A 115343-nucleotide genomic window follows, 5' to 3' on the forward strand; every position below is an offset into this window, starting at 1 on the left:
CCCGATGACGGCGGCGACACCGAGCATCACCGAGCCGATCACCGTGCCGACGACGATCGCGGTGACGGAGGCGGCGAGGGACAGGTCCTTGCCGTTGAAGACCAGTACGGTCGCGGCGCTCTGGAAGCCGATCAGGCTGACGCCGAGGTTGGTCCAGAAGGCGGCCTGGTCGCGGAAGCCCAGCGTGCGCGGGGGCGAGGTGTCCAGCAGCAGCGGCGCCTCGGCGCGCGGGGACCCGGTCACCCGGTCGAGGACAGGATTGGGGGAAGGCGAAACGGACGTCACGAGGCTCAGCTCCCTACGCCGGCATTACCCGGTCAGGTTCAGGCGGTCGGCGCCCCGTGTTCGGCGCCCTCTCAGCCTGGATGGGTCCAAGCTCCCGCGTATGTGTTCGATGACATGCTAGGGGCAGCCGGTCGGCGAGCCAAGGATGAATGTCCGATGAGCTGTAGATGAGCTGTGAGCGGGGGGCGTAAGAAAGCTCTCAGATCAGTGCGCTATAGATGCGGCCAAGGGAAGCGCACGGCTGGCCCTTACGATGCCCTGACAGTGGGTGGGCAATGCTTTGGGACGCCAAGTCCCGCAGGAGGAGGTCATTCGTGAGCACCGAGCACGAGGGTGGGGCCGTCCCCACCGGTGGGGAACCGGTGGAACCCTCCCTTGACGCGCAGTCGCAGGACGCGCCGCGCGACGCAACGCCCGTAGCCGCAGCGCCCGTAGCCGCCCCCGCTGCGGACGACACCGTCGTCCAGCCGGCACCGGCACCGGTGAACGAAGACACGACCGCGCTCCCGTACGGCACGGTCGAGCCGCCGGCCGACCCGACGCTCGCGTCGTTCCCGCCGCCGGCCCCGGTCCAGGCCGCGGCCCCGCAGCAACCCATAGCGGACCCGGTCGTACCCCCGGTGCCCCCGGCCCCTGTGGCCTCTCCCCCCGCCGTCGCAACTGACGCGTACACGAAGGCGGAGCACCAGGAGCAGCCCTACCCCGCCGAGCCGCCGCTGCCGACGGTGCCGCCGACCGGGGCTCCCGTCCCCGGCGCCGTCCCCGGAGCCGAGGCGACCGCGGTCCAGCCCCCGTTCGACCCGGCCTACGGTGCCCCGAAGCCCCCCTACGGCGGACAGCCTCCGTACGCAGGCCAGGGCGGACAGCCCCCGTACGGCGGCCAGCCCGGTCTGCCCTACTACGGCGGCTACGGCCAGCCCGTCCCGCCGCGCAAGAAGCGCCGCGGCGCGCTGATCGCCCTGCTCGCGGTGACCGCGATCATCGCCGGTGGGATCGGCGGCGGCATCGGCGCCGCGCTGGAGAACAACGACAGCTCCAACGGCTCCACCACCGTCACCAGCAGCGTGGACCCCAAGGCGCTCAGCCGCGCCCCCGAGAGCATCGCCGGGGTCGCCGCCAAGGCGCTGCCCAGCGTGGTCACCATCTCGGCCAGCAACTCGCAGGAGTCGGGCACCGGTACGGGCTTCGTCTACGACACCCAGGGCCACATCCTGACCAACAACCACGTGGTGGCGCCCTCGGTCAACGGCGGCAAGCTGAGCGTGAAGTTCTCCGACGGCACCAGCTACCCGGCCACCATCGTGGGCCGCGCCTCGGGCTACGACGTGGCCGTCATCAAGATCGACGGAACCCCGAAGAAGCCGCTGGTCCCGCTGGCGCTCGGCAACTCCGACGAGGTGGCGGTGGGTGACACCACCATCGCCATCGGCGCGCCCTTCGGCCTCTCGGGCACGGTCACCTCCGGCATCATCAGCGCCAAGAACCGCCCGGTCGCCTCGGGCGACGAGACCGGCGCGCAGACCTCCTACATGAACGCGCTGCAGACCGACGCGTCGATCAACCCGGGCAACTCCGGCGGCCCGCTGATGAACGCCTCCGGTCAGGTCATCGGGATCGACTCGGCGATCCAGTCGACCGGCGGCGACACCTCGACCGGCACCCAGTCCGGTAGCGTCGGGCTGGGCTTCGCCATCCCGATCAACCAGGCCAAGTGGGTCGCGGACCAGCTGATCAAGACCGGTACCCCGGTCTACCCGATCATCGGCGTGCTCCGTGACGACTCCTACACCGGCGAGGGCGCCAAGATCGCCTCCGCAGCGGTCCAGGGCAGCGCCCCGGTCACCGCGGGCGGCCCCGCCGACAAGGCCGGCCTCAAGGCGGGCGACGTCATCACCTCGCTCGACGGCGTCCAGATCGACAGCGGCCCGACTCTGGTCAGCGAGATCTGGTCGCACCACCCGGGCGACATCGTCACCGTCACCTACACCCGCGACGGCCAGAGCCACACCACCAAGGTCACCCTCGGCTCCCGCACCGGCGACCAGTAACCCCACCCGGCCCGGACACACTCCGGCGCCCACCGGCCCCGTACGGCAACCAGCCCCACCGCCGTACGGGGCTATTGCTGCCCGAGCACCCCCGCAAACATGAGAAGATCCCTGAGCGCGGACAACCACCCGGGGGCCTCGCCCCCTTCGTGCTGCCCACCCGCGCAAGGAGAGCTGCCCGAGCGGCCTAAGGGAACAGTCTTGAAAACTGTCGTCACGGGGAACCGTGACCGAGGGTTCGAATCCCTCGCTCTCCGCAGGTAGAGAACACGCTGGTCAGGGCGGTTGATGGGATGATTCCCATCAACCGCCCTTTTCGATTCCTGCCCCACCTTGTCTCGCCTGTATGTCACCTCTGACCAGCGCGTGTGGGCCAACTGTGGGCCAATCCAACGCGGCGTCGAGGTTGCTCCCTGAAATGAAACTCTGGCTGCGGACCTTGGCGAGAGCAGATCGGACCAGGTGGGGTGGTATCTGCTCGATGCGCTTGCGGAGGGGTATGGCAAGGAGCGCAACTTTGCCGACTGCGGCCTAGCTCAGCCAGTAGAGATATCGTCGCTGCCATCCCAATTGCAACTTTGGCTATGATGGACGTTCTGGGATTCTGATCCTGCCCTCTGATGTTCCCTTCATGAGAACATAGGGAGGGAGTAGTGGGTCAATGAATCTATAGCGAAAGCGGCGCTGGGTTCCACGCTTGAGAAGGATGCCTCCCCGTGGTCCGTCGGCGGCGGAAAAGTTCGTTAGGTGGTTCGCAAATGCTTGGATTTCGTAACGCTTTCCGGCGACAAGAGAGAGTTGGTCTCGAACGTCGGGAGCGCCGAATGTTCCCATTTCGTCCTTTTCTGCGAGTGCGCAGGCAAGAAGAACCTCTTGGTAGAGATTTTCTCGGTTGCTGAACGTCGAACGATGGTATTTCTCTCGCACCGTCTGGGAGACATTAGTTAGAGAATTAGATACAGCGACTTCGAAATCACCATTCGCAACCATGACGCGATCTTCTGCCAGAACATGAAGGGCTGCATGTTGGCTGAGCAAATGGGTGTAGTGCGGCAGTCCTTGAGACAGTTCGACAACGCGGGCTGCGAACTTGCTTTGCACTCTGAGGCTGGCTGACTTCATGCCTTGCCTGATAATTTCCAACAGTTCCTGATTCGTCATGCGAGGCATCTGAATTTGAACAAGGGCGCGCTGAACGGAAGCGTGCTCCGCAATCAGTTCGTCGATGGTATCGGCTACCCCGACGAGAACTACCGTGACGGCCACGCTCTGGTCAGACAGGATTTTGATGGTATCTGCAAATAGTGAGCTGACCATCGGATCGCTGGGGCGGTCGAACTCATCAATGAAAATCACAGATTCTGGAAGACCGTCCGCAAGGACTTCGAGAGCCAGTCGTACATCGTTCGGAGAGGGTTCGTCGCCAGATGGAAGCAAGTCCTCCAAGGATCCTTTGTGGAAACGTGGACTACCAGTGAACCCGACGGCCATCTTTTTGTCTGACATGCGGCAGGTTCTGAGGATGGAACGCCAGATCGATCCAAAGGTGTCATTGCTGGCACAGGTGTGATAACTAGCCCATGAGCCACTGTCCAACACTTCCTTCATGACTTTCGCTAGCGAGGTCTTCCCGACCCCCCGCTCGCCATAGATCACAGCGTGCTGGCCGCGCTGGTAGGCGACTGAGATGAGGGTGTTCATCTGTTCGATGCGACCAGCGAACAGCGTGCGGTTCGTGATGGGGGCGGAGGGGCTGAAGGATCGCAGGACCTGCATCCGCCGCGTGAACTTGTCGGACGGACCCATGGCAACCTCGCTGGGGTAGTAATTAGAACGCTGCTGTTGTAGTATAGCTATGTTGTGCACGGTTGAGGGTGAGGGTACAGGTGGCCTGGGAAATCGTCATTGTCGAAGAGGTGCGTGACTGGCTGCACCTGCTTCGCAAGGAGGATCGGGAGACCCTTCGCCTCATCGCGGCAGCGCTGGACGTGCTGGAGGAGCAGGGGCCAGCCCTAGGCCGCCCGCTGGTGGACGGTATTAAGGGTTCGGATCTTGCCAACTTGAAGGAGCTCAGGCCAGGCTCGACAGGTAGTAGTGAGGTACGACTCCTGTTCATCTTCGACCCAAGCCGTCGGGCAGTTGTGCTTGTCGGTGGTGATAAGTCTGGCAACTGGACCGGCTGGTACGAAGACGCCATCCCTCTAGCGGAAAGGCGCTACCGGACCCACTTGTCGCCACAGTGAGCCCGGACCGTGCACTGACGAAGACCAGAAGCTAGGGGAGTATGTGATGGGCACCAACTGGCGGGACCTGCGCGCTGAACTTGTCGAGCCTGACGACGAGGACACGATCGATACCCATCGTGGGCGCATGCTGGCTGAGGTGCGTGCTCACCGACTTGCGGAGGCGCGCAAGCGACGGGACTTGACTCAGCAGGCCATGGCCGAAGCCATGGGCATTACCCAGTCTCGCGTCAGCGCGATCGAGCGTGGCGGCCTGAGTCGTACTGAACTCAGCACCTTGGAGTCATACGTAGCTGCTCTCGGCGGCAAGCTTGAGATCGTGGCTGACTTCGGTGATGAAAAGATCATTCTGGGCTAGCCCACGTTCGCGTTAAGGGGACACGTCCGTTCAAGTGTGAAGAGTGCACGAAAGTGGCAGGTCAGGCTGGTTGATGGGGTTCACTCCATCAACCAGCCTGACCTGTTCTTGCCGCCCATCACATGTCAAGCTAGGCGGCCAGTGGGTGTGGACCAGACTCGGTTCCAGGGCCCTAGGCGGGCTCGTATCCCTCGATGGAGACCCCGCCCCTCGGCCTACTGCGTTGTGCTTCTGGAAGCACTCAGAGCCCGATCGATTTGCTCGTTGGCCTGATCGCGCTTGCCGTCCAGGATCTTTGCGCAAAAGCGATACGACACAGCGACACTGTGCCCTGCCCTTCGTGCCACTTCGACTGGGTCCACGCCGGATGCGAGCCAAAGGGAGACCCCCGCGTGCCGCAGCGAGTATGGCACCTCTGCGAGCCGAGTCTGTGGGTGCCGATTATTCATCCGGGCTGGTCGGCGGCCTGATGGTGGTTGGAGCCTCTGCGCTGGGATGGCAGTGTTCGGGCCTGTCGGATCCCCGGATTGGGTTGCCGGTGGGCGGGATGATGGTTCGGTGCTGCGACTGGCCTACCTTGCGATGGCGAACACCTTCGCCCTCATACGCCTGCTGCCGATGAGCGACCGGGACAAGGACGTCGAGATCGTTGCGCTGCAGCACCAACTGGCCGTTCTGCAACGCCAGGTCGGCAAGCCGGTGTTCACTCCGTGCGACCGCACGCTGCTGGCCGCGCTGCTGCACCACCTGCCGATGGCGAAGCTGCGTCAATACCAGCTGCTGGTGCGCCCGGACACGCTGCTGCGTTGGCACCGCGACCTGCTCAGCCGCCGGCATGCCGCGACGTGTGCGCCCAGGCGGCCCGGGCGGCCGCGCACCGTGCGCTCGATCCGGGCCCTGGTCCTGCGGCTGGCGCGGGAGAACAGCTCGTGGGGCTACCGCAGAATCCACGGCGAACTCGCCGCGCTGGGCATCAGGACCGCCGCATCCACGGTCTGGGAGATGCTGCACGAGCACGGTATCGACCCCGCGCCTTTGCGGGACGGCACCACCTGGGCGGCCTTCCTGCGCTCCCAGGCCGATGGCCTGCTGGCCTGCGACTTCCTGGAGACCCGCACACTGACCGGGGCCCGGTTGTACGTCTTCGCGGTGATCGAGCACGCCAGCCGGCGGATCCGGATCCTCGGTGTCACCACCGCGCCCACGGCTGACTGGACCACCCAGCTCGCCCGCAATCTCGTCATGGACCTACAGGATGCCGGCAGCAGGGCGACGTTCATGATCCGCGACCGAGACTCGAAGTTCACCGCCGCGTTCGATGCGGTCCTTGTCGATGCGGGGATCCGGATCGCCCTCAGCGGCATCCAGACGGATGAACGCGATCGCGGAACGATGCGTCGGAACCTGCAAGCGCGAGCTCCTGGACCGGACCCTGATCTGGAACCAGGCCCACCTCCTGCACGCACTCAGCGAGTTCGAGCATTTCTACAACTGCCACCGCCCCCACCGCACACTTCGCAGCGCCTCCCCACTGCGACCGCTGCCCGATCCAATCGTCGAACCCACCCGACTGGATCACCTGAGCATACGGCGGAAGGACCGGCTCGGGGGAGTGCTCCACGAGTACCAAAATGCTGCCTGACCAGGCCGGATGAGAAATCGTTACCCACACTGGCGAACCTCGCCGTCGCCAACTTGGACCACCTGGTCCGGGTCATGAAGCGCAAGCTCAAGAAGATCCAATACCGCCCAACCTGATCGACGGCTGTTTCGCCGAGACCGGCCCGATCATCGAACCCCGGTGATCAATGAGGACGCCATCACGCTTTCAAGCTCAGTGAGCGACCCTGCGAGAACCGCGAAAGTCGAGAGAGGAAGGGGTCGCGATTAATCTCCAGCTAAATGGGCATCTGTTCGAAACACGCGGGCAACCGAACCTGGCGACACACATGCCCGATGAACCACTAGAGTCCGGCCATGCAACTTCCAGCCTTCGTCGACCTGCGGCCGATCGGCAGGTGCAATTTGAGCTGCCCTTTCTGCTTCGGACCGCGCCACGAAGTGCCCAGCATGCCAAGAGAGGACGCGCTGCGGGTCGCGGCGTCCTTGCGCGAGGCAGGAGTCGAAGGTGTGGTGATCTCTGGAGGCGAGCCGACCTTACTCCCCTACCTGCCCGACCTGGCGGCTGAACTCCGCCGCGCGGGGCCGGGCAGGCCCGCGCCCCGGGTTGTGCTCAGCACGAACGGGCTGGCACCCGCACGAGTGCTGGAAAAGGTCCTGCCCCATCTGTCCTGGATCGCACTGCCGATCGAGTCCTCCCTGGTATCGGAACACCGCGATCTGAGGACCGGAGTGCGCGGCCACCGCGACCGGGTGGTGACCCTGCTTCGGAACATCCGCATCAACTTCCCACACGTTCAGGTGAAACTCGGCACGGTGATCACGAAGCTGAACGCCATCGGCGCGCCGGGAGTCCTCGATCTTCTCGACGATGACCAACTGCCGGACGTCTGGAAGATCTATCAGATGTCACCCACGAACTACGGCGCCGACAATCAGGACTGGTTGTCATTGCCCGACCAGGAGTTCAAGGAGGTCGTGGCGAGATGCGAGCAGGCAGCCGACAGCCGCGGCGTCCCCTTGCGCGTCTACTGGAATTCCGCACGCGCCGGAAGCTATCTCTTCGTCGACCCGGACTGTTCGACCGTGGTGATCGACGAGAGTGGGGAACGGCGCATCGGCAATTTCTTCGACCTCATCGAGCGCACCGGCCCCACCCCGGTTGCGTCGATCATTCCCACCAGAAACGCTGAGAATTTCACCACGACGTACCCGTCTCGGAGGGACAGTGGAGACTGAGGCACCCCCCGCGGCCAGCGCTCTCCCAACCGCACCGGCTCACGTCCGAGTCGGCGTCCAGGCAGTCCTCCTCCGCGACGGTCAGGTCCTGCTCGGACTGCGGAGAAACACGTTCGGAGCAGGCTCCTGGGGCCTTCCTGGCGGCCATCTCGAGGCGGGCGAGACCCTCACCGAGGCTGCGCACCGGGAGTTGGCTGAGGAGGCAGGTCTGATCGCGCACGACTCGCGGGTCTGTTGCGTCACCGACCCGGACCCCGCCGCCAACCACCACATGCAGGTTGGCGTGAAGGTGCTCAGCTACTCCGGGTTTGTCAAGGTTCGCGAACCGGAGCGTTGCGCACAGTGGCGCTTCTGGCCATTGGATGGCCTGCCCGAGCCGTTGTTCGTCGGCTCCGTGGAGGTGCTCCGCAGCGTCATGGAAGAGACGTTTCATCGTCGGTCTGAGGGGACTCCTGCTTGCTCATCCGGTCGTCGGCCAGAGCGCGCATGACCGTGCGGAGCGTCGCCTGGTGCCCGCCCTCGTTGGCACCGAACTGCTCCCAACTGCTGGCCAGCTCCCATTGGGTGTTGAATTCGGCGAGGCTGTCCGCGTAGTACCTGCTGTCGTTGCGGAACGTCACCTCGAAGACGTTCAACGCACGCCGCGTACGCCGGTCCGGATTCGAGGTGATGTAGGGCTCGAAGAAGCCCATCGCCGATGTGAGCAGCGTGGAGCCGGAGATGTCCATCGGCGTCAGCCGGAGTTCGATCTGCCCAGGGAACCGCTCGCGCAGGTTCAGATAGGAGTCGGTGACCGGGCGGAAGGTCCTGGCGTAGTAGTCGCTGGCTTTGACGATGTCCACGATGTTGTCCAGAGTGGGCCGCTCGGCCCGGGCATCGTGCTTGATGAAGACGGCGAGGCTGTTCCACGGACTGCTGATGATGACCTTGAAGACGGTTCCCGCCTCGAGAGCCCGAACGATCTCAGAGTAGAACATGTCCAGGTCGGGCAGCAGATAGGAGGCCCCGGCATGCGCGATCAGCCTGATGATATTCCGCTCCCGCGCCAGCGCCTCTGCTTTCGCCCGGTTGCGCAGGTCGTTCTCCTGGGGCGTATAGGTGCGCTCGATGAGGTAGGGAAGTTCCTCAGACATGCGCTCCCTGGCGCGCAGACTGGCCTGAGCCTCGCGCAGACTGATCGTTTGGGAATGGTCCCGCCCCAGGGCGTTCACCGCCTTCTGTACCGCTGAGTCGAGCAACTCCAGAGCCCGCTCGCGGCGAGCGGCATTCTTCTCCCCGTCTCCCGCGGCAACCTCGAACTCTGCGGTGGCGAGTGCCGCCTGTGTGATGATCGTCTGACGGTGGTCGGGTCCCAGCTGTGCCACCGCGTTGAGGTGCACCACCTCAAGTTCGTCCAGGCTGCTGTCGATTGACTGAGTCTTTCCTGCGGCGCGCGCCTGCTGGAAACGTCCGGCGGCAAGGGCAGACCACGCGCCGATCGACCTGGGATGGTCGGCTCCGTTGATGCGAACGAACTCGTCCACCCCCGTGGCGAACTCGGCCAGGGACAACGAGACAGCGCGCTGGTCGTCTAGTGCCCGGGCGGCGGCCAGTCTCACCCACAGGGCCATGAGTTGCGGCCCGAGGTCGCGCTCGGCGCCACTGTGCTGCTCGCGCCGTGACTCTCTGACCGCCCGGTCCGCCCAGGCCCGTGCTCCGGCGGGATCGCCGACCTCCAACGCGACCGCGCCGAGGTTGGCTAAAATCCTGGACGGCCGCGGGGTAGGGGACCGCTGCTCTCTGCCGAGGCCTGTGGCCAGCACCATCGCGGCCCGGGCCGGCTCGCCATGCTCGGCAAGCAGCGAACCCAGTTCGTTCCAGAGCAGGGAGGGGTAGGACTCCTGCCCCGTTTCCGCCTCCGCCAGCCGAATGTGGCGCAGTGTCAGTTCCACGACCGAAAGCGACAGTTGCTTCCGCCCGATCACGAGAAGCAGTTTGGCGAGGCTGACCAGGCGCTGGACGAGCGACTCGTCTGGCTGCTCTCCTGGCCCGGGTTCGCCGAGTTCGTCGACCCGGCGGATCAGGCTGTCCGTCTCGCCCGTGACGACCCCCTCGGTGCCGTCGAGCACGACCTGTGCCACGGCCAATGCCTCGTCAAGGTTCTCTCTACTGATCACAGTGCCTCCGGTGGTCGGGTGCCCGGACCGGGCGCCCGACCCTTGTCAGCGGGTCCAGTTCACGCCCACCAAGCCGTTCAGGTTGTACCTCTCCATCATCTCCCGGACCACGATGTTGGATCGCGCCTCCGGATTGGGCTTTCCGCCACCCTCCTGGGTGACGGAGAAGAGTACGGGGCCCTGCTGAACCGTCCCGACCGCGTCTGCCCTTTTCTGAATGCCGAAGCGGAACCTGTCGAAGCGCCGGACGACCTCCCGGATGGTGCCGGCGAACATCGCCCCCACCGGCAGGTTGTGCGTCGACGGAACCTCGACGAGCACCCCGAGCACGGCGGTCGGCTCGCCGGGGGTACTCCGGTCGATCGGGCTGCCCGAGAATCTGCGCACGTTCGAAGGCAGGCTGTCACAAGCAAGACGAATGGCCGTGACCACCTGTCCTTCTCTGGTGCTGCGGTATTCCACCGCGGTCTCACTGACGACGCCGGTGAGGGCCACGCGCCCTTGCGGCGGCCGGTGAGCAGCCGTCCAGAGCTCGTTCTTGCGCGCATCGACGAAACAGACGTCCGGCAGCGGATCCCGGTTGCGCGCTTCGCGTATCAGCTCGACCAGGGCCAGGTCGGAGAGCCGGTCGTATTCACGGACCATGCCCTGGACCTGCTTGCTGCCCGACATGTGCAGCCTGAGCGGCTCACTTCCCGAGAGCTCTGCCTCGGCCAGGCAGTGGACCGTGGTGACGATGTAGTCACGAGTGACGCGTACCCCGGAGCACAGACGGCGAGCCTGCCTGTACACCTGGACCAGATGTTCGTTCTGCACCCTGGATCAGCCCCCGTCTGACCCGTGAGCGGACCGCCCCGTCCCGCTCGGAATATTTCATAGTAGCCATGGCGAAGAGGGGACGGAGTCTCCTTTCCCGAACTCAGGGGGGACCGCCCCGCGCACGGTCGCGTCGGCGCTTCGGCTCCACGCGCACCTGTGCCCAGCGCCCGGCGCCGACCGGGCCCTGCGCGTCGGCGCGAAGCAAGCGCATCAAGCGCTGATCGGCGTTTTCGGAACTCTCCACGTCGGCCACGAACGCGTTCCACAGCGGATCCACTCTAGTCATCCGTGCGTTCGTCTCCTGCTGCTCGTGCCACTCACCCCAGGCACACAACCACCGTTCCATCGCCTCCGTCGAGGTGCTGTAGGCGGAGACAAGGTGTTCGGGTGCATAGAGCCCCAGTCGGGCGGCGACCGCCAGGGTGTCTGCGACCAGCGCCTCCCCGTGCGTGGGGAATTCGCCGCTCGCGAGCACTGCGTCCCGAAGCCGCCCTACGCGGCGCACGATGACCACCAACTCGTCGTACACCGCCGCACGCCTGTCCCACACCCGGGCGACGCGCTCGCGCCGGCTGGCCGAAATATGGGTCACTGTGCTGGTGACGATGCTCGCGGCCGCTCCAATGGACGCACCGATCATTGCCGCTTCCGCGGCGTTGATGGTCACATCGCCCCCCACCCCTGGACGAAGTCGCTGATGGAGCATCAGTGCTCGCCGCCAGCCAGACTATCCATCCGCGGCATCGCACTGGGCGAGAACCAGTCGCGCATTGTTGGCCGCGGAGGTCCGGTAGAACCCGTAGGGCCGTCCGATGGGTCGGCAGACCTGCTCGGATTGCCCTCCACCCGAGCGGTCTCGACAGCGGGCGACCGCGGTGAGCAAGCAACAGCCAATCTCCGAGGCGGACGCATCTCCACCTGGACGGTGACGCTGCGCTTGCCGGAAACCTCGTCCGTGCACCTCAAGCACGGTCGATCACTATTCCGTGTTGCTCGACCTGTGCGGATGAAGTTCTCGGCAGGGACCCGGTCACTCCTCCGAGAAGGTGTATGTCTCTCGCCGGTACGGCTGGGTCAACAAGGTCAAGCGTTGGGCAGGCCAAAGGTCGTCGTCTTCGTTCAGAGTCAGATCGTTCCCGCGTCGCAGAAGCCAGATCGTTTCGAAGAGGTATTGGAGTACGGCGTCGCCGGGGATCTTGGCCAGGAGCTGTGAGACCAGGCGGATGATCTCGTCCGCCTGCCCGCTGAGGTCTGTTGTCTTGTCGAGTCTGAATGCCACTCGGACCGTCGGCCTGATCCCAAGGTCGGTGATCAGCGGATCCCATGGCTGCACTGTGGGTTCCAGTACTCGGATCCATGTTCCGGAATTTGTCGACACGCCGTCATCGAGAAACTCCCCAGGTTCCACCGGTACCTGGAGCAGGCCGGTACTCACAGCGATGTCGCGAACTGCGAGGGCGACTTGATCCGTGGGCAGGGGGGTCGCCAGGCTGAGGCTATGGGAGATGGCCATGGGGGGCTGTCCGTTTCGAAGACTCTACGGGTAGAGATGTATCAGGTTGCCCTGACTGTCGATCACAAGTACTTCCTTCAGCTTGTCGATCGGCCAATCGTGCAGTTGGGCGTTGAGTTTGCTGATGTCCACCGGACTGTCGGCAAGGTTGAGCACTATTCGGTCAGTCTGTCCTTCGTCCACCTTCTCCTGGATCCTGCTGGCGATGTTCCGGGGGCTTCCGGTCGACGGGGCGACATTGTCGAAGATCTCCCCTTCGATACGGTAGTCCGGGTTCTTCAGGCCAGGGACCTGAGGGTTCTGCTCGACGTCGTAGCCCTTCTGGGCCAAGATGTCTGCCGACTCGTTCTCACGCTGCAGTGAGCGCTTGACGCTGGCGTCCTGGTCTTTGCCGATCTTGGTAGTCTGCCCGCTCGGCTTGGCGTTCGGATCGGGGGTCCCGGTTGGCTGAGTGTGGCCGGTGGAGTCGGGTGCACCATCGCCACCGGAACCACCGCCGCCTGTGCCGTCGGAGCTCATGTTGACTCGGTCGGGACCTGCCGCGTCACCCAGGACGTTGCTCAAGCCGACGGAGGCGAGGCCCAGGCCTCCTGTGATCGCTCCGGCGGATACCACGTTGACTGGGACGCCTACCAGCGCTCCGATGCCGGTGGCATCCAGAGCGACCCCGCCGATTTCCCCGCCCGCGCCGAGGATGGCCAGCCCCAGCCCACCAGCTATTTCGGCGACGGATCCCGGGTCGTGAGCCATGGCATTGCCGACCGAGGCCAGGTCTGTCAGCGCTGTCTCGCCGACCTGCTCAGCGACGTGGCCCGCGCCGGAGAAGAACGATCCCAGGTCATCTCCCACCTGTGACCAGAATCCCGGCTTCGGTGGTGCCATATCACGAGCCTTGCCGACAGCGATGGCAGCGGTGTCGCCGGCGCCGGCCAACTGGCTACGCCCGCTGGCCAGGGTGTCTCGAGCGGCTTGTTGGTTCGCCTGGCCGGAGTTCCACAAGCTTATGGCGTTGCCTGCCTGGATCTGCGCCCAGCCGAGCACCGACGCATAGCTGTCCAGAGCAGCCGCAGCGTCATGAAACGCATCACCGGCCTGGAGCCACTTGCCGGGCTGGCCATGGAAGACAGCATGAAAAGCATCTGCGGCAGCGCCGCTCCAGCCGTCGCTGGTATTGATACGTTGAAGCCCCTCGCCGGCGAGGTGGAGTAGATCGCCGTAGGCATGCAAGGCGGCTTGTGTATGACTGATCGAGGCGGGGTCGCCAGGGATCAGTGCTATTGGATCGTTGGTCTGTCCCAGTTCAGCCGCAGTCACTGCGCCCCCGGATCCGTCCCCATCCCCTGCAAGATGCCGTCGAGTTCGTGCTGCGTAGCCTGGTCGACCCGGTGGTAGGCGTTGACGTTTGCAGTCAGTCGACTGGCGATCTCCTGGCCGTCCTTGGCCAAGTTGTCGACACCACGTTGCCAGCGACCGAGGAAGTCGGACAGCGTGTCCGCCAGTCCGTCATGCCCGATTGCCGAAGCAGCATGCGGGATGCTGCTCACCTTCTGCACGCTGATCTCGTCGAGGACCCCGTTCACCCCAGCAGCTGCTTCCTCCAAGGCGTGAAGATCCACGCGGAACGATTCAGCCATCCCGCTCTCCTCGTCAGTGGCGCCTCCGACAGCTATCGATGTCCCATGCTACTCATGGATACTTGTACGATCGAAAACTTTCGGTCCTGTAGGCGCATTTTCATGTGGCTACCGCCGACGATCTGAGAATCAGTGCACCTGGGGCCGGAGCGTCATGGACGGGCGGGGCGCAGCGCGGCTACCGATGGGACTGCCACCCGGAGGCGGGGACCACGTCGGTCGCAATAGGCCGTTCGATCGGGTATAGGTGCAGGTCAGGGGCGATTGGCCGTGGTTTCGGCGGCGGTCTTGAAAACTGTCGTCACGGGGAACCGTGACCGAGGGTTCGAATCCATCGCTCTCCGCAGGTCAGAACACGCAGGTCGGGGCGGGTCTCGGGGGTTATCCGATTCCCGCCCTTTTCGATTCCTGTCCCATGGGTGTTCGCCCCGTCCCAGGGTCGACCAGTTTTCGTGGACCACCGGTGGACCAGATTTCGGCAGCGTTGTCGCTGGTGGAGGCGTTCCGGGGCCTCCATGGGGTGGCTTGTAGGCGGAGTTGTGGAAGGGCCGGAGGGAGGCCTGATGGTCGGACGGGGCAACAGGTCTGCTGTCGCCACCCTGGTGTACCGCCACAGCCGCCTCGTGCGGCTGGTCGCCCTGCCTGCGGGACACGACTCGCTCAGCGTCCGGGACGGCATCATCCTGCTGTTGCAGGGCCCGACCGGACCCGCATGACGCTCACCTGGGACCAAGGCACCGAGCTGTCGCGCCATCACGAGCTGGCGCCTTGGTTGCGCGACGGCGTGTTCTTCGCCCACCCGGCCAGCCCCTGGCAGCGCGGAACGAACGAGAACACGAACGGACTCCTGCGGCAGTACCTGCCCAAACGCACCGACCTGTCCGTCCACACCGCCGAGGACCTGCGGCGGATCGAGGACCGGCTCAACAACCGCCCCGAAAGACCCTGAGCTGGCGGACCCCGACAGAGGTCTTCGCCGCCGCTCTGAGCATGAGACCAGCAACGTTGCGACGACCAGGCGAATCCGCCGTTCAGGGCCGGTGACCCTCGGCGAGGTGCAGCGGGGCGCCATTGAACGACGGAGGGGTCCCGCGGAGACTGACTCCGCGGGACCCCTCCGTCCTGCGTCTCGCCCGGTGTGCTGCCCGGCTTACGGCTGCGTGTACTGGTAGCCGGACAGGTCCGCGATCACCGAGACCGCGGCACCGCCGCCGTTGTAGAGGTCCACGCAGCCGTCCGCGCTGACCGGCGTCTGGGTCATGTTCGCGATGGTCTCCCCCGGGCCCCAGTTGATGTTGGACGTGCCGGGGCGGGTGGTCCCGTGCGGGTAGGCCGACACCCAGCCGGCCTGACTGCTGCCGGTCACAGTCAGGTTGAGCGCCACGGCGGACACTCCGGCCGGAACCGGAAGGCAGAGATCGAGCTGCTGGTGCGGCGCTAGCTGTCTGGCGGGTGCGCCGATCCCGTAGCGGGTGTCCAGCGCCCGGGTCGGAGCCGTCGTGACGAATCCTGTGGTCGGGCCCGTGGCGTTCGTCGGCTGGTAGAGGCCGAGGAAGTCGACCACGAAGTCTGTGGGCTGCGGGCTTCCGTTGTAGAGCGTGATGCGGCCCTGCGAGTCAGCCGTCACCGTGACCAGGTTGGCGGCGGGCGTTCCGACCGACCAGTTGAGGTTGGACGAGCCGGGGCGGGGGCTTCCGGTGGTGTAGACGGTGGCATAGCCCGGACTGTGCTCGCGCGCCGTGGTGACGTTCACCTCGAGCGTGTCCGGCCCGCCGCCCGCGGGCCGCAGCGACGCCGGGAGTTGGACGGTGACCGTGCCGTGTCCCGGGACCTGGTGGGCCGAGGTCCGGGTGTCGAGGATGCGGGTCGGAGTTGCCGGCCGGTACTCGGTGCCGTCGACCGTCATCGACTGGGAGCCGACCTCGTCCAGGACCAGGTCGATCGGCCCGGAGCTGCCGTTGGAGAAGTCGACGTACCCGTCGGCGCCGGTGCGCACCGTCGCCTGGTTGGCGATGGTCTGCCCGGCACGGAAGTTGAGGTTCGACGCGGTCGGCGCGGCGGTGCCGTCCGGGTAGGCGGTGACGAAGCCGGCGGCCCGGGTGTCGGTGGCGGTGAGGTTGAGCACCAGCGCCTCATTGCCGTCCTGCGGGTGCGCCAGAGCGAGCCGGAGCGTGCCGTGGGCGGGGATGGCGGTGTGCCCAGCGGTGCGGCTGTCGTAGACGCGCCGGGGACCGCCCTCCAGGGGGACGAAGTCGGCGCCGGCGACTGCTGTCGCCGAGGCGGTGGCGGTCCGGCCGAGATCGTCGACGGCGGTCAGCTTGATCGGATAGATGCCGGAGTGCGTGTAGGCGTATTCGGAGCTCTGCCACCGGCCCGAATCGCTGACCACTCCGTCGCCGTGGTCCAGCGTCAGACTTCGATAGATCTCCCCCGGCGTGCCGGAGATGGAGAAGTCCATGGTGCCGGGGGAGTACCCACCCGTGCGCGCGGGCTTGGCGCTCAGCACGGGCTGCTCGACCGTGTCGCTCAGTACCTCCACGTCCCGGCTGTCACGCACCGAGTACCCGTCGGTGTTGGTGATGACGGTCGTGGTCAGGTAGGTGCCCGGTTGCGTGTAGGTGTGCGGGACGGCGGTGCCGACGGGGGCCGACTGCGGTGTGCTTCCGTCGCCGAAGTCCACCGTCGCGGTCAGCTGCTCGTGCCAGGCCGACGTGGGCACCGGCGTGGCCTGGCCGTCCACCGAGGTGCCGACCGTGGTGACCTGGGGGCTGGTCGGAGCGGTGTAGCCGATGGAGTCCTCGATCTCCCACGCACCCCGGTCGTAGAAGTCGTACGGGCCGGCACCCAGATGTGGGAAGCGGGGTTCGAGCACCCTCGGGTTCCCGTAGAGGTCTGTGCTGAGCTCGCCGGGGGCGGACGAGTCCGCCGCGTCAACGACGCCGGTACCCTCCGGGAAGCCGGTTCCGGGGGTTGTGAGGATGTCGTGAGCACCTTGGCCGGTGGCCGCGGTGAGGGCCGCGCTGGTGAAGTAGTCCGTGCCTCCCCAGGAGTATGCAGCCGTGCCCGCTCGGTTCTCGTTGAACGTGTTGAAGCTGTCCGACACCTGCGGTGCGGCGGTAGTCGAGACGGAGAGTGCAGGGGCCTGATCGACGAGGCCGACGTTGTTCTCCACGGTGGTCGCCGAAACGGCGCCGTCAACCTCGATGGCTGGGGCCTTCGTTACGGTGTTCAGGGCGTTTCCGGTGATGGCGACCCCGGATGCCCCCGATACATGGATCAGTGTTCCGGACGCTTCGTAGTCGCGGAGATAGTTGGTCGTCACCGTGACGTGCTGTGCACCGGTTTGGACAAGAATGTCGCTGCCGCTGAGCATCCCCTGGATCTGGGCGCGTGACACCGTCACAGACGACGAGCCGCCGTCGATGTTGATTCCGTTGACCACGGCCGGGGACGCCATACCTGTGGACTGAAGGCCGTCGAGCACGACGTTTTGCGAGCCCACGACGTCGACGAGGTCGGCCCCGGGGTTGGCATCGATCTGAAGGTTCTCCACGGTTATGTCGTGGACGTTCCGCAGGGTCAGCGGCGCGCCTTTCGACACGGGGTACAGGTTGTCGCCCGATCCGTCGATAGTGATAGCGGCGCCCGGGGCACCCGAGTGTGTGAGTACCAGGGGCCCGTAGAAGTCCTCTCCGGTGGGGCCGGTCAGTTTGACGGTCTGTCCGGGCTTCGCGGCGTTCGCGGCGGCTTGAAGCGTGCAGTAGGGCAGCGACGCGCTGCCGGCGCCGGCAGTGTCGCTGCAGCTTGCGGCATCGTTCACATAGAGCATGCCGGTCGTCGCGCTGTCGGCGCGGGCGGTGGTCGTCACCACCGCGGCGGCGGCGAGGGCCAGCACGACGGGGACAGAGACAAGTCGTGCGCGTGGCACAGTTCCCCCTTCACGGGCGTGCCTTCGATCATCCGAACAGAAGGCGCGCGTGATCGTACTGCTGCGCACGGAGACCAAAGCTGTCAAATCGACTACAACCGGCCTGACGGCTCCGGAATCCTTAGCCACTCGTTACCGGCCTACCCGTCACCGAGCAACATGTCGTCAACCGGACCAACTTGGCCGGTGGGCGCGGCCTATCTCCGATTGGACCGTGGCGAAGAACGACTCTGCTGCTGTGCCGTCGAGGCAGGAGCCGGTACGGCTGGTGCTGGAGCGGATGTCGAGGCGTCGCAGGTGTTGCAGTGGGTGTGCGAGTGGTACTGGCCGCCCCTGTCGGTGTGCATGATCGCGTTGCCGGCGACGAGTCCGGCCTGGTGTGCGATGGTGATCGCCTCGACGGTGAGGCTCAAGCAGGTGATGCCTCCGGTGAGTTTGAGGCTGGGCATCGGCGCGGTGAACCGCCGCTGGATCAGGTCGGGGATGATGGCTGCGGCCTTGGTCGGTAGCGCAGAGACCCGTCCGGGACCGATCAGGGCGCGAGGTCCCGGCCAGCCCGAATGCTGCAAGGGGTTGAAAACCGTGGCGACTCCACCATGCTGATGAGCCCCGGTGGATACCACTTCGTCGTGGTCGACGGAGCCGAGTCGACGGCTTCAATGCTGAAGATCCTTGACCCGTGGAACGGAAGCAGCGACATGGTGACCTTTGCGGACTTCGACAGCAGTTGGACCCTGTACACGGTGGCGCGATGACAGCCGTCCTGACCGCGGTGACCAAGCTCTCAGAAGAGCGGTTCTGTCTTTCCTTCCACCGCGGTGAGTCGGCGCACAGTGTCGTGATCGTGTTGGACGGTGCGATCACGGACGCATCGTTGACCCCGTGCCACTGGGAGGGCGGAGAGGGGCGGGTGGTAAAGCTGTTCCTCAACGACCTGGCCGGGCTGCGTGCGCTCAACCGAGCAGCTCTACGCGCACTACGCGGCGAGATCCCGGGGCTCCCGATGCCCCTGGGCTAGAGCAGCGCACCGCTTCCCCAACCAGAAGTTGCCATGCGGCAGGGGTGACCTCTCCGCAACGGGCCCGGACATTGTCCGGGCCTGTTGTGCTACCAGTGCAGCAGGGAGAGGACAACGGCTGGCCAATGTAGAATCTGATCTACAACGGAACGGAGCGCAGCGTGGCTATCACAGTGGGCGATAGCGGATCCGTGGTCGGACCAAGCCTCGCATCAGCGCGATGAACCAGCCCTTCGCGCCCCGTGGCCCGCGCGCTCTCCTTCTGCAGCGGGTCGGCGTGCTGCCCGGGTTCCCCTTCCTTGTGGGGAGGGACCCGCGCGCCGGGGTCTCCCCTGACGACCCGATGCTGGCTCTGTCCCAGGATGTGGCCGAGGCAGTCCGCGCGTGGTGCGCGACCCCGGGCGACGGGAAGCGTGGAGTCACGGCCGCACTGGGCTTCCGGGTAGCCGCAGATCTCGGTCCCGGGTGGATGCTGGGCGTCCACGACGAACTCCACGGCAGTACGCACCTGGCCTGCTGGCACTGCGGCGCGTTCCACTGGCACTTGAGGCCGCACCCGGTGCCCAAGCTTCCTCGGGTTCTGCAGGTCAAGGGCCAGTATGCCCACGGGCCGCTGCGGGCAGAGAGATTCGGTGACTTCTCCCCCGACGAGCCGACCGCCGGACTACAGCTGACCCCGGGGCTGGTGGACGACTTCTATGCATGGAGCCAGGCCGTGAATCATCAGGCGCAGTACGGCACAGCTGACGGCCCGGAGTTGGATGCCAGGGGCGCTGCCCTGGCGGACAGGCTCGCAACGGAGCTGGGCCACGACTGGACAGTCGAATACCTCGCACTGGAGTACGGGAACAAGGGATGGATGTGAACACCGGAACACTCCGCAGGGCGCTCACCGCTGCGGGGATCGACCCGGCCTCGCTGCGCATCGCCGGCGAGCAACCGCCGGCCGCCCCCGACAGCGGTCCCGTCGACGCCCTGCTGCTCACCGGCAGTGACCGCACCGGCCAGTGGTATCTCAAGGGCAGTAGCGCCCTGGAGCCGGGCTGGCCCGGCGTACTGGCGCAGTTCCCCGATGAGGCAACCGCCTGCCGCCGGGTCCACGAGGAACTCACCCAGCCGAACGGCACCCCCTTCGCCGAGGAGCGGGCGGCCTGGGCGAACACGACCGCCGCGCTGCGCGCCCGCGCCGAGCAGGACCTGGCAGCCACCCACCCCACCCGCGCCGAGCAACGCCGACTGCGCGACCAGGGGCTGCCGCTGACCACCCGCGCCGAACTCGATGCGGCGCTGAAGGCATCCGGCAGCAACGAGCCCTACCACATCGACCACGATCCGGCCGACCCCTGGACCGAGGACAGCGATCCGCTGCTGCACCGCTGGCCCACCGACGTCTTCGCCTTCATGTGGGACCAGTTCGACGAACTCTGGGTCACTGGCATGGCGAAGAAGGGCCTCCAGCCGGACATCCACCTCCGCTTCACTGACGAGGCCGACGCCTGCGGCTACGTCTTCGAACTGCTCACCCGCCCACCGTCCCTGCCCCAACGGCTCACCGCAGCCCAATGGCACGCCCTGCACGCGGACCGCCGCGTCCGGCCCGAATGACGGGTCTCCTCTGACACGAAGGCTGACGGAGGCAGTTGTCAGCCTGTTCCGGGGTGTCCCACGGTGTGTGGACCAGACGTGGACTATGCGTTCCCCCGGGCCGGTATCGGGGGCACGTTTGCACAGGTCAGCGCGTCATCGCTATAGGGTTTTCCGGTGGTCTTGAAAACTGTCGTCACGGACGGTGATCTGGTGGCGCAGCAGCACAGTCGATCATCATGCCGTGCTCCTCGACAACGGTCGCCGGCCGAGTGACCTGCACGGATGGGGATCCCGGCAAGGGCAACGCTACCCTGCGCCAGTTTTGTCGGTCTTATATCCAATCAACCGTTGGTGGAAGCTTTGTTGATCTTCCGTGACGTGTTTCGTATGGGTAGCATTCAGCAGCCACACAGGTGTCACCACACAATTCGTCGGCCGGGGTCGTAGCGTTCGGATCATTCGGGCCGTTGGGGGAGTTACGTATGCCGCGCAGCCGCGCACTAATGGCCGTGGTTGCTGCCGCGTTGCTGATCGGCGGTCTGGGTACGGACGCGGCTTCTGCGGATGCCACTTCGTTGCTGGTCGATGCAGGGAAGGCGTGCAGCGACTCCGGCAGCGTCCCGGGGACGGCCGTGCTGCCGTTCTGCACCATCCAGGCTGCGGTTGACGCCGCCGAGCCCGGGCAGACGGTGCTGATCGAACCGGACAGCTACTACAGCGGGGGCTTGACCGTCACGCGCTCGGGAGAGGCGGGGAAGCCGATCACGATCACCTCCGCGGGACCCGCTGAGGTGGTCCTGCTCAGTTCAGATCCGACAGGGTTGACGCTCACGGGTGTCCACGATGTCGACGTCAGCGGCATCGACCTCCGGCAGGACGGTGTTCTGGTCCAGGATTCCCAGCGGATCGGTCTGGACCGGCTGCAGATGCACGGTGTGTACCTGCAGCAGAAGCCTTCCAGCCAGGGAGCAGGCGTGTCCATCCAGGGGGCCACCACTGCGGATGTGTCGGTGACCCGCACTACCGTCGGGCGCTCGGTTGCGGCCGCGGGCATTGTGATCGGAGCGCAGGTGGCCCGGACCACGATCAGCTCCGATGTGATCACCGGGGGCCGCGGGGACGGTGTCGCGGCCGACAGCGCGGCCGACACGGTAATCACTGGCAACACCTTCACAGGCAACTGCTTCGACGCGGTGGAGGTCACCGGCGCCGCGGTGCATACCACCGTGGAGAACAACATCATGAGCGGCGACAATGTCGCCAGGACCGGGACCGCAGACGGGGGATGTCTCAAGGACACTACCTCCGCACGGCCGGAGCTGTCGGTTGCCGCTACTGCGGCGGCAACCGCGATTGCCGACGACAACCTGGTCGACCCGGCTCCGGGCATTGCCGCCTACTCCTGGTCAGGCACTTCCTACTCCGGCCCGACCGAGTTCGTCGCCACCGGGCAGGGTACCCACGACATCCAGGCCGACCCCAAGCTCGACGCGGGCGACCTGTCCCCGGCGGAGGGCTCCCCTGCGGTGGACTCGGGTGCCCCGGACGCTGTCGGCCTGACTGCTACCGATGCCTACGGTCACCAGCGGGTTCGCGATCCGCTGGCGACCAGTGCCCTGCCGGGCTCTGCCGTGGACCGCGGTGCGGTCGAGCGCCAGGATCCGCTGTCGCTGGGTGCAGTGACGGTCGATCAGGCGCAGGGGCCCTCCCCCTTCCCGGTGACTGCATCGGTGGCGGTGGCCAATCCATGGCACACCGCCGGGGTGAGCTACACCTTCGACTTCGGCGACGGTACCAAGGTGGCCACTGGCTCCCCCTCGGCCAGCCACACCTACACTCGGGCCACCACATACCCCTCCAGCCCCTACCAGGTCAGCGCCACCGCCACCGTCCCCCAGGCCCCCGCAGCCGTATCCTCACCGAGCGACGGCTCCGCCCTGGTCACCGTCAATCCACCCGGCCCACTGACGGCCACCCTGCAATACGTACGCAGGCCGGCGACGTCGGGCCTCGCCGTCGCCCTCTTCAGCAGCTCCAGCAGCCCGTGGCCGATCACCGGCTACACCTTTGACTTCGGCGACGGCACCATCCCGGTCACCAACTCCGACCCCTGGAGCGCGGCCCACACCTACCCCCACCCCGGCACGTACACCGCGATCGTCACCGTCACCGACAAGGGCGGGCGCACCCAGAAAGCCAACGCGCTCGTCAGCGTCGGCGACGGTCTGGTGCCGTTCGGGCCGGTACGCATCCTGGATACCCGCCACGGAACCGGCGCACCCCAGCACACCATCGGTGCCGGCGGGGTCCTGCGCTTGAAGGTGGCCGGCCAGAGCGGGCTTCCCGCCTCGGGCGTCGATGCGGTCACGATGAACATCACGGCTACTGACGCCACCGCGGCCACCTACATCACCGTCTATCCGGACGGGTCGCCGCGCCCCGTCGCATCGACGCTGAACCTGGGGGCCGGGCAGACCGTGCCGAACCAGGTCACCGTCAAGGTCGGCACAGACGGCTACGTCGACCTGGCCAACTACAACGGCACCGTCGACCTGATCGCGGACGTCCAGGGCTACTACACCACCAAGGCCCTGCCCCAAAGCGGTGGCTTCGTCAACGAATGGGGTCCCGCACGGCTACTGGACACCCGTACCGGTACCGGCTGGCCCTTCTCCGGCGCACCGGTCGGCAAGATCGGTCCCGGAAAGGTGCTGACCTTCAAACCGGACTGCTGCCCAGGCACGGACAGTGACAAGGCAGTCCTGCTCAACCTCACGGAGACCAACGCGACCGCCGACAGCTACGTGACCGCCTACGCGGGCGGCAGCGCCCGCCCCAAGAGTTCGGTGCTGAACTTCCGGGCCGGGCAGACCACCTCGAACCAGGTTCTGGTCCCGATTGCCGCTGACGGAACCGTCTCGCTCTACAACAACGCCGGGTCCGTGGACCTGATCGCTGACTCCTACGCAATAGTCGACGGTGTGGGAGCAGCCTTCTTCCCCACAGATCCCACCCGAGTCGTGGACACCCGCAACGGGACCGGCGTGCCCAAGGCGAAGATCAAGGCCCGCGGTTCGATCAGCTCGCTGGTGGTCGGCTCCCACGCCATACCGCAGGACACTGCGATGCTGATGGTGAACCTCACGGCGACCAACACCACGGCCGCCACCTGGCTGGCTGTGCAGATACCCGGCTACAACCCTGGGACATCCTCGTTGAACCTCGGCGCTGGGGACACACGAGCGAACTCGGCAGAGATCCGCACCAACGGGGCCGGATCCAACCACTCCACCATGATTACCAACTCTGCAGGCAGTACCGACGCGATCCTCGACGTCGAGGGCTACTACCTGTACTGACCTTGCTCCGTGTCGGGTCGCGCGATGAGCCGTGGTCGGGGTACCACTGCGCGGGGGCATTGGGCGAACCCGTACCCCTGTGGAGCAGGGGGTATTGGTGGGCGGTACTCTCCGCGGAACATCAGGGCGGGCGGGGGGAAGAGTGGCAGGCATGTCCAGCGGGCCGAGGACTTCTAGCAGGGCGGTACGGGCGGCCGGGCTGTTGGTCGGGTTCTATGCGATGGGGTTCGGGCTGCTGGCGCTGTTGCTGGCGATCGACTACCTGGTGCTGGACGCCGGCGACCCCAGCCCCCGGCTCGTCTTCTACGCCCTCGGCTTCAGCGCGCTGGCGGGTGTGCCCATCCTCCGCGGCATCTTCTTCACCCGTGGCAACCGGATGCGCAAGCCCCCCGGTGTCCGGGTCACCAGGTTCGAGCAGCCGGTGCTGTGGCAGCGGGTCGAGGTGCTCGCGCAGGCCATGGGGACCAGGCCGCCCAAGGAGATCTGGATAACCGCCGATGTCAACGCGGCCGTGCACGAGGAGTCCTGGCTGTTGGGGCTGATACCCGGCAAGCGCCGGATGCTGCTCGGCGCACCACTGCTGATCGGGCTCACCCCCGCCCAGTTCGACGCCGTCGTCGGGCACGAACTCGGCCACTACTCCAACCAGGACACCCGGCTCGCCGGGCTGGTCCAGCGCGGCCGGGACTCGATGACCAACACGCTGCGGGCGTTCCACGGCGGCAACAACCTGAGCGCCGCGCTGTTCGCCCTCTACAAGAGCTACGCCGAGCGCTACCTGCGCACCACCCAGGCCATCAGCCGGGAGCAGGAGCGGGCCGCCGACCTGGCGGCGGTGCGGATCGCCGGACGTGACAACGCCGCCTCCGCGCTCCGTCAGATCCCGGCCCTGGACGCCGGGTTCGACTTCTACCTGGGCCACTACGCCGCCTCCGCGAGCGAGCTCGGACTGCTGCCGCACACCGACGAGTTCATCGGCGGCTTCCGGCACCTGCTCGCCGACCCGGAGCGGATCGAGGAACTCGACGCGATCCGGCGCGACCTGCCGAAGCGCGCGGCCAGTCCGTACGACTCGCACCCGCCGATGGACGAGCGGGTCGCCGCCATCGAGGCGCTGCCGGAGGACGGCCGGGGCCGGGACAGCGGCAGCGCGACGGAGTTCCTGCACCTGCCCGCGCCGCTGTTCGGGGCGGTCGCCCGCTCGGCCTGGAAGCCGGAGAACAACGGCAAGCAGCAGGTGGACTGGGCGACACTGCTGCACACCGCCGGCCGGGCCCGGGCCCTGGAGCAGGCCGGGCCGCTGCTCTCGGCAGCCGCTGTGGTCAGCGGCGGCAGTCCCACGCTGATGCAGGTACTGGAGGTGGTGGACCGGGGCGGGCTGGCCTCGCTCTGCGACCGACTGCCGGAACCGAAAATCGCCAAGGGCACCACCGGCCGCCTGCGGGACGAGCACCTGCGTACCGACCTCGGCAAGCGGCTGCGGTCGCTGGTGGAGGTCACCGTCGCCGATGCCGGGCGTGGCGGCTGGCCGCTGTCCTGGAGCCACAGCCACCGCTTCGAGCTCCGCACCGAACTGCTGCCGGAGGGATTCGCCGACCGCCTGCAGCCGGCCGTCGAGGCGGTCGTCGCGGGTCGGCCGTCGACCAGTCAACTACGGCTACTCGTACAGCAGTTGTCATAGCAGTGGAAAACGCAGTCGCAGCAGGGGAGAGGGAGCACCGTCATGCCACGATTCCTGGACCGGATCACCGGTCAGGGCCGCCCGCCGAAGGCCGCCGCCGGTCCGACCAAGGACGCCGGTAGCAGCCGCACCATCCAGCCGGCCGAGTACGGGCTGCCGCTGCGGGCGGAACTGCGCACCGACTGGCCGGTGGACCATCCGGCCCTGGACGCCGCCGTCCTCGCCGTGAAGGCAGGGGACTGGCAGCCGGTCGGTGCGCTGATGTGGGAGACCGGGCGGGACTGGGAACGCCGCTACCTCTACACCTCGATCCTCGGCAGTCTCGCGGCGGAGGACGACCGCTGGCTGCAGGCATGGCGGCAGGCCCACCCGGAGGACGGGGCGGCGGCAGCCATCGAGGCGTCGTCACTGGTCCAACTGGCCTGGAAGATCCGCACCGGTGATGTGTCGAGCAAGGTCGGCCGGGAGCAGTGGGAGGGCTTCTTCCGGGTGCTGCGCCAGGCCCCGGAGCGTTGCCGGGAGGCTGCCGCCCTGAGCCCGGAGGACCCCACGCCGTGGGTCGTGCTGCTGGGCGCGGCCAAGGGCCTGCAGTGGGAGAACGACGAGTTCCGGACGCTCTGGGCGGAGGTGCTCGCGCGCGACCCGCACCATGTGCTGGCGCACATCTCGGCGCAGAGCTACTGGCTGCCGCGCTGGCACGGCTCGACCGACCTGGTCCTGGAGTTCACCGAGCAGACCATCGCCGCGGCACCGGACGGCTCGCTGCTGAGCCTGCTGCGGCTGGACCTGCTCAACCGTGAACTGCGGCCCGAGAACGCCGAGCTGCGCCCCGCGTTCTGGCGTGGCGAACAGGTCCGGTGGGCGATCGACGAGGCACTGATCGACCTGGCGGCGGCCGATCCGGCGCACCTCCGGGTCAATACGATGCGCGCCTGGCTCGCGATCTTCCTGGTCCGGAACGAGCGCTGGGCCGAGGCCGTGGAGCAGTTCCGGGCCATCGGCAGGATGGTCGCCTTCGAGCCCTGGACCTACTCGAAGGACGGCACCTCGCTCTTCACCCAGCAGCGCGCGAGCGCCGTCCTGGGCTGGGAGGCGGCCGGCCGCCCGGCCGTACCGCCGCTGCCCCAGCACCGTCCGGCGCCGGCCGGCTCGTACTTCGATCTGAGCACGCCCAACCCGGACGCGGACCCGGTCACCGGAAAGTAGTGCCGGAGGGGTGTGCAGGTCCCCCTATGATCTGCGGGTGTCCGACTCCCTGGTTCTCGCTGTCGCCCAGCCTCCGTGCGTGTCGTACGGGATCGCGGTCAACGCGGTGGCCCATGCGGATGCCGTGCGGGCCGCTGGTGCGCGGGTGGTGGTGTTTCCCGAGTTGTCGTTGACGGGCTATGAGTTCGATGCCCCGGCCGTGGCTGTTGATGATCCGCGGCTCGGGCCGATCGTCGACGCCTGCGCGCAGAGCGGGACCCTCGCGCTGGTGGGTGCGCCGGTCGACGATCCGGACGGACGTTCGTACATCGCTGTGCTGGCGATCGACGGTGCGGGTGCCACGGTGGTGTACCGGAAGGTCCATGTGCACTCCAGCGAGGCCGGTCGGTTCAGTCCCGGACCGGACGTGCCGGCCGTGGTCGAGGTCGACGGCTGGCGCCTCGGGTTGGCCGTCTGCCGGGACACCGGCATCCCCGGCCATGCGGCGGCCCTGGCTGCTGAGGGGATGGACGTGTACGCGGCGGGGATCCTCGACCACCGGCGGGATGCCGCGGTCCCGCCGGAGCGTGCCCGGCGTATCGCCGGGGAGCACGGGGTGTGGGTCGCGTTCGCCGGTTTCGCCGGATCCACCGGCGAGGGTTTCGACGAGGCGCTCGGTCGTTCCGGGATCTGGGCGCCCGACGGGCGGGTGCTGGCGCAGGCCGGTCCCGAGGTCGGCGGCATCGCCAGGGCTGCGCTGAACCGCGGCGGCGCCGTCCGCACGGCCGAAGGGCCCGCGTCCGGGGGAGCGGACGCGGGCCCCGCGTAGTGGGCTACTTGTACTGGTAGCCCCACAGGTAGGTGGAGTTGTCGCTGCTCTTGTACGGGGCGACGAAGGTCTTGGTCCAGTTCACCGTCGTCTTCGAGCAGGTGTGGTTGACGGTGTACTTCTTCGTGGTGAACTGCTCGGCCTTGTGGTACATCATCGTCCGGCCCTGGGTCTTGCCCCTGGGGAGCGACGAGATCGTCCCGCTGACGCCCCAGGACGAGGTGTGCGACCAGGTCTTGCCGATGGCGAGGGAGAACTGGGTGCTCGCCTTCGCGAAGATCACTCCGGCCTCGGTCCCGACCGTGGCGGTGCCGGTCGCGCTCCAGGTCCCGGTCTTGCTGGTGGTGTACGAGAAGGTGAAGCCCTTCCTGCCCCACGGGCTGTAGATGTTGGTGGGCCGCCAGACCATCTTGGCCTTGGAGAAGGAGTAGTGGACGCCCGCGTCCACGCAGCCCATCGGGTGGACGGTGGCGGCCTGGCTGGGGGCCGCGACGGCGACCAGTCCGGAGGCCGCTATAGCGGTGACGAGGGCGGCGCTGGCGATTCTGCGCATGGCTGGTGGAGCTCCTTGCTCGATGAGGGTGTTGTGCGCGATGAGCGCGATGAGGGTGACGTGCGAGGTGCATGAGGGCGCGACGCGCGCGAGGGTGCGACGTGCGTGAAAGGTGCGATGAGAGTCGGGCCGACGGTCAGCAGTACCTGCTGCGGGCCTTCGCGGCCAGGCCGCCCGGTGGCACGGTTATGGCCCCGCACAGGACCACGCCGGTGCTCAGCGGGGTTGTCCAACTGGTGGTGCTGCCGGACTTGGTGGTGACGGCCGTGCCGTGGGCGTTGCAGGTCCTGGCGACATAGCTGCCGTGGACCCTGCGGGTACCCGCGTACAGCACGTAGCTGCCGCTCCTGGTCGGACTCCAGGTGACGACGGCCTTCCTGGGCGTCTGTGCCCCGGAAGGGGCGAGGGCCAGGCCGGTCTTCCGGGCGAGGCTGCCGATGACCGTCGCGGGGGCTCCCCCACCCGTGACGGACGCCTTGACGAAGGCGATCTGTGGCACCGTCACCAGGACCCTGGTGCTGCCGGTGCCGGGGCGGACCACCCGCTTCGCGTGGGTGACCACCCAGGGTTCGGTCACGTTCTTCCAGGTGACCGAGGTACTGCCGGCCGTGCAGACGACGGCCTTGGTGCTGCTTGCCGCGGTGGCTGCCGGAGCAGCCACCAGTAATGCTGCGGCCACGCTGCCGGCCAGGCCGGCGGCGATGCTTCGCCTGTTCATTCACTTGTCCCCGTGACAGCCCGGACAGGACTCCCGTCCAGGCGATTCGCCGATCCCCGTTGACCGGCGATGAGAGGAGTCAATCCTGAACTCACCTGATTCTCAAGGGAATTGAGGTGAAGTTGAGGAAGTATCATATTTGCGGGGCGGCTGCGCTGCAGGGTGCTCCAGTGCATCGTCGACTACCCATCCAGGCCTGGCCTGGCCCGGTCCCCTGTGCTCATGTTTCGGGTGTCGGCGCGGCGAGCTCGGCCAGGCGCTCCGGCGCCCGGCTGAAGTCCCAGGTCAATGACAGGATTCTTACCGGCTTCCTGCCAGCTTTCCCACCTAGAACGAGGCTCGCGGGTCCGTGGAACACCCGGACCCTCCTCAGCCCTGTTCTGTTACGGAGCACCATGCGCAAGCGCATCGCCGGAATCCTGCTGTCCGGCACCACCGCCCTCGCGGCCCTCGCCGCACCCGGGGCGGCCTACGCGGACACCGCCTCCGCTCCCGTCATCGACTCCGTCAAGGCCACCTCCGTGGTCCTCGGGATCACCAACACCAGGACCGTCACCTACACGGTCACCGTCTCGGACGACTCGGGGATCAAGAGCCTCAAGCTGATGGGCCTGCCGGCGGTGGAGGAGCAGGAGGGGCTCGCCTACTCCAAGTCCTACCTGAAGTCCTACGGCGGCAGCGCGACCTGCACCGCCAGCTCGGCCACCACCTCGGTGTGCACCTACGCCGAGACCTACTCGGCGTACAACTACAAGGCCGACCAGTACGTGTACAACGGCCTCGCCGGCAACTGGGACGCTGAGCTGCTGGTCACCGCCGCAGACGGGGGTACCACCTGGGACACCACCGGGACGGTGTTCACCGTCAAGCGCAACGCCGAGATCACCCTGGCGAAGAGCACCGCCACCCCGAAGAAGAGCAGCTACTTCACGCTGTCCGGCAAGCTCACCCGGGCCGACCTGGACAACTCCGCCTACAAGGCCTACAGCGGTCGCACGCTGACCCTGCAGTTCGAGGCCAAGGGCGGCACCACCTGGTCCGCCGCCGGCACGGCGACCACCTCCAGCACCGGGGCGTACTCCTACAAGGTCAAGGCCTCGTCCTCCGGTTCCTACCGGGTGGTGTGGGCCGGCAACGGCGTGACCGGCGCGGTGACCAGCGCGGCTGCGGCGATCACGGTCAAGTAGCCCGGTCGCACGGTCCGAGCCCGGAAGCGGGTGCCGGGTGCCGGGTGCCTCGACGGAGGCACCCGGCGGTCGGCGAGGGTGATGAGTCGTCAGGTGCATGGCTGTACGCAAGGCCGTATTCACTGTGCCGTCATCGGGCGGGAACAGGGTTGGGCGGTCCGCTGCGCCTGCCCTGGAGGAACATCATGGACGACACCATGGACTCACAGCTCGAAACCCCGGAGGAGCCCGGAGGGCTCTCACGCCGCCACGCCCTCGGGCTTCTGGGAACCGCAGGGGCGGGAGCGGTGGCCGTGCCGCTGCTCGGGGCCGGCACCGCGGAGGCGGCCGCGCCGCTCGGCGCCCCCGCGTTCAGCCTGACCCCGGACGCGGCCGGCGCGCCGCCGGTCCAGGGCCTGCACCTGACCTTCGGTGCGGACCCGAGCAGCCAGATGGTGGTCTCCTGGATCACCGACGGCGCCGTCGACCGGCCCCAGGTGCACTACGGCACGCTCAAGGACGGCTTCGGCTCCAGCGCCTCCGCGCAGACCCGGACCTACGTCGACGGCAAGTCCGGCCGCACCGTCTACGTGCACCACGCCGCGCTGAACCGGCTGAAGCCGGCCACCGACTACGTCTACCTGGTGTCGCACCGCGGCACCACCCCGGACAGCGGCAACTTCCGCACCGCGCCCCGCGGCCGTGCGCCGCTGACCTTCACCAGCTTCGGGGACCAGGCGACGCCCGAGGTGACCTGGACCGCCGCCGGCCCGGTGGGCCTGGACGCCAACTCGACGCCCGCCTCCAAGGACATCGTGGCCGGCATCGAGCAGGTCGCGCCGCTGTTCCACCTGCTCAACGGCGACCTGTGCTACGCCAACCTGGACGTGGACCGGGTGCGCACCTGGAACAACTTCTTCACCAACAACACCCGCTCGGCCCGCTTCCGCCCGTGGATGCCGGCGGCCGGCAACCACGAGATCGAGAGCGCCAACGGCCCCATCGGCCTCGGTGCCTACCAGACCTACTTCTCGCTCCCCTCGACCGAGACCGACGCCGAGCTGGCCGGCCTGTACTACGCCTTCACCGCGGGCTCGGTGCGGGTGATCGTGCTGCAGAACGACGACAACGCCCTCCAGGACGGCGGCGACATCTACATCAGCGGCTACTCCGGCGGACGCCAGCTGTCCTTCCTGGAGCGCGAGCTGAAGGCGGCCCGGTCCTCCCGCGAGATCGACTGGATCGTCGTCGCGATGCACCAGGTGATGATCAGTTCCTCCGACGCCAACGGCGCCGACCTCGGGCTGCGGCAGAAGTACGGCCCGCTGTTCGACCGGTACGGCGTGGACCTGGTCGTCTGCGGTCACGAGCACAACTACGAGCGCTCGCTCGCGGTCAAGGGCGTCGTTTCCGGCAGCGAGACGCTCACCCCCAACCCGGTCTCCACCGCCACCGACGACATCGACTCCTCACTCGGCACGGTGCACATGATCCTGGGCGGCGGCGGTGTGTCCGGCACGACCAACCAGGCGTTCTTCAAGGACGGCACCGCCAAGGTGATCACCGCGGTGTCGGCGACCGCGGGCTCCAACGGCAAGCGCACCTCGACCTACGTCAAGGAGCAGGCGGTCTGGACCGGGGTCCGCGACCTGGAGCACCCCTACGGCTTCGCGGCCTTCACCGTCGACCCGGGCCGGCACCCCGGCGACACCACCCGGCTCCAGGTGACCTACTACAACGTCAACATGCCCAACGGGAACCTCTCGGTCTTCGAGCAGTTCACCATGCACCGCAAGCGCTCCGACGGCTACAGCTGACACGGCGTCCGGGTACCGGCCGGGGCCCCGTCGACCAGAGGTCTGGTCGGCGGGGCCCCGGTGTGTTTCGGTTCGGCGGACTCCCGTCCTGCCGTTCGTCACATGTAGTAGCCGAAGACGTCGGCGATCACATTGGCCTTGCTGCTGACGTACAGGTCCACCTTGCCGTCGGAGCCGACCGGCACGATCACCTGGTTGGGGATCGGGTTGGCGTTGGACCAGTTGAGGTTGGACGCCAGCGGCCGGGTGGCGCCGTCGGCCCAGGCGGTGAGGTAGCCGCCGGCCGTCGAGCCGAGCACCGTCACGTTCAGGACCACGGCCTTGATCCCGCTCGGGATACCGACACGGCCGGTGACCTGCAGCGCGACATGCTGCCCCGCGGCGACCGCGGTGCTGGCGAGCAGCCGGGACGGGCCCGCGACGGTGAACGAGCTGCCGCCGGCGTCGGCGGTGTAGTAGCCGAAGACGTCGGCCAGCACATGGCTGCTGCCCACGACCTTGATGCTGACCCTGCCGTCCGCGCCGACCGGTACGACGGCCAGGCCGGCGATGACGGTCCCGGCGGCGGACCAGTCGACGTTGGACACCGTCGGGACGCTGCCGCCCTCGGCGTAGGCCGCGAGGTAGCCGGAGCCGCCGGTGCCCACCGCGGTCAGGTTGAGCACGACGGCCTTGGCGTCACTGGGGATGCCGTTGGCGCCGTCGACCGCGAGGCTGACGGTGCTGTTGGTGATCGCCGTCCTGGTGCTGACGCCCTTGGCGGAGCGGGTGTCCAGGATGCGGGTCGGGCTCTCGGTGGTGAGCGTCAGACCGCTGGTGTCGTCGGTGTAGTAGCCCTGGACGTCCGCGATGACCTGGGTGGGCCCGGTGGTGTAGAAGTCCACGCCGCCGTCACCGGAGACCGGGACGGTCACCAGGTTGGCGATGGTCTGGCCCTTGACCCAGTTGAGGTTGGACGTCTTGGGACGGGTGGTGCCGTCGCCCCAGGCGGTGAGGTAGCCGGAACTGGTGGTGCCGGTGACCGTCACATTGAGGACCACCGAGGTGACCCCGGAGGTCGGGATGCCCGCGTTGCCCTCGATCTGCACGCCGGTCATGCCGTAGGCAGGCACGATGGCGCTCTTGCGGGTGTCCAGCAGACGGGTCGGGGTGACCGCGTGGTAGGTGCCGGCGCCGGTCGCCGGGGCGGCCAGTGCGGCGCAGAGGCTGGTGGTGAGCGCACCGGCCTTGGGCTCGCCGAGACCGGTGGCGAGGTCGTAGCCGGCGGCGGTGGCGGCGGAGTAGCCGCCGTGGCCGATGTTGTTGTTGCCGAGGGTGATGTCGGAGAAGTCGGCCGCGTACGCGGTGCGGGCCGCCGAGTACAGCGCCGGGTTGACGAACCCGAGCGGGCCGTTGGCCTTGCAGGTGGTCTGGGCGTCGGCGATGGCCGTCAGGGCCGCCCAGGTCGGGGCCGCGCCGCTGGTACCGCCGATGGTGCCCCAACCGCCGCCGAAGTAGAGGGCGTAGCCGTTGTGGGGGTCGGCGAGCGCCGAGACGTCCGGGACCTGGCGGCAGGTGTAGCCGGTGTGGGGCTTGCACGCCGTGGAGCTGAACCCGGAACCGGTGAAACCGGACTGGTAGTCGAGCGCGGTGCCGTTCGGCAGCGACCAGACCGCGGAGGTGCCACCGCCGGAGGCTCCGCCTTCGCTGTTCCAGGTGGAACGGGTCGAGGCCGGCTTGCCGATGAGATCGGTGCCGCCGACGGCGGTGACGAAGGGCTGGCTGGCGGGATCGTCGGTCGACGCCGTGTACTGGTTGGTGCTGTCGGTGTCCTGGGCGCATCCGCTCGCGCCGTCGTCACCCGAGGCGACGAGGACTGTCTGGCCCTGCGCCGCGGCCTCCTCGAAGTAGTAGTTCTCGGCGCTGATGAGCGCACCCGAGGTGTCCAGCTCGCAGCTGCCCCAGCTGGAGGAGAGCACCTGGGCGCGGTCGTCGGTGACCATGGTCCGGTAGACGTGTTCGACGTCGGCGTCCGAGAGGTTCGGGTTGCTGACGGCCACGCCCTTGGCGTTCAGGACCGTCGCGTCCACGCCCTCGTAGTCGATGACCGAGGCACCGGGCGCCAGCCCGACGATGTCCTCGATGTCCAGCAGCGACTCGATGCCGATGTTCTGGTCGGGGTCGGGCGCGACCTTCGATCCGCCGTCGACCTTGACGGTGCTGACCGCTGCGCCGGTGCCGTAGCAGGACTGGTAGGCCGCGACGTCGGACGAGGAGAAGGCCTCGAGTTCCATGACGCCGACGGTGATGCCGGAACCGCTGGTCGAGGTGTGCTCCATGCCGTAGCTGGTGGCCAGGTTGCCGGCGCTGTAGTACCCGCCGCCGTCGCTGCCGATGCTGCTCAGCGCGCTCTTGGCACTGGTGCACAGCTGCGGCCCGGTGGTGCCGGCCTGGGCCCGCACGGCGCTGCTGCCGGTCGACGCGCGTGCCGCGGAGGTCGCTGAGGCTGCGGAGGCCGCGGTCCGCGGGGTGCTGTGCCTGGCGTTGATCCGGATCAGGGTGTCCATCCCGGCGATGCCGGAGACGTAGCCGGCGATGTTCCCGGCGAGTTCCGGGGCGGCGCTGTTGGCGTAGCCGGTGCTGCCGTCCTTCAGCCTGTAGCTGGCGAAGCCGGTGCCGAACGCCTTCCCGGCGGCGGAGAGCGTGGTGCTGACCGGGATGGACAGGCCGTCGGCGCTGACCCTGCCCGGGTTGAGCCCCTCGGCCTTGAGCGCCGCGGTGACCTTGGCGACGGTGTCCGCGGTCGGCCCGAAGGTGTCGGCGAACTGTCCCTTGGCCAGGTAGTGGTGGTACTGGGCGTTGCCCTTGGTGGACACCGCGGCGACGAACGACTTCAGGGCCGCGGGGTCGCGGGGCTCCAGCCCGACGCTGAGGGTGACCGCGGTGCTGCCGGCGGGGGCTCCGGTCCTGACCGCCCCGTCCGGGATGCGGGCGGCGGTGCCGACCCGCTTGGGCGTGGTCGACGCGCTCGCGGCGCCCGTCCCGGCGGTACCGCCGGCGCCGGCCGAAGCAGCGGTGGCCGCGGTGGTGGTGGCCAGGAGGGCGGCGGCGGTGGTCGCGGCAATGAGCGCGACCTTGCCTATGCGCCCGCTCCGGACGGCATTGACCCGTATGGTCATGCAGATTCTCCTAGGAACTGACACGACGTCATGCATCGGGAGCGGTTGCGCGCAGGCGCCACGGATCATCGGCCGACAGCCGGATCACGGTGGGTGCGGGCGTTCGCTGTTCTTCGGTGGACGGGGCCGCCACCGGAACATGCCCCTTGCAGAACGAACTAGATGCACTTTCTATCAGGATTGATCCAGAGTTGCCGCTGGGATCGGATGGTGCTGGGGATTCGTTACGACAATGACGTCAAGGCCAGGTCCGGTCGGCGGCCGGTCGGCGGTCGGGTCGGACCCGCAGAGAGCGGACGGGTCGGACCCGCAGGGACCCGCTTCAGCGTCCGCCTGGCTTACCGGTCAGTAAGATGTCATGAACGGGACGGGAGCCGTCCGGCTCCGCGCCTCCTGGCGTTCGCCCCGGGTCGGGAGTCTGCACAACGGGTCGCAGTGACCCACTCTCTGAGGGACCGTCAGAAGGAGACCCCGGGCCATGAACGCCGCGCGCCGCTCCACCTTCTCCGCCGCAGCAGTCACCGTCGCCTGCGCCGCCGCGCTGGGCCTCGGCCTCGCCGCCCCGGCCGCCGCCGCTCCGGCCCGCGCCGCGAGCACCGCCGTGAGCACGAGCACGAGTACCGCCGCCGCGAGCACGGTCAGCTACGCGACCTGGCTCGCCGACGCCACCGCGGCGACCGCCCCGGCCCAGGCCTACCTGCAGCAGCGCGTCGCGGCGGTCTCCTCGACCAAGGGCCTGGCGATCGTGCTGGACATCGACAACACCTCGCTGGCCTCGTACTTCTCCTCCGGCTACCCGGTCCCGGCCACCCCGCCGGTGCTCGCGCTGGCGCAGTACGCCACCGCGCACGGGGTCAAGGTCTTCTTCGTCACCGGCCGCCCCGACCTGATCGACGCGGCCACCGAGTACAACCTGACGTCGGTCGGCTACACCGTCGACGGCCTCTACAGCCGCAATGTGCTGCAGCTGCTGGAATCGCTGCAGACCTTCAAGACCGCGGCCCGCAAGCAGATCGAGGCGAACGGGTACGACATCGTCGCCAACGTCGGCAACAGCGCCTCCGACCTGGCCGGCGGCTACGCCGACGCCACCTTCAAGCTGCCCGACTACGACGGACTGCTGGACTGAGCAGGAGCGGACCCGCGGCCCGCGACCCCGGCTCGGGAGTGAACCGGGGTCGCGGGGAGGCGGAGGCCGAGGCGGAGGCCGAGGTGCTGGGGGAGCCGCCGGACCGGCTGGTGCCGTTGAAGACGATGGGCGCGGTGTAGCCGCTGGTGCTGTTGTCCCAGGGGAAAGTGACCGGCCCGCCGATGTAGTCGCTCATGAAATTCGTCAGCCTGGCGCTGCCTCGGGCGTTGGAGAGCGTTGCGTCCAGACGGACCCTGAAGGTGTAGAGGACCTGGTAGCCGGGGCCCTGGGCGTAGTTGGAGTTGCACTCGTAGGGGCCGTGGCCTGCGGTCGCACCCTTCGGGGCCAGTTCGCAGCCGTCGGGCACCTTGGTGACGGTGGTGCCGGCCGGGAAGGCGACCTTGAGGGCGTCCACGGCCTCGCCGCCGCTGCGGTCGTAGATCAGGGCCGGACCGTTGTTGCGCATGCCCACGGTCACCGCCACGGTCTGCCCCTTGGCGCCGCGGGCGCTGCCGCCGACCGCGCTGAAGTGGGCGTGGTTGTCCGCGTAGACGTCGAGTTCGGTGTAGCTGTCCTCGGGGTTGATGTCGGCGGTGTTGGCGTGGAGCGAGGAGGTGGTGACCGCCTCGGCGGTCAGCGCCGGGCCCGTTCCGCTGGTGTAGCCCGAACCGCCGGCCACCGCGGCGTCGGCCTGGGCGCCCGGGGGCAGCACCGAGGCGGTCAGCAGGGTGTACCAGGCCTCGCTGGTGACGCCCACCTGTACCGGGTCGGCCAGCCGCAGCGACTGGCCCGGGGCGATCGGGGTGTTGATGGTGCAGACGGCCCGGACGCTGACCAGGTCGCCGGTGGGCTTGCCGTACTTGCAGTTGCTGTAGTGCTGCTTGAAGTCGAGGCCGGCCATGGTCTCCAGGGTCAGCACCGTCGACGGGGAGGTCTCGTTGCCGGTGTTGGACCACTGGATCGGGGCGCTCAGGGTCGAGCCGACCTTGGCGTGGTGGACCGCGCTCAGCTGCTGGATCGTCAGGTCGGCGCCGGAGCCGACGGTGACGGTCTGCGGGACCTCGTAGGAGTCCACGCCGGGGGCGGTGGCCTTGAGGTCCAGGGTGCCCTGGGCGCCGTCGGCGGCCTTGGGGTCGGCCTTCAGCCCGATGGCGAGTTCGGTCGGGGGCTGGCCGCTGCCGAGGTCGTCGACATGGCTGATCTTGCAGGTGCCCACCGTGGCGGTGTGGGTGCAGGTGGCGGGCCAGACCACGTCGGCCACCCCGGCGAGACCGCTGACGTCCACGGTGAGGGTGGCCGAGGGGATGTGCCCCTGCTGGTCGTGGGCGACCTCCACATGGAGGGTCTTGGTGCCCGCGGTGCCGTTCACCGCCTTGGGCAGGGTGAGGTTGGACTCGCTGATGTTGATGTGCAGCGAGTCCGCGGCGAACGCGGTGCCGGCCCCGGCGAGCAGCGCCGTGCCGGTGACAGCGAGCGCGGCGGCGGTGCTGAGGGCGCGGCGGGTGCGTATGGATCCCACGGGAGTCCTTCGGTCGCTGGGGTCAGTCGGTGCACACTAGCCCCTTCCTGTGCGACCGCAATGTGCGGGCCGGGGAACGATCCGGACACAGAGCACCCCATGGACGCAAACCCCGCACCGGCTTTATCGAAGTGTTACGGCGGCAGCCTCCGGCGCGCTCCGGCGGCCGCGCTTGGCGAAGCGGAGGTAGAGGGACGGGACCACGAAGAGGGTGAGCAGGGTGGAGGTGATCAGGCCGCCGAGGATCACGACGGCCAGCGGGTACTCGATCTCGTGACCGGGCTGGTTGCCCAGCACCACCAGCGGGACCAGGGCCAGACCGGTGGCCAGTGAGGTCATCAGGATCGGGGCGAGCCGTTCGCCGGCGCCGCGGACCACCAGGGCCGGGCCGAAGGCCACGCCCTCCTGTTCCTCCAGGTGCTGGCAGTGGTTGACCAGCAGGATGCCGTTGCGCGCGGCGATGCCGAAGACCGTGAAGAAGCCTACCAGGGCCCCGATGGTGACCACCCCGCCGCCGATCCAGATCGCGATCACCCCGCCGACCAGCGACATCGGCAGGGTGAGGAACACGAACACCGCCAACCGCCAGGAGCCGAAGGCGAGTTGGAGCAGGATCAGGATCGCCGCGGCGGCGATCAGGGCCGTGGTGAGCAGGCTGTTCTGGGCGCTCTGCCGCTCCTTGTACTCCCCGAGCAGCGCGTAGTGCGAGCCCTGCGGCACGCTGAGGCCCACCAGGTTGTGCTGGATGTCCTGGACCACGTCCGACAGGTCGCGGCCCTGGACGTTGGTGCCGACGTCGATGTAGCGGGAGTTGTCCTCACGGGTGATCAGGTACGGGTCCGGCCCTATGGTCACCTTCGCCAGGTCGCCCAGCCGGACGCTGCCGCCCGACGGGGTGTCCAGCCGCATGTCGCTGATGGCGGTGGGGTTGGACCGGGCCGAGGGCACGCTCCACACGTACACCCCGTACACCTGGTTGCCCTTGAAGACGTTGCCCATCTCCTGTCCGGCGACCATGGCGGCCGCCTGGCGGCGGATGTCGCCGGGTTTCAGGCCGTACTTGGCGGCCGCGGCCAGGTTCACCTCGACCTGGATCTGCGGGGTGTCGACCGACAGGTCGACATGCGGGTCCACCACGCCGGGGACCGACTGGATCCGGCCCAGCACCGCGTCGGCGGTGCTGCGCATGGAGGCCAGGTCCTGGCCGTAGATCCGGATGGTGACGGCCTCCTTGGAGCCGGACAGCACCTCCTCGATGCGCTCGTTGAGGTAGGTCTCGACGTCGCGGTAGAGGCCGGGGTAGCTGTCGACGACGGCGCGCACCGCGGCGACGGTGCGGTTGTAGTCGACCTTCGGCGAGATGCTGATCCACACCTCGGCCGCGTTGATGCCGACGACCTCCTCGCCCTGCTTGGCCCGGCCGATGTGGGCCCCGAAGTCGGTGACCCCGGGGATGGCGCTGAGCTCGTTGCTGAGCTTGGTGGTGGTGCGGACCACCTCGGCGTCGGAGGTGCCGGGGATGGCGTCCCAGTGGATCAGCAGGTCGCGCTGCTGGAAGGTGGGGAACAGCGACTGCCCGAGCTGCGGGGCGACCAGCGCCCCGGCCAGCACGACCAGGCCGAAGACCGCGTAGGCGGCCCGCGGCCGGGCCACGATCCGCCCCAGCAGCGCCCCGTACCAGCGGCGCAGCACCCGGACCAGCGGGGACTGGAAGCGCTTCAGCTTCGCCTTGCGCAGCAGGATCAGGGTCAGCGCCGGGGTGACCGTCAGCGCCACGGCCATCGAGGCCGCGATGGCCAGGGTGTAGGAGACGGCGAGCGGCCGGAAGAAGGCCGCGGTCAGCCCGTGCAGCAGGAACACCGGGACCGACGCGCAGACGATGATCAGGGTGGCGTAGACGATGGGGCTGCGGACCTCCAGTGAGGCCCCCAGGATGATCCGCGCGGTGGAGGCGGACTCGTCCGCCCGTCTGGCCTCGCGCAGCCGGCGCAGGATGTTCTCTACGTCGATGATCGCGTCGTCGACCACGGCGCCCAGCGCGATGATCAGCCCGGCCAGCACCATGGTGTTGACGGTCGCGCCGAAGGCCCGCAGCACCAGCAGGGTGGCGGCCAGCGACAGCGGGATGGTGATCAGGCTGATCAGCGCGACCCGCCACTCGAACAGGAACAGCACGATGATGACCACGACCAGCAGGAAGCCGAGCAGCAGGGCGTCGGTGAGGTTGTGCACCGAGTCCGTGATGAAGTCCGCGGGCCGGAAGATGTGGGTGTCGAACTGGACCCCGGGCAGCCCTGGCTGGAGCTGGGCGATGACCTGGTCGACGTCCTTGGTCACCTGGAGGGTGTTGCCCCAGGGGAGCTTCTCGACGACCAGCAGCAGGCCGGGCTTCCCGTTGATGACCGCGTCGCCGATGATCGGCGTGTAGTCCTGGACCACCTGTCCGACACTGCCCAGCGGAATGTTCTTCCCCTGCGCCGCCGGGTCCTCCAGCGGGACCTTGGCCAGGTCGGCCGGGGTCTGGATGGAGAGCTGGTGGCCGACCTGGTAGCGGGAGTTCGGGGTCTCCACGCTGCCGCCGGCGCCGACCACCGACCCGGTGGAGAACTGCAGCGCGCCGGAGTCCAGGGCGTCGGAGGTGGTCCGTTCGACGTCGTCCAGGGTGGTGTGACTGGCCGCCAGTTTCGCCGGGTCCACCTGCACCTGGAAGGTGGGCTGGCGCTCGTTCCAGATCGACACGTCGGCCACGCCGTCCACCCGCAGCAGCCGCGCCTTGATGTTCCAGTAGGCGAGTTGGGACAGCTGCATGGTGCTCAGCGTGCTGGAGGTCATCCCGATCTGGAGCACCCGGCCGGTCGCCGAGACCGGCGGCAGCATCACCGGCGGGCTGGCCCACTTGGGCAGCGTGGGGCGGACCGTGGACAGCCGTTCCTGGACCAGCTGGCGGGCGTGCAGCAGGTCGGTGCCCGGCTTGAAGATCAGCACGATGGAGGAGAGCTGCGGCACCGAGGTGGAGCGCAGCGTGTCCAGCCCGGCCATGCCGTTCATGGACAGCTCGATCGGGACGGTGACCAGGTTCTCGACGTCGGAGGTGGACAGGCCCAGGCTCTCGGTCTGGATCTGCACCTGCGGGGGTGCGAACTCCGGGAAGACGTCCAGCGGGGTGTGCGGGATGGTGGCGATGCCGACGGCCATCAGGGCGACCGCGGCGGCGACCACCAGGAAGCGGAAGCGCAGGCTCCAGGAGACGATGGCCTGCATCGCGGTGCGGCGCGGCCGGCGCGGTCCCCGCGGCGCCGGCACGGAGGGCGGACGGGCGGCCGGACGGGCGGATGTGCCGGTCGGGGAGAAGGGCGTGGAGCCGGACGGGTCCATGGTCACTCCTCTCCCACGCCGTACTCGGCGCCCAGCAGTTCGGCCGCGGCCACGTCCACCACCGGGGTGCCGGGCGGCGGCCCTGAGCTCAGCAGCACCTGGCCGTTCACGGTGCGGTCGACCACGACGGCCACCCGCAGGTAGGTGCGCGGCGCCGGGACGGTGTAGGTCCAGGGGCGGCCCTCGGGGTCGTAGATCAGGGCGGTCTCCGGGATCTGCAGCAGCCCGCCCGAGCCGGCCGGGCGGAGCACCGGCGTGGTGGCGATGGCGAGCCGGCCGACCGCCTCGGGGGTGAGCACCACCCGGTGCAGCGAACTGCCCGGGATCGGCACCAGGGTGGCGGGCTGGACGTCGTGCGCGGCCTCCGCCTTGGGGCCGCAGGCGGCCAGCAGGGCGCCGCCGAGGACGGCCAGGACGGCCGTGGCGATGGTGCGCCGACGCCTCATCAGCGCACCTCCCCGGCGGCGGCGGGGTCTCCGGAGACGGGGTGTCCGGTGCCGGGGTTTCCGGGGCCGGGATCCGCCGCGGCGAGCTCGTCCGGGGCGCGGTCGCCGCCGGGCAGCCACAGCTGCAGGGCCGGCAGCAGCACCAGGGTCACCAGTGTGGTGCTGACCAGCCCGCCGAGCACGACCAGGGCGAACGGCCGGGCCAGCTCCATCCCGGGGATGTCGCCGCGCACCACGAACGGCGCCACCAGCAGGGCCAGCGCCACAGCGGTGGTCAGCACGGCCGGAGCCGTCCGCCCGGCGGCGCGCCGTACGTCCGCGTCGTCCCGGAAGGCGTGGAACAGCGTCAGTCCGCCGTGGACGGCGATGCCGAGCAGCGGCAGGAAGCCGACCAGCGCCCCGGTGGTGATCCGGGAGCCGTTGACCAGTGCCGTCAGCACCCCGCCGGAGAGCGCCAGCGGGAGGACCAGCAGCAGTACCGCCGCCCGGCTCCAGCTGCGCAGCGCCGCCTGGAACAGCAGCAGCGCACCGGCAACGCAGGCCAGTACGCACAGCACCAGGGTGAGCTGTCCGCTCTGGGTCCCTTCCAGACCGCTGCTGACCTCGGCGTGGTAGCCGAGCGGCAGTTCCACCGCCTGCACGGCCGAGCGGACCCGGCTCAGCGTGGTGCCCAGGTCCTGCCCGTGCACGGTGGCGACCACGTCGACATAGCGGGAGGCCTGGTCGTGGTCGATCTCGGTGGGTGCGGGCTGGATCGACACCGTGGCGATGTCCTTCAGCGCGACCAGGCCCCCGCTGGGGGTGTCCAGCATCAGGTTCTGCAGGTCGGAGAGGTTGTCCCGGACCGCGGGGGTGCTCCACACGGCCACGTCGAAGATCTGCTGCTGCTGGTAGTAGCTGCCGACCGGGATGCCGGCCACCAGGACGGCGGTGGCGCGGCGCACGTCGCCGGGCTTGAGGCCGTACTTGGCGGCCTTGGTGACGTCCGTGGCGATCTCGATCGAGGGCTCGGTGGGGACCTGCCGGATCGTCGGGTCGGTGATGCCGGGCTGCGCGGCGACGGCCTGCCGCAGCCGTTCCGCCTGCACGGCCATGACCTTGGTGTCGGTGCCGTAGAGCCGGACCCGCACCGCGTCGTCGCCGTCGGTCACCTCCGCGGTGGCGTCCTGGAGCGCCAGCTGGGGGTAGGTCAGCACGGTGTGGTGGACGGACTGCTGGTCGAGCGCCTTGCGGACGGCGGCCGTGGTGCGGCCGTAGTCGGCGCCCGGCGCCAGGGTGACCCAGGTCTGCGCCGAGTCGACATTGACGATCTGATCGCCCATCAGGGACTGGCCGATGTCGCTGGCCACGTCCTGGACGCCGGGGACGGCCCGCAGGCTGTCGCCGGCCGCGGTGGTGGTCTTCTCCATCGCGGGCAGCGAGGTGCCCGGCGTGGCCTGCCACTGCACCAGCAGATCGCGGTCCTGGGCCTGCGGCAGCAGCCCCTGGGAGGTGTGCGCCAGCTGCGGGATGATCGCCAGCGCGGCCAGCGCCAGCACCACGGCCAGGGAGCAGGCGACCACCGGGCGCAGCCCGTTGTCCAGCAGCCGGTGGTAGCCGCGCTCGATCCAGTGCGCCCGCGGCGACGGCTGGAGCGTCTGCTCCGGGCCCGGGGCGGGCTCGGTCCGCCGGCGCCGCCCGGGCCGGAGCAGCAGCTGGGCCAGGGCCGGGGTGACGGTCAGGGCCACGGCGCTGGCCGCCAGCAGGGCGAGCACATAGGCGGCGACCATGGGACGCGCCATCGAGCCGCCGAGGCCGGGGATCAGCAGCAGCGGCACCGCGGTGACCAGCAGCACGGCCAGGGCGAAGCCGAGCGGCCGACGGGCGTCGACCAGGGCCTCGGTCAGCAGCTCGGAGAGCGGCGGACCGGGGTCGGGGTGCGGGCCGGGGTCCGGATCGGGTGTCCCCGGATCGGGTGTCCCCAGATCGGGTGTCGGCGGCGCGCCCTGACCGTTGGTCGACGGGAGGTCGGCTGCTGACGGGAGGTCACCGCCGTGCGGCAGGGCGGTGGCCCCGGCCGGCGCCAGCGGATCGGGAGTGCCGGCCCCGGGGCTTCCGGCGGCGCCGTTGACTCCGGCCGCGGCGGCCGCGGCGGTGCGGTCGCCGTCGGCGCGGGCCGCGAACCCGCGGACCGCGCCGCGCAGCGCCAGCACCCCCGAGACGGCGTCGTCGACGATGATGCCGAGCGCCGCCAGCATCCCCAGCAGCGTCATCTCGTTGAAGGTGGCCCCGAGCAGGTAGAGCACATACGCTGCCGCCACCAGCGGCAGCGCCACCGCCACCAGCCCCACCAGCGCGACCCGCCAGGACCGCCAGCACACGCCCAGCCACAGCGTCAGCAGGACCAGTCCGGCCAGCGCCGACCAGCCGAGGTCGTGCAGCGCGGACTCCACGAAGTTGGCCGGCCGGAACACCGAGGTGTCGATGGTGACCCCGGTCAGCCCCGGTTTGAGCTCCGCCATCGCCTGTTCGACGCCCTTGGTCACCGCCAGGGTGTTGGCCCCCGGCAGCTTCTCCACCACCAGCAGGAACCCGGAGCCGCTGGAGAGCACGGCGTCGCCGCGCAGCGCCGGGTGGTCCTCGACCACGGTGGTGACGTCGCCCAGCTTCACCGGCGTCTTGCCGGTGGTGTCCTCGACCGGCACCTGGGCCAGGTCCTGCGGCCGGGTGATGGGCAGGATGTGCTGGACCGACAGGCGCTGGTTGGGGGTGTCGATGAAGCCGTCCGCGCCCGGCGAGGAGGCCTCGACGAAGGTCAGCGGCGAGGTCCACATGGCGTCGCCGGTGGTGTTGATCACCTGGGACAGGGTGACCCCGGCGGCGTGCAGCTTCGCCGGGTCGACCAGGACCTGCAGCTGCTGGTCGCGCTGGCCCCAGATGGTCACGTTGGCGACCCCGGGGACGGCGAGCAGCCGGGGCCGGATCCGCCAGCGGGCCAGCGTCGACAGGTCGATCAGCGAGGTGGACTTGGACGACAGTCCGATCATCATGGTGCGGCTCTGCGCGGACTGCGGCTGGATCATCACCGGGGGAGTGCCCACGTTGACCACCGCGGGCCCCTGGGCGACCCGCTCGGTCACCAGCTGCCTGGCCTTGTAGATGTCGGTGCCGGGCTTGAAGGTCAGCTCGATCGACGACAGCCCCGGCACCGACTGCGAGCGCAGCCGGTCCAGATAGGCCAGGCCGTTGAACTCGTCCTCCAGCGGGACGGTGATCAGCTGCTCGACCTCGTTGGTGGACAGCCCCAGGGCCTCGGTCTGCACCTGTACCTGCGGCGGCAGGAACTCGGGCAGGGTGTCCACGGCTGCATGGCGCAGCGATCCCACCCCCACCACCAGGACCACGATCGCCGCCGCCACCACTGCTGCGGCCAGCCTGATGCTCGAACTCACGATCCAACGCATGCCGATCCCCCCGAACCGTTGTCCTGGGAGGGTCCCCCGATGAGGAACGTCCTACACCCGATATTCACTGAACGTGTACAGGTCGTCACCTGAGCATCATGAACGCTGATATGTGAATCATCCGGATGTGACACGAGTTGTTCCGGTGCCGCCCGGGGACTGTCGGCCCTCGTTATGAGAGTTCACTTGCACAAGTCGATGAGAGCTGCCTATGCTCATGCAAGTCAGCTCTCGTGAACGCGACGACAAGGACCCGGCATCATGACCTCCCCCGTCTCCATCAGCGGCACCAGCACCACCCGGATCGTCGACCTGGCCGGCGGCCTCTCGCTGACCGTCGCCGAGTACGGCACCAACACCGACGGCAGCGCCGTACTGCTGCTGCACGGCGGCGCGGGACCGCGCACCATGGCCGGCCTGGCCACCGCGCTGTCCGAGCACGTCTACGCGATCGCCCCGACCCACCCCGGCTTCGACGGCACCGACCGCCCCGACGGCTTCGACACCGTCGCCGACATCGCGGTGGCCTACCTGGACCTGCTGGACGCGCTCGACCTCACCGGCGTGATGGTGATCGGCAACTCGGTCGGCGGCTGGATCGCCGCCGAGATGGCGCTGCGCGACACCCGCGGCCGGATCGGCGCACTGACCCTGATCAACGCGGTGGGCATCCACGCCCATCTGAAGCAGAACCAGGTCCTCGACACCCGGGTGATGGCCCCCACCGAGATGACCCAGCTGTCCTTCCACAACCCGGCCTTCCGGCCGGACTTCTCCACCTTCAGCGACCAGCAGCGCGCCGCGGCCGCCGCCAACCAGCGTGCTCTGGCCACCTACGCCGGCGAGGCCTTCACCCACGACCCCAAGCTGCGCGGCCGGCTGCACCGGGTCACCGTGCCGGTGCTGGTCGTCTGGGGCGAGCAGGACGGGATCGCGCCGCTCGGCTACGGCCGCGGCTTCGCCGACTCCTTCCCCGACGGCCACTTCGCCCCGATAGCCGAGGCCGGCCACTTCCCGCAGGTCGAGCAGCTGGGCCGGACCCTGGGGGCCATCGGCGACTTCGTGGACACCGTCGTCAAGCCGGGCGGGGATGTCGACGCGGTCGCCGGCGCGGTCGCCGGCTCCGTCGGCTGAGCATCATGATCGGCTTCCTGGTGAGAGTATGCTCTCATGACAGTAGGGGCCTTGCGTCGTACGAAGGGTGGATCGATGACATCGCAGAGCACCATGGGACGCGCCAACCAGAAGCTGCGCACCCGTACCGCGATCGTCCAGGCCGCGGCCGAACTCAGCCGTACCGGCCGGGAGGTGACGATGCCCGAGGTCGCCAAGGCGGCCCTGGTGTCCGAGGCCACGGCCTACCGCTACTTCCCCGACCTGGCCAGCCTGCTGCAGGAGGCCATCGCCGGGCAACTGCCCAGCGCGGAGGAGGCGCTCCAGCCGGTGGCCGGCTCCGTGGACCCGGTGGAACGCGTCGCCGCCGCGACCGAGTTCCTGCTGCGGCACGTGCTGACCCGGCAGGGCGTGGTCCGCGCCATGATCGCGGCCACGGTGATCCGGCCGGGTGGCGCCGCCGCCCGTCCCGGCCTGCGCTTCGGCCTGATCGACCATGCGCTGGCGCCGCTGGACGGCACCCTGGGCGTCGCGGACCCGGCGGCGCTGACCCAGCTCAAGCAGGATCTCGCCGTGGTGGTCAGCGCCGAGGCCCTGTTCGTCCTGACCGATCTGCAGGGGCTGGACCCCGAGGCCGCGATCAGCAGCCTGGTGCACACCGCCACGACGCTGACCCGGGCCGCACTCCCGGACCGCCGCCGGCCCGGCGGCGGGTGAGCCCCGCATTACCGGACGGAAAGACGCAGCCTTTCCAGCTTCTCCGCATCGGCGGTACCGGCTTCGGCCGTGTACGTAATGATGCGCAGATCGGAACCGGAGACCATCAGCACCTCCAGGTCGACCGTGATGTCCCCGAGTCGGGGATGCTCAATGGTCTTCCGGTCCCCGCCGATGGCGCCGACCGTGCCGCTGGACCACAGTTCGGCAAAGCGCGGACTGGTTCTCGTCAATCGCTCGACGAGTGCGGCCAGGCGTCGGTCGGCGGGATAGGCGGCGGCGGTCGAACGCAGATCGGCGACCAGTGCGGCCTCCTCGGCCGCGTCACCCGCCGAGGACCGCACCGGCCACTCGGCGATGGACTCCGGACGGTGCGGTCCGGCCCCGGTCGGACCGACCGACCGGAACATCCCGGCGACGAGATTGCGCTGGTCCCAGCCGTAGCTGTCCGGGTCGCCGATCAGCGCGGTCCACATCCGGTTCCAGGCGACCAAGGTCCAGTCGGCGGCGTAGACCGCGAGCGGGGTGTCCTCCAGCCGGAGCATCAACTGCCGGACCCGCACCGGCACCTGCATCGGCACGTCGCCGTCCGAGGGCGGCAGCAGACTGGCGCAGCGGAACAGGTGGTCGCGTTCGGCGGGGGGCAGCTGCAGCGCCCTGGCCAGCGCGGTCACCACCTGGGCCGAGGGATTGCGGGCCCGGCCCTGCTCCAGCCGGACCACGTAGTCGACCGAGACCCCGGACAGCCGGGCCAGTTCCTCACGGCGCAGCCCCTGGACCCGCCGGCCGTCGCCGTCCGGCGGGGACAGCCGTTCACGCCAGCCGCGCAGCGCGATACCGAAATGATTCGTCGTCGCCATCAATCGCATCGTAACCAGGCCGGAGGTGGGGTGGTACTGCTGTTCCCACCCTCTTACCTTGCGGTAACGGCGTGTTCAGGAGAAGCATCCAACACGTCCGTTTTCTCATTTCCGGATGCCCGGGAAAACAGGTTCCCGGGAAAGCGAAACGAAAGGGACCTCCCCATGAGCATGGCCTACCTGGCAGAGCCCGATCAGCAGCAGAAACTCGAATGGCTCGACGGCGGGATCTTCTCGGTGCTCCTGGACAGCGCCGCCACCGACGGGCAGTTGACGGTCGGCCGGTTCACCGTCAACAAGGGCGAGGCCCCGCCGTACCACATGCACACGCGCGAGGACGAGGTCTTCATGCTCATCAAGGGCGAAGCGCTGGTGTGGTCCGACGACCAGGAGATGGAGCTGTCCGAGGGCGGCATCGTCTACCTGCCCAAGAACGTCCCGCACGGCTACCGGATCACCTCGGACGCCGCCGACCTGCTGATGATCTGCACCCCCGGCGGGATCGAGGGGATGTTCCGCCATGCCGGACGCGATCTGGCCACGCCCCGCCCCGAGGGCTTCCAGATCTCCAGGGACCGCATGGCCGAAGCCGCCGACATGTACGGCCAGATCATCCTCGGCCCGCCGCGCTGATCCAGGTCCCGCCCGCACCGAACCCCGAGCTCCGCTGAGCTCCCCCGAACTCCCCTTGCCCGAAAGGCACCTCCTCATGACCCGGCAGCAACGCCAGACCCTGGACGAACTCCTGCGGCACGGCCCGCTCGACATCGGCGGCGACGTCGTCGAACAGCGCGCCGTCTTCCACGAGATGATCGCGTCGATCCCGCTGCCCGCCGACGTCTCGCTCACCCCGGACCAGCTCGGCGGGGTGCCGGTCCTCACCGTGGAGACCCCCGGCAGCGATCCGTCGACCGTGCTGCTCTACTTCCACGGCGGCGCCTACGCCATCGGCTCGGCGGCGGACGGGGCCGGCCTGGCCGCCGACGTGGCCCGGCGGGTCGGCGCCCGGGCCGTCAGCGTGGAGTACCGGCTCGCCCCCGAGCACCCCTTCCCCGCCGCTGTCGACGACGCCGTCGCCGCGTACCGGGCGCTGCTGGACCAGGGCGTCCCCAGCGACAGGATCGCCTTCGTCGGCGAGTCCGCCGGCGGCGGCCTGGTGGTCGCCGCGCTGGTCGCGGCGAAGGACGCGGGACTGCCGCAGCCGGCCTCGGCTGCGGTCTTCTCGCCCTGGACCGACCTCACCCTGTCCGGCGGCAGCCTGGTCGGCAAGGCGGCTGTCGACCCGTCACTGACCGCGGCCGGCCTGCGCACCCGGGCCGGTGACTACCTGGGCGCCACGGACCCCGCCGTGCCGACCGCCAGCCCGCTGTTCGCGGACCTGACCGGGCTGCCGCCGCTGCTGGTCCAGGTCGGCTCGCACGAGATCCTGCTCGACGACGCGACCCGGCTGGCGGCCCGCGCCGCCGAGCACGACGTCCGGGTCGACCTCCAGGTCTGGCCGCAGGTGCCGCACGTGTTCCAGTCCTTCGCGGCGATGCTGGACGAGGCCGACGCCGCCCTCGACGCCGCGGCGGCCTTCGTCCGGGCCCAGTGGGCCGGTGCCGCCGCCGAACAGGCCACCGCCGAACAGGCCACCGCCGAGCAGGCCGAGCAGGGCTCCGAGCTGCAGTCGCAGGGGGCGCCGTCCTGACCCGGACCCCTACCTGTGAATGCGCATAGGTTCCTTGCCTGAGCGTGCAGATTCCGTGCAGACTCTGCGAAGGATTGGCCAGGTCGCCCGAGCGGAGCCAATGCGGATGAGCCGGAGCTTCAGGTGCGCCAGGTGGCGGGGACAGTGCAGACGCGGCCGCACGGGGGCGGCCGCCACGGGTCCCGTCGTGCCCATGCCGCAGCGGACGACTTCACCGAGGGCGTTCCGCGGCTGGTCGTGCTGATACCCGCGCACAACGAGCAGGACCGGATAGCCGACGCCATCCGCGGCATGCAGCAGCAGACCCGGCCACCGGACCTGATCGTGGTCGTCGCCGACAACTGCACCGACGCGACCGCCGAGATCTCCTGGGAGTGCGGCGCCGACGTCTTCGCGTCGGTCGAGAACATCCACAAGAAGGCCGGGGCGCTCAACCAGGCCATCGCCTGGGTCCTGCCGCACCTCGCCGACCGCGACCTGATCCTGGTCCAGGACGCCGACACGGTGCTGAACCCGTGGTTCGTCGAGACCGCGATGGCGACCTTCAACCGCAAGGTCGGAGCGGTCGGCGGGGTGTTCTACGGCGAGCCCGGCGGCGGTCTGCTCGGACTGCTCCAGCGGATGGAGTTCCAGCGCTACGCCTGGGAGATCGAGCGCAACGGCGGCAAGGCCTCGGTGCTCACCGGCACCGGCACCATGTTCCGCGCCCGGGTGCTCCGCGAGGTCCGGGCCGCGCGCCGGTCCGGACGGATCGGCGGCGGCACCGAGTGCTACAGCCTCGCCTCGCTCACCGAGGACGACGAGATCACCAAGGCCGTCAAGACCCTCGGCTACCGCACCATGTCGCCGTCCCGCTGCTCGGTGACCACCGAGGTGATGACCAGCCTGCCCAAGCTGTGGCACCAGCGGATGCGCTGGCAGCGCGGAGCCCTGGAGAACCTCCGTGACTACGGCTGGACCAGGGTGACCGCGCGCTACTTCCTGCAGCAGATCATGATGGGCTTCGGCGCGCTGAGCTTCCTGGTCTACCTGGCCTTCATGACGCTGACCCTCACCGTGTACGGCTGGCCCGGACTGTCACCGGTGTGGACCGCGATCGGTTCGGTCTTCGTGGTCGAGAAGGTCGTCTCGGTGCGCCGGGCCGGCCCCGCCGCCGTCCTGGTCGCGCTGCTGATGGTGCCCGAGATGCTCTACGACCTCTTCCAGCACGCCGTCTACTTCGCCTCGTTGTGGGGTCTGGCCCGGCGCAGCGAGGAACGCTGGGTCGCCACCTGATCCCCGGGCCCGCTCGTCCGAGCGGCCCGGCCGGCCCCCTCCGGGGCGCAGCAGTCCCTGTCCGACAGCCCTGTCCGACAGTCCCCGACGATCAACCGAGGAGACGATCGATGTACGGAAGAGTGATAGGTGCCGGCACCACGGGTACGGCGGGGGCCACCCTGGCCGCCACCGGTGTCTGGATCAACAACATGGCGGTCCTGGTGGCGGCCACCACCCTGATCGCCGCCGGCCTGGCGCTGTACAAGCTGATGCCGCGCCGCCGCTAGCCGGTGGCACCGGTCCCCGGCGCGGTTCAGCGGTCCCGCAGCCACTTGGCGAGGCGGCCCGCTGCCGCGTCGGTGACCCGTCCCAACTGCTGGGCGGTGCGCACGAGTTCCTCCTGGAGCTCGGCACGCCCCGAGGCGGCGGTGGTCACCGCGGGCGGCGCGGGTGCGGGTGCCTCCGGGAGCGGCGGGCCACTGAGGACGGGCACGCTCCGGTACCCGATCGGGCCCTCGTTGACCCGCTGGTAGATGCCGACGAAGCCGGAGCCGTCCGGCAGCAGCGCTATCGAGCCGCCGTTGGTCCGCTGGTCGCGCCAGCTGACGCGCTCCAGGGGCACACCGCCGTGGTCCACCAGCAACCGCAGTTCACCGGAGTCGTGCCAGCCGCCGCCCCAGCCCTCCTGGGTGCTGAAGCGGTGCACCGGGGCGCCGGAGGTCCCGTCGGGATGGGCCCGGCGCTCGGCGAGACGCCCGCGGAACTCGGCGACGGTGCCGTCCGCGGCCCGGTGGTGGCCGAGGAAGTCGGTCATCGCGGACTGGAAGACGGCCGCCCCCTCGGCGCCGTCGACGCTCCGCCAGGAGACCTGCGACGGCAGGGCGTGCTCGCCGCGGTCGACGTGCAGGTGCAGCGGCGGGGCCGGCACCCAGTTCTCCGCACCGACCGGCCGCCGTTCGGTGCGGAAGGCGAAGACCGCCCGCTCGGCGGCCTTGGCGCCCATCGCCCGCTCGGAGCGGTCCCGCTCATAGACCGAGTCGACGGTGATCCGGTACAGCCAGAGCATGGTGGCCGACTTGGGCGAGCTGCGCACCGCCACGGTGTTGGTGCCGGGGTGCAGCTGCTCGCCGGGCACGGCGTAGGCGAGCGTCTGCGGCAGGTCGCCGCCGCCGGGGACGGTCAGCGCCTCGACCAGGGGCTCGCCGTTGACCACCAGGTCCATCGGCGCGAACCCGGGGGACGGCCCGAGCTTGGACGTCAGCAGCGTCACCTTGAGCGTCGCCTCGATGATCTGTTCGCCGGGCGCCACCTCGAAGTCCAGCTCGGCACTCCCGCCCGCCCCGAGCTTGAGGTGGTCCCCGCCGAAACTGCTGCCGGCGTTGCGCACCACTCCGTTGCCGAGCAGCGGCGGGGACACCGAGAAGTCGGCGAACGTGGGCTCCATACGGGACTCCTGACAGTCGGTCGGTCCGGTGATGCTACTGCCGTCCACTGACACCGGCCGGGCGCGGGTGGACCCTCGCCTGCGTCGCCGTGGAGGGCGGATTGACGGGTGATGAATACTTCGGCGGGTTGACGTACGGAGGGTGGCCGCACGCCCGGGGGCGTGCGGTTTTCGCAGGCCGCGAGCCCCCGGCGGGGCCGAGCGGGTGGCTGCGGACGGCCGAATGGGCGGTGACACAAGGGAGAACCGTTACGACCCGAACTGTTGGTCGTTCGGGGGTTAGGGCTCCCTTGTCACGCTTATGGGGGAATTAGGCTGTCAGGGTTGGATATTTGTCGACTCACTGGGTCAGTCTTGCGGAGCGACGTCGCAGTCAGGGAGGGCCCCATCTGGCCATGGGCCGTCCCACATGCACTCCGGCTTCCACTACTTGGAGGATTTCATGTCCCGTATCCGTATCGCCCTCGCCGCCGCCCCGGTCGCCATCGCGCTGCTCCTCGCCGGCGCCGGCGCCGCCTCGGCGGACGACGGTTCCTTCGCGAGCGACCACTCCAACAGCAGCATCGTGTCGAACACCGGCAGCGGCAACCTCAGTGGATGGGTGGACGGCAACTCCAACTGGACCCAGCAGACCGCGACCGGGTCGGGCGCCTCCAACGCCAACAACACCCTCGGGGTGAAGGACAACTCGGGCGCGGTGTACAGCAGCCAGTCCAACAGCAATGTGCGCATCTTCTTCTAGGTTGTTCTAGCAGTCAGCCCCGGGGCCGGTCCCACGCCCCGGGGCCGACTGCTGTCTTGACGCATGCACGGTCTTGACTCACGTGCGGTATCTGACGCACAGTCAGATTCGTGACCGACACCTTCCAGGCCTACACCGGACGCCCCGCCGCCGTGGGCGGCCGGGCGCTGGATCCCGTCAACGCCCCGATGATCCGCCACTGGTGCGAGGCCATGGGCGACGCCAACGCCGCCTACACCGGACCGGGCGCGGTCGCCCCGCCCGCGATGCTCCAGTCCTGGACGATGGGCGGGCTCGGCAACGGGACGGGCCCCGGGAGCGGGGCGACCGGTCGCAGCGCGGCCTACGACGAACTCCTCGGGACGCTGGACGCCGCCGGCTTCACCTCGGTCGTCGCCACCGACTGCGAGCAGGAGTACCTGCGGTCGCTGCGTCCGGGACAGCGGGTGCTCTACGACTCCGAGATCGAGTCCGTCTCCGCGGAGAAGACCACCGCCCTCGGTGTCGGACGCTTCGTCACCACCCGGACCGACCTCCGGGCCTACGACGAGGCCGCCGGGGAGAAGCCGGAGGAGGCCGTGCCGGTGGCCACCCACCGGTTCCGGATCCTGAAGTTCCGCCCCGCGGCGCGGGAGGTGAACGAGGCGGCTGCCGGTGAGCGCGCGCTGCGCCCCCGTCCCGTCGTCAACCGCGACAACGCGGGCTTCTGGGCCGGGGTCGCCGAGGGCGAACTGCGCTTCCAGCGCTGCACCGACTGCGGTACCGCCCGCTTCCCCTGGCTGCCGGGATGCAACGCCTGCGGCTCGGACGCCTGGACGGCGGAGCCGGCGGGCGGCGCGGGCACGGTCTACTCGTACGTGGTGGTGCACCATCCGGTCCCGGCCGCCTTCCGGGGCAGCAGTCCGTACGCCGTGGCCCTGGTCGAGCTCGACGAGGGCGTGCGCATGGTGAGCAACGTCCTCGGCCTGCCGGCCGCAGAGGTCCGGATCGGGCTCCCGGTCCGGCTGGACTTCGAGCGCTGCGACGAGGAGCTGACCCTGCCGGTCTTCCGTCCCGCCGGTCCGGACGACCTCCCGCCGCTGCGCATCCCGGTGACCCGCACCCTCATCGTCGCCGGAGCCATCGCCTCCCGGGACTACCAGGACGTGCACCACGACGTGGAACTCGCCCACGCCAAGGGGGCTCCGGACATCTTCATGAACATCCTCACCAGCAACGGCCTGGTCGGCCGCTACGTCACCGACTGGGCCGGGCCGCGGGCCCGGCTCACCGGGATCTCGGTACGGCTGGGGGTCCCCGCCCACCCGGGCGACGAACTCACCTTCACCGGACGGGTGACCGGGCGGGACGGCCCCCGGCTCACCGTCGCCGTCACCGGCCGCACCCGGCGCGGCGCGCACGCCACCGCCACCGTGCGCCTCACCCTGGATGACCTGACCGCCGAGGAGCAGTCGTGAGCCTGCACCGAGCGGACACGCTGGGCGGCCGGGCCGCCGTCGCCGGCATCGGTGCGACCGAGTTCTCCAAGGACTCCGGACGCAGTGAGCTGAAGCTCGCGGTCGAGGCCGTGCACGCGGCCCTCGACGACGCCGGACTCCGTCCACAGGATGTGGACGGACTCGTCACCTTCACCATGGACACCAACCCGGAGATCACCGTCGCCCAGGCGGCCGGCATCGGCGAGCTCAGCTTCTTCTCGCGGATCCACTACGGCGGCGGTGCCGCCTGCGCCACCGTCCAGCAGGCCGCCCTCGCGGTCGCCACCGGCATCGCCGAGGTGGTGGTCTGCTACCGCGCCTTCAACGAGCGGTCCCAGCACCGCTTCGGCACCGGTCTGATGTCCCGTCAGGCCTCGGCCGAGGGCGTGGCGATGGGCTGGACCATGCCCTACGGGCTGCTCACCCCCGCTTCCTGGGTGGCCCTGCACGCCCAGCGCTACCTGCACAGCTACGGGCTGACCCCGGACGCCTTCGCGCCGGTCGCGGTCGCCGACCGCTTCCACGCCGCGACCAACCCGGCCGCCTACTTCTACCGGCGCCCGATCACCCTGGCGGACCACGCCGCCTCCCGCTGGATCGTCGAGCCGCTGCGGCTGCTCGACTGCTGCCAGGAGACCGACGGCGGCCAGGCCCTGGTGGTCACCACCCCGGAACGCGCCCGCGACCTCCGGCACACCCCCGTCGTGATCGCCGCCGCCGCCCAGGGCGCGGGCCGCAACCAGGAGGCGATGACCAGCTTCTACCGGGACGGCCTGACCGGCCTGCCGGAGATGGGCGTGGTCGCCCGTCAGCTCTGGCGCACCAGCGGGCTGACCCCGGCCGACATCGACACCGCCGTGCTCTACGACCACTTCACCCCGTTCGTGCTGATGCAGCTGGAGGAGTTCGGCTTCTGCGGCCCGGGCGAGGGAGCCGACTTCGCGGCCGGCGGCAGGCTGCAGCTGGGCTGGGACGGTGCCGGGGGCCTCCCGGTGAACACCCACGGCGGCCAGCTGGGCGAGGCCTACCTGCACGGCATGAACGGCATCGCGGAGGCGGTCCGGCAACTGCGCGGCACCGCCGTCAACCAGGTCCCGGGCGCGCAGCGGGTCCTGGTGACCGCCGGCACCGGAGTACCCACCTCGGGTCTGGTGCTGGGACGGGAGTGAGGCCTGCGGCGCGAATGCGGTTGACCATCTTCCTCCGGGCCTCGGAGGATGGTCGTCCATGAGCAGTGACAGCGGCTACACCTGGCGTCCCATCACCGTCGACGACACGGACACCTTCCTGCGGTTGCGCCACGCCCTCGCCGAGGCGGACGACACCGGTGACCACTTCGGCCGCGACCAGGTCACGGAGACGTTCGCGTCCTCGTACATCGACTTCCCGCGCGGCTCCGTCGGGGTCTTCACCGAGGGTGGGGTGGTCGAGGACGGGGAGGCAGAGGGCGGGGAGATGGTGGCGTACTGCTATCTCCAGGCGCGGACGGCGGCCGATCCGGTGCACGAGTTCCGGATGAGCGGTGGGGTGCACCCGGGGCACCGGGGGCGCGGGCTCGGGACGCGGCTGCTGGAGTGGGCGGCGGAAGCCGTGGTGCCGCTGCACCTGGAGCGTTTCCCGCAGGCGCCGCTGAGCCTCAACATCGGGACGCTGGTCGGTCACACCGCCATGGAGCAGCTGTTCGCGGACCAGGGCTACCAGCAGCGCCGTTGGTTCAACACCATGCGGATCGACCTGGGCCGGGAACTGCCCGGGGCGCCGCTTCCGGAAGGGGTGACCGTGCGGACCTTCGCGCCCGAGTGCTCCGAGGACGCCAGAACCGTCCGCAACGAGGCCTTCCGCGACCACTGGGGTTCGACCGAGACCAGCCCGGAGATCTGGCAGCAGGTCACCAGCGGCTCCGCGTTCCGGCCGGATCTCACGGTCGTCGCCTACCAGGACGGGGAGCCACTCGCGCTGGTGCTCACCGAGGAGTTCGACGAGTACCGGGCCGCCACCGGCAAGCGGGACCTCTACATCGGGCTGGTCGGCACCCGCCGCAGCGCCCGCGGGCGGGGGCTGGCCTCGGCGCTGCTCACACAGGTGCTGGCGCGGGCCAGGGCGGAGGGCTTCGACACCGCCTCGCTCGGCGTCGACGCCGACTCGCCCACCGGGGCCCTGGGCCTGTACCAGCGCCTCGGGTTCCGCGCCGAGCAGGTCTGGGTCGTCCAGAGCAAGCCGATCGGCGTCGGCGCGCCCGTGGTCTGACGCGGCGTCCGCCGGCGGCCGGTCCGCGCTTTCCCGGGACCGTGGATGGCGGACGAACGGACCGGTTCCCGGCACCATCCCTTCGACAGCGAATCATTGCAGGCACTCTGCCGGGAGCAGGCCTCGCCGTGCCCCGGACTGCCGGGTTCCTACCGCCGCACTGCCGACGAATTGCCTGGTCCGGGCGGGTGCGCCAGGCGGAGGATGGCAAGTCGGAGAAAGGGGTGGAAGGTGGCATCGAAGCCGACCAACCTGTGGATCACCGGGCGCTATGCCGTCGGTGAGCCGGAGGTACGCCTGATCTGCACACCGCAGGCGGGCGCGGGCGCCGGGGCGTTCTCGAACTGGCGCAGACATCTGCCGGAGGGGGTGGAGCTGGCCCCGGTGGAACTGCCGGGCCGCGGCACCCGGGAGAAGGAACCACTGCCGGCGGACGTGGAGGAGCTCGCCGACGCGCTCTTCGAGGGCCTGCGGGCCGAACTCACCATGCCGTACCTGCTGTTCGGGCACAGTCTCGGCGGCCTGCTGGCCTACGAGGTGGCCCGGCGGATCGAGGCCCGGGGCCTGCCGGCGCCGCTCGCCGTGCTGATCTCCGGGGCAAGGGCACCCCAGGTGCCCTCGCTGCGGACCATGTCCGACGTGGACGACGACCGGCTGCTGGGGTGGATCGCCGACAACGGCGGCCTGCCGAGGGAACTGCTCAGCTACCCGAGCTTCGTGGCGGAGATCCTCCGCGCGATCAGGACCGACCTGCGCTACGCCGAGCAGTACCTGCTGCCGGACCCGCCCGCGCTGTCCAGTCCGCTGCACGTCTTCGGCGGACTGGACGACGAGATCACACCCCCTGAGCAACTGCCGCGCTGGGAACGGGTCGCGGGCGGGGAGTTCAGCGTGACCATGCTCCCCGGCGGCCACGCCTTCCCGCACACCGACCCCGCCGCGCTGCTCGGATTCGTCCGGGAACTGCTGCGGGTGCCGGCGCTGGGACTCGGCGCCCGGGTCGGAACGGGGGTGGGCTGAGCGCGAGGAGCGGAGCGGTCATCGAGACCTGCACCACTTGCAAGCACCACGTGCATTGCCTGCACTACCTGCAAGTACCTGACGGCAGGACCGAACGGATGACGGAGGAACAGGAGGGAGCACAGTGTTCAGCGTCGAGACGACGACCAGCGGTGGTATGCACGAGATCGTCCGGATCCACGAGCTGGCCGAGGACGGAGTGGGAGAGGCGGCCGGACAGAGCGAGTCCGTGCTGGCCGAGGTGAGGACCGCGGTCCGCGGTCATCTGGACCTGCTGGGGCACGAGTCCGGCCCGGCGGTCACCGAGGTGGTGGTGTCCGACGTGGGCACCCGCGTCCTCAGCTCGCGTACCGGGCGGACCTGAACGGGGCCCGATACGTTCCCGGCGGGTACCGTCAGCGACGGGAAGGTGACGGTACCCGTTCGGGAACAGCCTCCGGGAATGTAGGCCATGTCGAAAGAAACGGCCTCACAAACCCAGGAGCATCCCATGAAGCGCACGATGGTCAGCCTCGCCGGTGTCGTAGTCGCCGTCCTCGCCCTCGGGCTGGGTGCGGGTGCCGCCGAGGTCACCGCGCACGGCACCGCCGGTCAGCACGGCACGCCGGCCCACGTGCGGCTCGCCGACGGCAAGAGCCCGACGGGCACCAGCACCACGGCCGCCAGCGACACCACGGTCACCCCGGCAGTTGCCGGGTGACCTGCGACGCCGGGCGGCGGCGACGGTCCGTCGGCACGCCCAGCAGCGCGAACAGCTCTTCGGCGGCGGTGTGGTGCACATCGGCGGCGACGGAGTCGCCGAGCGCGACCGCGGTCGCTGCCAGCCCCGCCAGCGCGTACGCCTCCTCGATCCGGAAGCTGATCGCAGCGGCGACCTTGTAGGCCTGACCGTGCAGCCGCTGCGCCTCCGCGTGACGGCCGAGACTGCGCAGCAGGCGACCCAGAACGTTCCCGACCTTGGCCCGCCGCAGCGGCGACAGACTCTGTTCGACCCGCTCCCGGGCCTGGTCCGCGAAGCCCTCGGCCTGTTCCAGATCCCCCGCCGAGTAGGCGACTTCCGCGGACAACGCCATGGTCAGCGCCATCTGCCCCGGTTCGCAGCGGTCCACGGGGAGACCGCGCGCCTCGGCCAGACACCTGCCGGCACCGTCGAGGTCCCCCAGGCCCAGCAGGGCCAGGGCCAGATCGGTCTGCGCGATCAGCGCGTTCTCGTGCCGGTCCAGTCCGCGGACCAGAGCCACCGCACGTTGCGCCGCCTCCGCGGCCTCCCGGTACCGTCCCCACTGCTCGTAGAGGGTGCTGAGCGCCGTCAGTGTGTCCGCCTCCGCGCGGGGGCTGTCGAGCTCGCGCTCCAGCGCCACCGCCTGTTCGAGGTGGCCGAGGGCCTCGGAGAACTGCCCCAGCAGGCTCTTGTACAGCCCGAGGGTGCCCTGACTGTGCGCCTCGGTGTGCCGGTCGCCGACCCTGACCGCGAGTTGCAGGCTCTCCGAGGCCACCTCGATGCCCTCGTCGTAGCGTCCCAGCTGCCAGCAGGCGACGCCCAGGTTGGCCAGGCTGACGCTGAGCAGCCCGGCGTCGCCCAGGTGCCGCGCGGACTGCACGGCGATCCGGGTCAGCTCGGCGAACTCGTCCAGGTTGCCCTGTGCGTTGAGGTAGAAGGCGACGTTGCGGCTGAGACAGACCGCGTGCCGGTGGTACCCGTCGGTGACCGCCCGGTGCACCACGCTGGCCAGCGTGATGTGCTCCTTGGCGAACCAGGTCTGCGCGCCCTCGGGCTTGAGCAGTCCGGGCTGGCGCAGCGGCGGCAGCTCCAGGCCGGTGGGGCGGCGGCTGCGGCCGGGGTAGAGCACCTCGCAGGCGGCCTCACTGGCGGTCAGGTAGTACTCCAGCAGCCGTTCGGCGGCGGCGGCGCGGTCGGCGGCGGCCAGCTCGTCGCAGAGACCGCGGGCGAAGCTGCGGACCAGGTCGTGGTAGGCGTACCGGCCCACCTCCGGCTGCTGCAGCAGATGCGCGTCGAGCAGCTGCTCCAGGTGGTCCTCGGTGTCCTGGACGGACTCCGCCAGCACCGCCGCCGCGGAGTGGGCGTCGAACTCCCGGCCCGGGTGCAGCGACAGACTGCGGAAGGCCCGCCGGCAGCTCTCCGGCAGGACCTGGTAGGACAGCCGCAGCGTCGTGGCCACCCCGCGTTCGCCGGAGTTGAGCTCGTCCAGCTTGCGGTTCTCGTCGCGCAGCCGCTCGACCAGGTACTGCAGGCTCCAGGCGCGGCGGTTGCGCAGCCGGGCGGTGGCGATGCGCAGGGCCAGCGGCAGGTAGCCGCAGAGGTGGGTCAACTCCCTGGCGGCGTCCGGCTCGGCCTCGACCCGCTCCGGGCCCAGCAGCTGGGCGACCAGCTGCAGGCTCTCCTCCGGCGCCAGCACGTCGATGGAGATCCACTCGGCGCCGTCCAGCTCCACCAGCCTGGCCCGGCTGGTGACCAGCACCAGGCAGCCGGGGGTGGTCGGCAGCAGCCTGCTGACCAGGGCGGCGTCGGCGGAGGCATTGTCGAGCAGCAGCAGCACCCGGCGCCCGGCCAGGACGGACTGCCACAGCAGCTTCTGGCCCACCAGGTCGTCCGGGATCCGGTCCTGGTTGACGCCGAGGGTGCGCAGCAGCACCTCCAGCGCGGTGCTGATGTTGACCGGGCGTTCGTCCGGGGAGAAACCGCGCAGGTCCAGGTAGAGCTGCCCGTCCGGGTAGTCGTCGGCGAGCAGGTAGGCGGCGCGCACGGCGAGCGAGGTCTTGCCGGTGCCGCCCATGCCGTCGATGGCGATGATGCGGGTGCGCTGCTCGTCCCGGCGCGCGGTGGCGAGCAGCTGGCCGAGCTCCTTGTCGCGGCCGACGAAGTCGGCGAGGTCGTAGGGGAGGGTGCGTGGTGCGGACGCCGCCTCGGCCTCGGTGCCCTGGTCGACCGGGATCGCCGGCCGGGCGACCGGGATCGGGGCGGGAACGGGCGCCCTCGGCGGCTCCGGTTCGGGCCGCCGCGGGGCGGGGACCTCGGCCGGCCGGGCGGGGCCGTCCAGTTCGGGGCTCTCGACCAGGATCTTCTCGTACAGCCGGGCCAGCTGCGGATCGGGGTCCACGCCGAGTTCCTCGGCCAGTTCCTCGCGCAGCCGCCCGTACTCGGTGAGCGCCTCGGCGCGCCGCCCGGAGCGGAACAGCGCCAGCATCAGCAGCCCGCGCAGGGTCTCCTGCAGCGGATGCCGGCTGGTGTGCTCGCGCAGGTCGCCGACCAGTTCCACGGACTTGCCGGAGGCCAGTTGGAGCTCGAAGTACTGCTCCACCACCTCCAGATGACGCTCCTCCATCACCCGGGCGACGGACTCGACGATGCCGCCCCCGCCGATCCCGGAGAGCGCGGGGCCGCGGCGCAGTGCGATCGCCGCCCCGAGCAGGACGGTGGCCTCCTCGGTGCGGCCCTGCTGGATCAGGGCCTTGGCCTCGCGGGCCTTGGCGTCGAACTGGGTCGCGTCCAGCGGGGTGTGCGCGGCGATGGCGTAGCCGGGACCGTCGGTGATCAGCACGTCGCTGCCGCCGGGAATGCGCCGGCGCAGGTCGGCGATGGCCTTGCGGACCTGGTGCGAGGCGGTGGTGGGCGGGTTGTCCGGCCAGGCCGCGTCGACCAGTCGGGACACGGTGAGCAGCTTGCCCGGCTCCAGCAGCAGAACGGCGAGGATGCGTCGCGCGATCGGGCCGCCGAGCTCCAGTCTTCGCCCGTCCGACCAGGCCTCCAGCGGGCCGAGGATGTTGAACTGCAATCCAGTGGCCGCCGACAGGGCTGGCGAATCATCAGGACTTCTGCCGGATATGCCACTTGTGCTCATGTACGCCCCCGCCTACCTGCCAGACCCACCCCGGGAAGTTCAGCTGTCGCATCATAGGCGTTGTACCTGCCAAGCGGTACAGCCCACAGTCGGTACACAACTTGGTGCACAACCCGGTACACAACCGGGAACGCGAGCAGGAACGCGAGCAGGAGTGGAACGGGAACTCCGTGTCCGACACTTCGTGCGTCGGCCAACGGGGCTGAGCACCGCTTCCCGCGGTGTCGTCTGTCGCACATGGAGGTGAACCACATGAACGACAACCTGTTGCTGCGCCTGCGCCTGCAGAGCGGGATGACGCAGGAGGAGCTCTCCGAGCGCTCCGGCATCAGCGTCAGAACCATTCGGAACTTCGAGCGCGGGCTGATCCAGCGACCGCGCCGCAGCTCCGTGGACATGCTGCTGGACGTCCTCGACCCCAGCCTCAAGGAGAAGCTCCGCTCCGCCCCGGTGGACGATCTGGGCATGCCGGTCGGCATGGCCGCCGAGTGGCTCAAGCTGGTGGGCCCGGAGCCGGGGGTCTGGCGCGGCAGCCGTCCGCCGCGCTCCTCGCTGGTGGGGCGCAGGGCCGAGACCGAGCTGCTGGCCGGGCTCGCGGTGGAGCAGCAGGTGGTGATCGTCACCGGCCCCGGCGGGGTGGGCAAGTCCCGGGTGGCCCTGGCGGCCGCGGAGAGCGCGGGCAGTGAGCTGCGCGACGGGGTGGCCGTGGTCGAGCTGGGGCTGATCCCCGGCGAGCGCGACCTGGCCGGGCCCGCCGTGCTGGAGCTGGCCGAGCAGGCCGTCGCCGACCTGCTGGGCGAGGAGGCCGCCGCCGGCGGCCGGCAGCAGTTGCTGCTCGTCCTCGACAACGCCGAGCACCTGCCGGAGACCGTCCCGCTGCTGGTCGACTGGCTGCTGGCGCGCAACCCCGGCGTGCACGTGCTGGTGACGGCCCGGCGGGCGCCGTCGGTGGACGGTGCGGTGCTGTGCGAGCTGGCGCCGCTGGGACCGGAGGCCGCGGTGGAGCTGCTGCTGGAGCGGCTCCGCACCGGCTGCCCCGATCTGGACCTCTCCGCGGACTCGGAGCGGCTGATCGCCCTGGTCGGACTGCTGGACGGGCTGCCGCGACTGATCGAGTTCGCCGCGCACCGGCTGCGGATGGTGCCGCTGGAGTCGCTGCTGGCGGACGGTCAGGCGGTGCGCCTGCTGAGCTCGGGCGACCAGCGGACGCTGCCGCACCAGCGCACCCCGGAGGCCAGCCTGCGCTGGAGCCTGGACCTGCTGGGCCGCCGGCACGAGCGGCTGCTGGCGCAGTTGGCCCGGGGTTCGCGCGGCAGTTTCCGGGTCGGTGAACTGGAGGTGGACCCCGGTGAGTTCTCCGAGCTGGAGGTGGTCGGGCTGCTGGCGGACCTGGCCGAGACCTCACTGCTCCAGGTGGACCGGAGCGGCCAGTACCGGTACCGGATGCTCCGTCACGTCCGCACCTTTCTGGACGGCCCCGGCGCGCTGGCCGGCGCCTGAGCCAGTCGCAACGCCTGTCGCAGTGCCTGTCGTAACGCCCGGCGCAACAGCGAGGCCCCCGCCCGGACTTCGGGTGGGGGCCTCGCCGTTGTCGGCGGGAGCGTCGGCCTCGGCCGGCTCAGCCCTGCGCGGGGTGCGGGACGGCTGCGACCACGCCGGGTGCGCTCTTCGCCGGTTCGGGCACCGCGAGTTCGGCCACCTCCCCGACTGGTGTGCCGAGGATCGCCAGGGCAGGGGCCACCATCAGCGCCACCGCCAGCGGGACCATCACGACCAGCAGGGCCAGCATGCCGCCGGGCGCCCCGAACAGGGCCACGAACAGTCCGGCCAGCAGCGGTCCGCACCACTCCAGCGCATAGGCGCCGAAACGGTTCACCGCGGCGACCCGGCCCAGCATCCCGTCCGGGACCAGCCGCATCAGATAGGTCGTCAGCACCACATTGACCGGGACGGTGGCCACCTGGGTGAGGCAGACCACCAGCGCGATCTCCCACACCTGCGGCACCAGCGCGGTGACGGCCAGTCCGAGGGTGAAGATCCACACCGCGCCGCAGAGCAGCACCCGGGCCCGGAACCGCCGGGCCACCGCCGGGGCGACCAGCGAGCCGGCGAAGCCTCCGGCCACGGTCGTCGCGCTGACCAGACCGATCGCGGTGGGGCCGCCGCCGCGGTGCGCGACCAGGGCGATCAGCAGCAGCAGGAAGGCCTGCGCGACCATGTTCAGCACCGAGGCCATCACCACCACGAAGCGCACGAACGGCTGCACCCGCACGAAGCGGAGGCCGGCCGAGACGTCCGCGAGCACCGAGGTCCGCGGAGCCGCCGCGTCACGGTCCGGGCCGAGCGGCCGGCGGATGTTGAGCGCGCCGAGGGCGGCGAAGACGAAGGAGAGCGCGTCCGCGCCGAAGGGCACCCAGCGGGCCAGCCCGAACAGCACGCCGCCGACCGGGGCGCCGAGCAGCTGCGCCAGCATGTCCCGGCTCATGGCCTGTCCGTTGGCGGTCGCCAGCTGCTCCTTGGGCACGATCCGGGCCAGCGCCGGGGTGCCCGCGCCCATCACCACGCCCGAGAGCAGACCGCTCAGCAGCGAGGCCGCCACCAGCAGCGGCAGCGACGGCCGGTCGGCCCGCGCCAGTACGGTCACCGCGGCCAGCACCGCGGCCTGGGCCAGCGGTCCGGCCACCAGGATGGCCCGGCGTGAGACCCGGTCGGCCAGCACACCGCCCCACAGTGCGGTGACCACGACGCCGAGCAGGTTGGCCGAGCCGATCACACCCGCCTTGCTCACCGAGCCGGTGCTCGCCAGGACGAGCAGCGGGAAGGCGATCGCCGAGACGCTGGTGCCCAGGGCGGAGAGGGTGTTCCCGGTCCACCACCCGACGTAGTCGCCGTTGCGCCACAGGGGCGGCTGGCGCTCTGGTTCGCTCACTGGTTCCTCCTGGGATGGGTCTGGCTGGGATGTGTCCGGCTGGGACGGGTCCCGGCACGGGTCCGTGTGCCCGCGCGACCCGTCCACTGTGGGGCGTGCACCCGGTGTCGGCCCAGGCACGTTCCGGTCGTGGTGCGGTCGTTGCGGCGGCATTCTTCCTGCCGGTCCGGTTGCCTGGTGGCGGCCGTGCTCCGGGGCTGGAATCTCCTCATCGCTCACGACAGGGGAGCGCCGTCCGACGGAGGTGAGACGCATGGCTGCCCAGGTACTGGACCTCGGTGTCGACCTGGCCGACCCGGAGACGTTCGCGAAGGACGACCTCGGGGCGTACTGGCGCCGGCTGCGTCACGAGGACCCGGTGCACTGGCAGCCGGCCGCCGCGGGCCGCCCGGGATTCTGGGTGGTCAGCCGCTACGCGGACCTGATGACCGTCTACCGCGACCCGGCCCGGTTCACCTCCGAGCAGGGGAACGTGCTGGTCACGCTGCTCGCCGGGGAGGACTCGGCGGGCGGCAAGATGTGCGCCGTCACCGACGGGGCGCGCCACCGCGAGGTGCGCAACGTGCTGCTGAAGTCCTTCTCGCCGCGGGTGCTGGCCCCGATCGCCGACCGGGTCCGCCGCAACACCGCACGGCGGGTGGCTCGGGCGGTGCTGCTGGGCGAGTGCGACTTCGCCGCCGAGGTCTCCGAGCACGTCCCGATGGCCACCGTCTCCGACCTGCTCGGGGTGCCCGAGTCGGACCGGGCCTTCCTGCTGGAGCGCAGCCGGGAGACGCTCAGCTCCGGCGAGGCCGGCCAGAGCGAGGAGGACGGCTGGAGCGCGCGCAGCGACATCCTGCTCTACTTCGCCGACCTGATGGAGCAGCGCCGCGGCGGCGACGCCGAGGACGTGATCAGCGTGCTGGTCAACGCCCGGATCAACGGCGCCCCGCTGAGCCGCGAGGAGATCGTCCTCAACTGCTACAGCCTGATCCTGGGCGGGGACGAGACCAGCCGGCTCACCATGAACGACGTCGTGCACACCCTGGCTGGTGAACCCGCGCAGTGGCAGGCACTGCGGGAGGGCGAGGTCGGCGCCGACTCCGCCTGCGAGGAGGCGCTCCGGTGGGCGACGCCCACCATGCACTTCGGCCGCACCGCGACCGAACGGGTGCTGCTGGGCGACCGGGAGATCCAGCCCGGGGACATCGTCACGGTCTGGCACTCCTCGGCCAACCGGGACGAGACCGTCTTCCCCGACCCGGACCGCTTCGACCTGGCCCGCACCCCCAACCGGCATGTGGCGTTCGGCTACGGACCGCACTTCTGCCTCGGGGCGCACCTGGCCCGGGTGGAGATCACCGCGCTGCTGGACGCGCTGCGCCGGTTCACCTCCGCGATCGAGGTCGCCGGGGAGACGGCCAGGTTCCACTCCAACTTCCTGGCGGGCTTCAGCCGCCTCCCGGTCCGGTTCACCCCCGACAAGGCCGGACTCTCCGCCTTCGCCGCCGAACTGAAGGCCGAACGCACCGCCTGACGGTGGATCACCGAAGCACCAGCCACCAGCCACGAACCACCAGCCACGAACCACCAGTCGCCAGCCACGAGCCACGACGAGTCACAGAGGATGCCCGACGTGAATTCCCAGGAGCGATCAGTAGAGACGGGCGAGCACCCCGACGCCCGGGTGACCCGGACCCTGGAGGGGATACTCTCCGCCGAGGGGCCGCTGAACGGTCAGGCCTCGCCCTTCCACGTCATGGTCAGCGCCCGGATCACCGGACCGCTGGACCGGGACCGGCTGCGCGCCGCGCTGGCCCGGGTGACCGGACGGCACGCCGCCCTGCGGACCGTGTTCACCCGCGACGCCGAGACCGGTGCCCTCGGCACCCGGGTACTGGCCGACTGGCAGCCGGTCGTGGTGGAGCAGGAACTGCCGACGGTCCCCGCGGACGCCGACCCGGTGCAGGTGCTGCACCGGCTGCTGACCCCCGCCGTGCCGGCCCAGCTGCGTCCCTACGAGGCGCCGCCGGTCCGCTTCGTACTGACCGCCGCCGGGCCCGGCCGCCATGTGCTGACCCTGATCGGCCACCACGTGGTGCTGGACGGCTGGAGCATCGGCCTGCTCTGGGAGGAGATCGCCGCTGACTACGCCGGTACCGCCGGGGACGCTGACGAGGCCCCCGGGATGGAGCTGCTCGCCGCGGCCGAGCGCACCGACGCCGTCGCCGCGCTGACCGCCGAGCGCGCTGCGATGCTCGCCGACTGGCCGACCGTCGTGGAGCTCCCCAGCGACCTGGACCGGCCCGCGGTCCGCACCTGCGCCGGGGTCCGACTGCCCTTCACCATCACCGAGTCGGCCCGGGCCGGCTGCGTGGCGCTGGCCGCATCGCTCGGCGTCAGCCGCAACGCGGTGCTCCTGGGCGCCTGGGCGCTGGTGGTGGCCCGGCGCACCGGACGGCAGCGGCTGCTGGTGGGCGTCCCCACCGTCGGCCGGCACAACCGCAGTGCCATGCGGGTCGTCGGCGGTGCCACCGGCCTCGGCCCGGTGGCCTGCGAGATCCCGGAGGACGGGACGGTGGCCGACTACGTCCGGAGCACCGCCCGGGCGCTGCGGGAACTGCTGCGGTACGGCCGGGTGCCGTTCGAGGACCTGGTGACCGGGCTGACCCGGGGCGGCGACCGCTCCCGCAACCCGCTGGCACAGATCGCCTTCGGCGCGCACAGCGAGCTGGTGCCGACCGTGCTGCCGGCCGGCGGGGTGGACTTCGAGATCTGCGTCGGGCACACCGGCGGCACCGCCTACGACGCCATGCTGCACGTGCTCGGCTGGGACGCCCAGCCGGCGCTGGAACTCGAGTACGCGACCTCGGTGCTGACCGCGCAGGAGGCGCTCGACCTGGCCGGCTCCTTCGAGCAGGCGCTGCTCGAACTGGCCGCCGCCCCGGACCGCCCGCTGGCCGAGGTCGGCACGGTCTCCCCGGCCCAGCGGCGCCGGCTGGACGCCCTGGAGCGCGGCCCCGAGGCGACCGTCGACGCGGGGCTGTGGCAGCTGATCGAGGAGGTGGCCGTACGCACCCCGGACGCCCCCGCGGTCCGCGCCGACGAAGCCCCGGAGTCGACCCTGACCTACCGTCAACTGCTGGATGCTGCAGCCGAACTGTCCGCGCGTCTGGCCGCCGCCGGGGTCGCCGAGGGCGACCGGGTGGGCCTGGCGCTGCGCCGCTCGGTCGACGAGATCGTCGCGATCGCGGCGGTCCTGCGGATCGGCGCCGCCTACGTGGGCATCGACGCCGGCAACCCGCCCGCGGCCAACACCGCGGTCCTGGACGGCGCGCAGGCACGGGTGGTGCTCGGCGACCCGGACCGGCTGGAGGCGCTGGGCGCCGCCGGGACCGGGCGCACCCTGCTGACCGTGGCACCGCCCGCCGCCACCGCGCCGGTCGGTGTCGCGCTGGTCGGCACCGCGCCGGTCGGCACCGTGCCGCCGCCCGCGCCCGCCGACCCCGACCGGATCGCCTACCTGGCCTTCACCTCCGGCACCACCGGCGCGCCGAAGGGCGCGATGATCCCCTGCCGGGGCGTGGTCCGGCTGGCCCACCGGCCGCAGTTCCTGCGGCCCGGGGCGACCGACCGCTTCCTGCGCCTGGCCCCGCTGGCCTTCGACGCCTCGACGCTGGAGATCTTCGCCCCGCTGCTGGCCGGCGGCACGATCGAGGTCTTCACCGGCCGGCACGTCACCGCCTCGGCGCTGGCCCGGGTGCTGGAGCAGCGCGAGGTCACCGGCCTCTGGCTCTCCGCGGGCCTGTTCCGCCTGGTCGCCGACTTCCGCCCGGCCGCCTTCCGCTCGGTGCTGCAGCTGCTCACCGGCGGGGACGTGGTGCCGCCGGCGCAGGTGGCCCAGGTCCTGCGGACCTGCCCCGGACTGCGCGTCAGCAACGGCTACGGGCCCACCGAGAACACCACCTTCACCACCGTCCACCATGTCGACGAACCGGCCGCCGCCACCGCGTCCGGGCTGCCGATCGGCCGCCCGATCCAGGGCACCGGCGTGCTGGTGCTCGACCGGTCCGGCCGACCGGTACCGCCCGGCGGCGTCGGCGAGCTGTACACCTACGGCGCCGGCCTGGCGGCGGGTTACGCCGGGGCGCCGGAGGAGACGGCCCGGGTCTTCGGGGAGTTCGGCGCCGCGGCCGGCGGCCGGCGGCTCTACCGCACCGGCGACCTGGTCCGCTGGGACGCCGAGGGCAACCTGCGCTTCCTCGGCCGCAGCGACCGCCAGGTCAAGGTCCGCGGCTTCCGGGTCGAGCCGGAGCAGGTGACCGCGGTGCTGCGGAGCCATCCCGAGGTCCGCGACGCCGCGGTGGCGGTGGTACCGCTCGGCAACGGCGACCACCAGCTGCTGGCCGCGGTCGTCGGCACCGCGCCCGGGCTCACGTCCGCGCTGCGCTCCTTCGCCGCCGGGCAGTTGCCCGGCCACGCCGTCCCCGGACTGTGGGCGCAGGTGGACGAGTTCCCGGTCACCGCCAACGGGAAGCTCGACCTGGACCGGCTGCGGCGCCTGGCCGCGGGCGAGGAGGCCGTCGCCCCCGCACCCGTCGCGGTCCCGGCGGCACCCGTCCGGTCCGAGGGCGACCGGCTGGTCTCGGTGGTCACCGAGGCCTGGGCCGAGGTCCTCGGCCACCGCGACTTCCGTCCCGACGACTGGTTCTTCGACGTCGGCGGCGACTCCCTGCTGCTGATCCGGGTCCACTCGATCCTCAAGGAGGCCCTGCCCGAGTACGAGGTCACCGTCGGCGACCTGTACGCCTGCAGCGCCATCGAGGACCTCGTTGCCAAACTCCGGGGCGCGCGGCAGCCCGCCGCCGCCTGAGGCCGTCCGCGGCCGTCCACACCGACCAGCCCGCCCGAACCGAACGAACCGAACCGACCGAACCAACCGAACCGACCGCATGATCCGAATGAGAGGAAGAGCTATGTCCCAGAACGACTTCTCGCTCACCCCCGAGCAGGTGGAGCAGTTCGAGCGCGACGGCTACATCGGCCCGTTCGACCTGTACGACCCGGCCGAGATGGAGCAGAACCTGCGGGCGCTGCGCCCCAAGCTGATCAGCACCAAGAAGTCGATCTACAGCGACGAGAAGCAGGCGTCGGCCATCTCCAACTACGACCGCCACTTCGACATCGACTTCCTGGCCGGCCACGTCACCCGTCCGGAGATCGTCGACCGGGTCGCCTCCATCCTCGGACCCGACACCCTGTGCTGGCGCTCGGAGTTCCTGGCCAAGTACCCCGGCGACGAGGGCACCGACTGGCACCAGGCCGAGGACTTCTCCAGCCTCACCGACAACGCCACCCCGCAGATCCAGTGGCCGGCCGACTCGGACCGCCGCGGCACCGTCACCGTATGGACCGCCTTCACCGAGGCCAGCGTCGAGACCGGGGCGCTGCAGTTCATTCCCGGCACCCACAAGGAGATGAACTACGACGAGACCAAGGGCCTGACCTACGACGCCGACATCATCAACAACCTGGAGAAGCAGGGCACCAACCGCGGCTTCTTCGGCTACGACTACCGCCAGCTGCAGAAGAACCCCGACTGGGCCCCGGACGAGTCCAAGGCCATCTCCGCGGTCATGAAGCAGGGGCAGTTCATCATCTTCTGGTCCACGCTCATGCACGCCTCGCACCCCAACACCAGCGAGGACCAGGCCCGCCTGGGCTACTCGGTGCGCTACCTGCCCACCGCCGCCCGCGTCTACCCGGGGCTCACCGAGCTGAAGGAGTTCGGCTCCACGGTCAGCCTCGCCCGCTACGGGGCGATCCTCACCTCCGGCGAGGACACCTACCAGCACAACACGTACGTACAGGAGACCGTGAACGGCTACGAGTTCCCGGTCCGTGACATTCGGAGGTCCGCATGACCGTGCAGACGACGGGGAGCCGTCCGGCGACCCAACAGGAGACCGAGGCCTGGGTGGCCGAGAGCTGGCGCGCCCTGGGGCTTGCGGTGGAGGGGCCGCAGACCGACTTCTTCGCGGTGGGCGGCACCTCGCTCGCGGCGGCGCGGTTCGTCGCCGGCGCCGAGGAACTGTTCGGCGAGGACGTGCTCCCGCCGGAGGACTTCTTCGAGGACAGCTCGGTGTCGGCCGTGGCCGCACTGCTCCTCCGCAACACCGGCGACGGGTCCTGACGGACCATCACCGCACTGACGCAGCAACCGCACCGCCGCGACACCCGCACCGATGTGACGTGGGGCCCCGACGAGCACGGCACCGCCCGTGCCGTCGCGGCCCCCGCGCCACCCCTCGGCCCAACCCCTACTCCGTCCGCCCCGCCCCGCAGAGAGGCAGCGACCTGTGACCGACGCTCCCGTCCCGCAGTGGCTCTTCCCGCTGCGCAAGCAGTCCCCGGACGCCGCCGCACCGCAGGCGCGGCTCCTCGTCCTCCCCTACGCCGCAGCCGGCGCCGCCTCGCTGCGGCCGCTGGTGGCGGCCCTGCCCGCGGAGATCCAGGTACTGGGCGTCTCGCTGCCCGGCCGGGAGCGCCGCTTCTCGGAGCCGCCGGTGACCGGCCACACCGAGATCGTCACCGCCGTCACCCGCGAACTCGCCGCCCTGCCGCCCCTGCCCACCTGGCTGTTCGGCCACAGCATGGGCGCCAGCCTGGCGCTCGCCTGTGCCCTGGCCGCCCCCGAGCTGTGCCACGGCGTCGCGGTCAGCGCCCGCAAACCCACCGGCGTCGCCCTGGAGTCGCTGCGCGGCCTGGACGACGAGCAGATCGTCGGCTTCTTCGGCGCCGTCGGCAACACGGCACCCAAGCTGCTGGCCGACCCGTTCTGGCGGGCCCGGTTGATCGACCTCTTCCGCAGCGACACCCGGCTCGACGAGGAGGTGTCGGCCGCCATCGAGGGAGCCCCGCTGGACCTGCCGGTGCTCGCCCTCGGCGGTGCCGACGACCCGTACGTCCCCGCCGCCGAGCTCTACGAGTGGGAGCGGCGCACCAGCGGCGGCTGCGAGGTGCAGGTACTGCCCGGCGCGCACTTCTACCTGCTCGACCCGGGCAACCGCGTCGCGGTGCAGCAGGCACTGGACGGGGCGCTGCGCCGGACCGCCGTCCCCGTCGGCTGAGCAACCCGAGAACCGCCAGGAAACGAGCCCGGAGACGCTCCGGGGAAGGAGGCAGAACGTGGTCGCAGCCCACCCGTCCGCTGACGGGGAAGCCCTGCTCGACTGGAACGAGAGTCCGATCGGCCCGCCACCGCTGGCCGTCAAGCGGGTCGTCGACGCCGCCGAGCGTCTGCACCGCTACCCCCGGGGTCTGCTGGAGGAGGTCACCGCACTGGCTGCCGCCCACCACGGCGTCAGCACCGACCAGGTGCTGCTGATGGCCGGCGTGGACGAGGCCATCGACATGACCCTCTCGCTGGCCGACCGGGCCTGGGGACTGAAGCCGGGATTCGACGGCTACCCGGACCGGGCGGCCGCCAACGACAAGCCGTTCCACCCGATCCCGCTCGGCCCGGACTGGCAGCCCCGGCCCGGCGTCCCGGCGGGACTCGGCGCCGGCGACATCGTCTACCTGGCCCAGCCCGGCAACCCCACCGGCAACCTGCTCCCCGCCGCCTGGATCGACGGCCTGCGCGCCGTCGCCGGACATGTCTTCGTCGACGAGACCTACCAGGAGTTCTCCGCGCAGCCCGGAATCCTCTCCCGCACCGGCGGCCCGGTGCCCGGGGTCCTGGTCTACCGCAGCTTCTCCAAGGCGGCCGGCCTGGCCGGGATCCGCCTCGGCTGCCTGGTCGCCGACGCCGCCACCATCGCCCGGCTGCGGCCGCTGCGCCGGTTCATGCCGATCGACGCGGTCAGCCTGCACGCGGCGGCCGGCCTGCTGGAGGAACCCGAGTTCATGACCCGGCTGGCCGAGTACGTCCGCGAGGCCCGTGCCGAACTGTGCACCACGCTGCGCGCCAGCGGCCTGTTCGAGGAGGTCCGCGAGTCGGAGACCAACTTCGTGCTGGTCCGCCCCGAGGCGGCCGTGCGCGAGGCACTCGCCACGGTCCTCGCCGAGGACCGGGTCCGGGTCAAGGACTGCGACGGCAACGGGCTGCCCGGCTGGCTCCGGATCAGCATCGGAAGCCGGGAGGACCACCAGCGGCTGGACCGCAGCCTGTGCCGCGTCGCCTGGACCCGCATCCTCCCCAGGGCGGCCTGAGCCCGGGACTCCCCGAATTCTCACCCCCGTACATCCACACCGCATTCACCCCGCACCGAATTCACCCCAGAGAGGCGAACCCATCATGACCATCCTGACCGACGACTTCGAGCGCCGTCTGATCGACAACACCCAGCCGGTCCGTCAGTTCTTCCTGGCCCAGGCCCTGCACCACGCCATGCACGTGGGCCTGTTCGACGCGCTGAAGAAGGAGCCCGGAGCCACCGCGGAGACGCTGGCCGAGCAGCTCGGCCTGGACGCCTACCGCACCGGCGGGTTCCTCCGCTACCTGCGCAACGAGGGCTACGCCGTACTGGAGGAGGGCGGCTGGTCCATCAGCGGCAAGGCGCTGGAGGTGCTCCCCTTCGCCCCCTGGTACGAGATGATGGTCGGCGGCTACGCGCCCTCCATGGACCAGCTCGGCGACATCCTCGCGGACGGCACCCGCTTCGCCACCCGCAACACCACCAAGGTGGGCGAGGGCAGCTGCGGTATCGGCGCCTACGACGCCCTGCCGCTGGTCGAGCAGCTGCTGGACCCGGCCATGGCCAACCGCCCGGAGACCGTGGTGGACCTCGGCTGCGGTGACGGCAGCTTCCTGATGGACCTGCTGGTGGCCCAGCCGGACCTGCGCGGCCTCGGCGTCGAGCCCAACCAGGGCTCGGTCGAGCTCGGCGAGCGCCGCCGGGCCGAACTCGGCCTGGAGGGCCGGTTCGACGTGGTCCAGGGCGGCGCCGCCGACGCGCTGACGCTGGACCTGCCGGAGAACGGCCGGGGCATCTGCTTCATGACCGCCTTCGTGCTCCAGGAGGTGCTGCAGCAGGAGGGCCCGGAGTTCGTCGAGAACCTGCTGGCGCAGACCTTCGAGCGCTACCCCGAGGCCCGCTGGCTGGTCGTCGAGATGGACCACAAGCCGCTCTCGCCGGTGATGGGCAGCCACGGCCTGGCGAAGACCTTCTACAACCCCTACTTCCTGATCCACCACATCACCGAGCAGCGCCTGGAGACGCGCACCTGGTGGGACGAGCTGTTCGAGCGCCTGGGCCTGACCGTCGAGGCCTCCGCCAACCCGGACCCGCGCGCCGACTCCACCGGCCTGCAGTTCGGCGTCCTGCTCTCCAAGAAGTCCTGACCCGGGGTCAGCCCGTCGACCCCGAAGGGGCGGTCCGCTCGCACTGCGAGCCGGCCGCCCCTTCGGCGTTCGAAGACAGAACGGGGGGCAGAGAGAACAGGCTGCAGAGAGAACGGGCGGCAGAGAGAAACGGGAGGGCCCGGTACCGCTGATCGCGGTACCGGGCCCTCCCGTTGGTGGTGCGGCTCAGCGTCAGCGCGCCGGTCGGGCCGAGGCGGCCAGGGCCTTGCGGTCCACCTTCCCGTTGCGGGTGAGCGGGAGCTCGTCCACCACGGTCCACAGCGCCGGCACCATGTAGGAGGGCAGCTGCTGCTCCAGCGCCTGCCGCAGCCCGACCGGTGCGGGTGCGCCGCCGGCCGCCGGGACGACCGCCGCGACCAGGCGCTTGGTGGCGCTGTCGGCACCGATCGCGAAGACCAACGCGTCCTGCACACCCGGCAGTCGGGCGATCACGGCGGCGATCGCGGCCGGCTCGACCCGGTACCCGCGCAGTTTCACCTGGTCGTCGGCCCGGCCCAGGAAGCGCAGCCGGCCGAGGCCGTCGTAGCGGACCAGGTCCCCGGTCCGGTACAGCCGCTCCGCGGTGAGGTCGGTGGAGAAGCAGCCGAAGCGCCGGGCCGTCTCGTCCTCGTCGCCGAGGTACCCGGTGGCCAGGCCGGCACCGGAGGTGTACAGCTCGCCGACGGCCCCGGGGGGCAGCAGCCGTCCCCGGCCGTCGAGGACATGGACCCGGGTGCCGGGGATCGGCGAGCCGATGGGCAGCGGGCCGTCCACGTCCTCCGGGCGGGCCACCGAGTGGGTGGTGGTGAAGGTGGTGTTCTCGGTGGGTCCGTAGCCGTTGGTGACGACCAGTCCGGGGTGGCGCTCCAGCAGCCGGGCCACGTGCTCGTGCGGGACCACGTCGCCGCCGGTCAGCACCTGCCGCAGGCCGTGCAGCGAGTCCGGGGCGAACTCGGCGAGCAGCCGGAAGAGTCCGGCGGTGAACCAGGCGACGGTGACGCCGCGCTCGACCAGGAACTCGCCCAGCTCGGTCGGCGACGGCAGCGGTTCGGTGTAGACCTCCAGGGCCGCGCCGGTCAGCAGCGCGCCCCACAGCTCCAGGGTGGACGCGTCGAAGGCCAGCGGGGAGAGCCGGAGCACCCGCTCGCCGGGCCCCAGCCGGGCGTAGTCCGCGCCGTGCACCAGCCGGACCACACCGAGGTGCGGCACGCAGACACCCTTGGGCTCGCCGGTGGAGCCGGAGGTGAAGGCCACATAGGCCAGTCGTTCGCCGGCCCCGCCCGGCAGCAGCGTGATGGAACCGGGGTCGGGGTCCGACTCATCGTTCCAGGAGGGGTTCCAGACCGGCACCGAGCGGACCCCGGCCGGCGGCGCGGTGCCGTCCTCCGGGCTGTGCAGCACGGCCGCAGGGCGGCACTTGGCGACGATCCGGGCCAGGTGCGCCGGCGGCGAGCCGAGGTCCACGCCGACATAGGCGGCGCCGGCCTGGACCGTGCCCAGCACGGCCACGATCTCGGCGGCCGAACGGGGCAGGCCGATCAGCACCGTGTCGCCGGGAGCGACGCCCGCCTCGACCAGCAGCCGGGCCTGTTTCCCTGCCGCTGCCACAAGTTGGCGGTACGTCAGTTCGACATCACCGTCCCGGACCGCGACCGCGTCCGGGAACCGCCGGGCGGTCCGGTGGAACAGCTCCTCCAGCGAGGCCGTCGGGAAGTCGCGGTCGGTCCCGTTGATCCGCCGGAGCAGCGCGCGCCGCTCCGGCGCGATGCAGCGGACGTCCTCCACCGGGCCGGAGGCCGCCGCCAGTTCGGCGACCGCCGCCAGCAGGTCGGCGCTGAACGCCGCCAGTTCCGCCGGGGTCCACACACCGGCCAGGCAGCCGGTCGAACCCGCCCAGCCGTCCCCCGGCCGGTCCGCACTCCAGTCGGCGCGCAGCACGACTTCCACGCCCTCGCCGAGTACGGCGTCCGGGCCGAAGCCCGCCTGGACCGGCCCGGACACCGCCGTGCTCCCGTGCAGCTGCTGCTCCACGGCCCTGATCAGCTCGTCCGTGCTCGACCCGTCGTCAACCTCGACCACCGCCGTCCGGTCCGCGCAGCGGACCGGCACGACAGCCGTGCCGGTCCAGCGGGCCAGCGTCAGCGCGTACGCCGCCAGCAGCAGGGCGTCCGGACCGGTGCCGAGCTTGGCGCAGCGGGTCAGGACCTCCGACCGCAGCCGCGGGTCCGGGGCCGGCAACGCCCGCAGGGCCGGGCCTCCCGAGGAGGTCCGGCCCTGAAGGTCGCTGGGGAAGTCCATACGGTCTTCCTCCTCGCTCATCGCGCCACCACGTCCCCTCCGGCGAGCAGCTCGGCCTGGCCCCGCACCGTGCCGGCGCGCAGTACGTCCATGGTGCGCACCGGCTGCCCGAAGGCCTGCCGGATCCGCTCCACCAGGGCCACCAGCAGCAGCGAGTCGCCGCCGGCGTCGAAGAAGTTGGTGTCCTCGGGGACCTCGTCCACCTCGAGGACCTCCTGCCACAGCGCGCGGACCAGGGTGATCCGGTCGGCGTCGTGGGCGGTGAGTACGGGCTGGGTCATGGTCGAACCTCCTGGTTGTGGCGCACTGGTTGGAGCGGGTGTCTGGCACGGGTGTCTGGCACGGGTGTCCGGCGCGGACCGACGCCTACCGACGGTGGCGTGCGGTGATCGGGACGTGCTTGTAGCCGGAGGCGAAGTTGGAGATCAGTCGCTCGGGCCGGCCGGCCGCGCTGAAGTCCTGGTAGCGGGAGAGGAGTTCCTCGAAGAGCAGGCCCAGCGACGCGCGGGCGACGCTGTGTCCGACGCAGTAGTGCGGGCCGATGCCGAAGGACAGGTGCTTGTTGGGACGGCGGCGGATGTCGAAGCGCTCCGGATCCGCGAAGACCCGCTCGTCGCGGTTGACCGCGCCGAGCCAGACCACCACGGCGTCGCCGGCCGCGACCGGGGTGCCGTGCAGCACCGTGTCCCGGGTGGCGTAGCGCATCACGTGGTTGACCGGCGAGGCCCAGCGCAGCGCCTCGGCGTAGCCGGACTCGTTCAGTTCCGGGTGCGCCGCCCAGTCGGTCAGCACGTCGCTGTCCACGAACTCGGCCATCACGAAGGTGGGGGCGTGCGGGGTGGTGACATTGGCTCCGAGCAGCAGGCTGTAGCAGTTGGAGACGACCTCGCCCGGCGACATCAGCCGGCCCTCGAACCGGGTCGACATCAACGCGCTGAGCAGGTCCTGGCCGAGGTTCTCGGAGCGGTGCCGGATCAGGTCCTGGAAGTAGCCGAACAGCTCCAGGTGCGCGGTGCTGAGGGTGGCGGCCCGGCCGCCCGGCTCCTGGAACTCCGGGTCGTCGGCGGCGATGCACATGGTGGTGACCCGGGTCAGCCACTCCCAGTCGGTGCGGGGCAGGGCCATCATCGTGCCGGTGACCCACATCGGCATCGCCATCATCGCGGTGGCGAAGTCGAAGACCCCGCCGTCGCCCAGCGGTTCCAGCAGCTCGACCACCAGCGAACGGATCTGCTCGCGCTGCCGCCCCACCGCCTTGCTGGTGAGGGCGCGCTTCAGCCGGGCCTGCCGGGCGGTGTGCAGCGGCGGGTCGGTGACGGCCAGCTGCTGGCCGCCGGCCGGGTCGTCGGTGCCGAGCAGGTCGAGCAGGGTGCCGCGCTCGGAGGTGTAGGTGTCGGTGTCCCGCAGCACCTCGTCGGCCTCGCGGTAGTGGACCACGGACCAGAAGCCGCGGTCCGCGTCCACCTGCTGCCAGTGCAGGTGGTCCAGGGCCCGCAGTTCGCGCCAGAGTCGCGGGGCGTCCCCGTGGCTGTAGAGGCGTGGATCCACCAGGTCGGGCCCGGCCGGACGGAAGGGGCAGCCGGAGGCGGGCCCTCCGGTCACGCTCGGCACCTCGGTCACGGTCATGGGTCAGCGGCTCCTTTCGAGCTCGTCGACGACGGTCCGCAGCAGGGCCTCGGCGTGTTCCGTCTCGGTGAGGTACATGTGTCCGCCGTCCAGCTCGACGCTGCGGAAGCCGGCGGTGGTCTCGACGGACCATTCGGCCGCCTCCGCCGCGCTGACCAGCGCGTCGTCCCGGCCGCGCAGCGAGGTGACGGGTACGTCGAGCAGCTCGGCGTGGGCCGAGCGGTAGTCCTCGTGCATGGCGTTGTCGGCGCGCAGGAACGGCATCATCACCTGGAGCAGTTCCGGGTGGTCCATGGCCGGGTGGCGGTAGCCGGCCACCCGGCGCAGGCCCTCCAGGAAGGCCTCGTCGTCCAGGTGGCTGACCCGCTCCACCTGCCGGTCGCGCGGTCCGGGTGAGCCGCTGACCAGCAGCCGGGACACCGTGGTGCCCCGGGCGGCCAGGCGCCGGGTCAGCTCGAAGGCCAGCTCGGCGCCCAGGCTGTGGCCGAACAGGGCGACCCGCTCGGCGGCTTCGCCCAGTGCGGCCAGCTGGTCGAGGACCCGCGGGAGGGCCTCGTCCATGGCCTGGTCGACATCGGTGTACGGGGTCTCGAAGTAGCGCTCCTCGCGGCCCGGGAGCTGGACCGGCAGCAGGGTGAGCCCCTCCGGGGCCAGCGAGCGCCACTTGCGGAAGAACCCGGCGCCGGCCCCGGCGAAGGGCAGGCAGATCAGTACGGTGGGAGCGGTTGTCGCGGGGACGGGGACGGTTGTCGCGGTGACGGTGGTCGTGGTGGGAGCAGGGGTCGTGGCGGGGACGGTGGTGGTCATCGGATCTTCCTCTCAGGCCGCACTGCCGTGGCCGACCGCGAGCGCGTCGGTGCTCCAGCGCTCCAGCACCTGCTGCGGGTCGCCGGTGCTCAGCTCCTGCAGCAGCGCGTCGACCCGGTCGGTCCCGCGCACGCTGTTGACGGTGCGGCAGCGGTAGGTGATCAGCACGACGCTCTCGTCGATCCGGGAGTAGCCGTAGTACGGGGGCGTGAACCTGTCCATGGCGATGTGCCTCTCTCTCCTGGTCGGACGGGCTGGTCGTAAGGGCTGGTCGTAAGGGCTGGTCGGACGGGCTGGTCAGACTGGCTGGATCTCCCGGGACGGCTGGACCACGGGTCGGACCGGGTCCGGCACCGGGACGGGAGCGGTGAGCTTGAAGCGCCGCAGCAGCGGGCCCGCCTGCGCGGTGGTCAGCAGCGCCACCAGCACCATGACGGTGAACAGTTCGGCGGAGATCAGGCCGAGCTGGCGGCCGATCCCGAGGACCACGATCTCGGTCAGGCCCCGGGTGTTCATCAGCGTGCCGAAGGCCAGCGCGTCGCGTCCGCCCAGTCCGCTCAGCCGGGCCGGCACCGCGGCGCCGAGGTACTTGCCGACGGTGGCCACCGCGAGCGCCCCGACCAGGAGCAGCAGACCGGACAGGCCCAGCTTGCGGACGTCCACGGAGAGGCCGGTGAGCACGAAGTAGACCGGCAGCAGCAGCGCCGCGGCCCGGTCCAGCGGAATCCCCACCCGCTGCGTCAGCTCGTCGCCGAGCCCGCGCTCGGCCCCGGTCCTGCGCGGCATCAGCAGGCCGAAGGCGAAGGCGCCGAAGATCGGGTGGATCCCGATCCAGGAGGTGACGAAGGCGGAGACCAGCAGGCCGCTGAGGATCACGGCGGTCAGCGCGCTGTCGCTGCCGCGCTCGTTCAGCCGGGCCAGCGCACGCCGCAGCAGCGGGCGGACGACCAGCAGCAGCACCGCGGCGAAGCCGGCGGTCAGGCCCAGGACCTGGACGAAGCCGGCCGTCCCGTTGGACTTCGCGAGCGCGGTGACCAGCACCAGCACGCACCAGGCCACCACGTCGCAGAGGGCGGCGCAGGTCATCGCCATGCCGCCGATCCTGGTCCGGGTCAGTCCCTGGTCGCGCAGGATGCGGGCCAGCACCGGGAACGCGGTGATGGAGAACGCGGTGGCGAGGAAGAGCACGAAGGCCGCCGGGCGGACCCCGGGTCCGGCCTGCTGATGCCGGATCAGGACGGCGAAGCCGCCGCCGAGGGCGAACGGAACGGCCATGGCCAGCACCGCCAGCGCACCTATGTTGCGGGTGTTGCTGCGCAGTTGGCGCGAGTCCAGTTCCCAGCCGCAGAGGAACATCAGCAGTGCCAGGCCGAGGTTGGCGACGGCCGACAGCGGCAGCCGCGCGTCGGCGGGGAAGAGCCGGTCGGGCAGGTCGCCGGGGAGCATCCCCAGCAGGCTCGGGCCGAGCAGCAGTCCGGCGGCGATCTCGGCGATCACCGGCGGCTGGTGCAGCCGCCGGAGCAGTCGGGTCAGCACGGCGCAGACGGCGATGACGATGGCGATGTCGGCGAGGACCACTGCCTCCACCGGGATCGGAGCTGTAGGTACCACTGCGTCCTCCACGGAGCGAAGCCGCACGCCGGCGGCCGGGAGCGGATGGGGGTGCGGGGGTGCGGGTGCGAAGGTGCGGGGAACTTCGGGAACACCAGCGAGTGTGGCGATCGGGGCACCACCGGCTGAAGGAAAGCGAGCGGCAACTGTGCGGTTGCCGCTGTGCCGGTCCACCGCCGTACCGGCACCCGTCGGCACCCGACGGCACCCGTGAACGCAGATGTGCCGCCCGGCTCCTGGGACCAGGAACCGGGCGGCACGGTGGGTGGGACAGTGGGTGGGACGGGACAGCGGGCGGGACGGGTCAGGCGGCCGCGGCGCTCGCCGCTATCAGGCTCTTCGGCCGCATGTCGGTCCAGGCCTCCTCGATGTGGTTGAGGCAGGTCTCCCGGTCCTCCGGACCGCGGACCACGGTCCAGCCGGCCGGGACGGCGGCGAAGCTGGGCCACAGCGAGTACTGTCCTTCGTCGTTGACCAGGGCGAGGTAGGACTGGTCCTGGTTCTCGAACGGGTTGGCCATGACGGACTCCTTCTGCTTGTTCTGCTGGATCTGACGGATGTTCAGGGCTTGGTGCCTTCGGTGTTCCGGTCGGGTTCCGCCGTGCGGTGGTGCGCCTTGCCGTGGTGGCGGGCGGGCGCTGCGGGGGTGGTGGTCAGACACGGAGCAGCTCCTCGAACTCGTCCAGTTCCTCGGCGCTGAGCTCGACCAGGGACTCCGGCTCCGGCTCCGCCGCCCGTTCCTGCGGCTGCACGGTCACGTCCGCCTCGGTGGCGACCTGCGCGATGCCGGCCGGGGTCTTCGCGGTGAACACGTCGCGCGGTGCGAAGACCAGTCCCGCCTTGCGTGCCCGGGCCACGAGTTGGATGGAGGTGATGGAGTCGCCGCCGAGTTCGAAGAAGTTGTCGTCGATCCCGAGGGCGCCGAGGCCGAGGAGGTCGGCGATCAGGGTGCAGAGCAGTTCCTCCCGCTCGGTGCGCGGGGCCCGGCTGTCGGCGCTGCCGGTGAACTCGGGTGCGGGCAGTGCCTTGCGGTCGAGCTTGCCGGTGATGGTGACCGGAAGGGCGTCCAGGGCGACGAAGGCGGCCGGGACCATGTACTCGGGAAGCGTCCCGCCGAGGTGCTCGCGCAGCCGCTCCGGGTCGGGCGTACTGCCGGGGACCGGGACCAGGTAGGCGACCAGTCGCTTGATGCCGGGCTGGTCCTCCCGGACCACCACGGTGGCCTGGTCGACGTCGGGGTGGTCGCGCAGGGTGGTCTCGATCTCGCCGAGTTCGATCCGGAAGCCGCGGATCTTGACCTGCTCGTCGGCCCGGCCGGCGAACTCGAGCTGTCCGTCGTCGGTCCAGCGGGCGAGGTCGCCGGTGCGGTACATCCGCGAGCCGGGTGTGCCGAACGGTGAGGCGACGAAGCGTTCCGCGGTCAGCCGGGGCTGGTTGACGTAGCCGCGGGCCAGGCCGTCGCCGCCGATGTAGAGCTCGCCGGTGGTGCCGGGCGGGACCGGGCGCAGGGCCTGGTCGAGCACGTACACCTGGGTGTTGACGATCGGTCGGCCGATGACCGGGGCGTCCCCGGGGCGGAGGTCCGGGGACACCGTGGCCCAGATCGTGGTCTCGGTGGGGCCGTAGGCGTTGAACATGCTCCGGCCTGCGGACCAGCGGTCCAGCAGCGGTCGGGTCAGCGCCTCCCCGGCGACCACCAGGGTGGTCAGGGTCGGCACGGCCTCGGGGTCGAGGGCGGCCAGGACCGAGGGGATGAGCGTGGCGTGGGTGACGCCGTGCTCGGCGATGAGCTCGACCAGCTGCTCGCCGGGGAGCCGGGACTCGCCCGGTGCCAGTACCAGGCGCGCTCCGGTCAGCAGGGCCATCGCGCACTCGAAGACGATGGCGTCGAAGCCGGGGGAGGAGAACTGCAGGACGGTGCTGTCGGGGGTGACGTTCAGCTGGGTGGTCTGCGCGTGGCTGAGGGCGGCGAGCCCCTGGTGGGTGACGGCGACTCCCTTCGGGGTTCCGGTCGAGCCGGAGGTGTAGATGACGTAGGCGGTGTGCTGCCGGCGGGTGTCGGGGGCGGGGTTGCCCGCGGGCTCGTGGCCCAGGGCGTTCTGGACCTCGGGGTCGTCCAGGTGGAGGGTCCGCCGGTGGGCGAGCCCGGTCTGTGCAGGTCCCGTCTGTGCAGGTCCCGTCTGTGCGAGCCCGGTCTGTGCGGTGGTGACCAGGAGACCGGGTCGGGCGTCGGCCAGGATGTGGTTGATCCGGTCGGCGGGGTAGGCGAGGTCGATCGGGATGAAGGCGGCACCGGTCTTGGTGACGGCGAGGACGGTGGTGATCCAGTCGGTGCCGCGGGGCAGGGCCAGTGCGACCCGGTCGTCGGGGCCGATGCCGTGGGCGTCAGCCAGGTGGTGCGCCAGGCGGTTGGCGCGTTCGTTGAGCTCGGTGTAGCTGAGCTGGGTGCCGTCGCAGATCAGCGCGGTGGCACCGCCGTCGCGGGCGACCTGGCGCTCGAAGAGCTGCGCCATGGTGGCCGGCTCCAGCGGCACCGGCGCCCCGTTCCACTCCCGCAGCACCAGCTCCCGCTGAGCGGGCGTCAGCAGCTCGATCTCGCCGACCCGCCGGTCCAGCCCGGTCGCCAGCGCCGTCAGCAGCTGCTCCAGCTGCTCCGCTAGCCGGCTGACGGCCTCCTCGCGGTAGAGGTCCGACCGGTAGCCGAGCTCCAGCCGCCAGCCGGCCTCGCCGGGGTGCACCGACAGGCTCAGCGGATAGTGGATGACCGGCGGCTGCTCGTCCTCCTCGTAGCCGCGGACCTGCAGCTCCTCCGACTGCAGGGTCGCGTTGTCCCAGTCCAGGTTCTGGAACACCACCGCGGTGTCGAAGAGTTCGGCGTGCCCGGTGCGGCGCAGCAGGGCCGGCAGGCTGGTGTGGTGGTGCGGGGTGAGCGCGGCCTGCTGGTCCTGCACGTCGCCGAGGACGGCGGCGAGGGTCCGGGCCGGGTCCAGGGTGACCCGGACCGGGATGGTGTTGATCAGCAGCCCGACCAGGTCCTCGATGCCGGGGATCTCCGGCGGGCGGCCGGAGACGGTCGCGCCGAAGACCACGTCCTGACGGCCGGTCAGTGTGGACAGCAGCAGCGCCCAGGCGCCCTGGACCAGGGTGTTGGTGGTCAGCCCGCGGGAGCGGGCAGCGACCGACAGCGCGGTGGCGGTCGGAGCGTCCAGCTCGGCGGTGACCCGGGCCGGCGGCCTGGTCAGCGTGGTGCCGGCGCCGGGGGCGACCAGGGTCGGCTCCTCCAGCCCGGCCATCGCCTCGCCCCAGGCGGCCAGGCCGGCCTCCTGGTCCTGCGCCGTGAGCCAGCTCAGATAGGTGCGGAAGGGCACCGGCTGCGGCAGCGACCCGGCGTCCCCGCCGGAGCGGTAGATCCGCAGCGCCTCGTCGAAGGCCCGGGTCATCGACCAGCCGTCCCAGACGATGTGGTGGCTGGTGACCACCAGGACGTGCTGGTCGGGGCCGAGCCGCAGCAGGGCGATGCGGATCAGCGGCGGCGCGGCGGGGTCGAAGCGCACCGAGCGGTCGGCGGTGAGCAGTTCGGCGGTGCGGGCCCGCTGCCGCTCGGGGGTGAGCCCGCTGAGGTCGTGCTCGGTCCAGGGCAGCGGGGTGTGCCGGGGGATGATCTGCACCGGGTCGCCGCCGGTCCGCAGGGTGAAGCCGGCCCGCAGCGCGGGGTGGCGGTCCAGCAGGGCCTCGAAGGCGGCCCGCAGCCGGCCCGGGTCCAGCTCGCCCTCCAGCCGCAGCGGCATCTGCATGGCGTACGGGTCGGTGCCGTCGCTGTCGTACAGCGCGTGGAAGAGCAGTCCCTCCTGCAGCGGGGTGACCGGCCAGACCTCGTCCACCCGGCTGTAGCCGGCGGTGAGTTCGGCGAACTCGGCCTCGTCCAGCTCCAGCAGCGGGCCGTCGGCCGGGGTGAACTCGACCGTCTGGTCCAGGTCGACCGCCAGCTCGGCCAGGGCCGCGACGGTCTTGCCGGCGAAGACGTCGCGCGGGGCGAAGACCACGCCGGCCCGGCGTCCTCTGGTGGCCAGCTGGATGGAGGTGATGGAGTCCCCGCCGAGCTCGAAGAAGCTGTCGTCGATGCCGACCCGGTCGAGCCCCAGCACCTCGGCGTAGAGCGCGCAGAGCAGCGTCTCGCGGGCGTTGCGGGGGGCACGGCTGTCGGTGGCGCCGGTGAACTGCGGTGCGGGCAGTGCCTTGCGGTCGAGCTTGCCGGTGGCACCGACCGGCATGGCCGCCAGCACCACGAAGGCGGCCGGGATCATGAAGTCGGGCAGGGTCGCCGCGAGGTGCCGGCGCAGGCTGTCGGTGTCCGGACTGTCGGTGTCGGGGCTGTCGGCGTCCGGGCCCGCGCCGTCCCGGGCGTGGCCGGACAGGACCACATAGGCGGCCAGCCGCTTGACGCCGGGGTGGTCCTCGCGGGCCACCACCGCGGCCTCCTCCACCTGCGGGTGCCGCCGCAGCGCCGTCTCGATCTCGCCGAGCTCGATCCGGAAGCCGCGGATCTTGACCTGCTCGTCCGCCCGGCCCAGGAACTCGAGCTCGCCGTCCGGGGTCCAGCGCACCAGGTCACCGGTGCGGTACATGCGCTCGCCCGTCGCGCTGAACGGGGAGGCGACGAAGCGCTCCGCGGTCAGCGCCGACCGGTTGACGTAGCCGCGGCTCAGCCCGGCGCCGGCGATGTACAGCTCGCCGGGTGCCCCCGGCGGGACCGGGCGCAGCGACGGGTCCAGCACGTAGCACTGGGCGTTCTCGACCGGTCGTCCGATCCTGCTGGTCACGTCGCCGGCGATGCGGCTGTAGGTGGAGTCCACGGTGCACTCGGTGGGCCCGTAGAAGTTGTAGGCCGGGACGGGGCCGGTGCCGAGCTCGGTCCACAGCCCCGGGTCGACCAGTTCGCCGCCGAGCGAGATCAGCCGCGGCCGGTAGCCGGGGACCTCCATCAGGCCGGCCGCCAGCAGCTGGGTGGCGTGCATCGGAGTGACGCTCAGTGAGTCGATGCCGTGCCGGGCCGCGTAGGCGATCAGCCCCTGCGCGTCGCGGCGCAGGTCCTCCTCGATCAGGTGCAGCTCGTGCCCGGCGACCATGCGCAGCAGGTCGGCCCAGGCGGCGTCGAAGCCGAAGCCCGACACCAGCGCGACCTTGAGCCTGCGGACACCAGCCTCGGCGGCGGTCGGCAGCATGTAGCCGTTGTTCTGCGCGTGGAACATGTTGACGATGTTGCGGTGGGTCACCGCCACGCCCTTGGGACGGCCGGTGGACCCGGAGGTGTGAATCACATAGGCGAGGTGGGCGGGGAGCAGCGGCCGCAACCGGTCGCCGTCGTCGGGGTCCTGGGCTTCGGGGTCCTGTGCCGCGTCTTCAGCCACGCTGACGTCCTCGATCCGCAGCACCGTCCACGCGCCGGACCCGTCCGGCACCTGGGCCTCGGTGGCGGCGTCGGTGACCACCACCACCGGCCGGACGTCGGCCAGCAGCCCGCTGATGCGCTCCCGGGGCCAGCTCAGCTCGGTCGGCAGGTAGGTGCAGCCGGCCTTGAGGATGCCGAGGACGGCGACCACCGCGTCCGCGGACCGCGGCAGCATCACCGCGACCAGGTCGTCGGTGCCGGCGCCCCGGGCGATCAGCCGGTGGGCCAGCCGGTTGGCCTCGCGGTTCAGTTCGGCGTAGCTGAGCGAGCGGCCGCCGACCACCAGCGCGGTCTCCTCGGGGGTGGCCCTGACCTGGTCCTCGAAGAGCCGCGGCAGGGTGGAGTCGGGGCTCTGGCCCGCGGTCGCGCTCCAGGCCTCCAGCCGCGCCTGCTCCTCCTCGGACAGCAGCGACACCCGCCCGACCAGCTGGTCCGGGTCGTCGGCGAAGGCCAGCAGCACCCGCTTGAGGCGCTCGGCCAGCCGCAGCGCGGCGTCGGCGTCGAACAGGTCGGGCCGGTAGCTGACCTCCACCCGCAGCTCGGGGCCGGGGAAGACGTCCAGGCTGAGCGGGAAGTGGGTGAAGCCGCCGCCTGCCTGTTCGCCTGCCTGCCCGCCAGAATGCTCGCCCGCCTGCTCCAGCGGCCGCAGGCTCAGCGTGGCGGTGCGCAGGGTGTCGTCGTCCCAGGGCGCGTTCTGGAAGACGATCGAGGTGTCGAAGAGTTCGGTGTGGCCGGTGCGGCGCAGGATCGCGGGCAGCCCGGTGTGGTGGTGCGGGGTGAGCGCGGCCTGCTGGTCCTGGACCGCGGTGAGCAGGTCGGTCAGGGTCTGCGCGGGGTCCAGTGCGACCCGGACCGGGACGGTGTTGATGAGCAGGCCGACCAGGTCCTCGACGCCGGGGATCTCCGGCGGGCGCCCCGACACGGTGGCCCCGAAGACGACGTCCTGCTGGCCGGTGAGCGAGGCGAGCAGCAGCGCCCAACCGCCCTGCACCAGGGTGTTCCCGGTCAGCCCCCGGGACCGTGCCGCGGCTGACAGCCGCTCGGTGCCCTCCCGGTCCAGCGAGGTCACCACCCGGACCGGCAGCACCGGCAGCTCGGAGGAGGCGCCGGGCGCCGCCAGCGTCGGCTCGTCCAGGCCGGCCAGGTGGTCGGCCCATGCGTCGAGCGCGGCGTCGGCGTCCTGGCTGCTGAGCCAGTCCAGGTAGCGGCGGTAGGGGACCGGTTCGGGAAGCGCCCCGGGCGCGCCGTCGGCCTCGTAGTGGGCCAGCACGTCGCCGATCGCGCGGGTCATCGACCAGCCGTCCCAGACGATGTGGTGACCGGTGATCAGCAGCACGTGCTGCCGCGGCGCCAGCCGGACCAGGGTCACCCGGACCAGCGGGGGCCGGGCGACGTCGAAGCGGGTGGCCCGGTCGGCGGCCAGGAGTTCACGGATCCGCGCCTGCCGCAGGTCGTCGTCCAGGTCGGAGAGGTCGTGCTCGGCCCAGGGGATCGGCACGCTGCCGGCGATGATCTGGACCGGTTCGCCGCCGCTGCGGACGGTGAAGCCGGCCCGCAGCGCGGCATGCCGGTCCAGCAGGCTCTGGAAGGCGGCGCGCAGCCGGCCCGCCTCCAGCTCGCCCTCGACCAGCAGCGGGATCTGCCCGACGTAGACGTCGCCGGGTCCGGTTCCGTCGTCGGCGCCCTCGTAGAGGGCGTGGAACAGCAGTCCGTGCTGCAGCGGGGCCAGCGGCAGGATCTCCTCCACCGGGCCGTGGCCGGCGGTGAGTTCGGCGTACTCGTGGTCGTCCAGCGGCACCAGCGGTCCGCTCGGGGCGGGGGCCTCGGCAGCCGGCTCGGCGTCGGTCGCCCGCTCGGCGAGCCGGGCCACGGTCTTGCACTCGAAGACGTCGCGCGGGGCGAGGGACAGCCCGGCGTCATTGGCCCGTGCCGCGAGCTGGATCGAGCTGATGGAGTCGCCGCCCAGTTCGAAGAAGCTGTCGTCGATGCCGACCCGGTCCACCCCGAGCAGGTCGCCGACCAGCGAGCAGAGCAGCCGCTCGCGGTCGTCGCGCGGGGCCCGGCCGTCGGCGCTGCCGCTGAACTCCGGTGCGGGCAGGGCCTTGCGGTCCAGCTTGCCGGTGACGGTGGCCGGGAAGGCGTCCAGCAGGACGAAGGCCGCCGGGACCATGTAGTGCGGCAGGGTTGCGGCCAGGTGCTCGCGCAGCGCGTCCGCCTGCGGGGCCTCACCGTTCGGGACGAGGTAGGCCACCAGGCGCTTGGTCCCGGGCTGGTCCTCGCGGACCAGCACGACGGCCTGGCCCACCTGCGGGTGGCTGCTGAGGGTGGCCTCGATCTCGCCGAGCTCGATCCGGAAGCCGTGCAGCTTCACCTGGTGGTCGGCGCGGCCGACGAACTCCAGTTGTCCGTCCGCGGTCCAGCGGACCAGGTCCCCGCTGCGGTACATGCGCTCCCCGGGGGCGCCGAACGGGCAGGCCGCGAAGGCGGCCAGGGTCAGCCCGGGATCGTTGACGTAGCCGCGGGTGACGCCGGGCCCGGCGATGTAGAGCTCCCCGGTGAAGCCGGGCGGGACCGGGCGCAGGAACGGGTCCAGGACGTAGAGGCGGGCCCCGGCGATGGGCCGGCCGATCACCGGCAGGTCCCCGGCGTTCAGCGGCTCGGAGGCGGTGATGATGACCGTGGTCTCGGTGGGCCCGTACACGTTGTGGAAGCGGCGGCCGGGCGCCCAGCGCTCCAGCAGCGCCGGCGGCAGCGCCTCGGCGCCGACCGCCAGCGTGGTCAGTGTCGGCACGGCGGCCGGGTCGATCGCGGCCAGCAGCGACGGGACGATGAACATGTGCGAGACCCGGTGCCGGGCGATGAGTTCGACCAGCTGCTCGCCGGGCAGCCGGGACTCGCCGGGGGCGAGCACCAGCCGCGCACCGGACAGCAGCGACATGCCCAGTTCCATGACGATGGCGTCGAAGCTCGGGGAGGAGAACTGCAGCACCGCGCTGTCGGCGGTGATCCGCAGCCGGGTCGCCAGGCTGTGGGTCAGGCCGGCCAGGCCGAGGTGGGTGACGTCGACGCCCTTGGGGACGCCGGTGGAGCCGGAGGTGTAGATCAGGTAGGCGCTCTGCGCGGGGTCGATCCCCGGCACCGGGTCGGTCGTCGGCCGGTGGCCCAGCGCCTCCCGGAGGACCGGGTCGTCCAGGTGCAGCACCTGCGGGACGGCGGTTCCGTGCGCCAGCGGGGTCCGGCCGGTGGTGATCAGGGCCGCGGGCCGGGCGTCGGCGAGGATCAGCTCGATGCGGTCGAGCGGGAAGGCCAGATCGACCGGGACGAAGGTGGCGCCGGTCTTGGTGACGGCGAGCACGGCGGTGACCCAGTCGGTGCCGCGCGGCAGCCCCACCGCCACCCGGGTGCCCGGACCGACGCCGTGTTCGGCGGCCAGATGGTGGGCCAGGCGGTTGGCCGCCTCGTTGAGCTCGTTGTAGCTGATCTCGGTGGACTCGCTGAGCAGCGCGACGGCGTCGCCGCTGCGGGCGACCTGCGCCTCGAACAGCTGGGCCAGGGTGGCCGGGGCCGGCGGCTCCTCGGTGGTGTTCCACTCCCGCAGCACCCGGTCCAGCTGCGGCGCCGAGAGCAGCGGGACCTGGGCCACCATCCGCTCCGGCTCCACGGCCAGGACCGTCATCAGCTGCTTCAGGCAGTCCACCAGCCCCTGCACGAACCCGGCCTCGAAGACGTCCTGACGGTAGCTCAGCTCGATCCGCAGCTCAGGGCCGGGGAAGACGACCAGGGTGAGCGGGAAGTGGCCGAAACCGCGGCTCTCCTGGGCCTCCTCCGGCAGCAGGTCGAGCTGCTCGCCGCGGAGGAAGCCGGCCTCCCACAGCCCGCCCGAGGCGGCGTCGGCCGCGAAGTTCTCGAAGCCGGTGTGGGTGTCGAACAGCTCGTCGAAGCCGGACTGCCGCTGGATCGCAGCCAGGCTCAGGTGGTGGTGCGGCGTCAGCGCGGCCTGCTGCTCCTGGATCCCGGCCAGCAGCGCGCCCACCGGCTGCGTCGGATTCAGCGAGACCCGGACCGGGACGGTGTTGATCAGCAGTCCGACCACCTGCTCCACCCCTGGCAGCTCCGGTGGGCGGCCGGAGACGGTGGCGCCGAAGACCACGTCCTGGCGTCGAGTGAGGGTGCCGAGCAGCATCGCCCAGGCGCCCTGGAGCAGGGTGTTCATGGTCAGGCCCTGGGCCCGGACCGAGGCGGTGACCCGCGCCGTGGTCTCCTCGTCCAGGGAGCCCACCACCCGGGCCGGCAGCGCGGACAGCGTGGACCCGGCGCCGGGGGCGACCAGGGTCGGCTCCTCCAGCCCGGCCAGCGCCTCGCCCCAGGCGGCCAGGCTCGCCTCCCGGTCCTGCGCCGCCAGCCAGCTCAGATAGGTGCGGAACGGCACCACCTCCGGCAGCGGCACCGTGGCGTCGCCGTCACCATCCCTGTCGGCATCCCCGTCGCCATCCCCGTCCGCCGCGTAGAGGCGGGACACCTCGTCCAGGGCACGGGCCATCGACCAGCCGTCCCAGATGATGTGATGGCTGGTCAGCACCAGCAGATGCTGGTCGGAGGCCACCCGCAGCAGCAGCGCCCGCAGCAGCGGCGGACGGGCCGGGTCGAAGCGCTCCAGACGGTCCACCCGCAGCAGCTCGGCGATCCGCTCCCGGCGCGGCTGCTCCGCCAGGCCGCTCAGGTCCTGCTCCTGCCAGGGCAGTTCCACCGAAGCCCGGATCACCTGGACCGGCTGGCCGGACCGGCGCATCACGAAGCCGGCGCGCAGCCCGGCGTGCCGCTGCAGCAGGGCCTCGAACGCCGCCCGGAGCCGTCCGGAGTCGACCGCGCCCGACAGCACCAGCGGCGCCTGCACCAGGTAGGGGTCGGCCTGCCGCTCGTCGTAGACGGAGTGGAAGAGCAGGCCCTCCTGCAACGGGGTGACCGGCCAGACGTCCTCCACCGGGCCGTGACCGGCGGTGAGTTCGGCGTACTCGGCCTCGTCCAGCCGTACCAGCGGACCGTCCGCGGCGACGAAGGCGTCCTCCGCGACCACGTCCTGTGCCGCCTCGGCCAGCGCGGCCGGGGTCTCGCCCTCGAAGACGTGCCGGTACTCCAGGGCGAGGCCGGCCGCGTGGGCCTTGGCCACCAGTTCGATCGAGGTGATCGAGTCGCCGCCCAGCTCGAAGAAGCTGGAGTCGGCGTCGATCTCGGTGACGTCGAGTTCGAGGACCGCTGCGAACAGCTCACGCAGCAGAGCCTCGCGTGCGGTCCGGTCCTGCTGGGTGGGCGCGTTCATGTCGTCGGTCCCTTTCCTGATGATCTGTGCAACTGACGGGGGTAGGGGAGGAGCTGGTGCTGTGGGTCTGTCCTGTGGATCTGTGCCGTGGGGCTGTGCTCAGGGCTGGTGCTGCGGGGCTGGTGTGCCGGACTGCCGGCTAGAGCCGCACCCGCTGGAGCGGGTCGGCGCCGTGCGCGCCCAGGTCCCGGCTGACGATGATCTTGCGGAGCCACCGGTCGGTGCCGTCGTAGTGGGCGGTGAAGGAGTCGCGGGCGTGGGCCACGCTCCGGTTGTCGAGGATCAGCAGCGTGCCGGGGGCCGCCACCAGCGGTCGCCGCACCCGGTCCAGCTCGGACCGGAGCCGGGACAGCGCCCGCTCGGCCGCCGGGTCGTCCCCGAGGCAGCGCATGAACGGGACGTCCAGCCGGACGTGCGGGTTGGCCGGGTCGTCGAAGAGCACCGGGACCGACTTCGGCCGGTCGCGCATCGCGATCGCCCGCTCCAGGGCGGGGTCGCCCGGGGCCCGCAGTTCCAACTGCCGGATGTGCTCGTCGTCCGGGACGATGTGGAACCGGGGCTCCGACAGCACCTCCCGGTCGTACTCGCTCAGTTCGGCGTCGCGGACGGCGGCGACGAAGGTCGGCACCACGTCGATGTTGCGGATCCCGAACAGCAGCAGGTAGTCGGCGGAGTCGGGCCGGAAGGCGTCGTCGGTGTGGAAGGAGAGGAAGCCCTCGCTGCCGTGGCCGCTCTCGCGGCGCTCGTCGCCGCGGATCGGGAAGATGTCCTGGATCATCCGGCCGTACTGCAGCGTCGCCCAGGCGAAGGGGTCGCCGAGCGCGGAGCCGCACATGGCCAGGTAGATATCCGACTGCAGGGTGGCGGAGCACCCCTCGGGTCGCTCCCAGTGCATCGGGGTCGGACCGACCTCGGCGTCGTCGATCGGGAAGCCGTGCACCTGGCAGACGGTGGCGGCCGGGTCGTCGCGGAACTGCTCCAGGAAGCGGAGCAGCCGGGGCGGCAGCAGTTCCTGGGCCCGGTCGAACTTCCGGTAGAAGTCCGGCTCGATCGGCGAGATCCCGGTCTCGGTGAACTCCTGCACCCGGTCCAGGATGTCGTCTATCTCGGCCTCGTTCAGCATGTACGAGGGAACTCGTGAACCATTCGTGCACGGAGTGGAAACTTGACTGTATGTGAGCATGAGAATCTCCGGTGTCGTATGGGTGCTCAGTCGGATGCCCAGTCGGGTGCTCAGTCGGGTGCTCAGTCGGTGCTCAGCTGACGAGGGAGCCCTGCGGAACCGCCGCGCCGAAGTCGGATGTGGTGGAGCCGGCGATCTCGCCGCCGTCGATGACGAGTTCCTGGCCGGTCAGGAAGGCGGCCTCGGCCGAGGCCAGGTAGAAGAAGGCGGCCGCGATCTCCGCAGGTCGGGCGTGCCGCCCGGCGGGGATCCGCTCGTTCACCGCGGCGAGCATCTCCGGGCTGTACTCGGCCAGCTGCATGGGGGTCAGCACCGCGCCGGGGGAGACGCAGGCGACCCGCACCACGGGGCTCAGTTCCAGGGCGAAGGTGCGGCACAGCGCCGCGATGCCGGCCTTGGTGGCGTTGTAGTCGGCGTAGTGCGGGAAGCCGCGGTGGCCGTTGACGGAGGCGGTGGCCAGCAGCACGCCGCCGCCCTGGGCGACCATCCGGCGGGCCGAGGCCTGCCACAGGGCGAACACCCCCAGCAGGTTCACGTCCACCACCTGCCGGGCCTCGGCCCAGGTGGTTTCGAGCACGTGGTGGCGGATGCTGATGCCGGCGTTGGCGATCACGACGTCCAGGCGCCCGTGCTCGCGGTGGACACCGGCGACGGCCTCCTCCACGGCGGCCCAGTTGGCGACGTCGGTGGCCAGCCAGGTGACGCCCGGCGCGGCCGCGGCCGGCGGCCGGACGTCCAGGTTGTAGACCCGGTCGCCGGCCTCGGCGAAACGGGTGGCGGTGGCTGCGCCGATACCGCTGGACGCCCCGGATATCAGAACGACGCGCATGGCCGACTCCATTTCCCTGGGGATCTTTTTCGGGGGTGGTTTTTTCTTCTCCTTCATGCTGGCAGTCGCCCGGAGCCCGACCCAGGCAGCGTCCCGGCAATTCCCGTTTCGTTCCCGGCAATACCGTTCGGCAGGAACGGACGGCGCCGGAAGGGAATCTGCCGGGAACGAAACGGGAACGGGGCAGGAACGGGCCCCTGAGCGGGAACGGGAACGGGAACGAGGGCGGGAACAGGAACGGGAACGGGCCCCGGACACAGCAGAGCAGCCGGGCACCGTAACGGTGCCCGGCTGCTCTGCTGCCGTGGTTCAACTGCCGTGGTTCAGCCCTTGACTGTCGCCCCCGCCAGACGCTCGGCCGTGCGGCAGCGGAAGACGGTCCGGACGTCGGGAGCCGCCCCGAACTGCATGCCGAACCGAGCGCCGATCCGCCCGGCGAGCCGGAGCGCCCCGACGGAGTCCAGCCCGGCCGCGAACAGGTCCTCGTCCGGCGCCACCGCCCGACCGAGCAACTCCCCGGCCAGAGCGGCCACTTCCCGCACCCGACCGTCCTCCGGCAGCCCGCCGACCGGCTCCCCCGGGGCGGCGGCGAAGCCCGCCAGCAGCCCCTGCAACCGGTCCAGCAGCTGCCCCGCCTCCTCGGCGGAGACGGCCTCCGGCCGATGGTCGAGCGCCAGCAGCAGCCGCTCACCCGGTGCCGCGGTGAGCTTCAGCGCGTAGTGGTAGGCGTCGGTGCCGGACAGGCCGGTGATCCGCGGGCCGGCCCCGGGGGGCGTCGCCGGCCGGGTCTCGTCCTGCGGGTAGTTCTCGAAGACCATCGACGCGTCGTAGAGCGGGCCGAGGCCCGCGGCGCGCTGCACCGCCACCGCGCCCAGATGCGTGTGCGGAGCCAACTCCGCCTGCTGACGCGCCACCTGACGGAGCAGGCCGGTGACGGAGTCGGCGCCGTCCAGGCGCACCCGCACCGGGACCGTGCTCAGCAGCAGGCCGACCATCGACTCCACACCCGGCAGCTCCGGCGGACGGACCGAGACCGTCGCGCCGAAGACCACGTCACGTCGCCCGGTCGCCTCGCCCAGCAGTGCCGCGAAGGCCAGCTGGACCACGGTGTTGACGGTGGTTCCGCTGGAACGGGCCAGCCGGGTCAGCTGTTGCGTCAGTTGCTGCGGCAGTTCGGCCGTGCGCCGCTGCGGCAACGTGGGCAGCGCGGCCGCGTCGACCCCGGGCGCGACCAGCGTGGGGCCGTCCAGACCGGCCAGGGCCGCGGCCCAGGCCGCCGCGGCGGCCGGACGGTCCTGCCCGGCCAGCCAGGCGTGGTACGGCCGGACCGGCTCCGCCGCTGCGGCCGGCGCCGTGCCGGCGACCAGCGCACTCAACTCGCCCACCAGCAGCGGCAGCGACCAGCCGTCCACCAGAATGTGATGCAGCGTCAACACGAGTCGGCACCGGTCCGCCGCCAACCGCAGCAGGGTCCCGCGCAGCAGCGGAGCCGCCTCGGGGTCGAAGCGGCGCAGCCGGTCCTCGGCCAGGAACGCGACCGCTGCCCCCTCGTCCACCGCCAGCTCGCTCCAGGGGAGGCGGACGCCTTCGACGATCAGCTGCACCGGGTTCCCGGACCCGTCGGACCGGAAGGCGGCGCGCAGCGAGGCGTGCCGGTCGACCAGCGTCTGGCAGGCCCGGTGCAGCGCCTCGCCGTCCACCGGTCCCTCCAGGTCCAGCACCAGCTGCATCTGGTAGACGTCGGGCACCTCCGGACGGTAGCGGTTGTGGAAGAGCAGGCCCTCCTGCATCGGGGTCAGCGGCCAGACGTCGCTCACCCGTCGGTCCTGCGCGGACTCCGCGGCCTCGAAGCCCTCCAGTTCCGACTGGCCAAGGACGGCCGGCAGCACGTCGGACGGCGTCAGCCCGCCGGCCTGGGCGGATCCGGCGTGGACGGCCAGCTCGCGCAGCGCGTCCAGCCAGGCGGCGCCGAGGTCCTGTGCCTCCTGCTCCGGGAGCAGTGCGTCCGGCCAGGTCAGCTGCAACTGCAGGACCGGACCGGCGGGCGAGTCCGCCGCGGCCGCGGTCACCTCCAGCGGGTGCGCCAACGACAGCTGCGGATGCGCCATCGGACCCAGCTCGGCGCTCTCCGGTGCCGGACCCCAGGTGTTGGCTGTCAGGGCACCGGCCTTCACCGTGCCGCTGCGGCCCAGGTAGTTGAAGCCGATCTGCGGCTGTGGCAGCGCGGCCAGCACCGGCGCCGTCTCCGGGTTCAGCCGGCGCAGCAGCCCGTAGCCGATCCCGTGGTCGGGCAGCGCACGCAGCTGCTCCTTCACCCGCTTCAACGCCGCGCCGGGCCCGACCGCCCCGCCGTCGCCGTCGGGGCCGTCAGCGCCCGGATCCAGCCGGACCGGGCGCAGGTCGGTGAACCAGCCGACGGTACGGGACAGGTCCGAGCCCGGGTCACCGGCACCGATCTCCTGCCGGCCGTGGCCCTCCAGATCCACCAGCAGACCCGGACCCGGAGCCGGAGCCGGACCCCGAGCCGGACCCGGAGCCGGACCCGGAGCCGGACCCGGAGCCGGAGCGCCCGCCGCCGCCTCCTCCCGACCCGTGGGCCGCCAACGCTGCACCGCCAGCGCCAACCCGGTGAGCAGCACCTCCTCCACACCCGACCGGTACGCCGTGGGCAGCGCGCTGAGCAGCGGCCCGGCCTGCTCCGGCGGCAGTGTCCAGGAGAGCGACCGGGCGCTGCCGTTCACGTCGGTGGCGGGGTCCAGCGCCCGGGCCGTCAGCGGAGCGTCCCCGCTGGTCAGAAGCCTCTGCCAGAACGGAAGTTCGGCGACCCGGGACGGATCGGCGGCCGCCTCGGCGAGTTGGTGCGCCCAGGTGCGCAGCGAGGTGCCCACCGGGGCGAGGACTGGTGCGACGCCGCGGACGGCGGCCTCCCAGGCCTGGCGCAGATCCGGTACCAGGGTGCGCCAGGAGACCTCGTCCACGGCCAGGTGGTGCGCGACCAGCAGCAGCCGCCCCTCCGCCGGTCCCGCGTCGAACCACACGACGCGCAGCAACTGCCGCAGTTCCGGGTCGAGTTCACCGCGTGAGCGGGCGGTCTCGGTCGCGATCAGGGCGGTCAGGGCGTCTTGGTCGAGCCCCTCGGCGGCCACCCGGCGCACGCAGTCCCAGGCCCGCAGCGCCCCGGCCGGCGCGACATCGAGCGTCCAGCCGACCCGGTCCCTGTCGGGGACGGCTGCCCGGAGCCGGAGGGCGTCGTGCCGGTCGAGCAGCGCCTGCACCGCGGTCGTCAGCCGGTCGGTCCCCAGGGCGGACGGCACCGTCAGCAGGGTCGCCTGGGCGAAGTCGTGCTTGGGCCCCGAGTGTTCGGCCAGCCAGTGCATGATCGGGGTGGCCGGCAGCGCTCCGGTGCCCGCGTCGGCAGCCTCGGTCTCGACCGGCGCCGCCGTCCCGGCGATCCGGGCCAGCGCCGCCACCGTCCGGTGGGTGAACACGTCCTTGGGCGTGAACGGCAGCTCGGCCTGGCGGGCCCTGGCCACCAGCTGGATCGAGGTGATCGAGTCGCCGCCGAGCTCGAAGAAGCTGTCCTCGGCCCCGACGGAGTGCTGGTCCGCCTCGGCGCCGTAGAGCACCTCGGCGAACAGCCGGGCCAGCTCGGTCTCGGTCGGTCCCATCGGCGGCCGCCCGGCGGCGACGGTGGTGGCGACCGGCGCGGGCAGCGCCTTGCGGTCCAACTTGCCGTTGGGGGTCAGCGGGAGCTCGGCCAGGTCGACCAGGATCGAGGGGATCATGTAGTCGGGCAGGGTGGCGGCCGCGTGGGCCAGCAACCCGGCCCGGTCCAGCTCCGCCCCCGGCTCCGCGACCACGTAGCCCACCAGCTGCTTGGCGCCGCCGGCCGTCTCCCGCACCACGACCGCGGCCTGGGCCACCGAGGGGTGCCGGGTCAGCGCCGTCTGGATCTCGCCCAGCTCGATCCGCTGGCCGCGCAGTTTGACCTGCCCGTCGGTGCGGCCGAGGTAGTCGAGCTCGCCGTCCTCGGTCCAGCGCACCACGTCGCCGGTCCGGTACATCCGGCTGCCCGGCTCCCCGTACGGGTCGGCGACGAAGCGCTCCGCGGTGAGCCCGGGCCGGCCCAGGTAGCCGTCGGCCAGCTGCCGCCCGGCCAGGTACAGCTCGCCCGCGACGCCGGGCGGCACCGGGCGCAGCGCCTCGTCGAGGACGTAGGTCCGGGAGTTCCAGATCGGCCGTCCGATGGTGACCGGGGCGTTCTCCGCCGCCAGGGTGAGGTCGTCGCCGCCGGTGATCGAGACCGCGGCCTCGGTGGGCCCGTAGAGGTTGTGCAGTTCGGCGTCGAACCCGGCCCGGAAGCGGTCGCGGGTCTCCGGCGACAGCGCCTCGCCGCAGCAGATCACCTGACGCAGGCTCCGGCACCGATCGGCGTCCGCCTCCAGCAGGAAGGCCTGCAGCATGGAGGGGACGAACTGCACCGTGGTGACCGACTCGCGTTCGATCAGCCCGGTGAGGTAGGCCGGATCGCGGTGGCCGCCCGGGGCGGCTATCACCAGCGTGGCCCCGGTCTGCAGCGGCCAGAGCAGTTCCCAGAACGAGGTGTCGAAGCCCGCGGAGGTCTTCAGCAGCACCCGGTCCCGGCCGTCCAGCGCGAACCGGTTCTGCATCCAGCGCAGGTTGTTGACGATCGCCCGGTGCGGGACGACCACGCCCTTCGGCCGTCCGGTCGAGCCGGAGGTGAACAGCAGGTAGGCGGCGTCACCGGGCAGCGGCCCGCGCCGCCCGGCGCCCTCGCCCGCCCCGGGGACGCCGCCGTCGGCCGGGGCGACCGGCAGCGGCGCGTCGAGCAGCAGCAGCGGCAGTGCGCCCGGCAGCGCCGCGGCCACCTGACCGTTCGTCACCACCAGTGCGGGGCTCGCGTCCTCCATGATCCAGCCGATGCGCTCGGCCGGGTAGTCGGGGTCGACGGGGAGGTAGGTCGCGCCCGCCTCCAGCACCGCGTGCAGCGCCACGACCAGCTCGACCGACCGGTGGAGGGCGACGGCCACCCGGTCGCCTGCGCCCACCCCCCGTGCGCGCAGCACGAACACCAGCTGCTCGACGCGTTCCGCGAACTCGGCATAGCTCAGCTCCTTCCCGTCGAAGACGGCAGCGGTGGCCTGCGGGGTGCGTGCCACCTGGGCTCGGAAGAGGTCCGGCAGCGTCAGCTGCTCCGGCAGCTGCTGCTCGGTGTCGTTCCACTTGGACAGCACCTGCTCCAGCTCGTCCTCGGCCAGCAGCGGGATCCGGCCGACGAGCGTCGCGGGTTCGGTCGCGAAGACCGTCAGCAGCGAGCGCAGCCGGCCGAGCAGCCGGTCGGCGTCCAGCGCGTCGAAGAGGTCGGTCTGGTGGCTGAGCGCGAGCCGCAGCGAACGGCCGACGCCGGCGGTGAGGTTGAGGGGGTAGTGGGTGGAGCCGGTCGCTGTGCCGTTCTGCTCGCCGGCGTCGGCGAGGAAGCGCACCGCGGTGCCGTCGACCCGGAAGGCTGCGTCGGTCGGCGTGTCGGTGTCGGTGGCGGTGTCGGGGCCGGCGGCACCGGACGGCGCGTTGACGAAGGCGACCGTGCTGTCGTAGAGGTCGCCGAGGCCGACCCGGCGCTGGATCTCCGACAGGCCCAGGTGGTGGTGCGGCTCCAGCTCCGCCTGCTCGTGCTGGATCCGCGACAGCAGCTCGGTCAGCGTCTCGTTGGGATCCATCAGCACCCGCACCGGGGCGGCCCCGATCAGCAGGCCGACGATCTCCTCCACCCCGTCCAGCTCCGGCGGCCGACCGGAGACGGTCTGGCCGAAGGCGACGTCCGAGGTGCCGGTCAGTCCGGCCAGCAGCAGCGCCCACGCCCCCTGGACCACGGTGTTGACGGTCAGTCCCGCAGCCCGTGCCGTGCGGCGCAGCGCCGCCGTCAGCTCCTCGGACAGGTCGGCCGTGGCGAGCCGGGGCAGCGCCTGCGGGCCACGGCCCGCCGTCCGCCCGCGCGCCACCAGCGTGGGCGTCTCGAATCCGGCGAAGGCCGAGGCCCAGGCGTCCCCGGCGGCCTCCCGGTCCTGCGCCTCCAGCCAGGCCAGGTACCGCCGGAACGGCACCACCGGTGCCAGCTCGGCGGGGTCGGCCCCGGGGCGGCAGAGCGCGAACAGCTCCTGCAGCACCTGCTGGAACGACCAGGCGTCCAGCAGGATGTGATGGTAGGTGAGCACCAGGACGCGCCGCTGCTCCGCGAGGCGCAGCACCCCGGCCCGCAGCAGCGGGGGACGGGCCAGGTCGAACCGCCGGGCGCGCTCGTCCGTCCGGTAGCGGTCGAGCTCCCGTCGCTGCGCCGCCTCGTCCAGCCCCCGCAGGTCCGCCTCCTGCCAGGGAAGCTCCACCGACCGGCTGATCAACTGCACCGGCTCGCCGGACTTGCGCAGCTGGAACCCGGCCCGCAGCACCGCGTGCCGGGCCAGCAGCCGCTCCAGGGCGCCGCGCAGCTCCGCCTCGCCGAGGGGTCCACGCAGGTCGAAGGCCACCTGGACGGTGTAGGCGTCCACTCCCTCGTCCTCGTAGAGCGCATGGAACAGCATTCCGTGCTGCAGAGGGGTCAACGGCAGGGCGGCTTCCAGACGGGACTGCGTCATCTCGGGACTCCAAGGGGGCAGCGTCGTGACATCACCCCCGGATCGTCGCGCCGGAGGGCCGCCGGTCCCAGGAATCCATGCGGCAACTCGACCGGAAGGTTCGCGCCGCCGTGCCGAACGGGCACGGCCGCGGACGTCAGGTCCGTTCGGGCGGCAGCCGCGTTACTGTGGCGTGGCTTATCCGAATAAATGGGATATTACGGTCACGATCGCATGTGACTACTCTCCGTACGGCGGTCGATGCCGCCTCCGCTTCCGTGTCCTCCGTAGTCCTCGGCGTGATCCTCTCCCTCGGCTGTCTGGCCACCACCTGCACCGGCGCCGTGGCGGACCCGGCCACCCGGGACTCCGGTCTGCTCGCACAGGTCCGGCTGTCCGACCTGGAGGCGGTCGCGGTACCGCGCCTCGCCGAGCTGAGCGACGACGCCGTCATGGCGGCCCCGCTCGCCGCACCTCTTGCCGCACCCCTCACGACCCCCTTCGCCGTACCCGCCGCCGTCCGGGCCCGGAGGATCTTCCGGGGCCAGGCCTTCGACACCTGCGCCGCCCCCGGCCTCGGCACCCTCCGGGCCTGGCGGCACGACTCCCCGTACGGCGCCCTCGGCATCTACATCGGCGGCCGGAACCGCGCCTGCGCCCAGCCCCAGCTCAGCGCGGGCTGGACCCGGTCGGCGAGCTCGATGGGATGGGGTCTGCTGCCGCTCTACGTCGGCCTCCAGTCCCCGTGCATCAGCACCGGCCGCTCGGCCAGGATGAGCCCGGGCAGCGCCGCGAGCCAGGGCGGCGCCGAGGGCCGGGACGCCGTGAACCGCGCCAGGGACCTGGCCATCCGGCCCGGCAGCCCGATCTACCTCGACATGGAGACCTACGACCGCGACAGCGACCGCTGCACCCGGGCCGTGCTCCAGTACACCGCCGCCTGGACGCACGCGGTGCACGCGGCCGGCTACCTGTCCGGCTTCTACAGCAGCGCCGACAGCGGCGTCGCCGACCTGGCCTGTGGCGCCGCAGGCCGGCGGATCTCCGAGCTGCCGGACATCGTCTGGTACGCCCGCTGGGACGGCCGGAACGACACCAGCGGTTACAACGCGCTGGACTCCGGCGAGTGGGTGTACCACCAGCGGGTGCACCAGTTCGTCGGCAACACCTCCGAGAGCCACGGCGGGGTCCGGATCAACATCGACCGCAACGCGGTGGACGCACCGGTCGCCGTGGTGGGCTGACCACCGCCGTCCCTCACGGATGCCGGATGCCGGATGCCGGATGCCGGCTCCCGACCGCTGCGGAGTAGGTGCCCGCTACTGACAGGACGGCTGGTGAGCGACACAATCACCACTCGTACCCGCCACTACTGAGTGGTAGGCAGCACGTACGGTCAAGGAGGACCCAGGTGCTCAGCACGATGCAGGACGTCCCGCTCACCATCGGCCGCATCCTCGCCCACGGGGAGACCTTCCACGGCCGTTCCACCGTCGCCACCTGGGACGGCGAGAAGGCCGTGGCCAGCAGCTTCGCCGAGGTCGGCGCCCGCGCCGCACAGCTCGCCAACGCGCTGCGCGACGAACTGGGGGTCACCGGCGACCAGCGGGTGGCCACCCTGATGTGGAACAACACCGAGCACCAGGAGGCGTACCTCGCCGTCCCCTCCATGGGCGCCGTGCTGCACACCCTCAACCTGCGGCTGCCCCCGCAGCAGCTGGCCTTCATCATCAACCACGCCGCCGACCACACCATCATCGCCAACTGCACCGTGCTGCCGCTGCTCGCCCCGTTGCTGCCGAAGCTGAACCCGACGCTGCGTCACATCGTGGTCGTCGGCGAGGGCGACCTGGCGCCGCTGGACGGCTTCAGCGGCGGGGTGCACCGCTACGAGGAGCTGATCGCCGACCGCTCCACCGTCTTCCCGCACCCGACCGGTCTGGACGAACGCACCGCCGGCGCGCTCTGCTACACCTCCGGCACCACCGGGGACCCCAAGGGCGTCGCCTACTCGCACCGCTCCATGTACCTGCACTCCATGCAGGTGCTCTCGGCCGAGAGCTTCGGACTGACCAGCGCCGACAAGGTGCTCCCGGTCGTGCCGATGTTCCACGTCAACGCCTGGGGCATCCCGTACGCCGCCTTCATGGCCGGGACCTCGCTGCTGATGCCGGACCGCTTCCTGCAGCCGCAGCCGCTTGCCGCGATGATCACCGCCGAGCACCCCACCTTCAGCGCCGCCGTCCCCACCATCTGGACCGGCCTGCTGGACGAGCTCGACGCCCACCCGGGGGCCTACGACACCAGCACCCTGAGCCGGGTCGTCATCGGCGGCTCCGCCTGCCCGCCCGCGCTGATGAAGGCCTTCGAGGACCGCTACGGGATCAATGTCATTCACGCCTGGGGGATGACCGAGACCTCCCCGCTCGGCAGCGTCTCGCACCCGCCGGCCGGGCTCGGCCCCGAGGAGACCTGGCGCTACCGGCTCACCCAGGGCCGCTTCCCGGCCTCGGTCGAGCCCCGCCTGATCGGCCCGGACGGCACCGCCCTGCCGCACGACGGCGAGTCCGCCGGCGAGCTGGAGGTCCGCGGCCCGTGGATCGCCGCCGCCTACTACGGCGGTGAGGGCAAGGACGCAGCCTTGGAAACACTGGAGACGGGGGAGAAGTTCAGCGAGGACGGCTGGCTGCGCACCGGCGACGTCGGCACCATCAGCCCCGACGGCTTCCTCACCCTCACCGACCGGGCCAAGGACGTGATCAAGTCCGGCGGCGAGTGGATCTCGTCCGTGGAGCTGGAGAACCAGCTGATGGCCCACCCGGACGTGCTGGAGGCCGCCGTGGTCGCCGTCCCCGACGAGAAGTGGGGCGAGCGGCCGCTGGCCACGGTGGTGCTGCGGCCCGGCACCGGCACCGGCCTGGCCGAGCTGCGCGCCTTCCTCGCCGACCGGGTGGCCCACTGGCAGCTGCCGGAGCGCTGGTCGATCGTCGAGTCGGTGCCCAAGACCTCGGTCGGCAAGTTCGACAAGAAGGTGATCAGGAAGTCCTACGCCGAGGGCGAGCTGGACGTGACCAACCTCCGCAAGGGCGAGTAGGCACTCCCGGGCCCTGCTCCTGCCCTCCTACTGTCCGAGGCTGCCGATCTTCCCCAGCAGATCCACTATCCGGGCCTGCACCTCGGCACTGGTCGAGCGCTCCGCGAGGAACAGCACCGTCTCGCCGGAGCGCAGACCGGAACTCTCCGCGGGTCCGTCCACCGAGGTGTAGACGACCAGCGGGGTGCGGTGCAGCTGGTTGCTGCCGCGCAGCCAGTCCACGATGCCCACCCGGCGGCGGCGGATCAGCATCAGGTCCATCACCACCAGGTTCGGCTGGACGCTGCCGGCCTTCTCCACCGCGTCGTTCTCGCTCAGCGCGTGCACCACGTGCATGCCGCGCCGCTCCAGGGTCGCGGTGAACGCCGCCGCGATGTCCGGGTCCTGCTCGACCAGCAGCACCCGCGGCGCGTGCCGCTCACTGTCGCGCGGCGCCAGGGCGCGCAGCAGCACGGCCGGGTCGGCGCCGTACGCGGCCTCCCGGGTCGCCTGCCCGAGACCGGCCGTCACCAGCACCGGCACATTGGCGTCCCCGGCCGCAGAGCGCAGCGACTGCAGCGCCGTCCGGGTGATCGGTCCGGTCAGCGGGTCCACGAACAGGGCCGCAGGGAACCCGGCGACCTGTCCCTCGACCTCCTCGCGGGTACGGACGATGACCGGACGGTAGCCGCGGTCCTGCAGCGCCTGGCGGGTGGAGGGGTCGGGCTCGGGCCAGACCAGCAGCCGGCGCGGCCGCCCGTCCGCGGCGGGGGCGACCATGGTCGGGTAGTCGGCCCCGGCGATGAACTCCAGCCGACTCTCGGTACCGGCGGCCTCGTCCGCGCCCTGGTCCGCCTGGTCCGGGCCGGCTTCGAGCGCGCGCGAGTCCGGGGACGGCGCCAGGGCCGCGCTGCCACCGCCGACCGTTCCGCCACCACCGTCCGGGCCGAACCGCCCGCCGAACGGTGCCGCCGCCGGCACCGGCTGCAGCGCCGCCGGACCGGAGGCGGCCTGCGGCTGCGGCGCCTGGGACTGCTGGGCCGGCGCGGGGGCCTGCGACGGCACCGGCACCGGCTCCAGCTCCAACGGCGCCGAGGCGGCTGCACCCTGGTTTGCTGCATCCTGATTCGCACGGCCGTCATCGGTGCCCGGAGGCATGGCCAGACGTCGCCGCCGGCCGCCGCTCGGCGCGGGCAGCTCGGCGACAGCGGCCGGGGCCGGGGTGTCGAGCCTGGCCCCGGCGGGCGGAAGGGCGTGTTCGAGTCCCGGGTAGACAGGTCCGCCGATCAGCCCGGGAAACCCATTGGTCCCCGTCCCCTGCGACTGACCCTGATTCTGGACCTGCCCCTGCCCCTGGGCCCGACGCTCCTCCTCCTCGCGCTGCTGCCGCCCGGCCGCCTGCTGAGCCTCCGTCACCGCACGCGGCGGCCGGACCACCTCGGGCGCCGGCAACGCCCTGCGCCGCCGCGAGCGGTCTATCCCCTCAGCAGGTGTCTCCGACCCGGCACTGCCACTGCCACCATTACCGGCACCGCCGCCGGCACCACCACCAGTGCTGTCACCGCCGCCCGTACTGCGCTCCGGGGCCCGCCCCGGCAGGCTCTCGTCACTGCGCCGCGCAGCCGGCAGCGCCGCTCCGACGCCCGCTCCGGGAGCCTCCTGCGGCTGGGGCCCGCCCATCCCGGGGAGCTCCGGCAGCATCGCCGTGTCGTTCTCCTTCGGCCGGTCCGCCGTCCGCGCCGCAGCGGCGGCACGCTCGGCCGCCTCCTGCGCGGTCGCCGGGTCCAGCGGGAGCTCCACCACATAGGTGCGGCCCTGCTTGCCCGGGAGCTCGTGCGACTGCAGCACGCCGCCGTGCCGCTCCACCATGCCCCGAGCTATCGGCAGGTGCACCGGGCTGCCGCCCGCACTCGGCCCGCGCACCTCGATCCGTGCCACCGAGCCGCGCTGCGCCGCCGCTATCACCACGGTCGGGCCCTGCGCCGGCGTCCCGGTCAGCCCGGAGGCCACCCCCACGGCCATCCCGTACAGGCCGGCGTTGCTCCCCGAGGAAGCCTCGGCGGGGCTGTCCGCGGCCGAGGCCACGTCCGCGATCAGATGTCCCAGGGCCTGCGCCAGCCGCTCCTGGTCGGCGATCACCTCGACCTCGGACGGATGCACCGCGAACCGCACCCGGTCCTCGCCGACCAGCTCGGTCGCGGCCGCGACCGCACGCCGGACCACCTGGTCCAGCCCGATCGGCCGACGGTCCAGGGTCTCCCGTCCGGCGTCCAGCGCGGCGTCGAAGCGCTGGTACGACAGCACCCCGTCGACCAGCCGCGAGCTGCGCGAGATGTCGGCGGCCAGCCGCCGCAGCACCCAGTTGGCCTCCGGCCACAGCTGCCCGGCCGGGTCCGCGGCCAGCTTCTCCAGGGTGGTCTGAAGCCGTGTCAGCGGCTCCTTCAGCTCCTCCTCCAGCACGGCGGTGAGGTGCTTGTGCCGCGCGGCCAGGGCCAGGTAGGCGCTGCGGTCGGTGAACGTCATCACCGCGCCGACCAGCTGGTCCCCGTCCCGCACCGGGGCCGTGGACAGTTCCACGCTCACCGGGCGGCCGTCCTTGCGCCACAGCACCGCGGTGCGCACCCGGTGCTTGCGGCCCGAGGCGAGGGTGTCCGCCAGCGGCGACTCCTCGGCGGGCTGCGGGGTGCCGTCCGGCTTGGAGTGCTGGACCAGCGGCAGCAGCTCCTGGCCGCCGAGCTCACTGGCCCGGTAGCCGAGGATGTGCGCGGCCGCCGGATTGACCAGCACCACCCGGCCGTCGATGTCCACGCCGAGCACGCCCTCGGCGGCGGCGCGCAGGATCATCTCGGTCTGCTTGTGCTGGCGCCGCAGCTCGGCCTCGACCTCCAGCCGTCCCGAGAGGTCCCGCACCACGATCAGCAGCAGCTGCCGGTCGGCCGGACGGCCACTGCCGCCGCCGCTCGCGCCGTACCCGTAGCGGGACACGCCGCCGTAGGAGTCGTAGGGGCCGTAGCCGTCCCTGCTGCTGTTCTCGCCCAGCCCGCCGCCGAGCAGGCCGTCGTCCTCGAACTCGTTGCCGGACACCTCGACGGGGAAGACCGTCCCGTCGGTCCGCCGTGCCGACATCCGCACCGGCGCGCCGTCGTCCTCCTCGGCGCCGTCCTCGCCCCGGGTGCGCGGGCGCATCGAGCCCGGGATCCGGCTCGGGTCGAACTCCGGGAGCAGGTCGAGCACGCCCATGCCCACCAGCGAACTGCCCGGGGCCTGCAGCGTGCGCACGGCTGCGGCATTCGCGTCCACCACGGTGCCGTTGCTGTTCACCAGCAGCAAGGCGTCCGGAAGCGCGTCGAGTATGGCTGCGAGGCGAGCAGTGCCTCGGGTCGGCCTGCTGCTCACAACGAGCCGTCCTCCCTAGCTGAACATCCCTGCCGCACCGGCCCGGTCCGCCGCTGCGTCGGCTGACCTCCCCCAGGCTCACCAGCAAGCACTATCCCACACTCATTTTTGCGATTGCGGCGATCCGCCTAGTAACGTGGTCTCCGGTTAGCCGCAGCCCGCGTGGCTGTGGCATCATCCATGCAGACGGCCGTGATCGCCAGTAGGCGTGTCACGTCCCACGCAGGGAGGCTTCGCCTAGTCCGGTCTATGGCGCCGCACTGCTAATGCGGTTTGGGCCTTCAAGCCCATCGAGGGTTCAAATCCCTCAGCCTCCGCGTGACGAGGGCCCTTCGCTTCGGCGAGGGGCCCTCTCTGCATCTCGCCCCGCATCACTTCGGCAGGGCTTCCAGCGCCAGCCCCCAGGGAAATCCCCCGTCCTCGGATCCACACCGGATCTGCACGTCCACCCCGGCCTCCCGCAGCGCGTCCAGGCTGCGCCCGAAGACCCGGTTCCCCGCGAGCGCGTCGCCGACGGACGGGAGCACCACCACCGGCAGCCCGAGCCCGGTCGCCTCGGCGAACGAGCCCAGCGCGTAGTTGTCGACGATGCCGGCCGCCCACTTGTTGATGGTGTTGTACGTCGCCGGAGCGACCACCACCGCGTCCGCCGCCGGCTGCCGCTTGGCCTCGCCCGGCCGCCGGTACTCGCTGAACACCGGCCACCCGGTCTGTGCCTCGACCGCCGCCACGTCGAGGAACGCCACCGCCGCCGGGGTGGCCAGCACGCAGACCTCCCACCCCTCGTCGATCGCCGCCCCGATCAGCTCCCCGACCCCGGGCGCCGGCGCGGCAGCGCAAACGATCACGTACAGAACCCGCGAACCACGGCCACCACTCATCCGCCGATTCCAGCGCGCCACGCCGCAGCCCGCAACCCCGTCCCCGGCCGCAGCCCAGGTCAGGGCCCCCGATAACTCGATTTCACCCGAGGCCGGGGCTCGTGTAATGTAGTCATCGCAAGGCAGCGGGGCGAACGAAAAACGCCCGGAAGCCGCGCAAGGCGCTCATAGCTCAACGGATAGAGCACTTGACTACGGATCAAGAGGTTGCAGGTTCGAATCCTGCTGAGCGCACAGTACGAAGGCCCTCCGGCCCGGAGCTTGACTCCGGATCAGGGGGCCTTTCGCATGGCCCGGGCCGGTCGGACCGTGATCGGCCCGCCGACCCCTGCGGAACCCTGCTCGCAGGCGGTGCGTTGAACCGGCCGACCCGAATCGGGGGCTCCAGGGCGGGGGAGGTCCATGGCAGTTCGTTCAGCGGTGGCCGGCATCGACGCGGACGACCCGGGGACGCGCCGGACCAGGCGGCTGGTGCGGATCGCCGACGGGGCCGTCAGCCTGCAGTGGCTGGCGATCACCGGGATCAGCACGGTGCTCGTCACCCGCGGCTACCTGAGCGCCACCGGCTACCCGCAGGTCGGGAACGGCACCCTGCACATCGCCCACGCGCTCTGGGGCGGACTGCTGATGCTGGCGGCGATCGCGGTCGCCCTGGTGTACGCAGGAGCGGACTCGCGGGCCTGGACGGTGCTGCTCGGCGGCGCGGGCCTGGGCCTGTTCGCCGACGAGATCGGCAAGTACCTGACCCGCACCGACGACTACTTCTACCGACCCGCCGCAGCCATCATCTACCTGCTCTTCGCCCTACTGCTGGTGCTGGCCTCGCTGCTGGAGCGGGGAACCGTCGACGACGGCGACGCCCGACTGGGTGAGGCGGCGCACATCGCGGCGACCGGACTGGTCTCAGGGCTCGGTGCGGAGCGTCGCAGCCGGGCGATGGCCGCGCTGGAGGGCCGTGCGGACCCGGCCGGCCTCGCCGTGCTCCGCCTGCTGGAACTGGCACCCGAGCGGAGGCCCGGGGTGCTCCGGCGGATCCGGCGCGGCCTCGAAGCACGGGCCCGGCGGCTGGCCGACCGGCGCGGGGCGGGAGAGGTGGTGGCGGTGCTGCTGTTCCTGTCCCACCTGGTCGTGGCCATCGTCTTCCTCGTCCAGGCCTGCCTGCTCGGCGCCGGGGAGCACCTCGCCCCCGGCACCGAGGACTGGGCGGTGGTCGCCGAGGCGGGGACACGCAGTGTCTCGCTGCTACTGGTCTCGGTCGGGCTCATCCGGTGGCGGGCCGATCGCCAGTCGGCCTACCGGTGGTTCCGCGCGGCGCTGCTGGTCGACCTGCTCATCACCCAGGTCCTCAACTTCAGCGACAGCCAGTTCCGCGCGGTGGCGGAACTGCCGTACCAACTGGTCCTGCTGGCCTTCGTGACCTATTGGCTGCGGTCGGCGGCGGCTGCGGGGAGGCAGTAACTGCCGTGTGCCCTGGCACGGTTCGTCATCGGAGCCAATAATGTGTCGCCGAGTGGTCGTCGTACGTACATGCTGAACTACGTACATGCCGAACCAGGGGGTAGGCGTATGCAGCGCGGAACACGGAACCGGGGCCGAGGTCGCTCCCTGACTCGTTGTGCGGCAGCGGTCTCGGGCATCGCCCTGATCGCCGCAGCCTGTTGCACCGTACCCGCAGCGGCGGCGGCGACCCCGGGTGCCGGTGCGGCCGCCGCATCGATCTCGGCCCCGGCTCCGGACATCCTGACCGCGCCGACGCTCATCGCATCCACAGCCAAGGGGGACGTCGCCTACCGCACGGTGGGCCACGGCCGACCGCTCCTGCTGATCATGGGTTACGGCGGCTCGATGGACGACTGGGCCCCTTCGTTCGTCGACGCCCTCGCCGCCCACTTCCGCGTCATCGTCTTCGACAACGCCGGGGTCGGTCAGACCAGTGCCCTGCCCGCGCCCTTGGACGTTCCGGCGATGGCCGAGCAGACCAGCGCGTTGATCTCCTCGCTGCGACTGCACAGGCCGACCGTGCTCGGCTGGTCCATGGGCGGCATGATCGCCCAGGCGCTGGCCGTACGGCACCCGGGGCAGGTCGGACGCCTCGTCCTGGCCGCCACCCAGGCCGGCACCGGCATGGCCTTGCCCATCCCCGCTGCCGCGGCTGCCGCGCTGAACAGTCCGAACCCGGCAGTGGTGCTCTCGGTACTCTTCCCGGCCGACCAGCTGGCCGCACTACGGGCCTACGCCGCCCAGATCACCCAGTACCCGAACTTCTACGCAGCACCCAGCACCGTGAAGGCCGAGCAGACCGCCGCCATCCAGGAGTGGATGGCCGGCGACGATCCAGTGGGCCATCGGTTGAACCGGATCCACGTGCCCACCCTGGTCGCTGACGGCACGGAGGACGCCCTGAACCCGGCAGCCAATGCCGTCCTCCTGGCGCACGGCATTCCCCGCTCACGCCTCCTGCTCGACCCGGACGCCGGCCACGCCTTCCTCTTCCAGGACGCAGCCACCTTCGTCCCAGCCGTGACCCACTTCGCGAACGGGGCCTGAAGCCGGTCCTCACCGTCCGACCGCGTAGTAGCCCTCGAGGTCGGCGATGACGTCGACGGTGCCGTAGGCGTTGTGGACGGTGATGTAGCCGTTGCTGTTGACCGGGACGGTGACCAGGGCTGGACGGGTCTGGCCCGGTGTGAGGTCGAGGTTGGAGGCAATGGGCAGGGACCCGCTGCCGAAGGCGGTGAGGTAGGTGGCTCGAGTGCTGCCGGTGCCGGTCAGGTTGACGGTGACAGCGCCGATCCCTGCCGGGACCCCCTGTACCCCGGTGACCTTGATGCGTAGATCGGCGCCGGCACCGAGGTGCCTGCTGCCCACCCGGGTGTCGACCAGACGGGTGGGTGCCGTGGGAACGTACGCGGCGCCTGCAGGACTGCTGCTGAAGTAGCCCTGGACGTCGGCGATGAGGGCCGTCCGGCCGAGACGGTTGAACAGCCTGATCGAGCGTGAGGAGTCGACGGGGAGGACCACTGCGTTGGAGGTGGTCTGGCCGGCCTTGAGATTGAGGTCGGAGACGTTCGGCAGCGCGCCGGCGCCGGGGTAGGCGGTGATGAAGCCGTCGGTGGTGGGTGAGGCCGCAGTCACGTTCACGATCACGGCGGTGGCATCAAGCGGAACTGTGCCTGCTGGCAGGGCCACGACGGTGGTGCTTCCCGGGCCTGCGGGCTGCTCGGGCGCGCCGGTACCGTTCCGGGTGTCCAGGATGCGGGTCGGGACGACAGGGGTGAACAGGCCGCCGTCCGTGCCCTGACCGGACTGCGTCGAAGGGCTGGTGGAGTAGTAGCCCTGCACATCGGCGATGAGGTCGATCCTGCCGGAGGCGTTGTAGAGGTCGACGTAGCCGTCTGCGCCGACCGGGACGGTCACGAGATTGGGATCGGTCTCCCCGGACTTGACATTGAGGTCGGAGCTCTGGGGCCGGGGGCTGCCGTCGGGGTAGGCGACGACCCAGTCGGCGCTGGTCGGGTTGGTGCCGGTGACGTTCATGGTGACAGCGGCCACACCGGCGGTCGGGATGCCGTTCGCCCCGGCGATCTTGAGGCGGAGCACAGATCCCGGGCCGACCTTGGCTTTCGGCGCGCCGGTGCCGACGCGTGTGTCCAGGACCCGGATTGGTGTGACCGGTACCAGTGTCGAGCCCACGGTCAGTTGGTGAGTGATCGTCAGTTTCTGTTGCGCCTCGTCGGTGACGTACAGAGTGGCGGTGTAGGTGCCCGGCGCGGGATAGGTGTGGACAAGACTCATGTCCGAATCGCCCTCGGCGGGCTGACTGCCGTCGCCGAAGACGACCATCATGTCGAGGATGCCCCAGGGACTCGCCGCTTGGGCCTTCAGATCGGCTGTGAGCCGGGTGGAGCCGGTCAACTTCAGCGATGCGGTGAGCGGCCCAGGTGCGTTGACCTGTACGTGACCGCTTCCGGGGGCGGTTCGCTCGGTTCCGTCCGGCAGGGTGGCCGTCACCGTGAGGGGATAGCCACCCTGTGGGCCGACCTGGGTGTAGGTGTGTGTTGCCGTGGGCTTCGACGAGGTCACCGGGGTGCTGCCGTCGCCGAAGTCGAAGGTGTAGGCGATACCGGTCGTGGACCAGGGGTTGGTGACGTAGGTGGTGGCGGTCACGCGCAGAGGTGTCGGTCCTTGCCGTGAGTCTGCGCCCGGGATCGCGAGGTGGAGCGGATTCTGGAACTCGTAGGCTCCACGGTCGACCGTGCCGGTTCCCGTCCCGGTGTTCGGGACCAGGGAGTCGTCGACGCGTGGGTTCCCATGGATGTCGGTCGGCGTCTCTCCTGGGGCGTCAGCGTCGCCGGAGTCGATCAGTCCTGAACCTTCGGAGGGGACTGGAGTGGCGCTGGCGCCGGAGGCGTCGTGACGACCCTGGCCGGTGCCGGCAGCGAAGGCGGCAACGGAGGTGTAGGCGGTGCTGCCCCAGACGTACGCAGGGTGGGACGCATCCGAAAGCGAGACGACGTTGTAGTCGGCGGAGTCGGAGGAGACGCTGATCCTGGTCCCGTTGTCGGGAGAGGAGAAAACCGTGTTCTCTATGGAGCCCGTCGAGGTTCCGGAGACGGTGATTCCGACACCACCCCTGGTCTGCACACTGTCACCAGCCAGGATCAGGCCTGTCGTGCCGTCAGCAGTGACCCCGCCGCCGGTGGCGCTGTTGGTGACGGCACAGCTCGCAATGGTGACGAACGAAGCTCCAGAGGCCACCTTGACGGCGTCTCCCGTCGAACTGCTGTCGAAGGCGGTGTCCGTGAGGCTCACATGCGACGAAGCGCCGTCGATGTCCACCGCGTCGACGGGCGATGCGGTCGCTCCCCAGGAAAACGTGCTTCGTGTGACGGTGATGTGCTGTGAGCCCTGCACGTTGAGTGGCGTGTGACCGGAATCGCCAATTGTCAGGTTGTCCAGCGTTATGTACTGGGCGTTACTGATGATCAGCAGAGGACCGTCTGAGGCAGCTCCCGCGCTGAGGCTCCCGCCGGTGAACGTATGGGTTGCTCAGCGGTGCCTGACCGATTGACCACCACTGGCTTCGTCAGGCCCAGATCGCCCCCGTGCACTGTCTGGCCGGGCTGGACGACGTCCGCTGCCGCCTGCAGGGTGCAGAACGGCACAGCCGAACTGCCCGGCCCTGTGTTACTGCAACCGCTGACGGAGCGGACGTAGAGATCTGTGGCCAAGCCGTCAGCGTGGGCGGTGGTGGTCGCACCGAGGCCGCCGAAGAGCAGGGCGATGGCGATGGTGCCTATGAGCGCACGTGGGCGCGGCATGTTCGTCCCCCCGGGCGCGGAGGAGCGCGTGCAATGCGCTACTACTTCGCACCAGTGATTCGCATGAAGATCCTGTGAGCGCTGACAGTATCGGTACGGAGCTGACGGCGTCACGCCTAAGTGGCGGGCACGGGTTGGTCGGTGTAGGTGTGGCCGGTGGGGGCGGTCCAGGTGACGTTGCCGGTGTGGTGGTTGTAGCGGGTGTGCCAGCCGGCGCGGTGTTTGGTGAGGTGGTGTCGGCGGCAGAGCGGGATGAGGTTGTCGGGGGTGGTCAGCCCTCCGCTGTGCGGCTTGGTTTGGTTGAAGGGGGTGACGTGGTCCAGGTCGCAGCGTCGGGAGGGGCGGGTGCAGCCGGGGAAGCGGCAGTGGGGGTCGCGGGCGATCACGTGGCGGGTGACCTCGGTGGTGGGGCGGTAGGTGGTGGGGTCGGTTTTGAGGACCTGGCCGGTGGTGGGGTGGGTGAGCAGGCGGCGCCAGATGCTGCCGGGGCGGGTGGCCAGGGTGCGGGCCTGGGCGGCGGTGATGGGGCCGTGGCCCTGGAGGTCGGCGGGGTGGTCGGCGGTGCCGATCAGGGCGTCGAACGGGACGGTGACCACGATCGTGGCGGTGGTGGAACTTGTCGCGGTTCCGGAGACAAGTTCCACCAGCGCGTCGGCGCAGCGTTGAGGCAGGGTGCGGCCGTCGGCGTCGAGGGTGTGGGCGTGGGCGGTGACGGCGGCGTCGACCAGGGCGGCGTCGCCTGCCGTCAGCAGGGCGCCGTACCAGGCCATGCCCTCGGGGTGGGCCTGAAGGGTGGTGCGCCGGTCCTCCTGGGCGCGGGTGTGGCGCTGCTCGGCGCCGGCCGGGTCGGCCTTGATCACCGCGCGGCTGATGGCCTTGCGCGCCGCACCCACCGTCTGGGTCGGCAGCTTGGGCAGCACCAGGGCTTCCACCTGGGTGGCGGTCTCGTCGTCGAGGGCGGCGGTGTGTTCCAGCAGGGCCTTGAGGTGCATGATCTGCACCTGCCCCTGGGCCAGCAGCCCCAGCGCGGCCGGGAAGCGGGCAGTGAGCTGCTGGGCCTCGACCAGGCGCCCCCGGGCGGTGTCCGGGGAGATCCGCAGCGCACAGGCCACCTGCTCCTGGGTCTCCAGGAAATCCCCCAACGCATCCGGCCGTCCGGGGATGCAGGTCAGCGGCTGCTCCTGCAGTCCGGCGAGCATGGCGATCTGGACGGCCTCCAGCCAGCACCGCGCCCGTGCGACCGCCACCAGCGCATCGATCCGCCCGGCCGCCGAGAGTGCCGCGCCCTCCAGGTCGGCGATCCCGGCCACACTCTCCGCCCCCGGCACCGACCGCGCCAACCCCGCCGCCAGCGCATCCCCGTCCTCCAACCAGCCCACCACAACCACCCCCTCCAGGTAATCCGTACACCCCTGATTCTATCCTGACCCACCGTCAAAACCGTCACCGATAGGGCCCCTGAACTGCACGAACGGTTGCGCATCGAACTCCCGCACGCCCCCCGAGCCTGCGCCCGAACCTGTCTCCAAAACCGGGACAGGACCGTCGCCGGCATGGTCCGACGGCGCGCTGAGCATGATCCAGGGGGTGATCACACCCCGCAGGCCGGAGCGAGCCACTGGATGTGCCGCGACCGCGCGCAATGTCTGGTACGCCGCATACGGGTCGAACATGCATCTTGATCGACTGAACTACTACCTCTCGGGCGGACGGCCCCCTGGCAGCAGGCGTACGTACCCCGGATGCCGTGACCGGCGTCCTCCGCGGCAGACGGTCCCGGTGCTGCTGCCCGGTCGGCTCTACTTCGCGCTGGAGTCCATGGCCTGGACCGGTGGCATGGGCTTCTACGATCCCCTGGACGAAGGGGAGATGCCTGCCCGGGCCTACCTCCTGACGGCCTCGCAGTTCGCTGACATCGCTGCTCAGGAGATGTACGAGACCCCCGGCGAGGACCTCGACCTGAGTGCGGTGCTCATCGCTGGACGGGCGAGTCTCGGCGACGGGCGGTACCAGACGCTCGTCTGCCCGGGGGTGCTGGACGGCTGCCCGGTGCTGACGTTCACTGCTCCCTGGCGCAGCGCCGAGGCGCCGCTGAACAAGCCGTCGGCTGCGTATCTGCGCAATCTGGCCTCGGGGCTCCGGGAGTCCCACGGCTGGACGCGCGAGAAGATCGCCGACTACCTCGCCGGACGGCCTGGCGCCGAGGGCGAGTGGGACGCGGCCGACATCGCGGCCCTGCTGGACGGCAACGGCGACCGGACGGGCATGCCGGACAGGCATGTAGGAGGGAATTAAACGATGCCGTGTACAGTTACTTGCTGGAGACAAGCAATTAAGTGGCGACCAGCAGCATCCGGGAGGGACCGCCATGGAACGGACAGTGACCGCGACAGCAACGGCGGCACCAGCGTCGACACCGGCATCGACACCGGCATCGGCACCGATGCAGCCGGGGGGCACCGCCACCGCGGCGGAGGCCGCGCTCGCGCTCGGTGACGAGGTCAGCCGGTTCACGCGACTGATCCACGCGTGGAAGCTCCGGGCCCGGGAGGACAACGGCGGCGGGGACCGCCTGCTGCTCGCGCGCCTGGTGAACTACGGTCCGCGACGGGCCACCGACCTCGCGGCCGAGACGCTGCTGGACCTGTCCACGGTGAGCCGGCAGGTCCGCTCGCTGGTCGACCGGGGCCTGGTCGAGCGCACTCCCGACCCCGAGGACCGCCGCGGCACGCTGCTGTCGGCCTCCGAGGCCGGCGTGCTCGCCTTCCAGCACTACCGGGACCTGCGCAACCAGCGGCTGGCCCGGCTGCTCGAGGCCTGGACGGCCGAGGACCGCTACGAGCTGGTCCGGCTGTTCGGACGCCTCAACGACGACTTCGCAGAGAACCACCACGAACTCTTCGGCGGAACGCTCGGGGCCACCGCCCCGACGGCGTCCGCCGCGGCACGGCAAGGAGAGCCCAAGTGAGCAGTAGCAGCAGCAGCGGGGGGACGGCGGTCGCGTCGCCGGAGCCCATACCCGCACCGGGCGGGCTGAGTCACCGCCAGATCATGACCATCCTCAGCGGTCTGATGATCGGCATGTTCCTGGCCGCCCTCGACCAGACCATCGTCAGCACCGCGATCCGGACCATCGCCGACGACCTGCACGGCCTCAGCCAGCAGGCCTGGACCACCACGGCCTACCTGATCACCTCGACCATCGCCACGCCGCTCTACGGCAAGCTCTCCGACATGCACGGCCGCAAGCCGTACTTCCTCGCGGCCATCAGCATCTTCGTGACCGGCTCGATCGCCTGTACCTTCGCCACCTCGATGATCGAGCTGGCCGCGTTCCGCGCCTTCCAGGGCCTGGGCGCCGGTGGTCTGATGTCGCTCGCGCTGGCGATCATCGGCGACATCGTGCCGCCGCGCG

At 70.9% G+C, this 115343-nt stretch carries 80 protein-coding genes, 4 tRNA genes, 3 pseudogenes and 1 riboswitch (2 of these 88 cut by a window edge); of the genes and pseudogenes, 51 read left to right on the plus strand and 36 right to left on the minus strand.

The features are described 5' to 3' along the window. Window positions 1-243: the beginning of a purine-cytosine permease family protein gene (locus tag IF29_RS0112810; RefSeq protein WP_030253554.1), read on the minus strand. Its footprint begins 1092 nt before the window's first position; only the first 243 of its 1335 coding nucleotides appear in the window; the start codon lies at window positions 241-243; the stop codon falls past the left edge of the window. A 34-nt stretch (window positions 244-277) separates the two neighbouring features. Beyond that, window positions 278-393: riboswitch (TPP riboswitch) on the minus strand. Window positions 394-599: 206 nt separating this feature from the next. Between IF29_RS0112810 and IF29_RS0112815 the strand changes: the two genes are divergently transcribed. Then, a complete protein-coding gene (locus tag IF29_RS0112815) occupies window positions 600-2333 on the plus strand; it encodes a S1C family serine protease (RefSeq protein WP_030253555.1) in 1734 nt (577 codons plus the stop codon). 168 nt (window positions 2334-2501) lie between these two features. Continuing rightward, window positions 2502-2590 (plus strand) — tRNA-Ser (locus IF29_RS0112820). A gap of 325 nt (window positions 2591-2915) precedes the next feature. Here the strand turns inward: IF29_RS0112820 and IF29_RS44805 are convergent. Beyond that, a complete protein-coding gene (locus IF29_RS44805; protein ID WP_084714047.1) occupies window positions 2916-4139 on the minus strand; it encodes an ATP-binding protein in 1224 nt (407 codons plus the stop codon). 80 nt (window positions 4140-4219) lie between these two features. Here IF29_RS44805 and IF29_RS0112835 point away from each other — a divergent pair, with 80 nt between their 5' ends. From IF29_RS0112835 to IF29_RS48960, 5 genes and pseudogenes are all read left to right on the plus strand, one after another. Continuing rightward, window positions 4220-4576 (plus strand): type II toxin-antitoxin system RelE/ParE family toxin, encoded by a 357-nt coding sequence (locus IF29_RS0112835; protein ID WP_030253557.1) that lies wholly within the window; start codon window positions 4220-4222, stop codon window positions 4574-4576. A 46-nt stretch (window positions 4577-4622) separates the two neighbouring features. Further along, window positions 4623-4934 carry an XRE family transcriptional regulator gene (locus tag IF29_RS0112840; protein ID WP_030253559.1) on the plus strand — a complete coding sequence of 104 codons (312 nt, stop codon included), beginning with the start codon at window positions 4623-4625 and terminating at the stop codon, window positions 4932-4934. Window positions 4935-5516: 582 nt separating this feature from the next. Next, window positions 5517-6576, plus strand: a pseudogene (locus tag IF29_RS41835) (integrase core domain-containing protein). 335 nt (window positions 6577-6911) lie between these two features. Beyond that, entirely contained in the window at window positions 6912-7793 is an 882-nt protein-coding gene (locus tag IF29_RS43445; RefSeq protein ID WP_084714053.1) for a radical SAM protein, read from the plus strand. After that, window positions 7783-8283 (plus strand): nucleotide triphosphate diphosphatase NUDT15, encoded by a 501-nt coding sequence (locus IF29_RS48960; RefSeq protein WP_198037430.1) that lies wholly within the window; start codon window positions 7783-7785, stop codon window positions 8281-8283. Before IF29_RS43445 ends, IF29_RS48960 begins: the two co-directional genes overlap by 11 nt. Here the strand turns inward: IF29_RS48960 and IF29_RS0112860 are convergent. From IF29_RS0112860 to IF29_RS0112885, 6 genes are all read right to left on the minus strand, one after another. Then, the gene (locus tag IF29_RS0112860) at window positions 8207-9949 is read right to left on the minus strand and encodes a hypothetical protein (RefSeq protein WP_030253567.1); all 1743 of its coding nucleotides are present in this window, start codon (window positions 9947-9949) and stop codon (window positions 8207-8209) included. The genes IF29_RS48960 and IF29_RS0112860 overlap by 77 nt on opposite strands. 45 nt (window positions 9950-9994) lie before the next feature. Then, window positions 9995-10765 carry a S1 family peptidase gene (locus IF29_RS0112865; protein ID WP_030253569.1) on the minus strand — a complete coding sequence of 257 codons (771 nt, stop codon included), beginning with the start codon at window positions 10763-10765 and terminating at the stop codon, window positions 9995-9997. A 103-nt stretch (window positions 10766-10868) separates the two neighbouring features. Next, window positions 10869-11435 (minus strand): hypothetical protein, encoded by a 567-nt coding sequence (locus tag IF29_RS0112870; RefSeq protein ID WP_157623711.1) that lies wholly within the window; start codon window positions 11433-11435, stop codon window positions 10869-10871. A 363-nt stretch (window positions 11436-11798) separates the two neighbouring features. Next, complete coding sequence (locus IF29_RS43450) at window positions 11799-12281, minus strand: SitI3 family protein (protein ID WP_030253573.1); 483 nt, start codon at window positions 12279-12281, stop codon at window positions 11799-11801. Window positions 12282-12305: 24 nt separating this feature from the next. Further along, the gene (locus IF29_RS45945; protein WP_157623712.1) at window positions 12306-13595 is read right to left on the minus strand and encodes a putative T7SS-secreted protein; all 1290 of its coding nucleotides are present in this window, start codon (window positions 13593-13595) and stop codon (window positions 12306-12308) included. Continuing rightward, entirely contained in the window at window positions 13592-13915 is a 324-nt protein-coding gene (locus IF29_RS0112885) for a hypothetical protein (RefSeq protein WP_030253576.1), read from the minus strand. The genes IF29_RS45945 and IF29_RS0112885 overlap by 4 nt, the downstream gene beginning before the upstream one ends. Window positions 13916-14173: 258 nt before the next feature. Between IF29_RS0112885 and IF29_RS45950 the strand changes: the two genes are divergently transcribed. The 3 genes and pseudogenes from IF29_RS45950 to IF29_RS46830 form a co-directional block, all read left to right on the plus strand. Further along, window positions 14174-14256: transfer RNA gene (locus IF29_RS45950), tRNA-Ser, on the plus strand. Window positions 14257-14478: 222 nt separating this feature from the next. Then, window positions 14479-14631, plus strand: a complete 153-nt coding sequence (locus tag IF29_RS46825; RefSeq protein WP_198037431.1) for a hypothetical protein — start codon at window positions 14479-14481, stop codon at window positions 14629-14631. Continuing rightward, window positions 14625-14959, plus strand: a pseudogene (locus IF29_RS46830) (IS30 family transposase); the annotation flags it as partial. The gene IF29_RS46825 and the pseudogene IF29_RS46830, both read left to right, overlap by 7 nt. A gap of 106 nt (window positions 14960-15065) precedes the next feature. Here IF29_RS46830 and IF29_RS0112900 read toward each other — a convergent pair. After that, the gene (locus IF29_RS0112900; protein ID WP_030253580.1) at window positions 15066-17810 is read right to left on the minus strand and encodes a PKD domain-containing protein; all 2745 of its coding nucleotides are present in this window, start codon (window positions 17808-17810) and stop codon (window positions 15066-15068) included. A 635-nt stretch (window positions 17811-18445) separates the two neighbouring features. Between IF29_RS0112900 and IF29_RS0112905 the strand changes: the two genes are divergently transcribed. The 8 genes from IF29_RS0112905 to IF29_RS0112940 all read left to right on the plus strand — a co-directional run bounded on the left by IF29_RS0112905 (window position 18446) and on the right by IF29_RS0112940 (window position 27502). Continuing rightward, a complete protein-coding gene (locus IF29_RS0112905) occupies window positions 18446-18598 on the plus strand; it encodes a papain-like cysteine protease family protein (RefSeq protein WP_198037432.1) in 153 nt (50 codons plus the stop codon). Continuing rightward, a complete protein-coding gene (locus IF29_RS0112910) occupies window positions 18595-18861 on the plus strand; it encodes a hypothetical protein (protein ID WP_030253586.1) in 267 nt (88 codons plus the stop codon). The genes IF29_RS0112905 and IF29_RS0112910 overlap by 4 nt, the downstream gene beginning before the upstream one ends. 220 nt (window positions 18862-19081) lie before the next feature. Further along, entirely contained in the window at window positions 19082-19726 is a 645-nt protein-coding gene (locus IF29_RS0112915) for a hypothetical protein (protein ID WP_030253588.1), read from the plus strand. Continuing rightward, window positions 19717-20466 (plus strand): hypothetical protein, encoded by a 750-nt coding sequence (locus IF29_RS0112920; RefSeq protein WP_157623714.1) that lies wholly within the window; start codon window positions 19717-19719, stop codon window positions 20464-20466. The genes IF29_RS0112915 and IF29_RS0112920 overlap by 10 nt, the downstream gene beginning before the upstream one ends. A 464-nt stretch (window positions 20467-20930) precedes the next feature. Continuing rightward, complete coding sequence (locus tag IF29_RS0112925; protein ID WP_084714056.1) at window positions 20931-23807, plus strand: PKD domain-containing protein; 2877 nt, start codon at window positions 20931-20933, stop codon at window positions 23805-23807. Between the two features lie 151 nt (window positions 23808-23958). Continuing rightward, window positions 23959-25488 carry a M48 family metallopeptidase gene (locus IF29_RS0112930; protein WP_037595098.1) on the plus strand — a complete coding sequence of 510 codons (1530 nt, stop codon included), beginning with the start codon at window positions 23959-23961 and terminating at the stop codon, window positions 25486-25488. Window positions 25489-25530: 42 nt separating this feature from the next. After that, window positions 25531-26694 carry a DUF4034 domain-containing protein gene (locus IF29_RS0112935; RefSeq protein ID WP_051725240.1) on the plus strand — a complete coding sequence of 388 codons (1164 nt, stop codon included), beginning with the start codon at window positions 25531-25533 and terminating at the stop codon, window positions 26692-26694. 37 nt (window positions 26695-26731) lie between these two features. Beyond that, on the plus strand, window positions 26732-27502 hold the full coding sequence (locus IF29_RS0112940; RefSeq protein WP_051725241.1) for a carbon-nitrogen hydrolase family protein: 771 nt from the start codon (window positions 26732-26734) through the stop codon (window positions 27500-27502). A gap of 4 nt (window positions 27503-27506) precedes the next feature. On the opposite strand, the gene IF29_RS0112945 is transcribed toward IF29_RS0112940, so the two are convergent. Together IF29_RS0112945 and IF29_RS0112950 are read right to left on the minus strand one after the other, a co-directional pair. After that, a complete protein-coding gene (locus IF29_RS0112945; protein WP_030253596.1) occupies window positions 27507-28055 on the minus strand; it encodes a hypothetical protein in 549 nt (182 codons plus the stop codon). Between the two features lie 136 nt (window positions 28056-28191). Then, window positions 28192-28773 carry a hypothetical protein gene (locus IF29_RS0112950; protein ID WP_030253598.1) on the minus strand — a complete coding sequence of 194 codons (582 nt, stop codon included), beginning with the start codon at window positions 28771-28773 and terminating at the stop codon, window positions 28192-28194. 395 nt (window positions 28774-29168) lie between these two features. On the opposite strand from IF29_RS0112950, the gene IF29_RS43465 reads away from it, so the two are divergent. Then, window positions 29169-29960: a DUF5707 domain-containing protein gene (locus IF29_RS43465; RefSeq protein WP_051725242.1), complete on the plus strand. Its 792-nt coding sequence runs from the start codon at window positions 29169-29171 to the stop codon at window positions 29958-29960. 185 nt (window positions 29961-30145) lie between these two features. Next, entirely contained in the window at window positions 30146-31756 is a 1611-nt protein-coding gene (locus IF29_RS0112960; RefSeq protein ID WP_232242126.1) for a purple acid phosphatase family protein, read from the plus strand. Window positions 31757-31854: 98 nt separating this feature from the next. Here IF29_RS0112960 and IF29_RS0112965 read toward each other — a convergent pair whose 3' ends face one another. Further along, the gene (locus IF29_RS0112965) at window positions 31855-34914 is read right to left on the minus strand and encodes a S53 family peptidase (RefSeq protein ID WP_030253604.1); all 3060 of its coding nucleotides are present in this window, start codon (window positions 34912-34914) and stop codon (window positions 31855-31857) included. Window positions 34915-35392: 478 nt separating this feature from the next. On the opposite strand from IF29_RS0112965, the gene IF29_RS0112970 reads away from it, so the two are divergent. Next, window positions 35393-36043, plus strand: coding sequence for an HAD family acid phosphatase (locus IF29_RS0112970; RefSeq protein WP_030253605.1), 651 nt, complete (start codon window positions 35393-35395; stop codon window positions 36041-36043). On the opposite strand, the gene IF29_RS0112975 is transcribed toward IF29_RS0112970, so the two are convergent. From IF29_RS0112975 to IF29_RS43475, 4 genes are all read right to left on the minus strand, one after another. Next, a complete protein-coding gene (locus IF29_RS0112975) occupies window positions 36009-37562 on the minus strand; it encodes a hypothetical protein (protein WP_030253607.1) in 1554 nt (517 codons plus the stop codon). The two genes, IF29_RS0112970 and IF29_RS0112975, sit on opposite strands and share 35 nt — an antisense overlap. 123 nt (window positions 37563-37685) lie before the next feature. Beyond that, the gene (locus tag IF29_RS0112980; protein WP_198037433.1) at window positions 37686-40937 is read right to left on the minus strand and encodes an efflux RND transporter permease subunit; all 3252 of its coding nucleotides are present in this window, start codon (window positions 40935-40937) and stop codon (window positions 37686-37688) included. Between the two features lie 2 nt (window positions 40938-40939). Next, a complete protein-coding gene (locus IF29_RS43470) occupies window positions 40940-41383 on the minus strand; it encodes a hypothetical protein (protein ID WP_051725243.1) in 444 nt (147 codons plus the stop codon). Further along, entirely contained in the window at window positions 41383-44826 is a 3444-nt protein-coding gene (locus tag IF29_RS43475; protein WP_051725244.1) for an efflux RND transporter permease subunit, read from the minus strand. Before IF29_RS43475 ends, IF29_RS43470 begins: the two co-directional genes overlap by 1 nt. 261 nt (window positions 44827-45087) lie before the next feature. On the opposite strand from IF29_RS43475, the gene IF29_RS0112995 reads away from it, so the two are divergent. Beyond that, window positions 45088-45960, plus strand: a complete 873-nt coding sequence (locus IF29_RS0112995) for an alpha/beta fold hydrolase (RefSeq protein WP_051725245.1) — start codon at window positions 45088-45090, stop codon at window positions 45958-45960. 75 nt (window positions 45961-46035) lie between these two features. Beyond that, window positions 46036-46656, plus strand: coding sequence for a TetR/AcrR family transcriptional regulator (locus IF29_RS0113000; protein WP_037595101.1), 621 nt, complete (start codon window positions 46036-46038; stop codon window positions 46654-46656). Window positions 46657-46664: 8 nt separating this feature from the next. Here the strand turns inward: IF29_RS0113000 and IF29_RS0113005 are convergent, their stop codons facing one another. Beyond that, a complete protein-coding gene (locus tag IF29_RS0113005; protein WP_030253617.1) occupies window positions 46665-47516 on the minus strand; it encodes a helix-turn-helix transcriptional regulator in 852 nt (283 codons plus the stop codon). Between the two features lie 165 nt (window positions 47517-47681). Here IF29_RS0113005 and IF29_RS0113010 point away from each other — a divergent pair, with 165 nt between their 5' ends. The 4 genes from IF29_RS0113010 (at window position 47682) to IF29_RS46835 (ending at window position 50750) form a co-directional block, all read left to right on the plus strand. Next, a complete protein-coding gene (locus tag IF29_RS0113010; RefSeq protein WP_030253619.1) occupies window positions 47682-48149 on the plus strand; it encodes a cupin domain-containing protein in 468 nt (155 codons plus the stop codon). A gap of 76 nt (window positions 48150-48225) precedes the next feature. Continuing rightward, complete coding sequence (locus IF29_RS0113015; RefSeq protein WP_051725246.1) at window positions 48226-49206, plus strand: alpha/beta hydrolase; 981 nt, start codon at window positions 48226-48228, stop codon at window positions 49204-49206. A gap of 231 nt (window positions 49207-49437) precedes the next feature. Next, on the plus strand, window positions 49438-50481 hold the full coding sequence (locus tag IF29_RS0113020; protein WP_030253622.1) for a glycosyltransferase family 2 protein: 1044 nt from the start codon (window positions 49438-49440) through the stop codon (window positions 50479-50481). A gap of 110 nt (window positions 50482-50591) precedes the next feature. Continuing rightward, window positions 50592-50750, plus strand: a complete 159-nt coding sequence (locus tag IF29_RS46835) for a hypothetical protein (protein WP_198037434.1) — start codon at window positions 50592-50594, stop codon at window positions 50748-50750. A 26-nt stretch (window positions 50751-50776) separates the two neighbouring features. Here the strand turns inward: IF29_RS46835 and IF29_RS0113030 are convergent, their stop codons facing one another. Then, entirely contained in the window at window positions 50777-51907 is a 1131-nt protein-coding gene (locus tag IF29_RS0113030) for a hypothetical protein (RefSeq protein ID WP_051725247.1), read from the minus strand. Between the two features lie 442 nt (window positions 51908-52349). On the opposite strand from IF29_RS0113030, the gene IF29_RS0113035 reads away from it, so the two are divergent. From IF29_RS0113035 to IF29_RS0113065, 7 genes are all read left to right on the plus strand, one after another. Further along, window positions 52350-52649 carry a hypothetical protein gene (locus IF29_RS0113035; RefSeq protein WP_030253625.1) on the plus strand — a complete coding sequence of 100 codons (300 nt, stop codon included), beginning with the start codon at window positions 52350-52352 and terminating at the stop codon, window positions 52647-52649. 110 nt (window positions 52650-52759) lie between these two features. After that, entirely contained in the window at window positions 52760-54106 is a 1347-nt protein-coding gene (locus tag IF29_RS0113040; protein ID WP_063757488.1) for an OB-fold domain-containing protein, read from the plus strand. Continuing rightward, window positions 54103-55296, plus strand: a complete 1194-nt coding sequence (locus tag IF29_RS0113045; RefSeq protein WP_030253629.1) for a lipid-transfer protein — start codon at window positions 54103-54105, stop codon at window positions 55294-55296. The genes IF29_RS0113040 and IF29_RS0113045 overlap by 4 nt, the downstream gene beginning before the upstream one ends. A 58-nt stretch (window positions 55297-55354) precedes the next feature. Next, complete coding sequence (locus IF29_RS0113050; protein ID WP_051725248.1) at window positions 55355-56374, plus strand: GNAT family N-acetyltransferase; 1020 nt, start codon at window positions 55355-55357, stop codon at window positions 56372-56374. A gap of 231 nt (window positions 56375-56605) precedes the next feature. Beyond that, window positions 56606-57394: a thioesterase II family protein gene (locus IF29_RS0113055; RefSeq protein ID WP_037595103.1), complete on the plus strand. Its 789-nt coding sequence runs from the start codon at window positions 56606-56608 to the stop codon at window positions 57392-57394. 124 nt (window positions 57395-57518) lie between these two features. Continuing rightward, window positions 57519-57758 (plus strand): hypothetical protein, encoded by a 240-nt coding sequence (locus tag IF29_RS0113060; RefSeq protein ID WP_030253633.1) that lies wholly within the window; start codon window positions 57519-57521, stop codon window positions 57756-57758. 126 nt (window positions 57759-57884) lie between these two features. Further along, window positions 57885-58094: a hypothetical protein gene (locus IF29_RS0113065; RefSeq protein WP_030253635.1), complete on the plus strand. Its 210-nt coding sequence runs from the start codon at window positions 57885-57887 to the stop codon at window positions 58092-58094. Here the strand turns inward: IF29_RS0113065 and IF29_RS0113070 are convergent. Then, entirely contained in the window at window positions 58072-61188 is a 3117-nt protein-coding gene (locus IF29_RS0113070; protein WP_332262535.1) for an AfsR/SARP family transcriptional regulator, read from the minus strand. The two genes, IF29_RS0113065 and IF29_RS0113070, sit on opposite strands and share 23 nt — an antisense overlap. A 318-nt stretch (window positions 61189-61506) precedes the next feature. Between IF29_RS0113070 and IF29_RS0113075 the strand changes: the two genes are divergently transcribed. Further along, entirely contained in the window at window positions 61507-62754 is a 1248-nt protein-coding gene (locus IF29_RS0113075; protein ID WP_051725249.1) for a helix-turn-helix domain-containing protein, read from the plus strand. A gap of 118 nt (window positions 62755-62872) precedes the next feature. On the opposite strand, the gene IF29_RS0113080 is transcribed toward IF29_RS0113075, so the two are convergent. Next, window positions 62873-64183, minus strand: coding sequence for an MFS transporter (locus tag IF29_RS0113080; RefSeq protein ID WP_030253640.1), 1311 nt, complete (start codon window positions 64181-64183; stop codon window positions 62873-62875). 253 nt (window positions 64184-64436) lie between these two features. Here IF29_RS0113080 and IF29_RS0113085 point away from each other — a divergent pair, with 253 nt between their 5' ends. The 7 genes from IF29_RS0113085 (at window position 64437) to IF29_RS0113115 (ending at window position 73508) form a co-directional block, all read left to right on the plus strand. Continuing rightward, window positions 64437-65699 carry a cytochrome P450 gene (locus tag IF29_RS0113085; protein ID WP_030253642.1) on the plus strand — a complete coding sequence of 421 codons (1263 nt, stop codon included), beginning with the start codon at window positions 64437-64439 and terminating at the stop codon, window positions 65697-65699. A gap of 99 nt (window positions 65700-65798) precedes the next feature. Then, window positions 65799-69035 (plus strand): non-ribosomal peptide synthetase, encoded by a 3237-nt coding sequence (locus tag IF29_RS0113090; protein WP_198037436.1) that lies wholly within the window; start codon window positions 65799-65801, stop codon window positions 69033-69035. A gap of 103 nt (window positions 69036-69138) precedes the next feature. Further along, on the plus strand, window positions 69139-70086 hold the full coding sequence (locus tag IF29_RS0113095; protein ID WP_037595105.1) for a chlorinating enzyme: 948 nt from the start codon (window positions 69139-69141) through the stop codon (window positions 70084-70086). Further along, a complete protein-coding gene (locus IF29_RS0113100) occupies window positions 70083-70355 on the plus strand; it encodes an acyl carrier protein (protein ID WP_051725251.1) in 273 nt (90 codons plus the stop codon). Before IF29_RS0113095 ends, IF29_RS0113100 begins: the two co-directional genes overlap by 4 nt. Window positions 70356-70521: 166 nt before the next feature. After that, window positions 70522-71292, plus strand: a complete 771-nt coding sequence (locus IF29_RS0113105; protein ID WP_051725252.1) for a thioesterase II family protein — start codon at window positions 70522-70524, stop codon at window positions 71290-71292. Window positions 71293-71350: 58 nt separating this feature from the next. Continuing rightward, window positions 71351-72376, plus strand: coding sequence for a pyridoxal phosphate-dependent aminotransferase (locus IF29_RS0113110; RefSeq protein ID WP_030253650.1), 1026 nt, complete (start codon window positions 71351-71353; stop codon window positions 72374-72376). 85 nt (window positions 72377-72461) lie between these two features. Continuing rightward, window positions 72462-73508 (plus strand): hypothetical protein, encoded by a 1047-nt coding sequence (locus tag IF29_RS0113115; protein WP_030253652.1) that lies wholly within the window; start codon window positions 72462-72464, stop codon window positions 73506-73508. 192 nt (window positions 73509-73700) lie between these two features. Here IF29_RS0113115 and IF29_RS0113120 read toward each other — a convergent pair whose 3' ends face one another. From IF29_RS0113120 to IF29_RS0113170, 11 genes are all read right to left on the minus strand, one after another. Further along, window positions 73701-75806 (minus strand): amino acid adenylation domain-containing protein, encoded by a 2106-nt coding sequence (locus IF29_RS0113120; protein WP_051725253.1) that lies wholly within the window; start codon window positions 75804-75806, stop codon window positions 73701-73703. A 17-nt stretch (window positions 75807-75823) separates the two neighbouring features. After that, window positions 75824-76087: an acyl carrier protein gene (locus IF29_RS0113125; protein WP_030253655.1), complete on the minus strand. Its 264-nt coding sequence runs from the start codon at window positions 76085-76087 to the stop codon at window positions 75824-75826. An 85-nt stretch (window positions 76088-76172) separates the two neighbouring features. Continuing rightward, on the minus strand, window positions 76173-77432 hold the full coding sequence (locus tag IF29_RS0113130) for a cytochrome P450 (RefSeq protein ID WP_037595107.1): 1260 nt from the start codon (window positions 77430-77432) through the stop codon (window positions 76173-76175). Window positions 77433-77435: 3 nt separating this feature from the next. After that, window positions 77436-78239 carry a thioesterase II family protein gene (locus IF29_RS0113135; RefSeq protein WP_084714077.1) on the minus strand — a complete coding sequence of 268 codons (804 nt, stop codon included), beginning with the start codon at window positions 78237-78239 and terminating at the stop codon, window positions 77436-77438. A 12-nt stretch (window positions 78240-78251) separates the two neighbouring features. Beyond that, window positions 78252-78461: a hypothetical protein gene (locus tag IF29_RS0113140; protein WP_030253661.1), complete on the minus strand. Its 210-nt coding sequence runs from the start codon at window positions 78459-78461 to the stop codon at window positions 78252-78254. Window positions 78462-78536: 75 nt separating this feature from the next. Next, window positions 78537-79862: a cation:proton antiporter domain-containing protein gene (locus IF29_RS0113145; protein ID WP_198037437.1), complete on the minus strand. Its 1326-nt coding sequence runs from the start codon at window positions 79860-79862 to the stop codon at window positions 78537-78539. 292 nt (window positions 79863-80154) lie between these two features. Then, entirely contained in the window at window positions 80155-80370 is a 216-nt protein-coding gene (locus IF29_RS0113150) for an MbtH family protein (RefSeq protein WP_030253664.1), read from the minus strand. 133 nt (window positions 80371-80503) lie between these two features. After that, on the minus strand, window positions 80504-90616 hold the full coding sequence (locus tag IF29_RS44820) for a non-ribosomal peptide synthetase (RefSeq protein WP_051725255.1): 10113 nt from the start codon (window positions 90614-90616) through the stop codon (window positions 80504-80506). Between the two features lie 139 nt (window positions 90617-90755). Further along, window positions 90756-91739, minus strand: a complete 984-nt coding sequence (locus IF29_RS0113160; protein ID WP_157623715.1) for a TauD/TfdA family dioxygenase — start codon at window positions 91737-91739, stop codon at window positions 90756-90758. A gap of 133 nt (window positions 91740-91872) precedes the next feature. After that, a complete protein-coding gene (locus IF29_RS0113165; protein WP_030253669.1) occupies window positions 91873-92628 on the minus strand; it encodes an SDR family NAD(P)-dependent oxidoreductase in 756 nt (251 codons plus the stop codon). Window positions 92629-92951: 323 nt separating this feature from the next. Continuing rightward, complete coding sequence (locus IF29_RS0113170; RefSeq protein WP_030253671.1) at window positions 92952-99278, minus strand: non-ribosomal peptide synthetase; 6327 nt, start codon at window positions 99276-99278, stop codon at window positions 92952-92954. A 257-nt stretch (window positions 99279-99535) separates the two neighbouring features. On the opposite strand from IF29_RS0113170, the gene IF29_RS0113175 reads away from it, so the two are divergent. Both IF29_RS0113175 and IF29_RS0113180 read left to right on the plus strand, forming a co-directional pair. Further along, window positions 99536-100501 carry a glycoside hydrolase domain-containing protein gene (locus IF29_RS0113175; RefSeq protein WP_051725257.1) on the plus strand — a complete coding sequence of 322 codons (966 nt, stop codon included), beginning with the start codon at window positions 99536-99538 and terminating at the stop codon, window positions 100499-100501. Window positions 100502-100668: 167 nt separating this feature from the next. Then, window positions 100669-102351, plus strand: a complete 1683-nt coding sequence (locus IF29_RS0113180; protein ID WP_030253674.1) for a long-chain fatty acid--CoA ligase — start codon at window positions 100669-100671, stop codon at window positions 102349-102351. 27 nt (window positions 102352-102378) lie between these two features. On the opposite strand, the gene IF29_RS0113185 is transcribed toward IF29_RS0113180, so the two are convergent. Next, complete coding sequence (locus tag IF29_RS0113185; protein WP_030253676.1) at window positions 102379-105726, minus strand: hybrid sensor histidine kinase/response regulator; 3348 nt, start codon at window positions 105724-105726, stop codon at window positions 102379-102381. 226 nt (window positions 105727-105952) lie between these two features. Here IF29_RS0113185 and IF29_RS0113190 point away from each other — a divergent pair. Then, window positions 105953-106043: transfer RNA gene (locus IF29_RS0113190), tRNA-Ser, on the plus strand. A gap of 54 nt (window positions 106044-106097) precedes the next feature. Here the strand turns inward: IF29_RS0113190 and IF29_RS0113195 are convergent. After that, the gene (locus tag IF29_RS0113195) at window positions 106098-106574 is read right to left on the minus strand and encodes a flavoprotein (protein WP_332262536.1); all 477 of its coding nucleotides are present in this window, start codon (window positions 106572-106574) and stop codon (window positions 106098-106100) included. A 194-nt stretch (window positions 106575-106768) separates the two neighbouring features. Between IF29_RS0113195 and IF29_RS0113200 the strand changes: the two genes are divergently transcribed. The 3 genes from IF29_RS0113200 to IF29_RS0113210 all read left to right on the plus strand — a co-directional run bounded on the left by IF29_RS0113200 (window position 106769) and on the right by IF29_RS0113210 (window position 109154). Continuing rightward, window positions 106769-106841 (plus strand) — tRNA-Arg (locus IF29_RS0113200). Window positions 106842-107009: 168 nt separating this feature from the next. Next, window positions 107010-108065, plus strand: coding sequence for a hypothetical protein (locus IF29_RS0113205; protein WP_063757489.1), 1056 nt, complete (start codon window positions 107010-107012; stop codon window positions 108063-108065). 108 nt (window positions 108066-108173) lie between these two features. Beyond that, window positions 108174-109154 (plus strand): alpha/beta fold hydrolase, encoded by a 981-nt coding sequence (locus IF29_RS0113210; RefSeq protein ID WP_157623717.1) that lies wholly within the window; start codon window positions 108174-108176, stop codon window positions 109152-109154. 9 nt (window positions 109155-109163) lie between these two features. Here IF29_RS0113210 and IF29_RS0113215 read toward each other — a convergent pair whose 3' ends face one another. The 3 genes and pseudogenes from IF29_RS0113215 to IF29_RS0113220 all read right to left on the minus strand — a co-directional run bounded on the left by IF29_RS0113215 (window position 109164) and on the right by IF29_RS0113220 (window position 113298). After that, the gene (locus tag IF29_RS0113215) at window positions 109164-110774 is read right to left on the minus strand and encodes a PKD domain-containing protein (protein ID WP_198037438.1); all 1611 of its coding nucleotides are present in this window, start codon (window positions 110772-110774) and stop codon (window positions 109164-109166) included. Between the two features lie 405 nt (window positions 110775-111179). Then, window positions 111180-111521, minus strand: a pseudogene (locus IF29_RS48965) (right-handed parallel beta-helix repeat-containing protein); the annotation flags it as partial. 523 nt (window positions 111522-112044) lie between these two features. Beyond that, window positions 112045-113298 (minus strand): HNH endonuclease signature motif containing protein, encoded by a 1254-nt coding sequence (locus IF29_RS0113220; protein ID WP_157623719.1) that lies wholly within the window; start codon window positions 113296-113298, stop codon window positions 112045-112047. Between the two features lie 409 nt (window positions 113299-113707). On the opposite strand from IF29_RS0113220, the gene IF29_RS0113225 reads away from it, so the two are divergent. The 3 genes from IF29_RS0113225 to IF29_RS0113235 form a co-directional block, all read left to right on the plus strand. Next, window positions 113708-114223 carry a histone deacetylase gene (locus IF29_RS0113225; RefSeq protein WP_332262537.1) on the plus strand — a complete coding sequence of 172 codons (516 nt, stop codon included), beginning with the start codon at window positions 113708-113710 and terminating at the stop codon, window positions 114221-114223. Between the two features lie 148 nt (window positions 114224-114371). After that, window positions 114372-114896 (plus strand): MarR family winged helix-turn-helix transcriptional regulator, encoded by a 525-nt coding sequence (locus tag IF29_RS0113230; RefSeq protein ID WP_084714089.1) that lies wholly within the window; start codon window positions 114372-114374, stop codon window positions 114894-114896. Then, on the plus strand, window positions 114893-115343 hold the start of the coding sequence (locus IF29_RS0113235) for an MDR family MFS transporter (protein ID WP_030253690.1). Its footprint extends 1286 nt past the window's final position; 451 of the gene's 1737 nt are visible here — the first part of the coding sequence; the start codon lies at window positions 114893-114895; the stop codon falls past the right edge of the window. Before IF29_RS0113230 ends, IF29_RS0113235 begins: the two co-directional genes overlap by 4 nt.

Origin of the sequence: Streptacidiphilus jeojiense, assembly GCF_000719095.1 — a bacterium.
Taxonomy (GTDB): domain Bacteria; phylum Actinomycetota; class Actinomycetes; order Streptomycetales; family Streptomycetaceae; genus Streptacidiphilus; species Streptacidiphilus jeojiensis.

Coding starts and splice junctions, on each gene's coding strand:
- IF29_RS44805 (WP_084714047.1), bottom strand. CDS start 4,139: ATGGGTCCGTCCGACAAGTTCACGCGGCGGATGCAGGTCCTGCGATCC.
- IF29_RS0112840 (WP_030253559.1), top strand. CDS start 4,623: ATGGGCACCAACTGGCGGGACCTGCGCGCTGAACTTGTCGAGCCTGAC.
- IF29_RS43445 (WP_084714053.1), top strand. CDS start 6,912: ATGCAACTTCCAGCCTTCGTCGACCTGCGGCCGATCGGCAGGTGCAAT.
- IF29_RS43450 (WP_030253573.1), bottom strand. CDS start 12,281: ATGGCCATCTCCCATAGCCTCAGCCTGGCGACCCCCCTGCCCACGGAT.
- IF29_RS0112885 (WP_030253576.1), bottom strand. CDS start 13,915: ATGGCTGAATCGTTCCGCGTGGATCTTCACGCCTTGGAGGAAGCAGCT.
- IF29_RS46825 (WP_198037431.1), top strand. CDS start 14,479: ATGGTCGGACGGGGCAACAGGTCTGCTGTCGCCACCCTGGTGTACCGC.
- IF29_RS0112905 (WP_198037432.1), top strand. CDS start 18,446: ATGAGCCCCGGTGGATACCACTTCGTCGTGGTCGACGGAGCCGAGTCG.
- IF29_RS0112910 (WP_030253586.1), top strand. CDS start 18,595: ATGACAGCCGTCCTGACCGCGGTGACCAAGCTCTCAGAAGAGCGGTTC.
- IF29_RS0112915 (WP_030253588.1), top strand. CDS start 19,082: ATGAACCAGCCCTTCGCGCCCCGTGGCCCGCGCGCTCTCCTTCTGCAG.
- IF29_RS0112920 (WP_157623714.1), top strand. CDS start 19,717: ATGGATGTGAACACCGGAACACTCCGCAGGGCGCTCACCGCTGCGGGG.
- IF29_RS0112925 (WP_084714056.1), top strand. CDS start 20,931: ATGCCGCGCAGCCGCGCACTAATGGCCGTGGTTGCTGCCGCGTTGCTG.
- IF29_RS0112930 (WP_037595098.1), top strand. CDS start 23,959: ATGTCCAGCGGGCCGAGGACTTCTAGCAGGGCGGTACGGGCGGCCGGG.
- IF29_RS0112935 (WP_051725240.1), top strand. CDS start 25,531: ATGCCACGATTCCTGGACCGGATCACCGGTCAGGGCCGCCCGCCGAAG.
- IF29_RS0112945 (WP_030253596.1), bottom strand. CDS start 28,055: ATGCGCAGAATCGCCAGCGCCGCCCTCGTCACCGCTATAGCGGCCTCC.
- IF29_RS0112950 (WP_030253598.1), bottom strand. CDS start 28,773: ATGAACAGGCGAAGCATCGCCGCCGGCCTGGCCGGCAGCGTGGCCGCA.
- IF29_RS43465 (WP_051725242.1), top strand. CDS start 29,169: ATGCGCAAGCGCATCGCCGGAATCCTGCTGTCCGGCACCACCGCCCTC.
- IF29_RS0112960 (WP_232242126.1), top strand. CDS start 30,146: ATGGACGACACCATGGACTCACAGCTCGAAACCCCGGAGGAGCCCGGA.
- IF29_RS0112965 (WP_030253604.1), bottom strand. CDS start 34,914: ATGACCATACGGGTCAATGCCGTCCGGAGCGGGCGCATAGGCAAGGTC.
- IF29_RS0112970 (WP_030253605.1), top strand. CDS start 35,393: ATGAACGCCGCGCGCCGCTCCACCTTCTCCGCCGCAGCAGTCACCGTC.
- IF29_RS0112980 (WP_198037433.1), bottom strand. CDS start 40,937: ATGGACCCGTCCGGCTCCACGCCCTTCTCCCCGACCGGCACATCCGCC.
- IF29_RS43470 (WP_051725243.1), bottom strand. CDS start 41,383: ATGAGGCGTCGGCGCACCATCGCCACGGCCGTCCTGGCCGTCCTCGGC.
- IF29_RS43475 (WP_051725244.1), bottom strand. CDS start 44,826: ATGCGTTGGATCGTGAGTTCGAGCATCAGGCTGGCCGCAGCAGTGGTG.
- IF29_RS0112995 (WP_051725245.1), top strand. CDS start 45,088: ATGACCTCCCCCGTCTCCATCAGCGGCACCAGCACCACCCGGATCGTC.
- IF29_RS0113000 (WP_037595101.1), top strand. CDS start 46,036: ATGACATCGCAGAGCACCATGGGACGCGCCAACCAGAAGCTGCGCACC.
- IF29_RS0113005 (WP_030253617.1), bottom strand. CDS start 47,516: ATGGCGACGACGAATCATTTCGGTATCGCGCTGCGCGGCTGGCGTGAA.
- IF29_RS0113010 (WP_030253619.1), top strand. CDS start 47,682: ATGAGCATGGCCTACCTGGCAGAGCCCGATCAGCAGCAGAAACTCGAA.
- IF29_RS0113015 (WP_051725246.1), top strand. CDS start 48,226: ATGACCCGGCAGCAACGCCAGACCCTGGACGAACTCCTGCGGCACGGC.
- IF29_RS46835 (WP_198037434.1), top strand. CDS start 50,592: ATGTACGGAAGAGTGATAGGTGCCGGCACCACGGGTACGGCGGGGGCC.
- IF29_RS0113030 (WP_051725247.1), bottom strand. CDS start 51,907: ATGGAGCCCACGTTCGCCGACTTCTCGGTGTCCCCGCCGCTGCTCGGC.
- IF29_RS0113035 (WP_030253625.1), top strand. CDS start 52,350: ATGTCCCGTATCCGTATCGCCCTCGCCGCCGCCCCGGTCGCCATCGCG.
- IF29_RS0113050 (WP_051725248.1), top strand. CDS start 55,355: ATGAGCAGTGACAGCGGCTACACCTGGCGTCCCATCACCGTCGACGAC.
- IF29_RS0113065 (WP_030253635.1), top strand. CDS start 57,885: ATGAAGCGCACGATGGTCAGCCTCGCCGGTGTCGTAGTCGCCGTCCTC.
- IF29_RS0113075 (WP_051725249.1), top strand. CDS start 61,507: ATGAACGACAACCTGTTGCTGCGCCTGCGCCTGCAGAGCGGGATGACG.
- IF29_RS0113085 (WP_030253642.1), top strand. CDS start 64,437: ATGGCTGCCCAGGTACTGGACCTCGGTGTCGACCTGGCCGACCCGGAG.
- IF29_RS0113095 (WP_037595105.1), top strand. CDS start 69,139: ATGTCCCAGAACGACTTCTCGCTCACCCCCGAGCAGGTGGAGCAGTTC.
- IF29_RS0113100 (WP_051725251.1), top strand. CDS start 70,083: ATGACCGTGCAGACGACGGGGAGCCGTCCGGCGACCCAACAGGAGACC.
- IF29_RS0113115 (WP_030253652.1), top strand. CDS start 72,462: ATGACCATCCTGACCGACGACTTCGAGCGCCGTCTGATCGACAACACC.
- IF29_RS0113120 (WP_051725253.1), bottom strand. CDS start 75,806: ATGGACTTCCCCAGCGACCTTCAGGGCCGGACCTCCTCGGGAGGCCCG.
- IF29_RS0113125 (WP_030253655.1), bottom strand. CDS start 76,087: ATGACCCAGCCCGTACTCACCGCCCACGACGCCGACCGGATCACCCTG.
- IF29_RS0113130 (WP_037595107.1), bottom strand. CDS start 77,432: ATGACCGTGACCGAGGTGCCGAGCGTGACCGGAGGGCCCGCCTCCGGC.
- IF29_RS0113135 (WP_084714077.1), bottom strand. CDS start 78,239: ATGACCACCACCGTCCCCGCCACGACCCCTGCTCCCACCACGACCACC.
- IF29_RS0113140 (WP_030253661.1), bottom strand. CDS start 78,461: ATGGACAGGTTCACGCCCCCGTACTACGGCTACTCCCGGATCGACGAG.
- IF29_RS0113150 (WP_030253664.1), bottom strand. CDS start 80,370: ATGGCCAACCCGTTCGAGAACCAGGACCAGTCCTACCTCGCCCTGGTC.
- IF29_RS44820 (WP_051725255.1), bottom strand. CDS start 90,616: ATGAACGCGCCCACCCAGCAGGACCGGACCGCACGCGAGGCTCTGCTG.
- IF29_RS0113160 (WP_157623715.1), bottom strand. CDS start 91,739: ATGCTGAACGAGGCCGAGATAGACGACATCCTGGACCGGGTGCAGGAG.
- IF29_RS0113165 (WP_030253669.1), bottom strand. CDS start 92,628: ATGCGCGTCGTTCTGATATCCGGGGCGTCCAGCGGTATCGGCGCAGCC.
- IF29_RS0113170 (WP_030253671.1), bottom strand. CDS start 99,278: ATGACGCAGTCCCGTCTGGAAGCCGCCCTGCCGTTGACCCCTCTGCAG.
- IF29_RS0113205 (WP_063757489.1), top strand. CDS start 107,010: ATGGCAGTTCGTTCAGCGGTGGCCGGCATCGACGCGGACGACCCGGGG.
- IF29_RS0113210 (WP_157623717.1), top strand. CDS start 108,174: ATGCAGCGCGGAACACGGAACCGGGGCCGAGGTCGCTCCCTGACTCGT.
- IF29_RS0113230 (WP_084714089.1), top strand. CDS start 114,372: ATGCAGCCGGGGGGCACCGCCACCGCGGCGGAGGCCGCGCTCGCGCTC.